General features: G+C 51.3%; 98 protein-coding genes and 1 tRNA gene (1 of these 99 only partly in view). 57 read left to right on the forward strand and 42 right to left on the reverse strand.

The window, feature by feature from the left end:
- The 4 genes from JI741_RS28025 to JI741_RS28040 form a co-directional block, all read right to left on the reverse strand.
- Positions 1–853, reverse strand: partial view of a translocation/assembly module TamB domain-containing protein gene (locus JI741_RS28025; RefSeq protein ID WP_202015350.1) — the 5' portion only. 4,088 nt of this gene lie to the left of the window's left edge; only the first 853 of its 4,941 coding nucleotides appear in the window; the start codon lies at positions 851–853; its stop codon lies off the left edge, out of view.
- Positions 854–997: 144 nt separating this feature from the next.
- Positions 998–1,201 carry a hypothetical protein gene (locus JI741_RS28030; protein ID WP_202015352.1) on the reverse strand — a complete coding sequence of 68 codons (204 nt, stop codon included), beginning with the start codon at positions 1,199–1,201 and terminating at the stop codon, positions 998–1,000.
- A 75-nt stretch (positions 1,202–1,276) separates the two neighbouring features.
- A complete protein-coding gene (locus JI741_RS28035) occupies positions 1,277–1,444 on the reverse strand; it encodes a DUF1328 domain-containing protein (RefSeq protein WP_073142241.1) in 168 nt (55 codons plus the stop codon).
- A gap of 48 nt (positions 1,445–1,492) precedes the next feature.
- On the reverse strand, positions 1,493–1,945 hold the full coding sequence (locus tag JI741_RS28040; protein WP_202015353.1) for a DUF2267 domain-containing protein: 453 nt from the start codon (positions 1,943–1,945) through the stop codon (positions 1,493–1,495).
- Positions 1,946–2,525: 580 nt separating this feature from the next.
- Here JI741_RS28040 and JI741_RS28045 point away from each other — a divergent pair.
- The 14 genes from JI741_RS28045 (at position 2,526) to JI741_RS28110 (ending at position 11,933) form a co-directional block, all read left to right on the forward strand.
- Positions 2,526–2,789, forward strand: a complete 264-nt coding sequence (locus JI741_RS28045) for a YtxH domain-containing protein (RefSeq protein ID WP_202015355.1) — start codon at positions 2,526–2,528, stop codon at positions 2,787–2,789.
- A gap of 41 nt (positions 2,790–2,830) precedes the next feature.
- Positions 2,831–3,016, forward strand: a complete 186-nt coding sequence (locus tag JI741_RS28050; RefSeq protein WP_202015358.1) for a CsbD family protein — start codon at positions 2,831–2,833, stop codon at positions 3,014–3,016.
- 87 nt (positions 3,017–3,103) lie between these two features.
- Positions 3,104–3,523: a sll1863 family stress response protein gene (locus tag JI741_RS28055; protein ID WP_202015360.1), complete on the forward strand. Its 420-nt coding sequence runs from the start codon at positions 3,104–3,106 to the stop codon at positions 3,521–3,523.
- 47 nt (positions 3,524–3,570) lie between these two features.
- Entirely contained in the window at positions 3,571–4,221 is a 651-nt protein-coding gene (locus tag JI741_RS28060; protein WP_500789625.1) for a YiaD family glycine zipper/OmpA-like lipoprotein, read from the forward strand.
- Between the two features lie 101 nt (positions 4,222–4,322).
- Positions 4,323–5,528, forward strand: a complete 1,206-nt coding sequence (locus tag JI741_RS28065) for an NAD(P)/FAD-dependent oxidoreductase (RefSeq protein ID WP_202015364.1) — start codon at positions 4,323–4,325, stop codon at positions 5,526–5,528.
- A gap of 25 nt (positions 5,529–5,553) precedes the next feature.
- A complete protein-coding gene (locus tag JI741_RS28070) occupies positions 5,554–6,039 on the forward strand; it encodes a pyridoxamine 5'-phosphate oxidase family protein (protein WP_202015366.1) in 486 nt (161 codons plus the stop codon).
- Between the two features lie 172 nt (positions 6,040–6,211).
- Complete coding sequence (locus JI741_RS28075) at positions 6,212–6,796, forward strand: YciE/YciF ferroxidase family protein (protein ID WP_202015368.1); 585 nt, start codon at positions 6,212–6,214, stop codon at positions 6,794–6,796.
- 219 nt (positions 6,797–7,015) lie between these two features.
- Positions 7,016–7,348, forward strand: coding sequence for a hypothetical protein (locus tag JI741_RS28080; RefSeq protein ID WP_202015370.1), 333 nt, complete (start codon positions 7,016–7,018; stop codon positions 7,346–7,348).
- Between the two features lie 14 nt (positions 7,349–7,362).
- Positions 7,363–7,566, forward strand: a complete 204-nt coding sequence (locus JI741_RS28085) for a hypothetical protein (RefSeq protein ID WP_202015371.1) — start codon at positions 7,363–7,365, stop codon at positions 7,564–7,566.
- Between the two features lie 19 nt (positions 7,567–7,585).
- Entirely contained in the window at positions 7,586–8,659 is a 1,074-nt protein-coding gene (locus tag JI741_RS28090; protein ID WP_202015373.1) for a DNA topoisomerase IB, read from the forward strand.
- Positions 8,660–8,732: 73 nt separating this feature from the next.
- The gene (locus tag JI741_RS28095) at positions 8,733–9,269 is read left to right on the forward strand and encodes a low affinity iron permease family protein (protein ID WP_202015375.1); all 537 of its coding nucleotides are present in this window, start codon (positions 8,733–8,735) and stop codon (positions 9,267–9,269) included.
- A 114-nt stretch (positions 9,270–9,383) separates the two neighbouring features.
- Positions 9,384–10,142, forward strand: a complete 759-nt coding sequence (locus JI741_RS28100) for an MlaE family ABC transporter permease (RefSeq protein WP_202015377.1) — start codon at positions 9,384–9,386, stop codon at positions 10,140–10,142.
- Positions 10,143–10,162: 20 nt separating this feature from the next.
- Positions 10,163–10,918 carry an ABC transporter ATP-binding protein gene (locus JI741_RS28105; RefSeq protein ID WP_202015526.1) on the forward strand — a complete coding sequence of 252 codons (756 nt, stop codon included), beginning with the start codon at positions 10,163–10,165 and terminating at the stop codon, positions 10,916–10,918.
- Between the two features lie 10 nt (positions 10,919–10,928).
- The gene (locus JI741_RS28110; protein ID WP_202015379.1) at positions 10,929–11,933 is read left to right on the forward strand and encodes an MlaD family protein; all 1,005 of its coding nucleotides are present in this window, start codon (positions 10,929–10,931) and stop codon (positions 11,931–11,933) included.
- Between the two features lie 21 nt (positions 11,934–11,954).
- On the opposite strand, the gene JI741_RS28115 is transcribed toward JI741_RS28110, so the two are convergent.
- From JI741_RS28115 to JI741_RS28130, 4 genes are all read right to left on the reverse strand, one after another.
- Positions 11,955–14,471, reverse strand: a complete 2,517-nt coding sequence (locus tag JI741_RS28115) for a penicillin-binding protein 1A (RefSeq protein ID WP_202015383.1) — start codon at positions 14,469–14,471, stop codon at positions 11,955–11,957.
- A gap of 146 nt (positions 14,472–14,617) precedes the next feature.
- The gene (locus JI741_RS28120; RefSeq protein WP_202015385.1) at positions 14,618–15,544 is read right to left on the reverse strand and encodes an aspartyl protease family protein; all 927 of its coding nucleotides are present in this window, start codon (positions 15,542–15,544) and stop codon (positions 14,618–14,620) included.
- Positions 15,545–15,980: 436 nt separating this feature from the next.
- Complete coding sequence (locus tag JI741_RS28125; protein ID WP_236676310.1) at positions 15,981–17,669, reverse strand: S8 family peptidase; 1,689 nt, start codon at positions 17,667–17,669, stop codon at positions 15,981–15,983.
- A gap of 322 nt (positions 17,670–17,991) precedes the next feature.
- Positions 17,992–18,630 carry a GyrI-like domain-containing protein gene (locus JI741_RS28130; protein WP_202015387.1) on the reverse strand — a complete coding sequence of 213 codons (639 nt, stop codon included), beginning with the start codon at positions 18,628–18,630 and terminating at the stop codon, positions 17,992–17,994.
- A 140-nt stretch (positions 18,631–18,770) separates the two neighbouring features.
- Here JI741_RS28130 and JI741_RS28135 point away from each other — a divergent pair, with 140 nt between their 5' ends.
- Positions 18,771–19,229, forward strand: coding sequence for a YybH family protein (locus tag JI741_RS28135; RefSeq protein WP_202015389.1), 459 nt, complete (start codon positions 18,771–18,773; stop codon positions 19,227–19,229).
- 292 nt (positions 19,230–19,521) lie between these two features.
- Positions 19,522–19,902: an Hsp20/alpha crystallin family protein gene (locus JI741_RS28140; RefSeq protein WP_202015391.1), complete on the forward strand. Its 381-nt coding sequence runs from the start codon at positions 19,522–19,524 to the stop codon at positions 19,900–19,902.
- A 126-nt stretch (positions 19,903–20,028) separates the two neighbouring features.
- On the opposite strand, the gene JI741_RS28145 is transcribed toward JI741_RS28140, so the two are convergent.
- From JI741_RS28145 to JI741_RS28155, 3 genes are all read right to left on the reverse strand, one after another.
- Positions 20,029–20,601: an NUMOD4 domain-containing protein gene (locus JI741_RS28145; RefSeq protein ID WP_202015393.1), complete on the reverse strand. Its 573-nt coding sequence runs from the start codon at positions 20,599–20,601 to the stop codon at positions 20,029–20,031.
- 4 nt (positions 20,602–20,605) lie between these two features.
- Positions 20,606–21,511 (reverse strand): aminotransferase class IV, encoded by a 906-nt coding sequence (locus JI741_RS28150; RefSeq protein ID WP_202015395.1) that lies wholly within the window; start codon positions 21,509–21,511, stop codon positions 20,606–20,608.
- Positions 21,512–21,664: 153 nt separating this feature from the next.
- Positions 21,665–22,378 carry a sulfotransferase-like domain-containing protein gene (locus tag JI741_RS28155; protein ID WP_202015397.1) on the reverse strand — a complete coding sequence of 238 codons (714 nt, stop codon included), beginning with the start codon at positions 22,376–22,378 and terminating at the stop codon, positions 21,665–21,667.
- A gap of 50 nt (positions 22,379–22,428) precedes the next feature.
- On the opposite strand from JI741_RS28155, the gene JI741_RS33250 reads away from it, so the two are divergent.
- Positions 22,429–22,884 (forward strand): hypothetical protein, encoded by a 456-nt coding sequence (locus JI741_RS33250; protein WP_439647557.1) that lies wholly within the window; start codon positions 22,429–22,431, stop codon positions 22,882–22,884.
- A gap of 113 nt (positions 22,885–22,997) precedes the next feature.
- Positions 22,998–23,333 carry a single-stranded DNA-binding protein gene (locus JI741_RS28165; protein ID WP_202015401.1) on the forward strand — a complete coding sequence of 112 codons (336 nt, stop codon included), beginning with the start codon at positions 22,998–23,000 and terminating at the stop codon, positions 23,331–23,333.
- A 207-nt stretch (positions 23,334–23,540) separates the two neighbouring features.
- On the opposite strand, the gene JI741_RS28170 is transcribed toward JI741_RS28165, so the two are convergent.
- The 3 genes from JI741_RS28170 to JI741_RS28180 form a co-directional block, all read right to left on the reverse strand.
- Complete coding sequence (locus JI741_RS28170) at positions 23,541–24,629, reverse strand: hypothetical protein (protein ID WP_202015403.1); 1,089 nt, start codon at positions 24,627–24,629, stop codon at positions 23,541–23,543.
- A 137-nt stretch (positions 24,630–24,766) separates the two neighbouring features.
- A complete protein-coding gene (locus tag JI741_RS28175; RefSeq protein WP_202015405.1) occupies positions 24,767–25,438 on the reverse strand; it encodes a hypothetical protein in 672 nt (223 codons plus the stop codon).
- Positions 25,428–25,724 (reverse strand): RNA polymerase sigma factor, encoded by a 297-nt coding sequence (locus JI741_RS28180; protein WP_202015407.1) that lies wholly within the window; start codon positions 25,722–25,724, stop codon positions 25,428–25,430. Before JI741_RS28180 ends, JI741_RS28175 begins: the two co-directional genes overlap by 11 nt.
- Between JI741_RS28180 and JI741_RS28185 the strand changes: the two genes are divergently transcribed.
- The 6 genes from JI741_RS28185 (at position 25,723) to JI741_RS28210 (ending at position 31,663) form a co-directional block, all read left to right on the forward strand.
- Positions 25,723–25,989 carry a hypothetical protein gene (locus JI741_RS28185; protein WP_202015409.1) on the forward strand — a complete coding sequence of 89 codons (267 nt, stop codon included), beginning with the start codon at positions 25,723–25,725 and terminating at the stop codon, positions 25,987–25,989. The two genes, JI741_RS28180 and JI741_RS28185, sit on opposite strands and share 2 nt — an antisense overlap.
- A gap of 164 nt (positions 25,990–26,153) precedes the next feature.
- Entirely contained in the window at positions 26,154–28,151 is a 1,998-nt protein-coding gene (locus JI741_RS28190; RefSeq protein WP_202015411.1) for a vWA domain-containing protein, read from the forward strand.
- 166 nt (positions 28,152–28,317) lie between these two features.
- A complete protein-coding gene (locus JI741_RS28195; RefSeq protein ID WP_202015413.1) occupies positions 28,318–29,577 on the forward strand; it encodes a dihydroorotase in 1,260 nt (419 codons plus the stop codon).
- A 16-nt stretch (positions 29,578–29,593) separates the two neighbouring features.
- Positions 29,594–30,118 (forward strand): DUF4199 domain-containing protein, encoded by a 525-nt coding sequence (locus tag JI741_RS28200; protein ID WP_202015415.1) that lies wholly within the window; start codon positions 29,594–29,596, stop codon positions 30,116–30,118.
- A gap of 6 nt (positions 30,119–30,124) precedes the next feature.
- Entirely contained in the window at positions 30,125–30,658 is a 534-nt protein-coding gene (locus JI741_RS28205) for a DUF4199 domain-containing protein (protein WP_202015417.1), read from the forward strand.
- Between the two features lie 9 nt (positions 30,659–30,667).
- Positions 30,668–31,663 carry a glycosyltransferase family 2 protein gene (locus JI741_RS28210; protein WP_202015419.1) on the forward strand — a complete coding sequence of 332 codons (996 nt, stop codon included), beginning with the start codon at positions 30,668–30,670 and terminating at the stop codon, positions 31,661–31,663.
- Between the two features lie 44 nt (positions 31,664–31,707).
- Here the strand turns inward: JI741_RS28210 and JI741_RS28215 are convergent, their stop codons facing one another.
- On the reverse strand, positions 31,708–33,222 hold the full coding sequence (locus JI741_RS28215; RefSeq protein WP_202015421.1) for a M20/M25/M40 family metallo-hydrolase: 1,515 nt from the start codon (positions 33,220–33,222) through the stop codon (positions 31,708–31,710).
- A 141-nt stretch (positions 33,223–33,363) separates the two neighbouring features.
- Here JI741_RS28215 and JI741_RS28220 point away from each other — a divergent pair, with 141 nt between their 5' ends.
- The 4 genes from JI741_RS28220 to JI741_RS28235 all read left to right on the forward strand — a co-directional run bounded on the left by JI741_RS28220 (position 33,364) and on the right by JI741_RS28235 (position 37,613).
- Entirely contained in the window at positions 33,364–34,329 is a 966-nt protein-coding gene (locus JI741_RS28220) for a glycosyltransferase family 2 protein (RefSeq protein WP_202015423.1), read from the forward strand.
- Between the two features lie 91 nt (positions 34,330–34,420).
- Positions 34,421–35,656 (forward strand): OmpA family protein, encoded by a 1,236-nt coding sequence (locus JI741_RS28225; protein WP_202015425.1) that lies wholly within the window; start codon positions 34,421–34,423, stop codon positions 35,654–35,656.
- A gap of 127 nt (positions 35,657–35,783) precedes the next feature.
- A complete protein-coding gene (locus tag JI741_RS28230) occupies positions 35,784–36,560 on the forward strand; it encodes a hypothetical protein (RefSeq protein ID WP_236676311.1) in 777 nt (258 codons plus the stop codon).
- A 21-nt stretch (positions 36,561–36,581) separates the two neighbouring features.
- Positions 36,582–37,613, forward strand: coding sequence for a tetratricopeptide repeat protein (locus JI741_RS28235; protein ID WP_202015427.1), 1,032 nt, complete (start codon positions 36,582–36,584; stop codon positions 37,611–37,613).
- Position 37,614: 1 nt separating this feature from the next.
- Here the strand turns inward: JI741_RS28235 and JI741_RS28240 are convergent, their stop codons facing one another.
- The 14 genes from JI741_RS28240 to rpsT all read right to left on the reverse strand — a co-directional run bounded on the left by JI741_RS28240 (position 37,615) and on the right by rpsT (position 54,597).
- On the reverse strand, positions 37,615–37,899 hold the full coding sequence (locus JI741_RS28240) for a GNAT family N-acetyltransferase (RefSeq protein WP_202015429.1): 285 nt from the start codon (positions 37,897–37,899) through the stop codon (positions 37,615–37,617).
- The gene (locus JI741_RS28245; protein WP_202015431.1) at positions 37,896–39,032 is read right to left on the reverse strand and encodes an MFS transporter; all 1,137 of its coding nucleotides are present in this window, start codon (positions 39,030–39,032) and stop codon (positions 37,896–37,898) included. Before JI741_RS28245 ends, JI741_RS28240 begins: the two co-directional genes overlap by 4 nt.
- A gap of 118 nt (positions 39,033–39,150) precedes the next feature.
- Positions 39,151–41,565: a hypothetical protein gene (locus JI741_RS28250; RefSeq protein ID WP_202015433.1), complete on the reverse strand. Its 2,415-nt coding sequence runs from the start codon at positions 41,563–41,565 to the stop codon at positions 39,151–39,153.
- A 16-nt stretch (positions 41,566–41,581) separates the two neighbouring features.
- Positions 41,582–42,733, reverse strand: coding sequence for a DUF4249 domain-containing protein (locus tag JI741_RS28255; protein WP_202015435.1), 1,152 nt, complete (start codon positions 42,731–42,733; stop codon positions 41,582–41,584).
- A gap of 2 nt (positions 42,734–42,735) precedes the next feature.
- The gene (locus tag JI741_RS28260) at positions 42,736–45,507 is read right to left on the reverse strand and encodes a TonB-dependent receptor (protein WP_202015437.1); all 2,772 of its coding nucleotides are present in this window, start codon (positions 45,505–45,507) and stop codon (positions 42,736–42,738) included.
- 2 nt (positions 45,508–45,509) lie between these two features.
- A complete protein-coding gene (locus JI741_RS28265) occupies positions 45,510–46,235 on the reverse strand; it encodes a hypothetical protein (RefSeq protein WP_236676312.1) in 726 nt (241 codons plus the stop codon).
- 294 nt (positions 46,236–46,529) lie between these two features.
- Positions 46,530–48,101 (reverse strand): ribonuclease Y, encoded by a 1,572-nt coding sequence (gene rny / locus JI741_RS28270; protein WP_202015441.1) that lies wholly within the window; start codon positions 48,099–48,101, stop codon positions 46,530–46,532.
- 79 nt (positions 48,102–48,180) lie between these two features.
- Entirely contained in the window at positions 48,181–48,468 is a 288-nt protein-coding gene (locus JI741_RS28275) for a cell division protein ZapA (RefSeq protein ID WP_202015443.1), read from the reverse strand.
- Between the two features lie 23 nt (positions 48,469–48,491).
- Complete coding sequence (locus JI741_RS28280) at positions 48,492–48,788, reverse strand: hypothetical protein (RefSeq protein WP_202015445.1); 297 nt, start codon at positions 48,786–48,788, stop codon at positions 48,492–48,494.
- A gap of 237 nt (positions 48,789–49,025) precedes the next feature.
- Complete coding sequence (pheT, locus tag JI741_RS28285) at positions 49,026–51,443, reverse strand: phenylalanine--tRNA ligase subunit beta (protein ID WP_202015447.1); 2,418 nt, start codon at positions 51,441–51,443, stop codon at positions 49,026–49,028.
- A gap of 164 nt (positions 51,444–51,607) precedes the next feature.
- Positions 51,608–52,225: a DUF1684 domain-containing protein gene (locus JI741_RS28290; protein ID WP_202015449.1), complete on the reverse strand. Its 618-nt coding sequence runs from the start codon at positions 52,223–52,225 to the stop codon at positions 51,608–51,610.
- On the reverse strand, positions 52,222–53,475 hold the full coding sequence (locus JI741_RS28295) for a serine hydrolase domain-containing protein (protein WP_202015451.1): 1,254 nt from the start codon (positions 53,473–53,475) through the stop codon (positions 52,222–52,224). The genes JI741_RS28290 and JI741_RS28295 overlap by 4 nt, the downstream gene beginning before the upstream one ends.
- 40 nt (positions 53,476–53,515) lie before the next feature.
- Positions 53,516–54,235: a RadC family protein gene (gene radC / locus JI741_RS28300; protein WP_202015453.1), complete on the reverse strand. Its 720-nt coding sequence runs from the start codon at positions 54,233–54,235 to the stop codon at positions 53,516–53,518.
- Between the two features lie 107 nt (positions 54,236–54,342).
- Complete coding sequence (rpsT, locus tag JI741_RS28305) at positions 54,343–54,597, reverse strand: 30S ribosomal protein S20 (RefSeq protein ID WP_202015455.1); 255 nt, start codon at positions 54,595–54,597, stop codon at positions 54,343–54,345.
- A 332-nt stretch (positions 54,598–54,929) separates the two neighbouring features.
- Here rpsT and JI741_RS28310 point away from each other — a divergent pair, with 332 nt between their 5' ends.
- Positions 54,930–55,898 carry a zinc dependent phospholipase C family protein gene (locus JI741_RS28310; RefSeq protein ID WP_202015456.1) on the forward strand — a complete coding sequence of 323 codons (969 nt, stop codon included), beginning with the start codon at positions 54,930–54,932 and terminating at the stop codon, positions 55,896–55,898.
- Here JI741_RS28310 and JI741_RS28315 read toward each other — a convergent pair.
- From JI741_RS28315 to JI741_RS28325, 3 genes are read right to left on the reverse strand one after another with little or no spacing between them, the layout of a single operon-like run.
- A complete protein-coding gene (locus JI741_RS28315; protein ID WP_202015457.1) occupies positions 55,895–56,185 on the reverse strand; it encodes a hypothetical protein in 291 nt (96 codons plus the stop codon). The two genes, JI741_RS28310 and JI741_RS28315, sit on opposite strands and share 4 nt — an antisense overlap.
- Before the next feature lie 20 nt (positions 56,186–56,205).
- Entirely contained in the window at positions 56,206–56,748 is a 543-nt protein-coding gene (locus tag JI741_RS28320; protein ID WP_202015458.1) for an SRPBCC family protein, read from the reverse strand.
- Positions 56,749–56,758: 10 nt separating this feature from the next.
- Positions 56,759–57,331, reverse strand: coding sequence for an SRPBCC family protein (locus JI741_RS28325; protein WP_202015459.1), 573 nt, complete (start codon positions 57,329–57,331; stop codon positions 56,759–56,761).
- Between the two features lie 116 nt (positions 57,332–57,447).
- Between JI741_RS28325 and JI741_RS28330 the strand changes: the two genes are divergently transcribed.
- The gene (locus JI741_RS28330) at positions 57,448–57,918 is read left to right on the forward strand and encodes a DUF4199 family protein (RefSeq protein WP_202015460.1); all 471 of its coding nucleotides are present in this window, start codon (positions 57,448–57,450) and stop codon (positions 57,916–57,918) included.
- A 78-nt stretch (positions 57,919–57,996) separates the two neighbouring features.
- Here the strand turns inward: JI741_RS28330 and JI741_RS28335 are convergent, their stop codons facing one another.
- Positions 57,997–59,346 (reverse strand): alpha-L-fucosidase, encoded by a 1,350-nt coding sequence (locus JI741_RS28335; protein ID WP_202015461.1) that lies wholly within the window; start codon positions 59,344–59,346, stop codon positions 57,997–57,999.
- A 43-nt stretch (positions 59,347–59,389) separates the two neighbouring features.
- Between JI741_RS28335 and JI741_RS28340 the strand changes: the two genes are divergently transcribed.
- The 5 genes from JI741_RS28340 to JI741_RS28360 all read left to right on the forward strand — a co-directional run bounded on the left by JI741_RS28340 (position 59,390) and on the right by JI741_RS28360 (position 63,237).
- On the forward strand, positions 59,390–60,688 hold the full coding sequence (locus tag JI741_RS28340) for an aminopeptidase P family protein (protein ID WP_202015462.1): 1,299 nt from the start codon (positions 59,390–59,392) through the stop codon (positions 60,686–60,688).
- A complete protein-coding gene (locus JI741_RS28345) occupies positions 60,685–61,500 on the forward strand; it encodes a DUF4198 domain-containing protein (protein WP_202015464.1) in 816 nt (271 codons plus the stop codon). The genes JI741_RS28340 and JI741_RS28345 overlap by 4 nt, the downstream gene beginning before the upstream one ends.
- 9 nt (positions 61,501–61,509) lie before the next feature.
- Entirely contained in the window at positions 61,510–61,923 is a 414-nt protein-coding gene (locus tag JI741_RS28350; RefSeq protein ID WP_202015466.1) for a RidA family protein, read from the forward strand.
- Between the two features lie 61 nt (positions 61,924–61,984).
- Positions 61,985–62,560, forward strand: coding sequence for a Uma2 family endonuclease (locus tag JI741_RS28355; RefSeq protein ID WP_202015468.1), 576 nt, complete (start codon positions 61,985–61,987; stop codon positions 62,558–62,560).
- An 80-nt stretch (positions 62,561–62,640) separates the two neighbouring features.
- Positions 62,641–63,237 (forward strand): Uma2 family endonuclease, encoded by a 597-nt coding sequence (locus JI741_RS28360; RefSeq protein ID WP_202015470.1) that lies wholly within the window; start codon positions 62,641–62,643, stop codon positions 63,235–63,237.
- Between the two features lie 102 nt (positions 63,238–63,339).
- On the opposite strand, the gene JI741_RS28365 is transcribed toward JI741_RS28360, so the two are convergent.
- Together JI741_RS28365 and JI741_RS28370 are read right to left on the reverse strand one after the other, a co-directional pair.
- The gene (locus JI741_RS28365) at positions 63,340–63,666 is read right to left on the reverse strand and encodes a HesB/IscA family protein (RefSeq protein ID WP_202015472.1); all 327 of its coding nucleotides are present in this window, start codon (positions 63,664–63,666) and stop codon (positions 63,340–63,342) included.
- An 18-nt stretch (positions 63,667–63,684) separates the two neighbouring features.
- The gene (locus JI741_RS28370) at positions 63,685–64,095 is read right to left on the reverse strand and encodes a hypothetical protein (protein ID WP_236676314.1); all 411 of its coding nucleotides are present in this window, start codon (positions 64,093–64,095) and stop codon (positions 63,685–63,687) included.
- A 73-nt stretch (positions 64,096–64,168) separates the two neighbouring features.
- On the opposite strand from JI741_RS28370, the gene mce reads away from it, so the two are divergent.
- Positions 64,169–64,579, forward strand: coding sequence for a methylmalonyl-CoA epimerase (gene mce, locus JI741_RS28375; RefSeq protein ID WP_202015474.1), 411 nt, complete (start codon positions 64,169–64,171; stop codon positions 64,577–64,579).
- Here mce and JI741_RS28380 read toward each other — a convergent pair.
- On the reverse strand, positions 64,576–64,737 hold the full coding sequence (locus JI741_RS28380) for a hypothetical protein (RefSeq protein ID WP_202015476.1): 162 nt from the start codon (positions 64,735–64,737) through the stop codon (positions 64,576–64,578). The genes mce and JI741_RS28380 overlap by 4 nt on opposite strands.
- Positions 64,738–64,874: 137 nt before the next feature.
- Between JI741_RS28380 and thiL the strand changes: the two genes are divergently transcribed.
- Entirely contained in the window at positions 64,875–65,909 is a 1,035-nt protein-coding gene (thiL, locus tag JI741_RS28385) for a thiamine-phosphate kinase (RefSeq protein ID WP_202015478.1), read from the forward strand.
- Here the strand turns inward: thiL and JI741_RS28390 are convergent.
- Both JI741_RS28390 and JI741_RS28395 read right to left on the reverse strand, forming a co-directional pair.
- Positions 65,906–66,271: a hypothetical protein gene (locus tag JI741_RS28390; RefSeq protein WP_202015480.1), complete on the reverse strand. Its 366-nt coding sequence runs from the start codon at positions 66,269–66,271 to the stop codon at positions 65,906–65,908. The two genes, thiL and JI741_RS28390, sit on opposite strands and share 4 nt — an antisense overlap.
- Positions 66,272–66,369: 98 nt before the next feature.
- Positions 66,370–66,984: an acyl carrier protein phosphodiesterase gene (locus JI741_RS28395; protein WP_202015481.1), complete on the reverse strand. Its 615-nt coding sequence runs from the start codon at positions 66,982–66,984 to the stop codon at positions 66,370–66,372.
- A gap of 118 nt (positions 66,985–67,102) precedes the next feature.
- Between JI741_RS28395 and JI741_RS28400 the strand changes: the two genes are divergently transcribed.
- From JI741_RS28400 to lpxB, 16 genes are all read left to right on the forward strand, one after another.
- Positions 67,103–67,504, forward strand: a complete 402-nt coding sequence (locus JI741_RS28400) for a hypothetical protein (RefSeq protein WP_202015483.1) — start codon at positions 67,103–67,105, stop codon at positions 67,502–67,504.
- Positions 67,505–67,550: 46 nt separating this feature from the next.
- Positions 67,551–68,828 carry a metal-dependent hydrolase family protein gene (locus JI741_RS28405; protein ID WP_202015486.1) on the forward strand — a complete coding sequence of 426 codons (1,278 nt, stop codon included), beginning with the start codon at positions 67,551–67,553 and terminating at the stop codon, positions 68,826–68,828.
- 282 nt (positions 68,829–69,110) lie between these two features.
- The gene (lepA, locus tag JI741_RS28410) at positions 69,111–70,898 is read left to right on the forward strand and encodes a translation elongation factor 4 (protein ID WP_202015488.1); all 1,788 of its coding nucleotides are present in this window, start codon (positions 69,111–69,113) and stop codon (positions 70,896–70,898) included.
- A 45-nt stretch (positions 70,899–70,943) separates the two neighbouring features.
- The gene (locus tag JI741_RS28415) at positions 70,944–71,840 is read left to right on the forward strand and encodes a bifunctional 5,10-methylenetetrahydrofolate dehydrogenase/5,10-methenyltetrahydrofolate cyclohydrolase (protein WP_202015490.1); all 897 of its coding nucleotides are present in this window, start codon (positions 70,944–70,946) and stop codon (positions 71,838–71,840) included.
- 56 nt (positions 71,841–71,896) lie between these two features.
- Complete coding sequence (locus JI741_RS28420; RefSeq protein WP_236676319.1) at positions 71,897–72,502, forward strand: 7-carboxy-7-deazaguanine synthase QueE; 606 nt, start codon at positions 71,897–71,899, stop codon at positions 72,500–72,502.
- A 15-nt stretch (positions 72,503–72,517) separates the two neighbouring features.
- Entirely contained in the window at positions 72,518–73,486 is a 969-nt protein-coding gene (locus tag JI741_RS28425; RefSeq protein ID WP_202015492.1) for an aminodeoxychorismate synthase component I, read from the forward strand.
- Positions 73,470–74,066, forward strand: a complete 597-nt coding sequence (locus JI741_RS28430; RefSeq protein WP_202015494.1) for an aminotransferase class IV — start codon at positions 73,470–73,472, stop codon at positions 74,064–74,066. The genes JI741_RS28425 and JI741_RS28430 overlap by 17 nt, the downstream gene beginning before the upstream one ends.
- 8 nt (positions 74,067–74,074) lie before the next feature.
- Complete coding sequence (locus JI741_RS28435; protein ID WP_202015496.1) at positions 74,075–75,997, forward strand: OmpA family protein; 1,923 nt, start codon at positions 74,075–74,077, stop codon at positions 75,995–75,997.
- Between the two features lie 297 nt (positions 75,998–76,294).
- Positions 76,295–79,531 carry a SusC/RagA family TonB-linked outer membrane protein gene (locus JI741_RS28440; RefSeq protein WP_202015498.1) on the forward strand — a complete coding sequence of 1,079 codons (3,237 nt, stop codon included), beginning with the start codon at positions 76,295–76,297 and terminating at the stop codon, positions 79,529–79,531.
- Positions 79,532–79,550: 19 nt separating this feature from the next.
- Positions 79,551–81,209, forward strand: coding sequence for a SusD/RagB family nutrient-binding outer membrane lipoprotein (locus JI741_RS28445; RefSeq protein WP_202015500.1), 1,659 nt, complete (start codon positions 79,551–79,553; stop codon positions 81,207–81,209).
- Positions 81,210–81,228: 19 nt separating this feature from the next.
- On the forward strand, positions 81,229–82,134 hold the full coding sequence (locus tag JI741_RS28450; protein WP_202015502.1) for a hypothetical protein: 906 nt from the start codon (positions 81,229–81,231) through the stop codon (positions 82,132–82,134).
- A gap of 31 nt (positions 82,135–82,165) precedes the next feature.
- Positions 82,166–83,098 (forward strand): hypothetical protein, encoded by a 933-nt coding sequence (locus JI741_RS28455; RefSeq protein WP_202015503.1) that lies wholly within the window; start codon positions 82,166–82,168, stop codon positions 83,096–83,098.
- Positions 83,099–83,398: 300 nt separating this feature from the next.
- Positions 83,399–86,761 (forward strand): SusC/RagA family TonB-linked outer membrane protein, encoded by a 3,363-nt coding sequence (locus JI741_RS28460; RefSeq protein ID WP_202015507.1) that lies wholly within the window; start codon positions 83,399–83,401, stop codon positions 86,759–86,761.
- 11 nt (positions 86,762–86,772) lie between these two features.
- Entirely contained in the window at positions 86,773–88,275 is a 1,503-nt protein-coding gene (locus tag JI741_RS28465; protein ID WP_202015509.1) for a SusD/RagB family nutrient-binding outer membrane lipoprotein, read from the forward strand.
- 132 nt (positions 88,276–88,407) lie between these two features.
- Positions 88,408–88,827 carry a 6-pyruvoyl trahydropterin synthase family protein gene (locus JI741_RS28470; protein WP_202015511.1) on the forward strand — a complete coding sequence of 140 codons (420 nt, stop codon included), beginning with the start codon at positions 88,408–88,410 and terminating at the stop codon, positions 88,825–88,827.
- 48 nt (positions 88,828–88,875) lie between these two features.
- Complete coding sequence (gene lpxB, locus JI741_RS28475; RefSeq protein ID WP_202015513.1) at positions 88,876–89,991, forward strand: lipid-A-disaccharide synthase; 1,116 nt, start codon at positions 88,876–88,878, stop codon at positions 89,989–89,991.
- Between the two features lie 110 nt (positions 89,992–90,101).
- Here lpxB and clpX read toward each other — a convergent pair whose 3' ends face one another.
- The 4 genes from clpX to JI741_RS28495 all read right to left on the reverse strand — a co-directional run bounded on the left by clpX (position 90,102) and on the right by JI741_RS28495 (position 93,828).
- Positions 90,102–91,334 carry an ATP-dependent Clp protease ATP-binding subunit ClpX gene (gene clpX / locus JI741_RS28480; protein ID WP_202015515.1) on the reverse strand — a complete coding sequence of 411 codons (1,233 nt, stop codon included), beginning with the start codon at positions 91,332–91,334 and terminating at the stop codon, positions 90,102–90,104.
- Between the two features lie 94 nt (positions 91,335–91,428).
- On the reverse strand, positions 91,429–92,103 hold the full coding sequence (locus tag JI741_RS28485) for a ClpP family protease (RefSeq protein WP_202015516.1): 675 nt from the start codon (positions 92,101–92,103) through the stop codon (positions 91,429–91,431).
- 211 nt (positions 92,104–92,314) lie between these two features.
- Entirely contained in the window at positions 92,315–93,661 is a 1,347-nt protein-coding gene (locus tag JI741_RS28490) for a trigger factor (protein WP_202015517.1), read from the reverse strand.
- An 82-nt stretch (positions 93,662–93,743) separates the two neighbouring features.
- Positions 93,744–93,828: transfer RNA gene (locus JI741_RS28495), tRNA-Leu, on the reverse strand.
- A gap of 128 nt (positions 93,829–93,956) precedes the next feature.
- Between JI741_RS28495 and JI741_RS28500 the strand changes: the two genes are divergently transcribed.
- Genes JI741_RS28500 through JI741_RS28515 form a run of 4 tightly spaced genes read left to right on the forward strand, consistent with a single transcriptional unit; the run spans position 93,957 to position 98,352 of the window.
- Positions 93,957–96,176, forward strand: coding sequence for a RelA/SpoT family protein (locus tag JI741_RS28500; RefSeq protein ID WP_202015533.1), 2,220 nt, complete (start codon positions 93,957–93,959; stop codon positions 96,174–96,176).
- 43 nt (positions 96,177–96,219) lie between these two features.
- Positions 96,220–96,708 carry a Fur family transcriptional regulator gene (locus JI741_RS28505; RefSeq protein WP_202015518.1) on the forward strand — a complete coding sequence of 163 codons (489 nt, stop codon included), beginning with the start codon at positions 96,220–96,222 and terminating at the stop codon, positions 96,706–96,708.
- Positions 96,705–97,034, forward strand: coding sequence for an STAS domain-containing protein (locus tag JI741_RS28510; protein ID WP_202015519.1), 330 nt, complete (start codon positions 96,705–96,707; stop codon positions 97,032–97,034). Before JI741_RS28505 ends, JI741_RS28510 begins: the two co-directional genes overlap by 4 nt.
- Positions 97,035–97,062: 28 nt before the next feature.
- A complete protein-coding gene (locus tag JI741_RS28515; protein WP_202015520.1) occupies positions 97,063–98,352 on the forward strand; it encodes an adenylosuccinate synthase in 1,290 nt (429 codons plus the stop codon).
- Positions 98,353–98,620: the final 268 nt, after the last annotated feature.

Below are 98,620 nucleotides of genomic sequence, written 5' to 3' on the forward strand. Positions count from 1 at the left end.
CGGAAAGGGAGAACTCATCCACCGCGATGTGCTGGGTGTTCAGGTCCATGGCGTCGATGGCCACCTGCAATTCGCCCAGGTTCAGGTGCAGGCGTTGGCCAAGCACGGTGTGGTTGTAGTCGGCGGCAATGTCTTTCAACGTCACTTCTTCAATGGTGATCACAAAAGGATGCTCGGGTGGAGCGACCGCTGCCACGGTGGGGGTGGACGGTGGGGCAGACTTGGTTTGCTCCATGCGGGCCTGAACATGCTGCAGGTCTATGGAGTTGATTTTTACAGTAGGACCGTTCAGGTCAAATTCATCCAGGTCCACGTCGAGCATGCCGAGATCCAGGTCCACGTCGTTGCCGGTCAGCTTGTCGTGATACGAGAACTGAATTTGCTTCAGCGCAAGCTGTCCGACCGTAAAAGTCCAGGGCGTGCTTTGGGTTGTGTCGGGCACGGCCGTGCTGTCGCCGGCGAAGGCATCGACAATGAAGGTGAAGTTAAAAGCGCTGTCCTGGGCTGCACGCTTAATGTGGCCGGTGGCGTTTTCGAGCGACACGCCGCTGAGGTTGATTTCGTTTTGGGTGAGGGCCCACAGGTCGGTGTTCACGGAAAGCTCACCGGCATAGAGCAATGTGTCTTTTGCCTGGTCTTCCACATACAGACCTTCCAGAACAATTCTTTTAGGGAACGACAGGCTGATGTGTGCCAGTCGCACTTCGGTGCCGATTTTGTTTTTGAGGAAACTTACGGCCTTGTCGGTGAGTTTATGTTGAACGTAGGGAATCTGAATGGCGAGGGCCAGCACCAGGAGCAGGGCCACAATCGATAGAACGATCCAGCCGATGATCTTTAAAGCCCTGATCATATATTTGCGGAGCGGCCACTGCGTGAGCATTCAAGGTAGAGTTAAACTTCGAGCTTCATTTTCCGGGAGCGGATCATCCCAAACGTTCTCCAGCCTTTCACAACAGGTCCGCTCACCGACGCGCTATTCATCCTAAACTAACGATCAGGACGAAGGATTATTCTTGCGTTTTTTTGTGCGCTTGCGCAATATACCACCTCTACGCTCACTTTCCAGTGCTTCGTGCACAATATCCTCTTCGCGTGGATCATTGGTGCTGTAGTTCAACCGAGTTGCCGAAGCGTAGGGAGCAAAGCCGCGCTTGTCTTCCTGGTTGGGATGGTGCTGTATGCGTGCTGCGTTTTTCATAATTTTTGTAGAGAGATAAAACCAAAATCCCGGCGCACATTTTTTATGCACCGGGACTTTCGGGATTGTTCTTTGTCATCGCTTGAAGATGCTGGCGCCAAACACCAGCGACAGTACGAACAGTACCAGGAAGATGAAGAACAAAACTTTTGCAATGGCGGCAGCACCTGCTGCAATTCCACCAAATCCGAAGACGGCGGCAACCAGGGCAATGATGAGGAATGTGACGGTCCAGCGTAACATAGTGATTAAAGTTTAGTGGTTTATGATTTTATGTGAGGATGATTTTTTTTAGGCCGCATCCTCAATAGCAGCCTGTTTCAATTCTTGTGTGAGGGGATAGTGCAGGACGTTGAGCCCGATGATGCCGAAAAACTTGTCAAGCTTCCGGAGCACAACAATCACAGCGTTGAGGGCGTCTACTTCTGATGAGAAAAGCGTGCCCGACGATTTTTTGTCTTGTTGATAAATTTCGTCCACCAATTCATCCAGGTGTTTGATGGAGTTCTGCTCTTCTTCGTAGCGCCAGTTGGTTACGAAGAGCAGTTGGAACAGGCTTGGCATTTTTTTGATGAACGCCGATGCCTGATCGTGCGAGAAGGATTTGCGCAACTGCGACAGCACCGCGCGAACCAGTTTAACAATTTTTTGAGTGGAGTGTGCGCCGAGATCGTTCTTGATTTCACGAAAGAACTTCACAGCTTGTTCTTCACGGTTTACGGTATTCTCTGTGATGGTTGTCATGTGTACTAGGTTTGGGTTTGGATGATGAACCTTTTCACGGAGGGAGTAATACATCTTCGTACCAAAACCAAAACCTCGATTTTTTTGAAATTTCAGGCCTTTACAGGGTAGAGTTGTGGAATTAAATGCCCGTGCAGGGGCAACCGTGGTCTATGGATGAAACAGTTTTTCCACAACGTGATCTATGGCCACAACGACAAAAAAGTAGCATGATCGTGGAGGGACGAGAGGTTGACGAAGCGGACGCTTCTCTGGCTTATCACGTCGTCTGTTTTGTAAACGTATCGAGCCTTCGGGCGTTTGGTTAGTGTTGGTTATACAATGGTAAGTAGCATCAGAGCATTAGGGATATGCGTTGAGTAAGACACTGTTTTTTGTGCTCGCTTCCGTTTTGTTCTGGCGACTTCACGGCCCATTGTGTGGAGATCGCTACACGCTTGACCGGCCGTTGATGGAAGCTATAGTGGTTTTGCAGACTGTTTGGAGGATTGGCATAATGTTTTCATCGGGTGAGTCAAATGTTTTGTCGCACGATGAGACGGAAAAAAATAAAATTACCACACTAAAAACATTTCATGCCATGAAAGATCCAAAGAGTTTGATAGGCGGCTTCGTTGCAGGCGCAGCCTTGGGCATCGCCGCCGGAATTTTGCTGGCGCCCGATTCGGGTAAAAGCACCCGCAAAAAAATTGTTGACGGATCACTGAAGATGAAAGATGATCTGATGAACACGGTAGACGTATCGCTGGATAATATCCGGAAACAATTCAACTCCCGGATCGATCAACTGGCCAGAAGTGGCAAGTCGACTATCGACGAAACTTCTGAGAAGGTGAAAGTCTAGAACACGAAAAACAATTGTTACACTTTTAAACAACAACTCTTATGAACAAGCTGTCAATAAAAGGAACCTGGAACGAGGCGAAGGGTAAACTTAAACAAAAGTATGGCGAACTTACCGACGACGATCTGACCTTCGCCGAAGGCAAGGAAGACGAGCTGATTGGCCGTCTGCAAAAACGACTGGGCAAAACCAAAGACGAAGTCCGCAAGGAACTTGAATCGATCTAGCCCACACGCAAACTGAAAATTCCGGAAGTGGGTGAGGCCCGCCTCATCCACTTCTTTGAACACCCCCAAAACTAATCTCTGAAAAAAATGAAACGATTCGTATGTATGCTCGCGATCGCCGGAAGTGCGGCCGCGTTTTATCAGTGCAGCCCTTCTTCTGAAAAGAAAGTGAACGACGCACAGGAAGAAGTAAAGAAAGACATCAGCAAGGAAAAAGAGGAAGTGACGAAAAATCTTCAGTCACTTCGTGACGATATAAACGGCCGGCTCGACAAGATCACCGCCAAACTGGAAAGTACCAAGACCGAAGGCAAAGTGCAGCTGGAGGAAGCAAAACAAAACCTGATTCAGCAACGCGACCGCGTGCAAAGTGCGCTCGACGACATCGACAAGTCGTCTGAAACTTCGTGGGACGATATCCAGCAACGCGCCCGCAACACGGCCGATGATGTGAAGATCGAATGTCAGCGTCTCGGCGATCAGATTGAAGCTGCATTAAAAGACTAATATCTAGCATGGAAAACAAGATAAAAACATTCGTTGCAGCACTCATGATGTTTGTGGTGGTGCTGGCTACACAATTTTTTGTAGGATGCCAGGCTTCCAACACCACAAAGGGCGGTGCCATTGGTGCCGGCGTGGGTGGAGCCATTGGCGGCGTGATCGGTCATCAGTCCGATAACACGGTGGTGGGCGCCATCATCGGCGCTGCCGTGGGTGGCACAGCCGGCGCGCTTATTGGTCGCCACATGGACAAGCAGGCCGAAGAACTGAAGAATGATTTGAAGGGCGCACGCGTGCAACGTGTGGGCGAAGGTATCCTCATCACGTTCGACTCAGGTTTGCTGTTCGATGTGAACTCTGCGGGATTGCAGCCTGCCACAAAAGCCAACCTCACGGAGCTGGCCAAGACCCTCAACAAGTATGATGACACCAACATTCTCATTGAAGGGCACACCGACAGCAGTGGCGAAGATGCCTATAACCAAACCCTCTCCGAAAAGCGCGCAAATTCTGTGGAAGCATTTCTCGGCGAGCAGGGTGTAAGCACAGGCCGTGTCACCACCAAAGGCTATGGCGAAAAACAACCGCTGCAAGGCAACGACACCGACGCGGGCCGTCAGGCAAACCGTCGTGTGGAAGTGGCCATCTATGCCAACAAGGAAATGAAGAAGCTGGCCAAGAACGGTCAGCTCGGTGAATAAAAACCGTTAGGCTATTCTCTCGCGAAGGGTTATGCATGCATAGCCTTTCGCTTGGTGTTACCTTTTACGTATTGCCCACCCCGACTGAACTTGTTTTACCGATGACACTTCGATCGAAAGAAACCTACTGGCTGCTGAAGAACGGCTTATTGCAATCCTATCCCTCACTGCGCACCGACATATCGTGCGACGTGCTGGTGGTGGGGGGTGGCATCACCGGCGCACTGCTGGCCTGTCAGCTCTCCGGCGAAGGTTATAAAACTGTGCTCATCGACAAACGTGACGTTTCGCTGGGAAGCACAAGTGCCACCACGGCGCTCCTGCAATATGAAATTGATGAACCCCTCTATTCGCTGAAGAAAAAAGTGGGCGACGCGGTGGCTATTGAAAGCTATCGCGAAGGCATTGAAGCCATTAAGCGATTGGGCACGCTGGTGAGTACGCTGGGAATTGACTGCGGTTTCAAAACACAACGCAGTCTCTACATTGCCCATAAGCCGAAGGATGCGAAATGGCTGGTCGATGAATGCCGGCATCGCGCCGATGCCGGCATACACGTGCAATGGCTGCCAAAAGAAACGTTGGAAAACGACTTTGGTGTTCAGGGTCACGGGGCCATTCTTTCTGAAAATGCTGCGAGTGTTGACGGCTACAGCCTGGCGCATGGTCTTCTGGCTTATGCCGTGAAGCACTGCGGTCTTGAAATTTATGATCACACCGAGCTGTCGTGGGTGAAGTTCGACAAGCGCAAGAACATAGCGGGCACGGCGCACAACAACGTGATCACCTCGCAATACATTGTGTATGCCACTGGCTATGAGTCGCTGCCCATCGTGAAGGACAAGGTTGCCACGTTGCACAGCACCTATGCGATTGTGAGCGAGCCGCTCGATAGCCTTCCGGGCATTTTGACCGACACGCTCTTGTGGGATACGCAGGACCCTTACCTATATGTTCGCAGCACACCCGACAATCGGATTTTGATTGGCGGAGGCGACGAAAAGTTCAAGAACGCTACGCTGCGCGACAGCCTGATGGATCGAAAGGAAAAGGAACTGCTGAAAAGCTTTGAACGACTGATGCCCGGTGTGTCCATCATTCCGGACTTTAGCTGGGCAGGAACATTCGGCATCACCGCCGACGCGCTGCCCTTCATTGGCGAGCATCCGGATTTTCCGCAGAGCTATTTCGTGCTGGGCTTTGGCGGCAACGGCATCACGTTTAGCGTGATGGGCATGCAGATGATATCGGATGCCATGGCCGGACGACCAAACCGGTTTCTGGAATATTTCAGGTTTAGAAGATGAACGGTATAAAATTGTAAAACGCACCATGGAAAATTACATCGAGAAGTTGAGAGCGCTCATCGGCAAATGCCGGGTTGGCATGCTGGGCACCGTCGAAAAAAATGATCACCTCCAGTTTCGCCCCATGTCGCATGTTGATATGGATGAGGCAGGCAACCTTTGGTTTTTCACGGCCGTCAATTCCGAAAAATCAGAGTCTGTCAAAAAACATTCTTCCGTGCAGTTAACGTATGCGTGCGAAACAGAAAGCACTTATGTCAGCATTCACGGCTCAGCCCACCTCAGCACGAACAAAGGCAAAATGCGCGAGCTGTTCAACGCCTACATCCGCGCGTGGTTTCCAAAAGGACTTGACGATCCGAACATCGCCTTGCTGGTGGTTCGCCCGCTGGAAGTGGAATATTGGGTGAGCGACGAAAACAAAATCCTCACCTATGCTCAGCTTACAGAACATGTGGCAGACAACGGTTCGACCCCCGTGGGAACAAGTCATGGAAAGATGCATGCCTGACAATGCGTTGGTGCATACCACACGTGGGCATGCAGATGCTCACGTGTGGAATATAGTGCGCAGCCCTCCATTCATTTAGCCGCGCAATCGGCCTCTGTTGCATGGTATCAATTTTGTCGACCTCCTTACCATCAACTATCCAATGTCAAAAACTTCCAAAAACACTCGCGCTATGAAAACAATAACCAAGAAAACCGGAAAGGCTACCGCCGCCTCGCAAGCCGTGGCCAAAAAGAAAACCATCAAGTCGTCGAAAGAAAACCTGGAAGATATTTTCGAGGATCTTTTGAAAGACATCTACTGGGCCGAGAAACATCTCACCAAGGCTCTTCCGAAAATGGCGAAGGCCGCCTTCAACGACGAGTTGAAGACCGCATTCACCGACCACCTGGAAGAAACCAAGATGCATATCGATCGACTCGAAAAATGTTTTGAGCTGCTTGAGAAAAAAGCTGTTGCCAAAAAATGCGAAGCCATGGAAGGCCTCGTGAAAGAAGGTGAAGAGGCCATCGAAGATCACGACGAAGGTCATGCCCGCGATGCCGCCCTTATTGCTGCCGCGCAAAAAGTGGAGCACTATGAAATTTCCGCCTATGGAACCTTGCGCACCATGGCCACCGTGCTCGGAAAGGTTCAGTGCGTGCAATTGCTGGAAGAAACCAAGGACGAAGAGGCAAGTGCCGACGAGAAGCTTACGCACCTGGCCGAAAAAATAAATCAACTGGCCGCCCAGTTGCAGGAAGAAGAGGTAGAGTAGGCATTAGCACAGGGGGATACTCCTGGTGAAAGAGGTTCCGGTATGGAACCTCTTTTTTTTGTCCGATCGCGAAGAGACGATAGTGTGTATGCCCGGATTCTTTTGCCCGCCGGGTGTGGAATGGTTGCCCCGCTTTTTTGTGAAACACCCTCCTAAACCTGCGTTTTTGCGTTGGCAGGGTTTTTTATATAGACCTCCTAAAACAACAACATTATGGATATGAGAAGTAATTCCACCGAAAAAATGTCGACCCTGATGGAGCGGACAAACCAGGCGACAAAGGAAGGCTACACGGAGAACTTTAAAGTCATCAGCGGACGCCTCACAAACACCGACGAAGAACAATTCTATACACCCGAAGAAGTGCACATCGTGAACTTTCACCGCTTTGAGGGATACTCTGATCCCAACGACAATTCCATTCTCTACCTCATCGAAACTACCGACGGCAGCAAAGGCCAACTCATCGATGCTTATGGCGCCTATGCAGACGCCAAACTGTCTGCGTTTATACACGATGTGGAGAACATCCAAAAACAAACCAAACACTAGCAAACACGCTTGCCATGACACGCTTCAATTCACGGATGGGAGATATGCAACTGCGGCGCCGCGCCGAACACCCCATGATTTCAGTGCACCGCGGCGCCTATGCTTTTCTGCACAACGACTACCTCACCGTGTTGAACGCGTCGTGGACGCTAAGCCTTTCTGTTTTTTTCCGCCTCACCGGAACGCATACCCCAGACACCATCGACCACAACGACTGACATACCTATGGTCCATCCCATGCCTATTCCCCTCACACGAACCGAATCGTTAAAGATTCATCGTAACTATAAACGCGCCGCTGCCGTGGCCAGCCTGCAGCATGTGAACGACGGCATGCCCGGCATTGCCCGCGTGAAAAAAGGCACGGGCTTTTCCTATGTGTTTGGCAGTGCCTCCGTGAAAAACAAGGACCTGCTGGCCCGCATAAAAAAACTCGCCATCCCGCCCGCCTGGACAAAGGTGTGGATTTGTCCACAGGACAATGGCCACATTCAGGCAACCGGCTATGATGTGCGCGGGCGAAAACAATATCGCTATCATGCACAATGGGACACGGTGCGCAATCAAACCAAGTTTCATCACCTCTACGAATTTGGCAAAGCCCTGCCCGCGTTGCGCCGGCAAATTGAACACGACATCTGCACGCCACGCCTCACCAAAGAAAAAGTGATGGCCACCGTGGTGAGCCTGATGGAACGCACCTTCATTCGCATCGGCAGCGCCGAATATGAAAAGCTCTATGGCTCCTATGGCCTCACCACGTTGAAAGACGGGCATGTGAACATCAACGGTGCCACCTTGAAATTCTCCTTCAAAGGAAAGAAGGGTGTCTTTCACACCATCACTCTAAAGAACAAACGGCTGGCCCGCATCGTGAAAGCCTGTCGCGACATTCCCGGCAAGGAACTGTTTCAGTATATTAATGATGAGGGTGTGCGCTGCTCTATCGATTCGGGCATGATCAACGCCTATATCAAAGACGCTTCGGGCAAAGACTTCTCGGCAAAAGACTTCCGCACCTGGGCCGGCACGCTGTCTATTCTCAATTCGTTCAACGCTATCGGCGAAGCCGCCACCCAAACTCAGGCCAAGAAGAATGTGTTGCAGGCTTTGGATGAAGTGAGCGTTAAACTGGGCAATACCCGCACGGTGTGTCGCAAGTATTATGTGCATCCCCAAATTATTTTGATGTACGAAGAAAACCGCCTTCAAAAATATCTTTCACAACTCGACGACGCAGAGACGTGCAATAGCCAGGTGGACCACACCCAGGAAGAGAAGCTGCTCATGCGTATTCTTCGCAACGTGTGACTTTGGCAAACGCATAGGGAATATCCGGCACCGTGACTAATTTAGGCGAAGCCAAACGCTTAAATATCACGCCATGAAAACGCCCGATGCAACACCTGCCGAACAAGAATCGGTAAACGAATTTCCCATCGCCTCTATCAAAAAATCCTCGAAGCTGTTCGATCGGGTTTCGAAAGTGGTGACCCGTGCGGCCGGAAGACCTGCCACGTCCGTCATCGCGTTCAGCATCATTTTTATCTGGGCCACTACCGGCCCGCTCTTTCACTACTCCGACACGTGGCAACTGGTCATTAACACCGGCACCACCATCATTACCTTTCTCATGGTGTTTGTGATTCAGCAATCGCAGAACCGCGACATGCTGGCATTGCAAATGAAGCTGAACGAGCTCATCGCCTGTCAGGAAAATGCCAGCAACCGTCTGGTGGATGTGGAAGACCTGACCGAAGAGGAACTCGAAGTCCTGAAGAAATTTTACATCAAACTGTCGACGCTGGCCTATAAGGAGAAAGATTTGTTCAGCTCGCACTCTATAGACGACGCACTTCGGGTACACACCGACAAGCGCAAGCGCAAATCGCCGGCCACAAAGAAGGAACGTGGGGAATAAACTCCACAGTGCTTCGCGGTTTTCAATACCAACCGCGCGTGAAATGCATTTCTGAAGGGATGTTTATCTGGCACATTATTTCTCTGTGTCTGCTGCACGAAACCCCTTCAGTGAATGAAAGTAAAGAAGTTTTTAATCGGGCTGGCCGATGTGTTCCGGTTTATCAAGCGGTTCTTCAAAGAGGTGTTCTATCCTCCATTTGAAATAAAGGAGACGCTGCGCCAGTGTTTTTTGCTGGGCAACCGTTCGCTCTTTCTGATATTGTTCACATCTTTTCTGGCGGGCATCGTGTTCACCAAGCAATCGCGACCTTCGCTCGCATCGTTTGGTGCGGAGTCGTGGCTGCCATCGCTGGTGTCGCAGGCGGTGGTGCGGTCGCTGGGGCCGCTCATCACGGGGCTGATATGCGCTGGCAAGCTGGGGTCGAACATCGGCGCCGAGCTGGCCAGCATGCAGGTGTCGGAACAGATCGACGCCATGGAGGTGTCGGGCACACGTCCCTATGCCTATCTGGTGGTGAGTCGCGTATTGGCTACAACCTTGATGCTGCCGCTGTTGGTGGTGTTTGCCGACATCGTGGCGCTGTTGGGATCTTATCTTATGGTGAACGGCATCAACGGCACCAGCTTTACCTTATACTTTAACGAAGTGTCGGCTGTAGTGACCTACCTCGACATATTTTCATCGCTTATCAAATCGGCATTCTTTGGCTTTGCCATTGGCATTGTGGGAAGCTATGCAGGCTATCATTCAGAAAAAGGAACAACGGGTGTGGGCAAGGCGGCCAACACGGCTGTGGTGGTGTCGATGATTTTTATTTTCGTGATCGACCTGGCCTCGTTGCAAATCATTAATCTCTTCCGCGTCCAATGAGAACAGAAACCGACATCATAATGCCCGCTCCATCCCAACCCCGCGGCAATGCCGTGGTGGAGGTGCGCCATGTGTCAAAAAGCTTTGGCGACCGCGAAGTGCTGGTGGATTTCAACCTCGATCTTTTCGAGCGCGAAAACCTGGTGATCCTGGGCAAGTCGGGCACCGGCAAATCGGTGGCCATTAAAATTATGGTAGGCTTGCTGAAGCCCGACAGTGGCACCGTGAACGTGCTGGGCTATGATGTGCCCACCCTTTCCACAAAAGAGCTGAACGCGCTGCGATTGCAGGTGGGTTTCTCTTTTCAGGGCAGCGCGCTCTATGACTCGATGACGGTGCGCGAAAACCTGGAGTTTCCCTTGAAGCGAAACCTCGGCATTTACAACCGCAGCGAACTGGACGAGAAGGTGATGTCGGCGTTGAAAGATGTGGGCCTGGAATCGGCAAGCAACCTGAGCCCCGCCGAACTCTCGGGTGGCATGAAAAAACGCATTGGCATCGCACGAACACTCATCCTGAACCCGAAGATCATGCTCTACGACGAACCTACCGCAGGGCTCGATCCCGTGACCAGCAGCGAAATTAACGAACTGATTTTGAGCGTGCGCGATAAGTACAACACCTCTTCCATCATCATCACGCACGACATCAGCTGTGCCCGCGAAACCTCCGACCGCATTGTCGGCTTGTTCGACGGTCGCAACAAAGTGGAAGGAACATTCGATGAACTGAAAAAACAAAATAACGAGGAACTCAAACCCTTCTTTAATTATTAAAACCATTTGTATGGAAAACAACGAGACAAGACAAAATATAAAACTGGGTGCGTTTGTGCTGGGTGGCATTCTGCTCTTCATCATCACCCTGTTCTACATCGGCAAGGAAAACACCGTGTTCAACAAAACCTTTACGATCTCTGCCGTCTTCAAAAACATTGAGGGCCTGAAAGAAGGCGACAAAGTATGGCTGTCGGGTGTGAAGATCGGAACGGTGAAGCACGTGCAGATCATCTCCGAAGGAAAAGTGGTGGTCGCACTTTCGTTGCGCGACAAACAAAATGAATTCATCAAGAAAAACGCCACTGCCTTTATCGGTTCCGATGGTCTGGTGGGAAACAAGATCGTGGTGATCCGGCCCGGCAATGTTGCCCAAATTATTCAGGACAACGACACCATCAATTCGTTTTCACCTACCGACACGCAGGAACTCATCAACATCGCCAAAGACGTAGGCGCCAACACCCGCGACCTTACTGACGATCTGAAAACCATTACGGCCAAACTGAAAAAAGGCGAAGGCCTGGTGGGCGAGTTGCTGCAGGATGGACCTATCTCGCAAGACTTGCGGCAGGCCGTGGTGTCTCTGAAAAATGCGGGCGAGAATACAAACCGCGCCACGGAAGATCTTAAGCACATGCTGAAAGAAATCAACTCCGGCGATGGCCTGGTTACCAAACTCATCACCGACACCACTTATGCCGCCACGTTCGAAAAGGCGTTGGCCAATGTGGCCGAGGTTGGAAAGAACTCAAAACAAATGTCGGAAGATCTGAAAGCTGTCATCTCTAAAATCAACAGCAACGACAACGCTATCGGTGTGTTGCTTGCCGACACGGCTTTTGCCAACAAACTGAAAGTGACCCTGGGCAACGCCGAGTCGGCTTCGCTGAAGCTAGACCAAAACATGGAAGCGCTGAAACACAACTTCCTGCTGCGGGGCTATTTCAGAAAACAAAAGAAGGCAGAAGAGAAAGCAAAAGAAGAGCAAGCCAAGCAGAATCAACCCAATTGATCTGACGCTGCGCCGCATCGTTTAGCCACCCAGCACTTTGATGGCACTCACATTGGCGGTGTCGGGCTGACTGGCGCGCATCATTTTGAGCTTGCGTTTGTAGAGCGTTTCCAGAAACGTTTCGTTCGGTGGCGCCTTCGAGGTGTCGGCCAGCATAATGGAATCGCGCTTCATCACTTTCACTTTGATCTGGGCAATGAGCGTGTCGCTTAGCTCGTAGAGATCGCAGTTCAATTCCTGTTGCAGGGTGTTGGGCAGGTTTTTGAATTTTGCTTCCGAGAGTGGTTTAAATTTTTCATCCTGGTTCACATGCTTCAGGAAGTAGCCCACCATTGGCAACGCGGTGTTCGAGCCTTGGCCCAGTTCGGTCAGGCGGAAGCGGATGCGCGGATCGTCGGCACCCACCCATGTGCCCATCACCAGGTTGGGTGTCATGGCCATGAACCAACCGTCGGCGTTGGCCTGGGTTGTTCCGGTTTTGCCGGCCACGTCGTTATAGATGCCATAGCGCCACCGCAGGCGTGAGGCTGTGCCTTCGTGCACCACGGTTTGCATCATGCGCGTTACCAGTTGCGCCGTTTCTTTCGAGAGCGCGCGCTTGCCGGTGCCTTCGGGTTTAAAATCCGTATATACTTTTCCTTCGAGGTCGCGAATGTTCTCCACATAATACGGGAAGTTGGCCACGCCTTCGTTGGCGATGCAGGCATAAGCGCCCGTCATCTCCATCAACGAAATGGACGAAGAGCCCAAAGCAATAGAGGGCACATCGGGCATCTCGCTGCTGATGCCCATCTTGCGCGCCAGGGCGATTGTATTGTCCACACCGGCCAGTTGAATGAGCTTCACGGCCACCGTGTTCACCGAATAGGCCAGCGCACCACGCATGGTATATTCTACCTGATAATCGTTCTGCGAATTTCGCGGCGTCCATTTTTCACCTTCCTTGTCGATGTAGGTTTGCTGACCAGCCGAAATCAATTCGCAAGGGGGCACACCTTTCTCGATGGCCATGGCATACACGATGGGTTTGAATGTGGAACCTACCTGTCGCTTTGTCGAGGTCTTCACGTGGTCGTATTGAAAGAAGTCGTGCTCGATGCCGCCCACCCAGGCCTTCACTTTTCCGGTTCCGGGTTCCATGGCCAGGAAGCCGGCGTTGAGGTATTGCAAGTGGTGGATGATTGAATCGATGGGACTCACTTCGGCATCTTCTTCGCCCTTCCACGTGAACATGCGCATGGGTATGGGCTTTTTCAGAATGGCCATGATTTCTTTCTCCGACAAGTCGCGTTGCTTCAGCTGCCGGTAGCGCGACGAGCGGTGAATGGCTTCCGTCAACACTTCTTCGCGACCTTTCCAGGGTTTGTCTTTTCCCCAATGGTCGAAGAACTGTTTCTGCACATCTGTCATTTGTTGCGTCACGGCTTTTTCGGCATAGTCTTGCAGGCGCGAGTCGATGGTGGTGTAGATCTTTAAACCGTCGGTATAGAGGTTGTAGGTGGACCCATCTTCGTGTGTGTTGTTCTTGCACCAGTTCAGCAACTCTGCCTTCAGGAATTCGCGGAAGTAGGGGGCCAGTCCCTGGTGATGTGAAATCTTGTTATACTTCAATTCAATGGGCACCACCTGCAGCGAATCGGCTTTGGACTCGGTCACAAAATTATACTTCACCATCTGGCGAAGCACCACGTTGCGCCGGTTGAAGGCGCGGTCGGGATAGGTTCGTGGATTGTAGTAGGTCGTGGCTTTCAACATACCGACAAGCACAGCCGCCTGGTCGAGTGTGAGATCTTTTGCCGTGGAGGAATAGAACCGTTGGGCTGCGGCCTGTATGCCAAACGTGTTGTCGGCAAACGGAATGGTGTTGAGGTAAAGGGTGATGAGTTCTTTCTTGGAATAGATGCTCTCCAGCCTGCGCGCCGTGATGGCCTCGCGCATTTTGTTGATGAGCATAGACAGTACCCAGTAGCGCCTTCGCGGATAAAGATTTTTTGACAGCTGTTGTGTGATGGTGCTGCCGCCCCCCGACGATTCGTCCTGTTGCAAAATGGATTTCACCAGCACGCGTCCGAGGCTGATGTAGTCCACGCCTTCGTGTTCATAGAAGCGCACGTCTTCGGTGGCAATGAGGGCATCCATCACCATGGGCGAGATGTCTTCGTATTTCACTTCGGTGCGATCCTGAATATAGTAGCGGCCCAGCAGCACACTGTCGGCGCTGTATACTTCGGAGGCCACCTGGTTTTGAATGTTCCGGAGTTCGCGTTTGCTGGGCACTTCAATCCACACCACCAGCATGAGCAACAGGAACAACCCCACGGGCGGCCCGAGAATGAGGGTCCATCGCCTGGCTTTGGGATGGGTTCTGTAATATTCCCGGATTCGGTCGTACTGTGTGCGCAGGAAATGCCGTAGCGGGCGAATTTTCCGCAGAAACTGAATGTAGAAATATTGAATACTACGCGTTAGCCGCTTGAATTGCTCTTCCATAAAACCCGACACGTCGTCTAACCGGGGGCGGAAGATAGTGAGTGCCAAACTAGGGCGCAAATGAATTCAACGTCGGGCGACAGGGTCGGCGGCAGTGCGAAAAGGGAGCCGTTAAACCCCTGAAAAACGTGGTCTATAGGCATTGGTGTAAAATCTTTTCTTGAAGCGCCGTGGAGCAACCGTTGTAACACCGTTCAGATGCGGTTGACCCTTCCTTTTTTGATGCCCACATAGGCCTGGCAATAGTTCAACACAATGGAATAGTTCCGCATCACCTGCATACCCACCGAAGCATAGTTGTGCCACTGCGAATAGACAATGCCCGCAGGTGGTTCGGCGATTTCAAAGGCCTCCATCAGCAGCCGATCCGGATAGGCCTCCGACCCTTCGATGTTGCCGTTGATGCCGCGGCCCAGCACACCTTTCGGAAAGCTCTCGGGATACCGTTTCAGGTCGGTGGTCTTCAGCAACAACCCCAGCGACGAGCCCGTGTCGATCATCAGCTCGCATGCCTGTCCTTCCTGGCCATTAAAAAAAACTCGTGAGCGGATCATGGGCCGCGAGTCTACGATGCGAATGGGAATGCGCTCGTATTGCTCCGGCATCACCGCCCGCCACGCCCGACGAAACGTGATGATTTGATCGGCGAAGTTCAACTCCACTTCAAATTTTATAAAGATGTCGTAGCCAATGATGCCGTGCACTTTGTGATAGCCGCTAAAAACATTCTGGTTCGGCACCACCACCACCGGAATGCGCTCGCCGATCACCTCCGCGATCGACACCTTGTTGCTGAGCGACAAACTGCCCACCACGGGTTTGCCTTGTCCAAGGCCGGAGAACTTCACTTTCCGGTTCACCTGAAAGTCGAACAGTTTTTCGAAACGTTTGCCAAACAACACCAGGTTCCGGCAGCCCGTGTCGAGGATGAGGTTCACGTGCACCGTGTCGTTCAGCACCACCGGCAGCAAGATGAGACCGCGAACGCTATGGTAGTGAAACGACACCTCGCGTACCGAGTCGGGTATGGAAAAGCCTACGTTGGCCAAGGTGTTTTTGTTGCAGAGCAATGCTGTCAACAGCAGGGCATTGAAGAGAGAAAGTTTGATGAAGGTTTTCATGGGGAGTGGATTTCTGATAGAAAAGCTACTCCCCTCATCAACCCTGTGAAACACGTGAGAAGGCTGATTTTTTTCACCCTCTAAAAACACGCCTGCAGAGAGCGCCCGCAAGGTTACAGGCGAAAACGGTAGGCACCTCGGTAATTACAAATCGAAACCTTCACGCGAAAGAGGGGATTTTCGCAGGGGAAACGATCAATAAAAAAATGTGATCACCATCATCACATCATTTCTGTTTCGATACCGAACGATTTGTGTTCGCTTATTTCGGCAAGCATTCATCAAACCCGGGAAAAGTCATCACAAATCACCGCATCAAATTTTTTTTAGGGTGATGATCGATCCTAAAAAGAAAAAGGCGTGATGTGGATCACGCCTTTTTCAGGTGTTGGTGCGCGGCATGGTGTGGCCGGCGGGAAAAATTTTCGTCGATACTTTATTTTGGAGTCGATGCTTTCCACGACTCGGCCAGCTTCAACGCTTCGTAGGCGTTGATCAATCCGCCGGTGATGCTCAGTTGGCTCACCGTCACTTCGTCGGTGGTGCCGGGCTTGGTCACTTTCAAATGATCGAACTTGCGCGTCGATTGTGAGAGAATGGTTTTCACCTGGTCGGCCGTGAGGTCGGGATAATACGAGAACAACAACGCGGCAACGCCCACCACCGTGGGACACGCCATGCTGGTGCCTTGCAGGTCTTCATAGCCGTTGCCTGGAATGGTGGAATAGATCTCCACGCCGGGCGCAAACACATCGACCGACTTCTTGCCATAGTTGGAGAAGGATGCCACAAAGTTTTCGTTGTCGCCCCACGACGAAGCACCGATCTCAAGCCACGACTTCACCTCGCCACCTTTCAACAAGGTTCGCGTCGGAAAATTAGCTTCAACATCCAGGTCGTCGCCGTCGTTGCCGGCAGCATGCACCAGCAGCACGCCTTTTGACGCGGCATATTTCACGGCGGCGTCTACAATCTCTTTGTTGGGCGAGAATTTTTTGCCAAAGCTCATGTTCACCACCTGCGCGCCGTTGTCAACCGCATAGCGGATGGCGTTGGCCACATCCTTGTCGCGTTCGTCGCCATTGGGCAAAGCGCGCACCGACATGATGCGCACATTGTCGGCGATGCCTTTAATGCCCAGGTTGTTTTTGCGGTTGGCGCCAATCACGCCGGCAATGTGGGTGCCGTGTCGCGCATAAGGACCTTCCACATCGTTGTTGCCATAATTTTTTTCGTTCACATCGTTGGGGTTGTCGCCCACAATGTCGCGCGAGTTGAAGGTCTGGTTGTAGCCGTAGTCAACCGCCACGCTATAGTGGTCCACACCTTCTTTCAATTGCTTCAGGTATTCTTCCAGTTCGTCGAGAAACTCCGTAACGTTTGCATTGTCGTCGGCTTCCTTCAGCACACGGAGCAACGTTTCTTTTGCAAACCGCACGGTGTCGTTCGAACCGTCGAGGGCTGTGAGCGATGCTTTTGTGAGTGGCTTGCCGTCGCCACGCGCCCGCAACGTGCTGTCGCAAAAATTCAGCGTGCCATAGGCATTCATATAGAGTTGATATTGCTGGCTGTATTGATCGTATTGATCCTTGTTGGCTTTGAGGTCGCGGTCGTATTTGGCTTTTACACGCTTCCACAGTTCGTATTCGGCTTTGTTTTTCTTGCCGATCTTTTTTTCGTCAATGTTTTCATACTTAGGTTTCAGGCGTACGTATTCGCGTGTCACTTCATACGTATCGTTTTCGACATTGCCGTTTTTTCCGCCAATGAAGTTCCAGCCATGGATGTCGTCTACGTAGCCGTTCTTGTCGTCGTCGATGCCGTTGCCCGGAATTTCATCTTCGTTGGTCCAGATCACATCTTTCAGATCTTCATGCTCAATATCGATGCCGGTGTCGATCACGGCCACCACCACTGTTTTCGAGGGTTTGCCCTGAAGCAGGGTGGCGTATGCTTTTTCTACACTAAGTCCCTGCACATGGTCGCTGCCGGGATCGCGTAAGAACCAGTCTTTCGGCACCGTTGTCGTATCAGGTTCCGTGCGTGTGTGCTGTGTTGCCCATACATCTTGCGCGGTCAGGCCGGCGAAAACCATAAACAGAAACCCTGCTGCTCTTTTCTTCATAATGACTTGATTTTCAATCAAAATAGGCCGCAATATAGGCGGCGCGGGTTTAAATACCGCGCCCAATTATACCGACGGCTGACAGAATAAAAAGGACAAATTCCCTGCCGATCTTACCTTGGTGCGCCCACGATCGATAGCGACAAGTAAACGGTGTCGCTATGCACCATCTTTGTAAACACAACCACTATGCAGCTTATGATTGGAGTCTTTACAACATTTGTCCTGTTTTTTGCATTGCTGTTCGGATATGCTGACCGCTATAACAACAAACGCCGGGAATCATCGGGAGAGGAAGAGGGTGAACGATTTATGATCCGCGCTAGATTGGGTCGGTCGTTTCCACGGGTTCTCGCAGGATGGTTCTGAGTTTCGCCGACGCAGTTGTTTTATAGTTCGATAAGTATACCTCGCGATGGAGGCCGGCTTTCTTTAGCTGGTGTTCCTCTATGAAGGCGAGCATCTTTTTTAAAGTCGCAGGTTCTTCCGAAAAAGGACCGGTGTGCAACATCTGCACAACCTTCTGCTTTTTTTCTTCATGCCACACTACGTCGCGCATGGCGTCGGTTTTCTTTTTCTGAAACGCGGCATCAATGGCGTCGTCCAACGCCTTGGGTGTAACAAAGTCAGGCAGACGTATCAGCATACGCCATTGCCATTCGCTTCGTGGCACCTTCACCGGCGCTTCTTCCATAGAGGGTCGGCCAAAGCGGTCTTCGTCAAACCACCACATCCCTTCCAGCTTTGCCACGGTGAAATCTTTTTGCTTTGCCTTATACATAAACTTCAACGTATAGGCCACACCATAGAGCGCTCCCACGCGCGTGGCATAGGTTTGCCCCGACGGATCGCCCTGGCCCGCGATAGACAAATAAGCAGCCGGTCCGATGTCGACCAGTTCGGGAGTGGCTTTGGCTGTGTAGTAGGCTTTGTGTGTTTTGGCGAGATCAAGTTTCTCCATACGATTTTCGTTTTGAAACAAAGAACTTCTCCGTCACTGACAACGGTATGTCACCAGTCACGTGGCTTGGGGGGAAAGTGCGCGGAAATTTTTTTGAAACGTTCCTATCGTTTACCTTGAATGGCAAATTGGACGTGCCTATGAAAACAACCTTCTTCCTTGCGGCTGCACTTGGCGTGTTGTCGCAATGTGCCACAAAAGAATTTTCTGGCGAAGACCTGAAGCGCATTGCCAAGAAGAACAACGACGCCCTCGGCCGGTTCTTCATGACGGGCAACGCCGACAGCCTCGCGCTCATGTATGGCGAGCAGGCCACGTTGTGCCCCAACGGCGACGACTTTGTGAAGGGCCGCGACAACATCCGGAAGTTTTGGGCCGACGACATGAAGACCACCAAAACACTGGCCATGGAAACCGAAACCATCACCGTGTCGGGCACCCGGGAAGTGATCTATGAAACAGGCCGCACCCACCTCAACATCCAATACGGCGACACCACTTTCCAAACCACCGTGAAGTACTGCAACGTGTGGCGCGAACAACCCGACGGCACCTATCGCCTGGAGGTAGACATCTGGAATCGCGACAAGAGTAAGTGATTCAAATAAATGTGTATTTCTTTGCCCACGGTGTATAATCGATCGGAACACGGGCTCGATTCGGGAACTATGCCCGCCCGAACTTCCGTTGTAGGGAGTAATGGCCTCAAGCCACAGGGATACTTCATTTATTGACCATCCCAGTCTGGCTCTGATTTAGCGGTTCTGGCAGAATACCGAAACAGACAATGGCCAAAATGACAACACAGCAACCGATTGGAATGACGTTTTGACTGGCCCAATCATTCTGGTATGGAGGTTGTTCGATAAAGACTAGGAAGGAGAAAAAAATATGAAAAGAGAACATTATTTGGAGTTGCTTACTTCTGTGGACGTAATGAACGCTTTGAACGGAGGAAGAACTGAACCCGTAATCAACGTGAAGAAACACGACAACTTCAAGGAGATGCGCGTGAAGGTTCCTGGCATAGATCCTGAAACGATTCAAATAGAAGTTAACAACAATACGGTGTCTGTATACTATGTGCGGAGCTTCACATCGTTTGAGAAAGATCTTCAACTGCCCCACACGGTTTACAACGAACCTCAGCCTTACTTCGTAGACGTGACTAACATTCATGCCCACGTGGAGGGAAGAGAACTTGTGGTAGAGTTTCCGTTCAACCACCTGGCCAGCGGCTATCACAAGAACATTCCCACAACAGAAGAGTAACCGGCGTTTCTGCTGAACATATCACAAAGGCCTGCGCGAACGTGCAGGCCTTTTTTTTATGTCAAAAAAATCCCCCTCTCTGGCGAAAGGGGGAATGGGTTGTTTATGATCAATCAATAGTTATTACTAAACTTTCACGTGTCCCCAGTTTTCACCGGTCTTGATGCGGTGAATCTGCATGTCGGAAACCCTGTATTTTTTGGCGAGGGCTTTCAACGTCGGTTGCTTTTTCGATTTGAAGAGTGCCACCTTGATAGACTTCACTTTGTCGGCCGTGAGTTTGGGGCCTTCATCAGGATTCATGCGCACCATCACGTTGGGATCTTTGAGGGCGTGCTTGATCTGATCGTCGTGCTTCACCCACTTGAGGTTTGCCGATTTGTTGTTTTCTTTTTTGTGATCGACATGGATCACGAAGTTGTAGGTGGGACTGGCTTGTTTGCAAAAGTATTCCGCAACCAGGCGATGGATGTAGTAGTTCTGGCGGGTTTCTTCCCGGCCGATGGTGATGCTCGGATAACCTTGCGTGAGGCGTGGCTTGAGGGCGTAGCCGTCTTCCAGTTTTTCCTTGAAGCTCACAATGCGACCTTTGTCGGAAACGGCATAGCGTTTCGTCGTGGTACCTTTTTTCAGTTTCAACTCCTTCCAGGTTTCACCTGACAAGGCTTTGAATTTGGGTTGTTTGGTTGTTTTCGCCATAGGTTTAAAATAATAAGGGTTCAGATAGTTTGGGTATAAGCAAGTGCAGTTGCGCTTGTATCTTCTCCAGCACGTTCATGCCGGAACGGTTTGTGATCTTGCGTCCATCCATTTCTACCACAGGCGTGAGCTCGCCCATGGTGCCGCTGGCAAATACTTCGTCGGCTGTGTAGAATTCAGTAAGGGAAAGGTTGCGTTCGTGCAAGGCCAGGTTCAGCGAACCACAGATGTCCATCACAAGCTTACGGGTTATGCCGTGAAGACATGCATCGGGATAGGGGGTAAATACTACTCCATCTTTTATCATAAAAAGATTGGTATCGTTAAGTTCTGCTACAAAGCCTTGAGGGTCCAGCATAACGGCAGCATCTACACCCGCTACGTTTGCCTGAAGCTTAGCGAGTATATTGTTTAACAAGTTATTATGATGAACCTTAGAATCCAAGAACTGCGGGTTGTTTCTGCGTTGCGAAGAAGTAATAACGCGAATACCCATAGTGTTGTCATAGACCAGTGGCTTCCACTCTGCCAACACAATGAGGCATGATCCTTTTGTGTTCAGCCGAGGGTCCATGCCCGATGTTACCTTCTCGCCCCGGGTCAGGGTGAGGCGTATGTGTGTGTCGTCACGCATGCCATTGGCCCGCAGTGTTTCAACAATGGCCTGCTTGATCAATGCCCGTGGTGGGATGTCGCGAAAGGCCAGCGCATGTGCCGATGCTTCGAGTCGTTCCAGGTGAAGATCAAGACAGAAGATGCCACCGTCATATACGCGAAGCCCTTCCCACACGGCGTCTCCACCTTGCACCACACTGTCGAACACCGACACCTTGGCGTCGGCGCGATGCACAAGCTTTCCTCCAACATGCACCATGATGTCGGCGTTTCTGGCGTCATACTTTTGTAGCATACGTAGTCTGTGTAATTAACCGCTACGCTACGTGTCTTCTCCATAGCGTAACAGCCTTGCATTTGTTTTGTTTACGGTTCGCCCTTTGTTAAAGCTTAGTGCTGCGGCGGGTAACGGGTCAGATATAAAGATAGAAACTTATCCGACTTTCGATCAAGGTCGTAGCGAAAATGGTAACATCACTTCATAGTGTCGTTGGGCAAGGCTGTTCAATGAATCCAGGTAGGGTGGCAACGGACGATCGCTGGTGGTCTGTCGGCTGAAGCCGGTTGACTGATGGACGTTGGCATACCAATGCGAAGCCCACACACCATCGTATGGCTTGGGACCTGCTGGCCATTGCAACATGGCGGTCATGAAAGGTATGCCGATGCGGTTGCACAACATTCGCAACACCACCTCGGGTTGCTCCACCACCGTGCCCGCGTCGATCACCAGCGGCGTGTGTCCTTGTTCTCTTAAGCGTTTAAACAACGAAGCCTGGTATTCAATGCCGATGTCGCGCAACGTTGGGGCTTCAATCACCTGTGCATAGCTGGCAAGGATCTGTCGCGGGTTGCGGATCAGGAACACATTGGTGAGGTCCGCCAGTTGGGCTTCATTCATTAGCTCCAGGTGATGTGCCATGTTTTTGATGAAGAGCACCGGCGTGCTCCAGGTGCCATACACGTTGCGATACACTTCCTGATCGTCGGGCGGCTGCGCACGCATCACATCTTCCTTGCCGGGATGTTGCGCGCCGCTCTGCCGGAGATAGAACGCATAGAAAGGTTCGTCGAGCACCGTGGTGTCACGCCGTTGTGCGAAAGAATACATGAGGGCTGTGGAGATATTGCGTGGCCCGGAGATGAGGTTGATGCGGATCATGGTGGTGGTGGCGTAAAGCTAAAATACAAATTCGCCGTGTAACCTGAACCATGATGGACGTGATGTGTGTGACCTGCTTTCGGTTACAGTCCGGTGTTTTTGTTTTTGGTCACCAGCCGGCAGTATCCCTTTTCGACGGGAAGATAGCCTTGATCAAAACAAAAGAAATAGCAACGACCGTTGCGTGTTTTAGAGATGTTGGTGAAGTAGGAAAAGTCAAACCCTTTGAGCTTCATTTTTTCGGAACTCACTTTGGCTTTGCCCATCGGGTTAAGGGATTTGAGAATGCGCCGGTTTCGGCGAAGCACCAGGATGATGGTGCGCATGTAGATGGCTTCTTTCCGGTTGAGACGATTGTTGTATTGCGTGCGGCATTGATCGTCACAAAATTTTTTATCCAGCCTGCCCCTCACTTCGGTGCCGCACTCAAGGCAGTATCTGGTATTTTGATCTGGCATATAACGCTGGCGTTGCAAACAACGGTGAACGAATATAACCGAAATTAAACGTTTAACATACGGCTAGCCTTAAATTCTACTTTGATTTTTAGTATCATAAATTTCAGCCCGTAGCCACCCTGTTGGATGCTGTGCTGTTTAAACTTTTAAATGTTAACGATATGAAAAATCTGAGAAACCGAGTCACACTCATTGGTCGCCTGGGCCGCGATCCCGAAGTCCGCGTCTTCGACAGTGGAACAAAAAAAGTGTCGTTCAGTCTGGCCACCGACGATGCCTACAAAAACGACAAAGGCGAAAAAGTGAAAGAGACGCAATGGCACAACCTGGTGGTGTGGGGCAAGCTGGCCGATGTTGCCGAAAAGTATTTGAAGAAAGGACAGGAAATTGCCGTGGAGGGAAAGCTCGTGCACCGCGAGTATGAAAATGCTTCGGGCGAAAAACGCTACATCACCGAAATCACCGTCGGCGAAATGTTAATGTTAGGCGCCAAGTAATAACAACCTGTTGAAGGCCATAGCAAAAAGCCCGGCTCTTGAAAAAGAGACCGGGCTTGTTGGTTGAGGAAACAACAGACGATTATTTTCTACCGCCACCAAAGAACCCGCCGAAGCGAATGCTCGCAAAGAAAAAGCGCCCCACTGCAACTGGATTGCAGTGGGGCGCACAACGCATAATTTTTTTCTGTAGCGTTCTGGTGAATCTCAGAACGTGTAGTTCAGCTTCAATCCAAAGGCAAATGTTTTCAGATCGTTCGTCAGGTAGAACTCCGGCACAAGGTTGAGTTTGGTGCTGCCGATGTCGGACACAAAAAATAGCTTCGCGGTTTTGCCTTTAAAGTAGTCGCCTTGCCGACCCACCTGGTAGCCCAGCCCCAAACCGCCCCACCGCTCGCGGCCACCCGTGCGGTTCCAGTTGTGACTGTAGGCCAGCGACAGAAACGAGTTGACGTGGGTGGAATAGTTTCCCTCGCCCGCCCGCTCAGTGAAAACCATGGCGTTGTAGATAAGCTCCACCCGGTGGTTGAGCCGTTGATAGTGGTCTGCGAAATACAGCGCGAGACTTGTTGACGCTTCCGGATAAAATTTCTCGCGCACAAAGCCCGCGCCTACGCTGGCCGTTAGGCCGATCATGTCGGCGGGATAGTTATAGTCAACCTTCTGTTGTTTGATCTGGTGTTGCTGCACCACCAGGCGGGCCTTGATGCTTTTCTTGCCCAGCGAAACCGAGGCGAGCGAGGCGTCGATGGTGGTGATGAGCTGGCTGTAGTCTTCCTGCGCGAGGGCCTCGAGTCCTGCGAACGATTCGGCATAAAGCCACACGTTCACATCGCGCGTGATCATGGTAATTTCCCACCCGGGAGGAAGCAACCTGAGGATGTTATTTTTTTGCGTGGTGACGGTGGTCACGGTGCTGCCGGGTTGCAACGTGATTTCCTGTTGCTCGTCGGGTTTGTAGATGACGGTTATTTTTTGCGGCACGTTTGTGTCGGCTATGCTCTTGCGCACCACGTCGAGCACTTCGTGGAGGGCTGTGGGAAAATCTTTCAGGAATGCATTGTGTCGTTTGTATCGACGCAAGGCAAACGACACAACGGCGCGATGCTCTGGAAATTCAACGCGCACCGTGTCGGGATGAAAGTTTGCGTTGTGGTCACCGGTGTTGCGTGGATGGTAGTTCACACTGCCGTTGCCGCTTTGCGCCGCGCCATCATGCCACACGGCGAGCAGGAGGGAAGCGAAGGCCATAAACACCAGAATGTTTTTTGTGCTGAAAGGGGTTAAGCTGTTCATGTTTTTTTATGGTTTTGATTTCTTGGTTGTATTTTGTTTTTGCTGGCCAAGCCGATTCCAGGTTCGACCCATGTTGGCGGAACGAAGTGGTTATGAGTCTTTGAAAGTCGATGATGCGGAACGTTTTTCGCGACCCGTTAATTAATTCGGGCCGTCATGCTTTTCTCCTGATCGTCTAGCGTGTTTTTTAAATCGCGCTCGTGGCGTTTGAAAAGTTTGAGCCGCGACACTTTTTGTTTGTGTTCCACCAAGGTGTCTTTCGATGACGTTTCCAGGATGCCGACGATGGCGTGAATGACTTTTTTGTGTTGCACGGGATGTGTAATCGTGTCGGTTGATTCATTTCGGATGTCCTGTTGCATCCATTTTTCCAGTGTGATAGGTCCGGCGATAGACGACAGCGTGTCGCTTGGTGTGGTGGTGTTATTCATTCTTTCGGGATCGCGATGAGAAGGCGTGCCACGCAGATCACCACGCGATGTCAGTGTGAGAAACGGTTCCGGATGTTCAGCCTTCTGCAAAGCCTCTGACATGCAATCGTCTTTTTGAATAGACGACTGCGGCATACCCTCAGGCATTGCATATACGACCACGTGTGGAGTATGCGTTTGTAGCAGCAGGTCATCCGAAAAAAACGAAAGCGCCATCAACACCGACGCGGCAGCGGCAACATACCGAAAGCTATTTCTTGACCGTGGCTGCTCGGCTTTGCGAACGGATTGCCACGCGGCCTGCTTCGACCACGCAACGGGTATTGCTTCGGCTTGCCACACTTTTTCGCGAATGCGTTTTTCAATTTCATGTTCCATAGTGAAATCCCTCCTGCGACATCATTTTTTTTAACAAGGCTTTTGCTTTGAACAACTGCGACCGCGACGTGCCCACCGCAATGTGCAGCATGCGGCCAATCTCGTCGTGATCGTAGCCCTCCACCACAAACAGGTTGAACACCGTGCGATAGCCCGTGGGCAACCGCGCAATGAACGCATAGACGTCGGCCGCGTCCAGCTCGGCAAAGGCGTTGAGGTCCGCTTCGGGCAACGACGCATCCAGGCTTTCCATGAGGTTGAAGTTGTGACGCTGGCGCAGCCACATGAGCGCCTCGTTCACCACCACCTTGCGCATCCAACCTTCCAGACTGCCCGTCGCCCAGATAGCGAAAGGTGGTGAGGCCGCGCAGAATTTTGGTGAACGCCCGGATGAGCACATCCTCGGCGTCGGGCTGGCTTTTCACGTAGCGGCAGGCGAGCCGGTAAAGCCGATCGGAATACAGGCCATAGAGATGCTCCTGTGCTTTCGGGTTTGCCTGTTGGCATTGCTTCACCAGCTCGGGTTCGTTCAAGGTCTTGCTTGCGATTAGGGTTATGCTTTGGAAATGCGGCCACCGCGCCGGGCGTTGCCTGGGCTGTGATTTTTTTTGAGGATGAGGCGGGTGGGCGATAAAGTTTCAACAATCTCCCTCGGGGCGGGGCGTTTATAGGAACGGGATGTCGGAAGCACCCTTTTTTAATTAGTTTTGTTCGCATGAGTTTTCTATACCCTTCTTTTCTGTGGGCATTGGCCGTTCTCTCTGTTCCCGTTATTATCCATTTATTCAATTTCCGCCGCACCACCCGGGTATATTTTTCAAACACACGGTTTCTGAAGCAAGTAAAGGAAGCGTCAACCGCCAAGCGCAAGCTGAAGCACTACCTCATTCTGGCGGCCCGGCTGCTGTTCCTGTTCTTCCTGGTCGTCACCTTCTGCCAGCCGGTCATTCCCGCGCGCGAGCAAATGGGCGCCAACCAGAACATCGTGCTCTACCTCGACAACTCCCAAAGCATGTCGGCCCAAACCGACGACAAAACCCGTGGCCTGGACGCCGCCGTGAGCTTCGCCCGCAGCATTGTGGACGTGTTTCCGCCCGACACCCGCTACCGGCTCATCACCAACGACTTTTCTCCTTTTTCTAACACCTATAAAACCAAAGCCGAAGTACTGGACCTGCTCACCCAGGTGCGTCTGTCGCCGGTGAGCCGCACGTATGCCGAAATACAGGAACGCATCCGCCAGGAAGGCACGCGGCGCAACCCGGAAATCTTCTGGGTGTCGGACCTGCAGAAGTCAACGCTGGGTCCCATCACCACCGCGCCCGACAGCAGCACACGGCTGCACGTGGTGCCCATTGCCTTTGGACAACTCTCGAATGTTTTTGTGGACTCGGCCTATCTCGAAAATCCCTTCTCGGCAGGCGGCGGCAAAAACGTGTTGCACGTGAAGGTGCGCAACGATGGCCGCAAGGATGTGGAACAGCTCAACCTGAAACTCACCATCAACGGCGTGCAGGCCGGCACGTCGCTGCTCAACGTGCCCCAGGCGGGCATCGCCGAAACCACGTTCGACCTCACCACCGGGCTATCGGGCCTGAACAAAGCGCGAATCACGTTCAACGACTTTCCCGTGAGCTTTGACAACGAGTTTTTTGTGGCCCTGAATTTCACCGACAAAATCACCGTGCTCGAAATCAAGAACACGCCGGGTGCCACCGTGGTAGAAAAAGTATTTGGCAACAAAGACGTGTTCCGCTTTGCATCCTACCCCGTCAACAATTTTAACTACAGCCTGTTGCCGCAAGCCGACCTGGTGGTGGTGAATGGGCTCAACAGCATCGACGCATCACTAGGGGGAGCGTTGCGCCGCTATGTGTCAGACCAGGGCACGTTGCTGGTGGTGCCGGGATCGACACCCGACGCGGCGAGCCTCCGGGGCTTCCTGCAATTGCCGACCCTGAAGCTCACCGAAAACAAAACACCGGCCGAACTGGACCGGCCCGATTTCTCCAACCCGTTTTTCGAAAACATCTTCGAAGAGAAGTCGGTGGCCCTTGCCATGCCCAAAGCGACACGACGGCTGGATTGGGGTGCCGACAACACGGCGTTGCTGAAGTTCAAGGATGGCACGCCGTTTCTGTCGATGTTTGCCCAGCAAGGCAAGCTCTATGTGATGGCCTGCGCGCTGGAGGCCGACCAGACCGACTTCTTTAACCACGCCGTGTTTGTGCCGGTGATGTACCGGATGGCCGCCAGCGGAAAACGGAACGAACTGAAACCCTACTATACCCTGTCGGAAGATTTTATTACCCTGCACGTCGACAGCCTGAAAGGGGAGGAGCCGTTGCGGTGGGTGGGCGCCGAAGAGGTGGTGCCAGCACAGCGCAACGTGAACGACGATGTGATTTTTGATATCCCCAAGTTTTCGATCGTGAAGGGATTCTATAACGTGGTGATGCGCCGCGACACCATTAACCTGCTGGCTTTCAACCTCGACAAGGCCGAATCGCTCATGGCCCAGTTTTCGGGCGAAGAGGTGAAGGCCGCGCTGGGCGGCGGCGACAACATCACAATTTTTAAGGTTGGCTCGGCCGATGCTTTCAGCAAAGAAATAAAGGAGCGATATTTGGGCACACCTTTGTGGAAATACGCGCTGTTGCTGGCGCTGACCTTCCTCCTGGCGGAAATTCTGCTGATCAGGTTCTTAAAGTAAACACGCGAAATGAAAATGGCATATGTGCACCGGTTCCTCCAGCTTCAGCCCGACGGAATTGAGCAGTGTTGTGCCAACATTGTGCTGGTGCAGAAGATGATTGACGTTTCCGTATCCTGAAAAAATCACAGCAACACCGGAATCAAACCCGTGAACACTAGTAAGCATGAAGATACTCATACAACACGCTGAAATTCTTGATCCTGCTTCGTCCTTCCATCAAAAAGAAAAAAATGTTTTAATCAACAACGGCCGCATCATCGAAATCGGTGACAAGAACTACACGGCCGACAAGGTGATCAAAGCCGACGGCATGAAGCTGTCTACGGGCTGGTTCGACATCGGCACTTTTGCCGGCGACCCGGGCCTGGAACACAAGGAAGATCTGGAGTCGGTGTCGCGCGCGGCTGCAGCGGGTGGGTTCACGGGCATTGCCCTGCTTCCCAACACCGTGCCCTGCGTGCAAACCAAAAACGAAATCAGCTACCTGGTGAAGGGCAACGACACCCAGCTGGTGCAAATACATCCGCTGGCGGCCGTCACCAAAAACAACAAAGGCGAAGAGCTGACCGAAATGATCGACCTGCACGAAGCGGGCGCAGCGGCTTTCACGGACGGTCTCAAGTCCATCTGGCACACCGACATCTTCCTGAAGTCGTTGCAGTATGTGCAAAAATTCAACGGCCTCATCATCGATCATCCCGAAGACATCTGGCTGAACCTGTTTGGCCAGATGCACGAGGGCATCAACAGCACCATGCTGGGGCTGAAGGGCATGCCGCGCATTGCCGAAGACGTGGCCGTGGGCCGCAACCTGGAACTGCTGGGCTATGCGGGCGGCCGGCTGCACTTCGCGAAAATATCGACCGGCAAATCGGTAGACATGATCCGTGCCGCCAAAAAGAAACTGAACGTTACGTGCGACATCGCCATCTACCAGCCCCTGCTGGACGACAGCCTGCTGGCCACGTTCGACACCAACTATAAAGTGAATCCGCCCCTGCGCGAAAAGGCCGACAACGATGCGCTCATCAAGGCGCTGAAAGACGGCACCATCGACGTGCTTTGCTCGGGCCACACACCACACGAAGACGAAAGCAAAAGCCTGGAGTTCGACCTGGCCGACTTCGGCATGATCAACCTCCAAACCTTTGGCATGCACCTGGCTGCGCTGGCCGAAACCGTGGCGTGGGACACGCTGATCGAAAAAGTGACGGTAAACCCCCGCAAGCTGTTGGGTCTGGAACTTCCGAAAATTGAAGTGGAGGAAAAAGCAAACCTCACCCTGTTCGACCCCAACCGAAGCTGGCTGTTCGACGAGCGGGCCAACTATTCAAGGGCCAAAAACTCGCCGTGGCTGAACCGGCAAATCAAAGGAAAAGTGATCGCGGTCTTCAACAACGGCCGCAACAAAATAGACGACTAACGCAGCGACTCTTCGCATGACTTCAAAACTCTTTCGCATCTCTGCGCGCTATGGGGCCGTGGGCGGCATACTGGCGTTCATCATGCTCATCGTGATGTATTACATGGGACGCCACCCCTTTCTGGTTGCTCCCTACCTGGACTTCCGGATACTGTTGTTCGGCGTATTTATTTATTTTACCCTGCGCGAATTCAGAGACTATGACCAGGAGGGCGTGCTTTATTTCTGGCAGGCCATGCTGGGTGGCCTGGCGGTGGTGATGCTCATGACCACCATTACCTCAGTGCTGCTGCTGATTTTTGGAACGTGGGACAACGGTTTTGTGACTACCTACATCACTGAAATGACGGCCTATGTGAAGGCTTTTCCAAAAGAAGATATCGAACGAATCGGGAAGGAAGTGTATGCGCGTAATTTAGAGGCCCTGCCCACGACTAACATGTGGAAATTGGCCGTGACCTACTTTATGCAAGGTTTGATGATCGGCTTTTTCGTGAATATTATTATTTCCGTAATTCTTAGACGACAACCTAAAACCTAACCAATTATGACTGAATCTGCAGCATCAGAAATCACCACCCGCTCAACCGGCATTCGTTACGGCGTTATTATGGGCGTGATCGGCATCGTTTACTTCGTGGGCCTCAACCTGGCCGACGTAGACATGTCAAAAGGCATTGCCAAATGGGGAATGTCCCTGGTCAGCATCGTGATCATTTTCCTGGCCCAAAAGTACTACAGAGACAACGGCGACAGCTTTATGTCCTACGGCCAGGGCATCGGCATTGCATTCTGGACCGGAGTGGTCTCGTCTGTGTTGTCGAGTATTTTCACCTACATCTACATCAAGTTTGTAGACACCGGCTACATCACCAAAATCCGCGAGGCCGCCCAGGCCGAAATGGAAGCCAAAGGCCAATCGGACGAGCAGATTGAAATGGCCATGAAATTTGTGGATATGTTCACCAATGCCGAAGCCATTCTTATCTTTGGGATTGTTTTCGGGATCATTGGCTCTGTGGTGATCGGCCTTTTGGTGTCGATTGTCATGCAGAAGCCGCGCCCCGAAACAGCGCTTTAAATCAACCGCATGAACCTTGATATTTCAGTGGTCGTCCCTGCAAAAGACGAAGAGGAATCTATTCCCGAACTGTGCCAGTGGATAAGCCGTGTGATGCAAACACACGGCTTTTCCTATGAGGTACTTTTTATCGACGACGGCAGCACCGACAACACGTGGCAGCAGATCATGACCATGCACGAGACCAACCCCAACATCAAGGGCATTCGCTTCAACCGGAACTTTGGCAAGTCGGCCGCCCTGCAAACCGGCTTCCGCGCCGCCCAGGGCAAAGTGGTCATCACCATGGACTCTGACCTGCAAGACAGCCCCGACGAAATTCCGGAACTCTACAAGATGGTGACCACCGACGGCTATCACCTGGTGTCGGGCTGGAAAAAGAAACGCCACGATCCACTGTCGAAAACCGTTCCCTCCAAATTCTTTAACTACGTGACCGCGAAACTCTCGGGCATCAAACTCCACGATTTTAATTGTGGACTGAAGGCCTATCAATCGCGCGTGGTGAAAAACATTACGGTGTATGGCGAGATGCACCGCTACATTCCGGTGATTGCCAAATGGGCGGGCTTCACCAAAATCACCGAGAAAGTGGTGGAACATCGCGAACGCAAATTCGGTGTCACCAAGTTTGGGCTGGAGCGTTTCATCAACGGCTTTCTCGACCTCATCTCCATCACGTTTGTGAGCCGCTTCCGCCAAAAGCCCATGCACTTCTTTGGCACGTGGGGAACACTGTCATTTCTGATCGGCTTCCTGTTCACCTGCAAACTCTTCTGGGATAAAATCAACGCGCTCTTCATCTCCAAGGTCCCCATCAAACGCGACATCACTGATCAACCGATATTCTACCTGGCCCTGGTGGCACTGATCATCGGCGTGCAACTTTTTGTGACCGGATTTTTGGCAGAAATGTTCGCGATGCAATCGCTCTCCAAACGCGACTATCTGGTGATTGAAAGAGTGGGGCTAGCCGAAGCCGAACAGGCAAAAGTTCTGGATTGATCTTTCACACGATTTTAAGAATACAGGAAAAGCTTTGACCACCGTCAAAGCTTTTCTGTTAATATGGCGAGAAAGGTTTTCACCGCATCCACATAGTTCCCCACGCGGATGTTTTCATTTTCCGCATGCTGGTTGTTGTCGGGATTCACCGTGGGCACGGCCACCGCGGGAATGTTTAGTGTGACCACAAACGGCGAGATGGGAATGGAGCCGCCCGCCATCCGGATCTTGATGGGCTCTTTGCCATAGGCCTTCACCATAGCTTTGCTAAGCCACACACCGCACTCCGAATCGAACGGTGTTTGAAACGCTTCATACGACACGGCTGCATTGAACGAAGCGATCTTCGGATATTGCTGACGCTCTTCGTCGGTCGGTTCTGTTTTCACAAAATAATAGCCCTGGGCTTTCACGTGGTTGCGCACGAGGTTGATCAACCTAACGGGGTCGCTACCCGGCACGAGGCGCAGGTCAAGTTCGGCTACCGCTTTCGCGGGAATGAGGGTGCGGGCTTCTTCGCCCACAAAGAGTGCATCGAGTCCGCGAATGTTGAGCGATGGATATTGAATGGATTCCTGATAGCTGTTTCCCACTTTGTCGGTGGTGGCGATGCCGAGTTTCTGTTTGATTTCGTCTTCATTGTCGGGCACGCGTGCGAGAATTTTTTTCTCGTCGTCGCTCAGCACCACGCCGTCATAGAAACCAGGAATGGTCACACGGCCGTCGTCGTCTTTCATGGAGGCCAGCAGTTGCGAGAGGCGCAGGGCGGGGTTGGGTGCATAGTTGCCATAGTGGCCGCTATGCTGGGGCACACGCGGACCAAACGTGGTAAGCGTAATGTCGCAGATGCCACGTGCGCCAAAGGAGAGCGTGGGTTCGTTCCGGATGTGTTGCGGGCCATCGAAGATGATGAGCATGTCGGCGGCGAGATCCGATTTATATTCTGTGACGGCGTTGGGCAAATGGGGTGAGCCCAGCTCTTCTTCAAAGTCCATGATCACTTTCAGGTTGAAGTTGCTTTCGGTCTTCAACGCTTTCAGCGCATCGAGAGCGGCGAGGAACGCGGCGGCAGGTCCTTTGGCGTCGGCGGTGGAGCGTGCAAAGATGCGCCAGTCGCGTTCATAGCTGCCGTTCAGTTTTTCGTAGGGAATTTCTTTCCAGTTGCCTTGCGCGTCTTTTGTTTTCAGCGTCGGCTTCCATGGACTTTCCTGTTCCCACTGCGATGCCTTCACGGGCTGACCATCAATTTGCAGATAGACCAGCACGGTCTTCTTCGCCTGGCGGCTCTTGCGTTCGGCCAGCAACAACGGCACGGTGGAGGTGTTGAGGCGTTTGGTGGTGAAGCCTCGCTTGGCAAACGCGCTTTCGCACCAGCGCACATTTTTTTCGATGTCGCCGGGCATGTGTGCGTCGTTGGGAAGGCTTAACAGTTCATACAATTCGGCGAACGAATTTCGCGCGTGTACGTCGGCCAGGGCATCGAGTTTTTCGATGGTGAGTTTTTGCGCACTCGTAGTGCACCATCCTATGCTGCATAGGACGAACAGTAATTTTTTCATAGGTGTAACGAACTAACAATAAAAGTGTAAACGGTTAAAAGTCTTCAGCGTCATGCCCGGGCTCATGAGCATGTCGCTTGCGGCAACGCCCTGAAAATACAATTTTAATCCTTAATGTCTAACTTCTGCTTATTTTGCCGCATGAGAAGTCCGCGCTATTCCATTGTTGTTCCCGTCTACAACCGCCCGCAGGAAGTGGACGAATTGCTGGCGAGTCTGGCAACGCAAACCTTCCGCGATTTTGAAGTGATCGTTGTGGAAGACGGCTCGACACTTCGCTGCGACACGGTGGTGGATGCCTATCGCGACAAACTTGTTCTTCATTATTTTTTTAAACCCAACTCAGGCCCCGGACCCAGTCGCAATTTTGGATACGCGAAAGCAGCCGGAGAATATTTTATTGTGTTTGATTCCGACTGCATCATTCCACCCGACTATCTGGTTTCGGTTGAAAAGGCATTGCAGGAAAATGGATGGGATGCCTGGGGCGGCCCCGATCGTGCGCACGCCAACTTCACACCCGTGCAACGCGCGATGGGCTACACCATGGCGTCGGTGCTCACTACCGGAGGCATTCGTGGCGGCAAAAAACATGTGGGCGCCTTTCAGCCCCGCAGCTTCAACATGGGCATCTCGCGCAAGGTGTTCGAGGCCACACAAGGTTTCAAACTCGACCGCTTTGCCGAAGACATCGAGTTCAGCATTCGCATGCGCAACATGGGATTTCGCGTGGCCCTGATTCCCGAAGCTTTTGTCTATCATAAACGACGCACATCGTTTGGTCAGTTCTATCATCAGGTGTCGAACTTTGGCAAGGGGCGCATTCAGATCGGTCGTGTGCATCGCGGCGGAGTGAAACTTGCACATTGGTTTCCGGCTGTTTTTCTGTTGGGCACAGGTGTCCTCCTATTCCTTCCGTTGGTGAGTTGGCCGCTGTTCGTGCTGGCCTTCGCGGGGTTTGTGGTCTACCTGCTGGCGATCTTTGTCGATTCGCTGCGCGTCAACAAAGATGTTACGGTGGCGCTGCTGTCGGTGCCTGCGGCCTTGCTGCAATTGTGGGGCTATGGACTCGGATTTCTGAAAGAAAAGTTTAAAACCATACACTAAAAAGTATTCAATTAATCGATTGAGAAGCTTGATTAGATTAAAAAATTGGATATTTTTAAAAATTAATCGCACAAAAGAACACAGTCCTTACATGAAGAACCTAACGAGACTCGCCCTCCTTTTCGGGCTGTTGTGCATCTCCGGTCAAGTTTTTTCGCAAGAGTCCAACGAGCTGTCACCCGGCTATTATGTGGTGGCCAACGCTTATGCAAAGACCCGCGAGAACGTAGCGCAGAACTATGTAGATGTTTTGAAGCTGAAAGGCATTGAAGCCAGTTATGGCTATAACGCCTCGCGCGGCCTCTTCTTTGTCTACCTCAAGTATTTCGACAACCTGAAAGAGTCGTTGAAGTACATGAAATCGGTGCGCAGCCAGGAAGAATTTAAAAATGCCTGGGTGCGCGTCGTGCCCGGCGATATTGTTCCGGCAACTGCCTCGTCGGCCGTTCCCGAAACACGCACAACACCCGTGAGGCCAACAAACCGGCAGCCCACACCCCAACCTGTGCCTGCCACAAAAGCACCGGAAGGCGAAGCACCCAAGCCCGACACCACGCAGACTACGGCAGACATTATCGACAATCCTGAAATTCTGCAACACGAAGTGATGACGCTCGGCAACACCGAAGTGTTCCTCAGTCTCTATAATGCCCGCAACAACCGCATCGTGGCCGGCGATGTGCAGGTGATCGACACCGATCGCTCGCGCCTCATCACACGCGTGAAGGGAAATGAATACCTCATCCTGCCCGATCCCAAAAGCAAGTCGGGTCAGCTCACCCTGGTGTGCGACGCATTTGGCTATCGCAAAATTCAGCAGGAGATAAACTACCCGCTGCCGCTGGCCGACACAGTGAAAGAATACATCGACCTGATGGGCACCACGCTGGTCATCAACTTTGATCTTGTGCGTTATCACCGGGGCGATATCTCCACACTTTATAACGTCTACTTCTTCAACGACGCAGCCCTTATGCTGCCCGAGTCGACCTACGAGCTGAACAGCCTGCTGGCGATGATGGAAGAAAATCCGAAGTACCGCATCCGCCTGCACGGCCACACCAACGGCAACTACCACGGCAAGATCATCAGCGTAGGACCGGAGAAGAAATTTTTCACGCTCGACGGCTCTGTGCAAGGTGTTGGGTCGGCCAAAGACCTTTCGTTTAAACGCGCAGAAGTGATCAAACAATATCTGGAAAGCAAAGGCATCGAAGCCAGCCGCATGGAAATCAAAGCATGGGGTGGCAAACGTCCGGTATATGACAAGAGCAGCGTGAACGCCAAGAAGAACGTGCGCGTGGAAGTAGAAATCCTGGACGAATAATATTTCAATTCCCGATTGGAGCCCCGCTAGAAGCCCTGTTAGGGCTTTTGGCATTTTTAGCAGGTTTTCATTTCTTTGATAATACCAACGGGGGTTGCCCGGGTGGTTTTAAAACGTCTAACACATCATGATGAAAGTACTGAAGAGCTTTTTTTTGATCATCAACTACAAAACGCTGATCATCACATCGCTCTCCGTCATATCGACCTATGTTTGTTATCACCTCGGCCTCATCGCCAAATTTCCCGACATGCTGGTGGGGGTGGCCATTGTGTTTCCCGTGGTGTTTTCGATCGGGTCGGCCTATAATCGCAGGGAAGTAGCCCTGCAACGTTTCTCCGATTTCAAGGGCCACGCCATTGCGTTGTATTATGCTTCGCGCGATTGGACCAGCGACAAAGACAACGACCTGCCGGTGCAGGTGCGCTCGTTGGTAGCGTCTATGCTCACCCTGATGCGCGCCATGTTCACGTCGCAGCACCGGAAAGATTGGGAGGAGAACGAACGAAAAATATTTCAGTATTTTTCACAGCTGTCGGAAGTCACCGTAACGTTTCGTCGCCACGGCATTCCCAGCGGCGAGTTTTCGCGCCTGAGCCAGTATGTCAGCAAAATGATTATCGCCTTCGACAACCTGCGGATCATTCATGCCTATCGCACACCCATCACGCTGCGGGCCTACAGCAAAGTGTTCATTTATATTTTCCCCATTATCTACGGCCCTTACTTTGCCAGCACGTTCAAAGATTTTTCGTCGTCGCTCGAATATGTGATGCCCGTGTTGTACAGCTTCATCCTGGTGAGCCTCGACAACATTCAGGACCACCTAGAACATCCCTTCGACGAAATGGGTGAAGACGACATTCGCATCGACGAGAATGAAGTGATCCGTCATATGGACTAAAAAATCTTATCTTCGAAGAACATGACCAACGATTCCTCTTCCGGTTCTTCAAAAAACAAAACACGGCTCTATTTCGCGTTGAGCGTTTTCTTTTTGTTTGCCATGGCGTTGTTCTCGTCGGTCGACGGTTCGTTTGTGTCTATTTTTCTGGGCATCGCCGTGCTGTTCTTTTCGCTGGGCCTCTACACGCGCACGCCCCACACGCCCGCACAGCGCACCACGCAAAACTACGCGCAAAAGGATGCGCCCTTCACCGCTGCCACATTTCTGAAAGTGCTGGGGCAACGTTTTGCAAAGGGGCAGGGAAATCGGGGATACTCCGATCGGGCTCACGGCAACGCGAACGCACAGCAACAACGAAGTAAACTTGTGGTGGTCGTGTTCGTGGTGTTTATGTTTTCCATTTTCATCACCATTCTCCTGAGCGTGTTGTCGGGTGGTGATGGTCCCGATGCGGACTATTATTTTCAAATGGCCGAACAGGAATTTGTAGAACAGCAATACGACTCGGCCCGCGTTCACTATCGCAAAGCCTGGCAACGCAACGACGACTACAAGGAAGCATTTCTCGGTCACGCAAAAGCGATGTCGATGCTCAACCAAAATGATTCGGCAATTCTGCTCTGCGACCGCGCGCTGGCCATCGATGCCGACATGACGGCGGCTTCCTATACAAAGGCGGCGGCCTGCTTCAATCTCCAACGCTACGACGACGCAATAGCCATACTCACCCCACTCGTCGAAGATAATCCCGACGACAATGAATCGCGGCTGTTGCTGGCCGATACATACTATACCCGAAAGGAATACGACACGGCCCTGCCGCTCTATGAAAAGGTGTATGCCGATGAAGCGTCGCGCACCCGCATGCTCTGTCACGTGATGGCCTACCTCTACGACACAAAAGGTGAAGAAGCCAAAGCCATCCCGCTCTATCAGGAAGCCCTGCAATACGACAGCTCGGTGGTTGAAATTTACCAGCGCCTGGGCGAGCTCATGCCCGGCGACGACGGCAATGTGTATCGCGTGAAGGCCACGCAATTAAATCCCTAACTCATTTATCCAGCACATCCTGATATTCCGCAGTTTTGTCGAACACCGATTTGGCAAACGGGCAGAGTGGAAATATTTTCAGGGCATGTGTGCGTGCATAGTCAACAGCTGCAGCCACCAGCTGCTTACCGGCGCTTTGGCCGCGAAGCGCATCCGACACTTCGGTGTGATTGATGATGATGCGCGTGGCACCGGCCTTCGTGAAAATCATCTCGGCCTGACGCACGCCATTGTCTTCAACAAAAAATGACCCACGGGTTTCCGACTCTTCAAATTTTATGTTCATGATGCTTTTGATTTATAGCGAATGCCCAGGATGGTCATGAGCACAAACAATGCCGCCACAAGGGCCAGGGCCACACGCAGGGTTTGCGCGTTGGCAATGAACCCGATCAACGGCGGCCCCACCAGAAAGCCCGCATAGCCCACCGTGGTCACCATGGCCAATCCCACACCCGAAGGCAGTTCGCGCGTGCTACCCGCAATGCTGTAGGCAATGGGCACGATCGAAGAAAGCCCCAGGCCCACCAGAAAAAATCCGGCGATCGACACATACGGTTGGGGCAACGCGATGGCCAACGACAATCCCGTCACGGCCAGCAGACCTCCGATCACGATCATCTTCCGGTCGCCAAGCACCATGCGCGATTGATCACCAAACAAACGACCCAGCGTCATGGCGGAGGCAAAAGCCGAGAGGCCAATGGGGGCAAGCGACTTGGAAGAAAGAGCAATGTTCTCCATGTAGTTCACAGTCCATTCGGCCATGGCACCTTCGCCCATCATACAGCAAAACGCAATGATGCCAATGTTGATGAGCGATGGCGTGGGAAGGCGGAACAAGGGGCCATCGTGCTTCACCGCAGGATCGGGTTTGTCGTGAACAAGATTTCCACTGGACCAGGCCACGGCCAACAGCGATGCCCCAACAACCCACGCAAGGTGATGAGCAAGATCGATATCCAAGTCGTTGAACCACGCGGCCGACCACGCGCCAAGCATCATGCCGATGCTGAACAACGCATGAAAGGAAGTCATGATGGGTCTTCGATAATTTTGCTCTACCATCACCGCCTGCGAGTTCATCGCCACGTCGAACATGCCTGTTGCAAGCCCCATCAGAAAATACAACACTACGAGCGCCTGCAGGTTTGGCATCCACGGAATGAGTGGCACCACTGCGCAATAGAAAATGGCGGTGAGCAACGTGATGCGACGGCTTCCGTTCTTGATGATCACCCAACCGGCAAAAGGCATGGCCAACACAGCACCAAACGATGTGGCCAGCAGCACAAGACCAATCTCGCCGTTGTCGGCATCATAAAGCTCCTGGATGCGCGGCAATCGCGACACCCAGTTGGCCAGAATGAATCCGTTGATGAAGAAAGCAATTTTAACAGCAATGCGGTTGCGCAGCACGAGATGTGTTTTTAAATGTCCGGTGTTGTTACGAAAGATATGGTTTCCTCACCAAACCGGAAAGACAGAAGGGCAGCAAACCAACCGAACCTGCACAGGAATTTCTACACAGAAAAAATCAATGATCAAACTGCTTCACCGAAAACGATTGGGCGGTGGAGCCCGACTGGCCATCGGCCGTGAGGCCACGAATCACGATCGTATAGTCGCCCGTGACGTCGGACGTATAGAACTCCACATGTTGCTTGCCGTCTTTGGTGATCACCTGTGGCGCCCAGAACAACACGCTGCGACGGTCGGGCCATCGGCTGTCGTGCTGCTTTTGGTTTTCGTAGGTTGGCGAATAGAATTCGCGTTGCAGTTGAAGACCTTCATAGTCCATCACCATCGCCCTGGGGTCCAGCACAAAGCCCGCCATGTCGCCCGTGTAGGTGGTGTAGCTCACAAGCCCTGTCATCGACACGGTGCCCACATAATAGCGCCGCGTAAATACCTCCAGTTTTTTCACCTTCAGGGGATCGAACTCCATGATCTTGTCGATGTCGAACACGGGCACGCCGTCGAGCAGCACGATGGGGTCTTCGCTGAACACACCCTTGTGCACATCGTTGATGTTCATGAAATGAAAACCGTCTTTGCGTTTGCGCACCATCACACCGGGCACGTATTCGCGCATCACTTCTTCCATCACGGTGAAGCGGGTGTAGTCGTCAAGGAAATACTGTGCGTCGGGCTTGCCATAGAATGCGGAGCTGTCTTTCACCGCGTTTGAAATAATGTTCAGCTTGTCCTGATAAAAAATGTCCTGCACCTGCATGCCCATGTTGCGGGTAAGCAGCGATTTTTGAAGGGAAGACGAAACCGTGAACGGCGAAAATTTGTAGGCCGCAAACTTTTCCGAAAACGGATTGTCGATAGTGATGCGTCCTGCGCGCGCGCTGTCTTTGGCCATGTTGGCTTGCGCGATAATCTTTTTGGGACCAATAAAATCTTCGACTTCATAGTGCACTTCGCCAACGGCCGAGCTCACCGACGTGTAGAGCTGAATTTTTTTTGAAGGCGATGAAAGGTAAGTTGTGATGCCCCGTGCACCACCGCCATCGGGTGCTGCAATGTGACCCGTGATGATGTGCCCGCGGTATTCCGGAATAAACGTGATAGCCTTTGCGGGCGGAGTTAACACCTCGTTCCAGGAGAACCGTCGCCATCCGTGCGTGAGCATCAGGTTGTCGGCTGCCGCCAACGCTTCGGCGTCGTGGTGTTCCACATAATATTCAGGCGACTCCACGGCGCCCTTCAGGTCAGACGAAAGCCAAAGATAGCTATAGGCACCTTCTTGTGGAGGTCCCTGCAGTGAATCCAGTTTATAAACCGCCATCGAAAGATTGGCGACTGCGGGATGTTGTTGTCCGTTGCGCGCCGTGATGTCGATCGAAACTTTTCGACGAACACCGAACTGTGCCTGGCTGACTTCGGCCGCGAGAGTCAATTTTTTATCGGGCTGCACAAAATACAATCGCTCGCACCGGGGCTGAAGGTCGGCGTCGAAAACGGTGATGTGTGAGATGCCGGGCTGAAGGTCTTTTTTGGAAACAACTACCGTCGTGCTTCCCTGTTGCAGAAAATTTACCGTGGCCGACGACACACTGTTGCGCGCATGGATAAATACATATACAAATGGAGAGGCCACACCCTTCTGCTGAACCTTGATGGACAGCAGATCGTTTGCGCTGTCTTTCACAAGCAGTGTGTAGCCCGCATCCAGGGCAGCGGGAAGTTTTGTTGTATGCTTGCGTCCCTGCTCATCGGAAATCACCGCGCGATAGTCCTGATCGGGTTGGGGAGTAAATACAAAATTTCCAATGCCAAACTTCAACGGTTCAAAATGTGCCACGGTGTCGTTGAGTTGGTTCACTACGGCACCTTTGAAGCGTATTCCTTTTCCGGCTTTGTCGCTCACGCGAAAGGCAACCTTTGCGGGAATTCCCTTCACCAGGTTTCCACCTTCCGGGAAAAACTGGATCTCGGGAGCCGATGCTGTGGGCTTGTCAACGTCAAGCTTGCGAAAGGTATTGATGATGGTGATGGGGGCGTGGAAATAAAATTCGGGAGCAAAGTTTTTCATCCACCGTGTGTAGACGCGCACCACATAGTTTCCAGACGTGAGCGAAGCTGGCAGAAAGACTGACCCATTTCCCGTGCCGTTGTGCAAGGCAACCTTGGTCTGCACAAAAGTTTGTTTGTCTTTGTCCACCACTTCCAGGTAGGCCACCTTGCTCAGGTCGGACGTTGTGTGGGTTGTGCCGTTCACGACATAGAGCTTGAACCACAGGGTTTCGCCCGTGAGGTAAAGTGATTGATCGAGGTGGGCGTATATTTTTTCCGGATAACGATTGGTGCGATACCGATCGAACTTGCGTTGCAGCGAATCGAGCGGCGCCTGTTGTGCACGCGCAAACACGCAGGCAAACACAGCAAGTCCTGTTAGCAGAATTCTGGAATACAAACCGGGGAATATTTTTTTTGAGTTCATTGAACGTTGCCGTGGGTTATTTCCAAAAGTCAGGTTTTTTTGTGACGCCGCCCTTCACCCGGCAATCCATGCAAAAGCTCGACGATATTGTGTAGCCGATCGTGGAGGGCACGCCATAGGGACTGATGAAGTACGTGCCCTCGCCATACTGTTGCAGCCGGTTCAGCGGAATGGAATCGATCTGGCACGTGACACGCGGGTATATCTGAAGATAGTCGGGCAGTTCATAGAAGGAGATAAAAAGCCTTTCGCTCTTTTGCTGCCCGGCGCTGAAGTAGCCCAGCACAGGTTCGCTCAGATCGTTGCTGTGCACATTGCCCACCACCTGCGACGGCAGCGGATCGAACAGGCCGCCCAGGCTCTCCGTTGTTTTTTGCAACTCCGTCCAAAACGTGTAGGCATCTTTCGACAACGTGCGTTGCTCCACCAGAATACTATAGCGAACAGAAAGTTTGTCGCCACCTGCCGCGATGACCGTGAGGGGGAAGTCGCGAATCACATCCGACGAAAGCCGCTCCGACGATCCTACCAATATCGACGTGGAGTTCTTTGTAGTCCAGCAAGTCCCCACACGGTCAACTTCGGCAATATAGTCGGGTTTTCCGCCCGTCATCCGATAGCCGGGCTCATAGGGAGAACGGTATTGAAAAGTCTCTGTGTAGCGCCACAGGTAGTAGCGCGACTTTCCCGAATCGTCGTGTGTGTTGGTATAGAGGGTGATGCTCGATGCACTCGGCCGCCAGGTCACACTGTCGATGTCGGGCGTGGGATTCACATCCACATAGTCCGAGTAATATTCTTTGCCAAGCATCGTCCTGATGTGGAGGCGGTATTGATGTTCCGGGTTGATAGACAATCCAGCGGCGGTGTAGTTGCCCGTGCCGTCGCCATAGAGAAGAATCGTGTTGCCATCTTTCTCTTCCAGTTGCACCACGGCTTGCGCTTCCACCGGTGGTTTCCCACCATCGTCGAGCGCCACGGCATGCGAGAGGCGCACCGAAATGGACGCGTCGGTCTGATTGAGAAAACCATCCACCACAAAAAGATCAACCGTGTTTTCGATGGCCGGCGGAGCATAGGGCTCCAGGCATCCTGTGGCAAACAGGCCCACCAGGCTGCAGACAAACAGGCTGCGAAGTCTAAAGCAATATCGGGTCAGCATGGTCATGATCAGAATTTGAAGTTGTAGGTAACCGTCGGAATAGGTTGGGCAAAGATCGATAGCTTGTAGCCCTGCACTTTGCCTTGCTCCGAACGGAAAAACACCGAGTAGGCATTGGCCCGTCCCGTCAGGTTATAGATGGCAAACGTCCACGAGCTGTGGGCCAATTTCCGGATCTTGTGATTGCCCTCGATGTTGATGGAAATGTCGGTCCGGAAATAGTCGGGTATCCGAAACTGGTTCCGGTCTGAATAATACAACCGGTAGCTTCCGCCCAGTTCATACTTGGCCAACGGCAGGGTGATTGGTCGGCCCGTGCTGTAGGTCATGTTGAGCGAGAAGTTGAAGCGACGGCTGAATTTGTAGTTGCCCACAAAATTCACCGCATGGGGTTTGTCGTAGTTGCTGGGATAGTAGTCGCCCTTGTTCACGGCCTCGGCCGCATAGGGACTTACCGTTTGCAGGAACGACCGCGAGTAGGTATAGCTGAACCAGCCATTGAGTTTTCCGGTAGAGCGCTTCAACATAAACTCCACACCATAGGCTTTGCCGCGCGAATCCACCACGTCGGTTTCAATGTGTTTGTTCAGCAACAACACGGCACCACCTTTAAAGTCGAGCGCATTCTTGGTGGTCTTATAATAGGCCTCCAGCGAAATTTCCAGCGAATGTTTGCGGGTGTTTTTGTAAAAGCCCAGCGAAATCTGGTCGCCCACCTGCGGACGGATATACGGATCGCTCAGTTTCCAGATGTCGGTGGGAGTGATGGCCGTTGTGTTCGACAGCATCTGGATGTATTGGCGCATCCGGTTGTAGCTCACCTTCACCGAAGCATTTTGCGACAGACTATAACGAATGGAGAAGCGTGGCTCGGCACCGCTAAACGAGGCGATCGATTTGCCACCGCCATAGCGCACGCTGTCGGTGATGTTGGCCTCCGAGCGCGGAACACCGTTGGCATATTGATACACATCGCGCGGTCCCAGGTATTGATAGAACGAATATCGCACGCCGCCATAGATCGACAGCTTGGGCGACACTTCAAAGTTGTCGCCGATGTAGACAGCATTTTCCTGTCCTTGTTCGTGCTGGAGGCGAATGGTTTTCTGCACCGACGAGTCACCCTTGGGTTGAATGTTGCCCGGCGCCAGGTTGTAGCGCACGACGCTGAGGCCCGCGTTGATGGTGTGTTTGGCGTTAAGGAAATAGCTGAAGTCCATCTTGGCGTTAAGCTGCTGCACATAGAAGTCCATGTCGAAAGCCTGCACCGGATTGAGGTCGCTGGTCATGGTGTAGCCATAGCGGCTAAAGCCTCCCGTGAGCACGCCATAAAGTTTGTTGTTGAAAATATGCTTCCATTTAATGGACGCATTTTTGTCGCTGTAGGCATACGACGTGTCGGTGTTCAACTTGAACTTGTCATGGCTGATGTAGCCCGACAAATACAGGTTGTTCTTGTCGTTGATCTTGTGGCTGATGTTCAGGTTCACATCATAAAAAGAGGCTGTGCTATTTTTTAATCGCTCGGTGTTGAGCTGGCGCAAAATCCAGTCGGAATAGGTTGAGCGGGCACCCAGCAGAAACGAGGTCTTCTCTTTGATGAGCGGCCCTTCCAGCGTCAGCCTTCCCGTGATGGGGCTGATGCCGCCGGAGCCACTGAATTTTTTCAGGTTGCCCTCGCGCGACGTCACATCCAGTACCGACGAAAGGCGCCCGCCATAGTCGGCCGTGATCCCGCTTTTGTAGAGCTCCACATTTTTTAACACGTCGGGGTTAAACGTCGAGAAGAACCCAAACAAGTGCGAAGGGTTATAGACCACCGCGTCGTTGAAGAGTATCAGGTTTTGGTTGGTCGCGCCACCGCGCACGTTCAGGCCCACGGTGCCTTCGCCCACGGTTTGCACACCGGGCAGGCTCAGCACCACTTTCATGATGTCGGTTTCACCCAGCGCCAGCGGCATGTTCTTCATGGTCTTGATGTCGAGCTTTTCCATCCCCATTTGCATGCCCATCACGCGCACATCTTTGTCAGACTCCACCACCACCTCTTTCAGTGGCGTCACATCCTGGTCCAGTTCAATTTCAAGTTTGCCGTCGGCATACAGCATGATCTGGCGCACGGTGCTTTTCATGCCAATGCTTTTGATTTTCAACTCATGCCGTCCTTTGGGAAGCGATATGGAGTAGTAGCCAAACTGATCGGTGATCACACCCACCAGCGGTTTGTCGATATACACCGTAGCGCCCACCAGCGGCTCGCCGTTTGTGATGTCGCGCACGTGGCCCGCCATGGTCGCGTTGCCTTGCAGGTTGCTGCTCTTGGGGCCTATGGCGTAGAGCTTGCTTTCGGCGAGTTTCTTTTGCTTCTCCCGTTTTTCGTAGGCCGTGTAGTCGAAGCCGCTCACCAGCGTGTTGTTGGAAGGTGCCACACCCGTGTCGAAAAAGTCGACAGGAAGATCCGACATGATGTCGCGGCCTTCCGTCACGAAAATATTGCCCTGTTCGTCCACGGCAAAGTGAAGTTGTGTTCCCGCCAGTGCCTGTCCCAGCACCACGTTGATGTTTTGATTTTGCGCCGAGTAAGTAACCTTCAAGCTGTCCGTTGTCTTGGGATTGTAGTAGAAATGATAGTCGGTCTGCGCCTCCACAGCGTCCACAAAATCCTTGAAAGACGTGGCCTTAAATTCGCCGTTGATCAGGGCGCGTCGCTGCGCCTGCGCGGCAATGCCCAGGCTCATCAGAAAAAAGCAGCAAAGCAGTAGCCTGTAAAGTTTGTTCATGTCTAGTTTTTAGGGGAGTCATAAAACGTGGCTGCCAGCACAATGGCTTTCTCACGGTCTTTCCGGAAGCGGATCTTACTTTTGTTTAAGGCCGATTTAACATCCGATTTGCGATCGCTGAACACCTTTAACACCGAGCTTTTCTTTTTCACCGGCACAAACACACCGTTCCGGAGAATGTAGAGGTGATTCTTTTCCTCAAAGCGCGACACAATCACCTGCGACTCAATGCTCTCTTGCAGCATCTTCTCCCGCTTGGCATACACCTTCGAAGGTCCGTCGTAGAGCAGGTCATAGAACCCCGACTTCACCCCATTGGTCTTGTCGCCGTCTATCCGCACAAACGTGTGGCCCGACATGCTGAACCACGACACCTTCTCGGCGATCAATTGAATCTCTGCCCCGTTCAACATGTGCTCCACAACCACCTTGTCGGTGCTGATGTCATAGACCAGCGACACGTTGTCGTAATGCTCGCCGTCATACAGCACGGCGCCATTCGTCCAGTCGTCTCTTAAATACAACGGGAACTCATCATTGCGCGACTGATAGAGCCGGTATTCGGTGCCGTTGAAAAGACGGGCTTGTCCTTGAAAAGCGTTGGTGTATAGTTGTTGAGCACGACCAGCCGAAGCGGAAATGAATGCGGTGTCGGCTTTCTGGGCAACGGAAGGTATACTGCAAAGCAGCGCGAAAAGCATGCAAACAGAACGTCCAGGGTGGGTCATGTAGGAGAGCGTCTAGATCAGGGTTTGATAAAAATAGTTTTTACGACTATAAGTACCTATACCGTTAGCGTAAAAATTGAAATCGGTTGCAGTCTGTTAGACCATCAGGCACTTTCAGACGACAAAAAGAGTCCTGCAATAGACAACATGGGATGGTCAGTAATTGCATGCAATCCGCACGGGCGACCGGCAAAAAAAAATGTTCGGCTCCTGAAGAAGCCGAACATTTTGTGAATGCTCGTTGAACCGGTTTCCCTGCAGTGCCTGCTTTTAAGCGGCCAGGGGGAGCCGGCATCACTTGGCGTAGGCCACGCTGCGCATCTCCCGGATCACGGTCACTTTCACCTGACCAGGATACTGCATGTCGCGCTCAATCTTTTGTGAGATGTCGAAGCTCAGCTGACCTGCGCGTTCGTCGGTGGCCTTCTCGGCGTCCACAATCACGCGCAGCTCGCGGCCGGCCTGAATGGCGTAGCACTTGTCCACCCCGTCGAAGCTGAGGCCCAGTTGCTCCAGCTCTTTCAAACGCTTAATGTATTGTTCCATCACTTCGCGGCGTGCACCGGGGCGCGCACCGCTAATGGCGTCGCACGATTGCACGATGGGAGAGATGATGTTGGTCATTTCAATTTCATCGTGGTGAGCTCCAATGGCGTTGCAAATGGCGGGATGCTCTTTGTATTTCATCGCCAGCTCCATGCCCACAATGGCGTGGGGCTTCTCCAGTTCTTCGGGCCACACCTTGCCAATGTCGTGCAACAGCCCGGCACGCTTTGCCTGCTTCACGTTCAGTCCCAGTTCTCCCGCCATGATGGCGCAGAGGTTGGCCACTTCGCGTGAGTGCTGCAACAGGTTCTGGCCATACGACGAACGGAAACGCATCCGTCCCACCATGCGCACCAGTTCGGGGTGCAGGCCGTGGATGCCGAGGTCAATCACCGTGCGCTCGCCAATCTCCACAATCTCGTCTTCAATGTTCTTGGTGGTCTTGGCCACAATCTCTTCAATGCGCGCGGGGTGTATGCGTCCATCCTGAACCAGACGGTGCAGCGACAGTCGCGCAATTTCACGACGCACAGGGTCGAAGCCCGAAATGATGATGGCTTCGGGGGTGTCGTCTACAATGATTTCCACACCGGTGGCGGCTTCCAGGGCGCGGATGTTGCGTCCTTCGCGGCCAATCACTTTGCCTTTAATGTCGTCGCTTTCAATGTTAAAGATCGACACACAGTTTTCGATGGCGTGTTCAGTGGCCGTGCGCTGAATGGTTTCGATAACAATTTTCTTGGCTTCCTTGGTGGCCGACAGTTTGGCCTGCTCCATGATGTCTTTCACATAGCTGGAGGCACGGGTGTGCGCTTCGTCTTTCAGGGAGGCCACCAGCTGTTCTCGGGCCTCGTCGGCCGTCAGCTTGCTGATGTTTTCCAGTACCTGGATCTTCTGTTGATTAAATTTATCGAGCTCTTCCTTGCGCTTCTTGGTGTGCTCAAGTTGGGCGGCCAGGTCCAGACGGATGTCGTCCAGCTCGCCTTCTTTGCGCTTCAGGTTTTCAATTTCCTTGCTGAGGGTGGCCTCGCGTTGTTTAATCTTCTGCTCGTTGCTGATGATGAGGCTTTTCTTTTTGTTGGCCTCTTCTTCAAACTCGCTTTTCATTTTCAGAAGCTTTTCTTTGGCTTCCAGGATGCGGTCTTTCTTCAGGTTCTCTGCGGCGATCTCGGCTTCTTTGATGATGAGCTTTGCTTTGGCATCGGCATTCTCCTCGTTCTTCTGAATCTTGCGTTTGTAGAGGAGCGAACCGATCAACAAACTCAGCACAATCGTTGCGATAACGCTGACCACGATTACTACTATGACGGTCGTTGACATAAAAATAGATATGGTTATACACTAACCCGGAGATGCCGCCTTGGCTCAGGAAGGAATGAAGGAGAGAAGAAAAAAAGGATCAGAGAATGGATTGCGACACGAGGTGGTTGATCTGGCTAACTTTCTCAAACACCGTTTGATCGATCACCTGAAAGGATTCCTCCGCCGCCATTTTGTCCACAAGGCAGTCAAAGGCCACCATGGCCAGTAGATCTTGTTTATCGTCGATACCAAATTGCTCCCGGTAAGTTTTTAGTTTTTCATTGATGATCTTGCTGGCCATTCTAACCCGCTCTTCATCCGCTAGCTTCACCTTCATTGGGTATTCGCGGTCGGCTATCTTGATTTTTATAGAGAGGTCCTCCATGAAATATGCTTACAGGGTTGCTTTTATCTGCTTAAATGGGCGATACACTTGTCGATTTCGCGAATGTATTCGTCCACCTTTTTCTTCAACTCCGAAACACTTCCGTCTTCCGGATTTAAACTATCCACAATTTTAGTGATTTTCAGTTGATTATGAAAGCCGTTGATCTGCTCGTCGCGGGCCTTGATGGCTCCCTTCAAATCCTGGTTTTCTTTTTTCAGGCTTTTAAGCTCTTCCTTTAGGTTCTTATGCTCGTTAACGAGCACCAAGATTTTGCGCTCCAACCCGCTAAGGTTGGTTTTTAAGAGTTCCTGATCCATGCGAAATTTTTTTGCCTCCGCCCGAAAACGTCAGCCGTTAAAACCAATTTATCTTCTCGTGGCAGCCCCCGACTCGTAGGGTCGGGTCCGCCAGCTGGCGGACCCGCCGTCCCCTCAACCCCACCGCACGGCGGGCTTTCCATTACAATCCCTGCTGCATCACGCTATAGTCACTACATTTTTTAACAAGCCAAAGGTTCACGATCACAACACCAAACCTGTGGCTATCTTTTTTTGCTACTTCCGGATCACTGCGCCAAGCCGCGACTCAAAAGCACCCATCAACAATGTCATCGTCTTCTCAATCTCCTCGTCCGTCAACGTCTTTTGTTCATCCAGCAAGGTGAACCCCAACGCATACGCTTTCTTTCCTGCAGGGAGGTTGTCTCCCTCGTAAACATCAAACGCAATTATGTTTTTGATCAACCGCTTCTCGGTGCTCATCACCAGGTTTCGTATCTCATCGAAGCTAACATGCTTGTCAATCACCAACGACAAGTCTCTTCGCACTTCGGGGAATTTCGTTACTTCCTGAATTACTAACTTAGGGTTTGCCGATTGGAAAAGCAAGGACGTGCTTAGCTCGGCAAAAAATAATTCCTGCTTGATGCCAAAATCTTTCAGCAACGCGGGTTTTACTTTTCCAAGCACTCCAATTTCCTTGTTGCCACGCAGCAACCGGACGCCATATTCAAGCAGCGGATCTTTAATCGTTTCTTGCTTCGCGTTGCCAAGCCCCGACTTCAGCAACACATGATGCACGTGCTGCGCCAGGTCATAATATGTTGTGGCGCGTGTCTTGTGCTGCCAGTTTTCAGTCTCCGCGTTACCCGTCACATACAACGCCAGCCGTTCTTCTTCACCATATTTCCCGGCTTCCTTATAATAGATCTTTCCAAACTCATACAGCTTCAGGTCCTTCTGCCGACGGTTGATGTTGTAGGCGCAAACTTCAAGGCCTGTGAACAACATGGTTTGTCGCAAAATGCCCTGTTCCTCGCTCAGCTTGTTCAGGATCTCCACCGGCTCGCCCTTAAACTGCAGGTTGTGTTTCTGTTGATAGGCTTGGTTGGTCAGTGAATTGGTCCATATCTCCTGGAAGCCGTTGCCGGTCAGTAACTCGCCGATGCCACGCTTGTATTTGTCTATGTCTTTGGCCGGAAATTCGGCCAGATAATCGGTGCGGGCAATGTGCGACAATTCGATGTTGTTGAAACCATAGATGCGCAGAATCTCTTCCACCACATCCGCCTCCTGCGTCACGTCAACGCGATAGGGGGGAACCGAAACCGTATAGCGGTCGTCCTTCACATCCATGATGTGAATATCCAACTTCGTGAGGATCGCATGAACCTCATTCCGTGGAATGACTTTACCAATCAACCGGTTAACATTTTTGTCTTTTACTTCAATGCTCCGGTTTTGGATAGACACTGGATACAGGTCAGCCACCGGCGACGAAATTTTTCCACCGGCAAGTTCTTTGATCAGCAACGCCGCCCGTTGCAATGCATACACCGTGATGTTTGGATCAGTGCCCCGCTCAAACCGGAACGATGCATCGGTCTTCAACTGATGGTGCTGCGACGTTTTGCGCACAAACGCAGGTGAGAAGCAGGCGCTCTCCAAAAAGATCGCGGTAGACTGTTCGGTGATGCCCGACTTGGCACCGCCAAACACACCGGCAATGCACATGCCTTCGCCTTCACCGTTGCAGATCATGAGATCATTCTCCAGCAACGTCCGCTCCTTGTTGTCGAGCGTCACAAACTTGGTGCCCGCGGGCAACGTCTTCACCACCACCTTGCCACCGGCAATCTGGTCGGCATCAAACGCATGCAACGGCTGGCCCAACTCGTGACAAACAAAGTTGGTGATGTCCACTATGTTGTTGATGGGCGTGAGCCCGATGGAGAGCAGCCGGTTCTTCAACCAGTCGGGCGAATCCTTCACCGTCACACCCGTAATCGTCACGGCCGAATAGCGTGGACAAGCCTCCGCATTTTCCACCACCACCGGAACGATCCGGCTCTCATTTTCAACAGCAAAGCCGTCGGTCGATGGCCACTTCAGTTCGCGTCCCTTTGCCGCCCGGATGTCGCGCGCCACACCCACGTGCGACGCCGCGTCGGCGCGGTTGGGCGTGAGCCCGATCTCCAGAATGAAGTCCGTTTGAATGTTATAGAAATCAGCAGCCGGCGTGCCGTTGGGCACATCGGTGTTCAATACAATGATGCCCGCATGACTTTCACCCAGACCAATTTCGTCTTCGGCACAAATCATGCCTTCCGACTGCTCGCCACGAATTTTGGCCAGCTTGATGGTGAAGGGTTCCCCTTTGGTGGGATGCACGGTGGTTCCCGGAAGGGCTACCACCACGCGTTGACCCGCCGCCACATTGGGCGCGCCACACACAATGGGCAAGATCCGGTCGCCACCCACGGCCACGGTGGTCACCGAAAGTTTGTCGGCGTTGGGATGTTTGCTGCACGTCAGCACCTGGCCAATCACCAGGCCCTGCAATCCACCTTTCACCGTTTCGTGTGCTTCCACACTCTCAACTTCCAGCCCCGTGTCCGTCAGCACCTGGCCAATCGCTTCGGCGGTCTCAGGAATGTCGATGTATTCTTTCAGCCAATTATAAGAAATGGTCATGCTCTCAAAATATAAAAGATGTAAAAATAACCCGTTTGAAAGGAGATAAAAATAGTTTCATAAAAAGAACTCAACCGCCAGAGCCTAAGCACACTATGTAACCTGCAGCGCCACGATTTTGGCCACGCGGTCCCTATGTCAATCCAGGGTTGCAGGGAGCTTGTCTAGTGATAATTTTTCTCGCCTGCCCGGAGCGAAACTTTCAGCAGATTTTCGGGAGGAGGAAAAGGGCAGGAATACTTTTCGATGTAGGCGCAATAGGGATTATAGGCCTTGTTGAAATCAAGCGTAATGGTGTTGCTGCCAGGCGTTTTGCTCACATCCAGATAGCGCCCTGCACCATAGGTGTCGCCCGCGCTTGTGTCGTCGCCAAACGCCAGGAAGAGTTTGCCTTTGAACGGCCCCATGTCAATCACTTCCAGAATCAACAGGCGATTGTGAAGTCCGTCCAGATCAAAGTCCGCATAGGCATACTCGATGTAGCGTTGCTCGTTGCCATCGTTGGTCACCAGCACCACCATCTTCTTGTTTTGAATGGGCGTGATGTCGGCCGTCACCTTATACCGTGCGTCGGGCGGAAAATAATTCAGCCCCTTAAAGTCTTCCGTGTGCCCCGCAAAAGGTGACTCGGCCGACGTGCGCATAAAACGGTCTTTGTCTTCGCGTTCTTTCGTGATCTCGTCGGCATAGGCCGATTGATCCTGACTGCCCATAAACGAATAGAGCACGCTGATGAGTACCACCACGATGATCAGCAAAAGAAGAATGTTTTTGGTTTTCATGGAACGAGCACTTGCCTGAGTTTGCGTTGTTGTTCTTCCCACGCGTTAATCGAATCGCGCTTGGGCTGCAGCAAGTTAAAAAATAACGGAATACCATTGTCGGCCAGATCGCCCGGAGCGTTGGCCAGAATGCACACGGCAAAACGTTCTTTCGGATTCACGGCCACCTCGCTGCGATAGCCATTCACAAAGCCACCGTGGTAGATCAGCGTGTCGTCAGGGTAATAAATTACACGCCATCCTAAACCATAGAACGAGTCGCTGAGGCGGTGCATCCGCCCATAGTTCCGGTTCTTCGAGCGGGCTTTCACTTCGGGCGTGAACAGTTGCTGTAGCGTGGCTGGCGAAATCACGTTGGGGCGGTTTCCCAGCAGGGCAATCATCCATTGTGCCATATCCGAAATGCTGGCGTTCACACCGCCGGCCGGCGCCACGTTGTAGTAGGTGGAGGTAATGGAGGCGGGCACCCACTTGCCGCCGCGCATCTTGTGGGGCTGTGCCACATTGGGGTTTTGCCGGATGCTCGCATAGTCGATCGACGCCGTGCGCATCTGAAGCGGTCCAAAAACGCGTTCGCGCATCTCGTCCTCATAGGTTTTTCCGGTGGCCGATTCGATCACCTTACCGATCAGGCTATACGCCACATTCTGATAACTATACGACATGCCCACCGGGGTGGCCAGTGGGATCTTCTTCAGCCACGCCAGCATCGAATCCAGCGATGCACCTTCTTCCACCATGTTGGTGTAGGTGTGATAGGGCAGCCCCGTGGCGTGCGACAACACATGACGAAGTGTGAGTTTTTGAGTTTCCTCCGCCGACTGCAAAGCGAAGCGCGGCAAACGATCGACCACGCGCTCATCCCAATGCAGCACACTGTCCTGCACAAGAATGCCGGTGAGAAACGAAGCAAAACATTTTGACACTGAGGCAATCCTGAAAACCGTGTGCACATCCACGACGGCAGGGCCATCGGCGCTGCGTTTGCCAATACCTTTCAGATACACAATGGTGGAATCCTGAACCACGGCTATGGCTGCGCCAGGGGTGTGCGAGGCTTCGGCCAACAGGGCAAGTTCTTTTTCGTAGGTCTTCAGCAGCCGTGCCACAATGGGGTTGAACGGCCGCGGTTTCACCATGGCTTTGGGGAATGGAGCAGGCGCATCGGGCTTCTCGCGCACCACCTGGGCTACCAGGAATGGTATGGCGATGAGCAACACTCCGATAAAGATGTAGCGTTTCAGTTTCATCAGGCCGTTAGGGTTCTCTTAACCAGCCCGATTGCTCCATTCACATCAGGCCTTCATCTGCAAAGCTATAATATTTCTGGCCTGCGAAGATAAGATGATCGAGAACTTGTATGTCCAGCAGTTGACCGCCGGCTTTTAGCTTTTGAGTTAGGTCGAGGTCTGCCTTACTGGGCGTCAGGTTCCCCGACGGATGGTTGTGTGCCACGATGATGCTGCAGGCCCGCCCATCCACAGCAGCCTTGAAGATAACTTTTGGATCGGCCACGGTACCTGTTATCCCACCCTGACCGATCTGGCATTTTTTGAGGGCACGGTTCGCGCGATTCAACAGGATCACCCAGAATTCTTCGTGTGGCAGATCGGCCAGATTGGGGCGTAGCAACGCATAGGCCTGCTGCGATCCTTCAATTTTCAACCTCGTGTCGGTATCGTAGTCTATCCGGCGTCGCCCCAGCTCGAAGGCGGCCACCAGCGACATGGCTTTGGCTTTGCCGATGCCTTTAATCCGCATAAAGTCTTCGGCCGACAAATTGGCAAGCGCATGAATGTTGTTGTCGACAAGCTGCAGAATTTCTTTCGCCAGCTCCACGGCGTTCACCGTAGACGAACCCGATCGCAGAAGAATGGCAATCAATTCGGCGCTGGATAAGGAGATTTTACCTTTGAGCAGTAGTTTTTCACGAGGCTGATCTTCGTGTGCCCATTCTTTGATAGGAATAGTAATGTTTGGTTTTTTTCTTTCGACAACGTTCAGCTCCATAACCCCCAAAGTTACGAACCAAGATACGTCTCCCCCCGTGGATAAAAAAGTAAACCCTACCAAAAATGGTAGGGTCGGCAATATCGTAACAAGTAAAGAAGCTCTGCTTACGCGAGCTTATTCACCAATCGGCTCAATTTTGACTTTTGATTGGCGGCTTTCTTCCAATGGATGATGTTCTTCTTGGCCAATTTGTCGATCATCGAAGAAACTTCCTTCAACAGCGCCAAAGCGTCAGTCTTCACCGTCGTAGTTCTTAATTTCTTAATGAACGTGCGGGTGGTCTTGTGCTGGTAGCGGTTTCTTACGCGCTTCACTTCGTTGGCGCGGATTCTTTTTTCTGCTGACTTATGGTTTGCCATATGCTTCTCTAAAAATAAGGACTGCAAAGGTAAGGGACTTTGGGAAAATTGCAAAAGCCCATAGAATCAAATCTTTAATAACCCCCTGAAAACGTCGAATAGAGCCTTATTTCGAAGATTTTTAGCCGCTCAAATTGCCAGTTTTTTTTCATCAGGATGCTCCTCTTCCTTCAAGTTGCAGGTTCAGACACGCCGGCGTGTTGTTGCCGCCCCAAAAAAGGGCCATTCAACCTCATTAATGGATCGGCAAAAAGGGTGTGGAAGTTTTGCGACAGATTGTTAAATTGAATCAAAGAGTCCCTCATATATCGTTAGCAAACCTGTTTCTTGCCATGAAGCGGATCTTTTTGCCTTTGCTGCTTGCAGCCATCATTGTCACCTTTTCGAACTGGGGATTTTACGGACACCAGCGCATCAACCGGCTGGCGGTTTTCACCCTACCCCCCGAAATGATCGGCTTTTATAAAGTCAATCTCCACGATATCGTGGAAGCCTCCGTAAACCCCGATCGCCGGCGCTATTCGGTTAAAGCCGAAGCTCCGAGGCACTACATCGACCTCGACCACTATGGCGACAGCGTGTTTCAGCAAATGCCACACACCTGGCGTGCCGCCGTCGAAAAATATTCGGAAGACACGCTCCAGGCCTATGGCATCGTGCCGTGGCACATCAACCGTATGTACTACGATTTGAAGCAAGCCTTTTTGCTCCGCGATCCGTCACGCATTTTGAAAGTGTCGTCAGAAATGGGTCACTACATCGCCGATGCCCACGTGCCCCTTCATACCACCGAAAACTATAACGGCCAGCTCACTGGTCAGGACGGCATACATGGTTTCTGGGAGTCGCGCCTGCCGGAACTGTATTCCGAGTCCTACGACTTTTTTGTTGGCCCGGCCGAATATGTAGCCAACCCGCAGGAGGCCGCCTGGCAAGCCGTGCGCGATTCGCACAGCTTTGTGAAGCAGGTGCTGGAGGAGGAGAAAAAACTCTCCGAAAAAATGGGCGACAAAAAGTTTGCGTTCGAAACCAAGGGCAGGCAAACCGTGAGAACATACGCTCCCGCCTACGCTGCGGCCTACCATCGTGTGCTGAACGGCATGGTGGAGCAACGCATGAGGCAAGCCATAAAGCTGGTGGGCGATCTGTGGTTCACGGCCTGGGTAGACGCCGGCCAACCGAATCTGAAGAGTTTGATCGGCTACAAGCCTACTGAAGAGGAGTTGGCGCTTCGCCGCGCAGAGCTGGAACAATGGAAGAAACCTTCTGTTCCCGCGCGGGCGCATGACACGGATCACTAATGCTGCAGCAGGTCCGTCACAATGTCTTTCCACTCGTCGGACAGTCCTTTCTGGCATGCGGGCTTGTGGGCCAGGCGATACCAATAACCCGCGTTGCCCAGATCGCCTTCCCTGCGGTGCAGATAGGCGTGCACCCACGAGCCCTCATCGGTGTGAATGTCTTGCGCAATGTCGTGCGCTTTGTCCCACTGACCTTTGGCATCAAACCAAAGTGCCTGCAGCAGCGGTGCGGTGCCAGCAGGGGGTTGCTGTTGTTTTAACGTGGCATTAAATTCCTCGAATGTCATTCCTTCCTTTTATAATAGTCTTATGATGACGGCCCGGTTGGTTGTTTGGCTTCGGCTATTTTTTTGAGCGTGCTCAACTCGTATTCAAAGGCTTTGCTCACCTCGGGCTTTATCATAAGCGCGCTCATCAGACGCACCAAAGGGTTCATGCCGTTCTCATACGAAAAGTCCATCGTCAACACCGTTCCGTCGGCAGTGGCCTCCAGCGTATACGTGCCATGGGCCGTGCCGAAGTCCGTAAAGTTAATGGCCGTTTTCACATATTGAAAAGGCACACTCTCTTCGATAGTGAGTTTTCCGTCGCCATCGTCGCTGATCCAGGTATAGAATGCGTTGGCACCTTCGGCGGGTGTGCCAAACGTTAGGGTCATCGACGGATCGTTTTTCATCCACCACGACCATGCCGGCCATTGCCGCAGGTTGTTGATTTCGGCAAAAACCGCTTCGGGCGGGGCGTGTATGATTTCTTTTCGTGTGCTGGTGGTGGTGCCCGGCTGCAGGAAGCCAACCACGATGATGAGAACCACCACCACGCCCACACCCACCAGAATCTTTTTCAGCATAGCGCGAGGGTTATTGGGTTTGAACAGTTGAGTCGGCTGGAATGGGTTCCACAGCAGGTTTGGCCTCCACAAGTTTCTTCAGGTCCATTAGCCCTTCTTCATATTGCCCCTTCATCATGCTGCCCATCACCAGCCACATGGCTTTCGCACCAAACCCGTCGTTGGCGCCGTCGTAGGTCCACGTCACCTTAGTGCCGTTGCCTTCGGGTGCGAGAATGAACTCGCTATAGAATTTCCCGTCATAGCCGCCAAAGGTTAGCGAACACTTCACAGATTTGTTTTCGTCGATCGCTTCAATCACCTGAGATCCTTGGCCCGTCTTCGGTCCATCCCAGTTCATCTTCGAACCCACCGTGCCGGGTTCGCCTTCGAAGGTTTGCTTCACCTCAGGATCCATTTTTGACCAAGGCGACCATGCGGTGAAATTTTTGAACTGGCTCACCTCCGGAAAAATTGCTTCCGCCGGTGCGTCGATCACAATAGATTTTTCGATGTGTGCCTGCGAAGGCTGCAGCACCACGGCAATGCCAAGAATGACCACCAGGGTCAGCAGCACAATGCCGATAATTTTTAAGGCTTTCATAGTCTTGTTTTAGTTTAGGGTTGTGTTCCTAAGATAACAAAATTATAACCATCGCAAACGTTGTAAATCTCTGGAAAAATGCAAATATTCGACTATACCAAAATGCACAAACGCTTATGAGCCTGTTCACTGATCCAAACCGTATTCCAGAAAATTATGGATTGCGCATAGCAGTCGGATTGATTGCTTATTTCCTCGTTATGAAGCTTTTTAATCTGAGTCACCATGTAGAGCTACGGTTGTTGAATCTTGTCATTCTTTCGCTAGGGGTTTACCTGGCGCTGAAGAAATTCAGGAATGAGCATTCGGATCGCCTCAACTATTTTCGTGGACTCATCATGGGTGTTGCCACGGCAGGCATAGGCTCGTTGGGGTTTGGTTTGTTTCTCTTTATCTACATGCAGCTCGACAGTGCCATGATGGCCTCGATCGTAGAAAACGAACCGATGGGGCGCTACCTCAATCCCTACATGTCGGCATTCATTGTGGTGCTCGAAGGTTTTTTCTCAGGCCTGCTCGTAACATTTGTGCTCCTCAACTGGGTGAACACCGATGAGGTGAACGACCCCATCGACCAGAAAAAATAAGCCCAATTATCAACGGCGAATAAAAAAGGATGTGCCCCAACGGAGCACATCCTTTTTTTATGATGACTGCTTTCGGTATTATTTCAACTCCACCTCAATAATGGTGTCCACGTCATCTAGTTTTGCTTTGGGAATCCTGAAGGTGATGCCATACTCGTTCTCCAGAAACTTCACCGGTGTCTTGTCCGAAAAGAGTTTAGCGGATTTAATTTTCTTTCCCCACGCCGGAATCGTGATCGACTCGTCGAACCAGTCGAGAATGTGGATGTAAACTTTGTTGCCCTTTTGGGTGGTCACGCCCCAATCGCGCGCGGTGAGTGGACCACCACGGGTTCCATAAACGGTTTCGCCGTTCACACTCAGCCACTGGCCTACACCCTGCAACGACGCAATGTGCTCAGGCTGAATTTTGCCGTTAGGCATAGGCCCCACGTTGAGCAGGAAGTTTGCCCCATAGCCGGCCGCCTTCACCAGGTATTGCACCAGTTCCTTTTTGCTCTTGTGCTGATCGTCTTTCAGGTTGAAGCCCCACGCGTTGTTGATGGTCTCGCAGGTTTCTTTTGGCAAAGCGCCCACGGTTTGTTCTGCCGAGAAGCCCGTGGTGTTGTGGCCTGGCAGATCTTTCTCAAACATCTGGAAATCTTCACCGTCATAAGGGGTGCGATGATGGTTGCTGCCCACCAGTGCGCCGGGCTGAAGTTTGTGGATGAGGCCGTATGTTTTTTGCAGGCGCCAGTCGGCGTCTTTTTTATCCCACATCCCATCGAACCAGATGCCGGCAATTTCGCCATAGCCCGTGAGCAATTCCGAAAGTTGAGCGTCCATGTAGTCGAGATACTTATTCATGTCGCCATTTTCGGGGCGACCGGTCCAGCTTCCGCCGGTGTTGCCTCGGGGAAAATAGTCGGGGTGATGCCAGTCGAGCTGCGAGTGGTAGAAGAAAAGTTTGATGCCCTCTTTGTGACATTCGTCGGCAAGCATCTTCAACACGTCTTTGCCATAGGGCGTGCGCTTCACAATGTTGTAGTCCGACACCTTGCTGTCCCACATGGCAAAGCCGTCGTGGTGTTTGCTGGTGATGGTGATGTATTTCATGCCGGCGGCCTTTGCCATCTGCACCCAGGCCTTCGCATCAAATTCTGTGGGGTTGAAGAAAGCTGGGATTTTTTCATACGCTTTCAATGGGATTTGCTGCTGGTTCATGACCCATTCGCCATCACCCAGCACACTGTAGACGCCCCAGTGAATGAAGAGGCCGAACTTGGCATCCTGGAACCATTCGCGGTTCTTCTGGTTTTCGGGTGTAGGTTGATAGCTTTGCGCGGGGAGGTGTATAGCCGTCGATAAAAATCCGAGCAGCAGGCATGCACACAGCTTTCTGCCGAGTGTTGTAGTGGGTAGGATGAATGGAATTCTCCTTGTCTTCATAGAGTTTTAATTAAATTGCGTCATTGAAAATTAAGGATTCGATATGAGATACAAAAACATAAGCAAAGATCTGTTTGTCACCAATCGCAAGAAGCTTGTCAAGGCACTCAAGTCAAACGCTGTGGTGGTGGTCAACGCCAACGACATCATGCCCACCAACTCCGACGGCTCGATGCGCTTTCGCCAAAACAGCGACTTGTTCTATCTCACGGGAGTGGATCAGGAGGAAACCATCTTGTTGCTTTGTCCGGACTTTCCCGATAAGAAATACCGGGAAATTCTTTTCCTGCGTGAAACGAGCGACCTCATCGCAACCTGGGAGGGGCATAAGCTCACCAAAGAAGAAGCGCGCAAAGCCACGGGCATCGAAACCGTGCAATGGGTCTCCGAGTTTCCGCGCCTGTTTCACACCATCATGGTGATGGGCGACGTGTCGCATGTATACCTCAACACCAACGACCACTATCGTGCCGACATCCCGGTGGAAACACGTGAGATGCGTTTCGTGAAATCCTGTCAGCAAAAATACCCGCTCTATAAATATGAACGGCTGGCTCCCATCATGCACAGTTTGCGCAGCGTGAAATCCACGCACGAAATAGAACTGCTACAGCGCGCGTGCGACATCACGGAACAGGCGTTTCGGCGCGTGTTAAAATTTGTGAAGCCCGGTGTTAAGGAATATGAGATCGAGGCCGAATGGGCGCACGAATTTTTACGGAATGGCTCGCGTGGATTTGCCTACGAACCCATCATTGCGTCAGGCCCCAACGCCTGCGTGCTGCACTATATCGAAAACAACAAAGCCTGCCAGGATGGCGATGTGTTGTTGCTCGATGTGGGCGCGGAGTATGCCAACTACAATGCCGACCTCACACGCAGCATTCCTGTGAATGGCAAGTTCTCTAAACGGCAGAAGGACGTCTACAATGCAGTGCTTCGTGTGCAGCGTGAGGCGATGAAAATGTTGAAGCCGGGCGTGAAATATTTCGAGTATCACAAGGAGATTCAGAAAATTATGGAAGCCGAACTCATCGGCCTGAAGCTGCTGGATAAAAAAGAAGTAAAAAATCAAAGTGCCGATAAGCCACTCTATGCAAAATATTTCATGCACGGCACGGGTCATCAATTGGGTCTCGACGTGCACGACGTGGGCAACATGTATCATCCCATGCAGGTAGGGCAAGTGTGGACGGTGGAGCCGGGCATCTACATCCGCGAAGAAGGCCTCGGCATTCGCATCGAAAACAACGTCGTCATCCAAAAGAACGGTGTGCACGACCTCATGAAAAACATTCCCGTAGAAGTTGAAGAGATTGAAGACCTGATGAACGGAAAATGAAGCAAAACTTTCGATACAGAAAATCAGTGGCTGTGTTTGCGTTGATGGTTGTGATGGGCCTGGCGCAGGCGCACGAATTCTGGATGCAGCCCATCAAGTTTTTTCTGAAACCCGGTGAGCATCTGGTGGTGAGTTTTAAAGTGGGAGAAAACTTTATGGGTGAACCGTGGGACATGACGACCCACAAAATAGAACGGCTCGATTTGCTTCACGGATCCGAATCGCGCAGCGTGCGCGACAGCGTGATGCCCGGAAAGAAAAACAACCTTTCGGTGTTGTTAAAACAGGAAGGCACACACCTGCTGGTGATGCAAAGCGACAACGCGTTCATTGGCATGGAGGGCGACAAATTCAATGAATACCTGAAAGAGGATGGCCTCGACGAGGTGTTCGAGCAGCGCAAGAAGACCAACACACTCACAAAACCTTCGCGTGAATATTTCACACGCTTTTCCAAGTTGCTGGTGCAAGTGGGAAAAACAACCGACGACACCTTTGGCCAAGTGGCCGGATTTCCCGTGGAGGTTGTTCCGGAATCTAATCCCTATGCAGCAAAAATCGGCGACGTGATTCGCTACAAAATACTGCACGACGGCAAACCCGTTTTTGGTGCGAAGGTGCGTGTGTGGAACCGGTGGGACAATCGCACCACCATACAAAACATATACACCGAAAAGAATGGTACCATCGAGGCCATCGTGAGCAACCCGGGCATGTGGATGGTGAGCGTAGTGAGAATGGTACCGGCCACAAAAGAAGGAGCGGAGTGGCAAAGCTATTGGGCCAGCCTCACGTTTGGCATTCGTCAATAAAGAAAAACTATGAGCAAGATACATTCATCGCAAGCCCCTGAACCGGTGGGCTCCTATCCGCACGCACGGCGTGTAGGCAATCTGTTGTTCCTCTCGGGCGTGGGGCCACGGCAAAGGGGGTCGTCTGAAATTCCCGGTGTGACATTGGACGCAGAACGGAATATTATTGACTACGACATCGAAAAACAGTGTCATGCTGTGTTTCAGAACGTTCGCTACATCCTGGAAGACGCTGGTGCCCAGTGGGAAAACCTGGTGGACGTGACGGTGTTTCTCACGAACATGAAACAGGACTTTGCTGTTTTCAATAAAGTGTATGCAGTCTATTTTAAAGACAACCAACCCTGTCGAACCACGGTTGAAGTGAACGCGTTGCCCACGCCAATTGCCATTGAGTTGAAGTGCATTGCCGCGTTGGAGTGATGTTTTGAAATTTGTATCTTAGTTTGAAAGGTATTCGGTATCTTAATTAAATGGGACGGAAATGAATTCAGTCATTGGTGTTTCGAAGAAGATGACAGATGCAGAGTTTGAAAAATTCTGCGGAGAGAATCGTGACCTCCGTGTTGAGCGCAACAGTAATCTTGATGTTATCATTATGTCGCCCGTTAACTCGCTATCCGGCAATTTTGGTGCTGAAATTCTTTGGCAGTTGCAAAGTTGGAACGTGGCTCACGGAAGAAAGGGCCTGGTGTTTGACTCTTCAGCGGGATTTATGCTGCCTGATAAATCTATTCTCTCACCGGATGCTTCGTGGTTGACCCTTGCGAAATGGACGCCCCTTTCTGCAGAACAAAAAAATCGCTTTGCTCCGGTTTGCCCTGATTTTGTAATCGAACTCCGTTCAAAAAGCGACGATCTAAATGAGTTGATGGAGAAGATGAAAGCGTGGATCAACAATGGCGCCAAGCAGGCTTGGTTAATAGATCCCTATACCGAAACGTCCTATCTGTTTCACGACGGAATTGCCGATATCGTCACAGGATTTGATAAAAAACTTAAAGCCCATGCACCACTTGACGGCTTCGAACTTGATTTGTCAATGTTAAGAGAAATCTAAGACCTGTAAAGTCCTTATAAGAATGGAGTCGTTGGTTGCGACATTTTGAAATTTTGTATCTTTAAACAAAGAGAATTGTTATGATGGACACATTCGTGCTAAAGGGAAAGCTGATGGAGCGGATGACGGATGATGAATTCCTGCGATTCGCGTTTGACAACCAGGAATTGAAAATTGAACGCAACAGTAAACTCGAAATATTGATCATGTCACCCGTTAGCACGTTATCCGCCTATTATAGTTCTAAAATATACACACAACTAACCTTGTGGAACGAGAAGCACCAAAACGGTATCACCTTCGACTCTTCAGTAGGATTTACGCTTCCCGATCGTTCTATATTGTCTCCCGATGCTAGTTGGGTCTCGAACGAGAAATGGAGCAAGTTGTCGAAAGCCGATCTTAATAGATTTGCCTATCTGTGTCCCGAGTTTGTCATCGAAGTTGGGTCAAAGACTGATGATGCCGACGCGCTCAAACGGAAAATGCAAACCTGGATCTCCAATGGCGCCCTGTTGGCGTGGTTCATCGATCCGATAAACAAAATGAGCTATATCTATCGTCCGGCTAAGCCTGAAGAAATAGTGAAGGGATTTGATTTGAAGTTGAAAGGTGAGGGACCGGTGAGTGGCTTCGACCTGGATCTATCCATTTTGGATAAACACATTCCTAAATAGAATCGTATTCATAACGGAACGTTATGCGGCTATTCCGGTTTCCCGTGAATAACTCCTGCCGTTCAGCGATTCAACGCCAAGTCTATTACCGTTAAGAGAAATCTAAACCGCGAAACTCTCACCACAACCACACGTACGTGTTGCGTTGGGGTTGATAAACTGAAAGCCTTTGCCATTCAGCCCGTCCGAAAAATCAAGCGTGGTGCCCAGCAGGTAGAGCAGGCTCTTTTTGTCAACAAGAATCTTGATGCCCTTGTCTTCAAAGATCTGGTCGGCAGGTTTTATCTCGTCGTCGAAATTGAGGTCATACATCAGGCCGGAGCATCCGCCGCCTTTCACAAGAACACGAACGTTGTTCTGATCGGCCTTGCCTTCTTCCTTGCGGAGGGCGATGATTCTTTCTTTTGCTTTATCGGTTACGCTGATCATAGTCTTGAAAAGTAATGTTTACGAAATAGGATTAAGCACCACACTAAACACGGTGAGGGTGTTCATGTCCCGGCCGTAGTATAGCTTCTGCAGGGCATCCAGAATGTTGCTCGCCTTGAAGTAGGACGTGTGCAGTTCTGTATCGCCCTTGGCCACCCATTGAATGGTATACGAATTTTCTTTTTCCTTGTATTGCTGTACATAGGCCAACATCTTCTTCAGGGCATCTACTTTGTCGGCACCCGTCTCGTTGTGAAAGAGGAAGGCCTGGTTGTGGCGTGGGTTGATGGTGATGAGGTCCAGTTTCACCTTGCCGTCAACCGTGCTGTATTCAAACACCAGGTCTGATGTGCGCAAGCCCAGGTAATCTTTGATCTCTTGCTGTACACGGGCCGCTTCCACATGCATTTCACTGAGGGTTTCAATCATAGATGCTAAAGTTTCACTGCCTAAACTTTCGATTTAGACAAAAAGTTTCGTCTTTGATGCAAAGTTAACAATTATGGAAAAACTTGAGCACATCGGAATTGCCGTTAAAAACATGGAAAAAGCCCATTCCATATTTGAAGCCCTTTTGGGGCGCGAACACTACAAAATCGAAGAGGTGGCGTCGGAGGGCGTCCGGACTTCGTTTTTTGAGATCGGAGGGGTGAAAATCGAGTTTCTGGAGGCCACCCGCGACGACTCGCCCATCGCCAAATTCATTGAAAAGCGGGGCGAAGGTGTTCATCACCTGGCCTTTGCCGTCAACGACATCAAAAGCAGCATTGAAGAGTATAAACAGAAGGGTTTTGAGCTCATCAGCGAGATTCCCAAAAAAGGCGCCGATAATAAAATGATCTGCTTCATGCACCCCAAATCTACAGGGGGCGTGCTCGTGGAACTCTGCCAGGAGATTAAAGCAGGCGGCTAAGGCTTCTTCATCTGGCTGGCGCTCTTGCCGCCAAACTGAAGATCGTTATAATACTTTTGTTTCTTTTTGCCCTTGGCCGTTTTGTAGTAAGGCTTTGGCGAATGACAGGCGCTGGCAAAAAAGGTCAGTAGAAGGAAAACGCCAATAATTCTTTTCATGAGCTTAGGGGATTATACCACTGCATAGGTACACCGAATATAGGTGGCAAATCTCGCATATTCGTCTATAATCTTACTTTTGCAGGATGAAGGGTTTCTTCGAACGCCGAAGACACCAACATCACACAGCAACAACAATGGAAAACAGATCGGAAATAAGTCAACTAGGTGAGTTTGGGTTGATCGAACGCCTGCGGGGAAATGTCACCCTCACCAACCCCACATCGCTGGTAGGCATCGGCGACGACGCGGCCGTTATTCAGGCAACAGACGATGAATGCATTTTGCTCTCCACCGACATGCTGGTGGAGGGTGTTCATTTTGATTTGTCGTATGTGCCCATCCATCACCTCGGCTACAAATCGGTGGCCGTGAACGTGTCGGACATTGCGGCCATGAATGCCAAGGCAGAGCAGATCACCGTGAGCATCGCCCTCAGCAATCGCTTCTCGGTAGAAGCCGTAGACGCCCTCTATGCGGGCATCCGCGCAGCCTGCGAAAGTTATGGTGTGGACCTCGTGGGAGGAGACACAACCTCGTCTACATCAGGATTGATCATTTCCATTTCGGTGATGGGTCGCGCAAAACGCGATCAGATCGCCTACCGTTCGGGCGCAAAGGTGAACGACATCCTGTGTGTGACCGGCGACCTCGGCGGAGCATTTATGGGATTGCAGGTGCTGGAACGCGAGAAGCAGGTGTTTCTGGCCGACCCCAACATGCAACCCGACATGGAGAAATATGAATACATGGTAGGCCGGCAGTTGAAACCCGAAGCCCGCATGGACATCGTCTACGATTTGCTGGAAGCCGGCGTGAAGCCCACATCCATGATTGACGTGTCGGACGGGCTGGCCTCCGAACTTTTCCACATTGTGAAAAGCTCGGGCGTGGGCGTGAGAATCTACGAAGACAAAATTCCTATCGATCACACCACCTACGAAACGGCCGTGGAGTTTAACCTCGACCCCGTGACCTGCGCATTGAATGGCGGCGAAGACTACGAATTGCTGTTCACCATTAGCAAAGACGATCAGGAGAAAATCAAAAATCACCCCGACATCCATTTCATTGGCTATGTGCACGATCGGAAAGACCAGAACGTGCTCATCACCAAACAAGGCACAGTGGTGCCGTTGCGTGCCCAGGGGTGGGATCACTTCAAGGGCTAATCTTCCGGAAACGGAATGAACACAAAATTGGTGAACGCCTTGTCGATCACAAACAGGCAGCAGAATTCGTCGGGATCTTTGTAGGCCGCTTTAAAATCGTCGGCCTTGTCGGTGTCGATGAGGCCGCGTTGCAGAAATTCGTCTACAAACGAAGCATAGTAGAACCAGGATGTTCCGTTAATGGCGGGACCCATCAGCACCTGCCCAATGGGCTGCTCTTCTTTGCAGATGGGGAAAATGGGAAAGTCAAACCCCGCCGTGCGGATTTGATAGGAAGCCTCTTTCAGGGTGTCGGCCACCTTCACAAAATCTTGCGAGATGGTGCCCAAATATTTACCGCTCAGTTCCGGATCGTTATGCATACAGTTTCAGAAGGTCAAAAATACAATTCCTTGTTGGATTCATGTGCACACCATTTCTGTGGGGCACAATCTTTACGAAGTGTGCATGATTTCAGGAGTTAGTTTTTCAGCGGAAACACGGGGCCTTCCAGGGGAAGTAAAAACGTGTTGGCCATGTTGATCAATTCCGGAAAAAACGCTTCAAACTCCTGCCGGAAGTCGTCGTAGAAAGCTTCCAGTTCCACCACCGATTCGTCCATCAGCGATACGTGCCGTGTGCGTCGGCTCAGGCCGGTGAGTGCGCGTTCGATGCCCCACAGTTCGCCATAGTTAACAAGCCAATTGCCGCGCACCATGTGGGGCAGGAGTTGGCGCACGCCCTCGGGCAACAGGGCCTGATGTTCGTCGAGGATGCCATAGGCCATTCGGGCAAAATCGGGCAGGGGCGTGGCGTGATAGTGAAGCCAGTTTTTTGAAAGGAAGTGGTCGTAGAACACATCAACGATCACGGGCGCATAGTGCCTGTATTTAGGCCTCAGTCTGGTCTTGCTTTGCAGCACCACGGCGTGATGGTCGGTGAAGCTGTCGATTTCGCGATGCAGTTCGATGCCCTTGGCAATGGCCCCGCCAAATTGATCTACCAGGTTGCGGCCTTTTACAAAGTCGCCGATAAAATTTCCCAGCATAACCGACGGGTTGTTTCCCGATAAATAAATGTGCGCCAGAAAATTCATGAACTATAAAGGTAGTTGGTAATTTGTTATTAAGTTCTTAGGTTGGCCGTTCATCGCAATCATGTCTATATTTACTATATTCTCTCCGTTGAATCTCTTTTAACCTATCCGACCGACCATGTCTTCTGCACTTGCTCAAATGAAATTGCTGATCAGCCTTGCCCAAATAGACGGGACAGTGGCCGATCGGGAAAGAAACTATATCATTAACATCGGCCGGGCCAACAACGTTTACCCCGACGAAGTAAAACCTCTTTTCGACAAGCGCCACGAACTCATCGTGCCGTCAGATTTGCCCGACGATCGCAAGTTCGACTATCTTTTCTCGCTGGTGCAATTAATGAAGATAGACGAAAGGATGTATAAAGAAGAAATTCTTTTCTGTTCAAAAATTGCCGCCAGCCTTGGCTACGATCAACAGGTGATGTTCGAACTGTTGCTGCACGTGAAAGCGGTGGCCATGGCCGACGACGAAATGACGGCACTGAAAAACCTCGTGCAAAAATACCTGCACCACTAGCGCCTGCGCTCCTGAACTTTTAGAAAATACCCATTAACCTAAACGTATGAAGAAAATTTATCTGATCCTCTTGTGGGTGGCAGCGTGTGCCACCACCTACGCACAAAAAACGTATGTGCACTGCGGAAACCTCATCGACGGCAAGGCCTCCGACGTTCAACCCCAAATGACCATCGTGGTGGAAGGCAACAAGATCACCGCCATCGAAAAAGGTTTCTCGAAGCCTGGCAAAGACGACAAGCTCATCGACCTCAGCAAAAAAACCGTGATGCCAGGCCTCATCGACATGCACGTGCATTTGGAAGGTGAAACCAGCAAAGACCAGGCGCTGCAACGCTTCACTCTGAACGACGCCGACGTGGCCTTCAAGGCTGCGTTCTATGCCAAGAAGACATTGATGGCCGGATTCACCACCGTGCGCGACCTCGGCGGATCGGGCGTGAACACTGCGCTGCGCAACGCTATCAATCAGGGCGTGGCCGTTGGTCCAAGAATTTTTTCTGCCGGCAAATCGATCGCCACCACGGGTGGCCACGCCGATCCCACCAATGGTTATCGCAAAGACCTGATGGGCGATCCCGGGCCGAAAGAAGGTGTGGTCAACTCACCCGACGAAGCGCGTCAGGCCGTGCGTCAGCGTTACAAAGAAGGATCTGATGTGATCAAAATCACGGCCACCGGCGGCGTGCTCAGCATCGCGAAAGACGGTTCGGGGCCGCAGTTCACCGAAGACGAAATGAAAGCGATTATTGAAACGGCCAAAGAATATGGCATGACCACGGCAGCTCACGCGCACGGCGCGGAAGGTATGAAGCGTGCCGTGTTGGCCGGCATCACCACCATTGAACACGGCACAAAAATGACCGAAGAGATCATGGACCTCATGAAAGAGAAAGGCACCTACTTTGTGCCCACCATCTCCGCCGGAAAGTTTGTGGCAGAGCAGGCCAAGGTGCCCGGCTATTACCACCCGTTGGTGGTGCCGAAAGCGTTGGAAATCGGTCCTCAGATTCAAAACACATTTGCCAAAGCCTATAAGCGTGGGGTGAAAATTGCCTTTGGAACCGACGCCGGTGTTTTCCCGCATGGCGACAATGGAAAAGAATTTACCTATATGGTGGAAGCCGGCATGCCGGCGATGGAAGCCATTAAGTCGGCCACCGTGGTGAGTGCCGGCATTTTGGGAATGTCCGAAAAACTGGGTTCGCTCGAAGCCGGCAAATTTGCTGACATCGTGGCTACCGACGAAAATCCGCTTCAAAACATCAAAACCATGGAAAAAGTGAGTTTTGTGATGAAAGACGGCGTGGTGGTGAAGCCCTAACAGATTCTTTTTGATTTTACAGATAACCGATCCTGTCGGGGCCCATACGGGCCTTTGGCAGGATCGGATTTGTTATGGCCTTTTCGTTTTTGCCTCCGATTTAAAAACCCGTCGCGTTTGGCCCGTTGCCGCAGCCGCTACTTTTCTTTCCCATTGTTCGCGGTTCGTTGCTCAATGATCATTGTTATTCCTACTTTTGCAATCTTAAAATGGCCGGGCAGGCGAGTCATGTCCGGATTGAACCGTAACAAACCGACTCATACCCCGATTTAAGAGGAGAGCATGGAAAATATCCGCAATTTTTGCATCATCGCCCACATTGACCACGGCAAAAGCACACTGGCCGACCGCCTTCTGGAATTTACCGGAACACTGAACGAACGCCAGATGGAAGCCCAGGTGTTGGACAACATGGACCTGGAAAAGGAAAAAGGCATCACCATCAAGTCGCACGCCATCCAGATGAACTACACCCTGGACGGACAAACCTACGTGCTCAACCTCATCGACACACCCGGTCACGTCGACTTTTCGTATGAAGTGTCGCGCTCCATTGCGGCCTGCGAAGGCGCCCTCCTCATTGTAGACGCCAGCCAGGGCATCGAAGCCCAAACCATATCGAATTTATACCTGGCCCTCGAGCACGACCTGGAAATTATTCCGGTCATGAACAAAATAGACCTTCCCCACGCCATGCCCGAAGAGGTGACGGACGAGATTGTGGAGCTGGTGGGTTGCAAGCGCGAAGACGTGATCCGTGCCAGCGCCAAAGAAGGCAAAGGCATCGAAGAAATATTGAAAGCGGTGGTGAGTCGCATCAAGCCTCCCAAGGGCGATCCGAAAGCACCGCTGCAAGCCATGATTTTTGACTCGGTGTTCAACTCATTCCGCGGCATCGAAATCTATTTCCGCGTGTTTAACGGCACCATCAAGAAAGGCGACAAGATCAAATTTGTGAGCACCGACAAAGAATATGGTGCCGACGAAATTGGTGTACTGAAACTCACCCAACATCCCAAAAATGAAATCAGCGCCGGCAACGTGGGCTATCTCATTTCGGGCATAAAAGTAGCCAGCGAAGTGCACGTGGGCGACACGATCACCAACGCGATAAACCCCGGAGCATCGCTCAGAGGATTCGAGAAGGTGAAGCCCATGGTGTTTGCCGGTATCTATCCCGTTGACACCACGGAATTTGAAGAGCTTCGTGCATCCATGGAAAAACTTCAGCTCAACGACGCGTCGTTGGTTTGGGAACTGGAAACATCGGCCGCCCTTGGCTTTGGTTTCCGTTGCGGCTTCCTCGGCATGCTCCACATGGAAATTATCCAGGAGCGCCTGGAGCGCGAGTTCAACATGACGGTGATCACCACGGTGCCGTCGGTGCAATTCCAGGCCTACCTCACAGACGGTTCGCAGATCTTCATCAACGCACCTTCCGAAATGCCCGATCCCACCCGCATGGATCGCATCGAGGAACCCTACATCAAAGCTCAGATCATTTCCAAAGCCGAATACATCGGGCCGATCATTAGCTTGTGTATGGACAAACGCGGCACCATTAAAAATCAAACCTACCTCACCACCGACCGCGTGGAGATGTCGTTTGAAATGCCGCTCTCTGAAATTGTATTCGACTTCTTCGATAAACTCAAGTCAATCTCGCGCGGCTATGCATCGCTCGACTACCACCTCATCGGCTTCCGCGAATCCGACATGGTGAAGCTCGACATCATGCTGAACGGCGAAAAAGTGGACGCGCTGAGCGCCATTGTTCACCGTGGCAAGTCACAGGACTGGGGACGCCGGCTTTGCGAAAAACTGAGGGAGCTCATCCCCCGCCAGATGTTCGAGATCGCCATCCAGGCGGCCATTGGGCAGAAGGTTGTGGCCCGCGAAAACATCAGCGCCATTCGCAAAAACGTGTTGGCAAAATGTTATGGCGGCGACATCTCGCGGAAACGCAAGCTGTTGGAAAAACAGAAAAAAGGGAAGAAGCGCATGCGTCAGGTAGGCAATGTGGAAATTCCACAGGAAGCCTTCATGGCCGTATTGAAACTGGATTCATAGTCGAACAGAAAATACAAACATTCACCAAAGCAGGCACACACTGACATGACCGAGGAATTGCAAACCACCACCTACACACTCATCGACGGCAGAAAGATATCGACGGATATCAAAAACGAAATTGCCGAGAAGGTCGCCGAGCGTAAGCAGCTGGGCAAAAAAATTCCGCACCTCGCCATCATCCTGGTGGGCGACGACGGCGCCAGTCAAACGTATGTCGACAACAAGGTGAAAGCGTGCAAAAGCGTGGGCTTTCACTATACGATGATGCGCTTTGCCGACACCATCAACGAAGAACGTCTCATGAAACACATCGACCACGTGAACAACGACGACGACGTGGACGGTTTCATCGTGCAGCTGCCCTTACCTGCGCACATCTCCGTAGAAAACATTACCGAAAAAATTCGCTCCGACAAAGATGTGGACGGCTTCACCAACCACAACTTCGGCAGCATCATATCAAAAAATCCCTTGCTCATGCCCGCCACACCGTTTGGTGTGATGGAGTTGCTGCGTCGCTACAACATTCCCACCGAAGGAAAACACGCGGTGGTGATTGGCGCAAGCCGCATTGCCGGCGCGCCGTTGAGCATGATGCTGACCGAACAAGGACACTCCACCGTGACCATCTGCCACAAATACACAAAAGACCTCGCCACCTTTACCCGCGCAGCCGACATCTTGCTGGTGGCCGTGGGCAAACCCGGGTTGGTCACTGCCGACATGGTGAAGCCCGGTGCTGTGGTGATCGACATCGGAACCACCCGCGTGGAAGGGCCCGAATATCCGAAAGGCTGGGCCATCAAAGGCGATGTGGACTTTAACAACGTGGCGCCCAAAGCGTCTTACATCACCCCCGTTCCGGGCGGTGTAGGCCCCATGACCATTGCGTCGCTCTTGCTGAATACATTACGCGCCACCGAACTGCGCAATCCCTAGAGACGGAGCCACCCCGGTGTGGCATCAAGCATCAAACTGTGGAGATCAAAGAAACCATGACGCTTCAATCGCTTCCGCTGATGGAAGACTTCTACACCATTCAGGGAGAAGGCTTCTACCAGGGGCACGCCGCCTATTTTATTCGCCTCGGCGGATGCGATGTGGGCTGTGTGTGGTGCGACGTGAAAGAGTCGTGGGATGCCTCGGCCCATCCGTTGATTGCCATCGACGAAATGGCGCGACGCGTGAAAGATGCCGGCGCGAAAATCGTGGTGGTCACGGGCGGCGAGCCGGCCATGCACGACCTCTCCAGCCTAACCCAACGCCTGAAGGCCGAAGGGTTGCGCACCCACATTGAAACCTCGGGCGTCTATCCGCTCACGGGCCACTGGGATTGGGTTTGTTTTTCGCCCAAAAAATTCAAAACACCCCACCCGTCGGTCTATGAAGAAGCCGACGAACTAAAGATCATCGTCTACAATAAAAGCGATTTTGCCTGGGCCGAAGAATTTGCCGCGGTGGTGAAACCGGAATGCCAGCTTTTTCTTCAACCCGAATGGTCGAAAGAAAAAGAGATGATCCCCCTCATCATCGACTATGTGAAAGCCAACCCCCGGTGGCAGGTGTCGTTACAGGTACATAAGTACATGAACATACCCTAGTGCCCGCAAGCCTTCATGAACATTGCAACCTTCACGGAAACCATGAACCAATGGGGGCGCAACAAAGTCCCCTTTTTGTTTGTGGTGGATTTTGAGATGCAGCGCCCGTTGCTCATGCGCCTGGCGGATGTGAATCCTTCCGAAATACTGTATCGCGTTCACGACACAACCAATGCGCCGCCGGCCCACGGGAGCGAAGGCATTGTGCTGAAGAAAATGCCGTTGCCCGAACCGGACTACCGAAAAAAATTCGAGCAGGTATACGGTCACCTTGCGTATGGCGATTCGTTCCTGACCAACCTCACCGTGAAAACCGAGGTTAGGATGGATCATTCCTTGCGGGATGTTTTTCACCTGAGTCATGCCCGCTACAAGTTGTTGGTAGAAGATCAGTTTCTGGTGTTCTCTCCCGAAATTTTTGTCCGCATAAAGGACCAGAAAATCTACAGTTTTCCCATGAAGGGAACCCTGGACGCTTCCGTTCCAAACGCGAAGGAAACACTGCTGGCCGATCCAAAAGAAATAGCCGAACACGTCACCATCGTCGATCTCATTCGCAACGACCTGAGCCAGGTGGCCTCCAGCGTGAACGTGACCCGGTTTCGATACGTGGAGGAGATCCGGACACCATCTAAAACGCTGTTGCAGGTGAGTTCGGAAGTGGTGGGCGATCTGGCGCCAGACTACCGCCACCACTTGGGCGACATTTTGGTAAGGTTATTGCCGGCCGGATCAGTGAGCGGCGCTCCCAAACCAAAGACCCTGGAGATCATCCGGGAGGTGGAGCAGGAGCGACGTGGATTTTATACCGGCGTGTTTGGTATCTTCGACGGCACCAACCTCGACAGCGGTGTAATGATCCGCTTCATCGAAAAACAAGGCGATCGCTATTTCTATCGCAGCGGTGGAGGCATCACGGCGCAAAGCAGCGCCGCGTCGGAATACCAGGAAGTGATTGATAAAGTATATGTCCCTCTTACTTGAATCCATAAAACTGCAGGACGGCGAATATCAGAACCTGTTCTATCACGAACAGCGCATGAACCGCTCCCTCAAAACACTTTGCGGCGAAATAGACCATTTCGACCTCGAGGAATTTTTGAAGCACATGGAGAAGCCGGAGAAGGGGCTATACAAATGCCGCATCGTGTACGACGAAAAGTCGAAAGACATTGAGTTCAGCGCCTACACCCCCAAGCCCGTGGCCAACCTGAGGGTGATTGAGCACGATCGGGTGTCGTATGAATTTAAATATGCCGATCGGAAAACACTGAACAAGCTCTACGAACTTCGCCAGGCCTGCGACGACATCCTCATCGTGAAACGCGGGCTCGTGACCGACTCTTCGTTCGCAAACATCGTGTTCAGAAGAGGCAAGCATTGGTACACGCCATGGTCGGCTTTGCTGAAAGGAACACAGCGTACCAAACTGCTGGAACGGAACGTTATTGAGGAAGAAGAAATACGGGTGGAGGATATCGCGTCGTTCGAAACTTTCAAGCTCATCAACGCCATGCTCGAATTTGACTCGCCGGAAATTGACGTATCCAACATTGTTTTCTAGTTTTAGGCATGAATCGTATCCTTGCCGCGCTACTGCTCCTCTTTTGTCATCATGTTGTTCTGTGTCAGGCACCCCTTAGCACCAAATCGAAAAAAGCAATCGAGCTCTACAACCAGGCCGACAACTTCCGGGTGCGCGGTCAATACGATCAGGCCATCAGCCTTTTGAGCCAGGCCCTGGAGAAAGACGACAAGTTTGTGGAGGCATACTATCGCCTGGGCACCACCTACTTTTCGATGAAACAACACGCCAAAGCGGTTGCCTTATACGAGAAGGGCCTGAGCCTTACAACAGACTTACGCACACAAAAAGTTTTTTGGTACGACCTCGGTGAACTCTACCTTCTTTCGGGCGACTACGAGAAGGCCATGAAAGTGCTGAGCTCGTTTGTGAACAACGAAACCCTCAACAAAGCAAAAGTCGATCGCGCCACCATGCTGTTCAGAAGTGCAGAGTTTGCGCTGAAGAACAAAGCAAACACCTCGGCCTATAAACAGCAGCCCATGAGCGACACGGTGAACCGTTTCGTGATGCAATATTTCCCCGCCCTCACAGCCGACCAACAGCAACTCATCTTCACCCGCCGGGTAGGCGATGGGCCCAACGACGACGAAGATCTGGTGGTGAGTGCAAAAGATGCGCAGGGGCATTGGCAATTTCCGGTTTCCATTTCCAAGAACATCAACACCCGCCTCAACGAAGGCACGTGCACCATCTCTGCCGACGGTCGCAAGCTCATCTTCACATCGTGCACGGGGCGCGATGGCATTGGCAGCTGCGACCTTTATGAAAGCCGCAAGATTGGCAACGACTGGACCATGCCCAAAAACCTGGGGCGGAATGTGAACAGCGCCGAATGGGAATCGCAACCCTCGCTCTCGGCCGATGGGCGCACACTTTATTTTGTGTCAGACCGCCGCACAGGCATTGGTCGGCGCGACATCTGGATCTCAACGCAAGGAGACGATGGTCAATGGACCAAGGCCGTGAACGCCGGCAAGCAGGTGAACTCGCAGTATGACGAAATCTCTCCATTCATACACGCCAACAACCGGACACTCTTCTTTGCCTCGAATGGACTGCCCGGCTTTGGCGGCTACGACATTTTCTTTTCAGAAAAAGACTCCACCCAGTGGACCGCCCCCAAAAACATTGGCGCACCGATAAACGATCACGAAGATCAATTTTCGCTTTTCATAACGGCCGACGGCAAGAAGGGCTACTACTCGCACGAAGAGACGCTGCCCAACGGTTTCTCGCGAAGCAAAATCTACGAGATGAATATCCCGGCCGACAAGCAGATGCAATACCGAAGCAACTATGTGAAAGGCGTGATACGCGACAAGGTGGGTCACACCCCGCTGTCGGCAAAAATAGAACTCATCAACATCGGCAAAAACGCCATCGAGTCGCTGGTGGAGTCAGACTCGATAACCGGAGAGTACCTGATGGTGCTCACGCAGGGAGCCGACTATGCGCTCTACGTCAACAAACCCGGTTATCTTTTCAAAAGCTTGAACTTCAATTATTCTGAGGTACGCGACTTCAAACCCATCATCATCGACATCGACATGGAGAAGGTGAAGGAGGGTTCGGTGGCCATTCTAAACAACATCTTTTTTGATGTCGACAAGTTCGCCCTGCAACCCAGATCTACGCCCGAGCTGCAAAAGATTCTGCGATTTTTGAACACGAACCCCACGGTGAGAGTGGAAATCAGTGGCCACACGGATAACTCGGGCGCTCCTGACCACAACCGGCAACTTTCCGAAAAACGCGCCCTTTCGGTCTACAACTACCTTGTCGCCAACGGCATCGACAAAAAGCGCCTGACCACAAAAGGATATGGGCCCGATCGCCCTGTCACCCCCAACGAAACCGATGAAGGACGCCAGCGAAACCGAAGAATCGAATTCAGAATTGTCCGTTAGAAAAATTTTTTAACTTTTTTTTGGGGTCTGAATTCACCCTCCCAGCCGGGTTAGTTCCGGTGCCGTTCGTCTCCCCGTTTTCAGGTCGAAAATCGATTATCTGAACGTTATTGCGTGGAATCACCGCAATTCGGTTTTTTGGAATTTTGGACAGAATATCGAAAAAACTACCACATTATAGGGTATTGGTGGCTTACGATCGATAGTAAATTTTGGGGTACCTGTCTTTTGCCTATTACTATTTTGTCTTAAGTTTGGGACCAAAGTTCAAACTTTCATTAACCTAACCTAAACAGTATGAAGAGAATTCTACTATTCTGCTGTCTTACACTAATTACGTCACTTATCAGTGGCGCAGTGTGGGCGCAAGATCGTACCGTCACGGGCAAGGTCACATCTACCGAAGATGGAACCTCGTTACCTGGCGTAAACGTTGTCCTGAGTGGCACCGCGGTGGGAACCGTATCGGATGCCGAAGGAAATTTTAAATTGAGCGTACCCGCAACCGGCGGAACCCTCGTTTTTTCATTCATTGGTCTCACCACGCAAGAAGTCGCCGTTGGCGACCGCACGGTCATCGACATCCAGATGGCACCCGACGCTAAACAGCTCGCAGAGGTTGTTGTGACAGGCGCCGGAATTGAAAAAGACAAACGTACCCTCGGGTATAGGTTGGAGAGTGTATCCGGGACCAAGCTTCAGCAGGTGTCGGAAGGCGATCCCCTCCGTGCCCTCCAAGGCAAAGTAGCCGGTGTAAACATCATCAGCTCCAGCGGTGCTCCCGGTAGCTCTACCCGCATCACTATGCGCGGTAACCGTTCGATGCTCGGAAACAACCAGCCTCTTATTGTGGTGGATGGTATTCCTTACGACAACCAACAGGTAAATACTTCCAACCAGCTTTCGGGTGGTGGTTCGTATGCCAGCGGTTTGGCAGGCGTTGACCCCAACAATATCGAAACCATGAACATCCTGCCTCCCGGTGGTGCCGGTGCGGCGTTGTATGGTGTGCGTGCGGCAAACGGTGTGATTGTGATCACCACCAAAACAGGCACATCACGCGCTTCAAAAAAAGGTTTGGAGATGAGCGTGACTTCGGGCTACTCGGTTGAAGAAATTTCGGGCTTGCCTGATTTTCAAAACAAATATGGTTCGGGATCAAAGTTCAATTATAGCCCTGCAAACGGTTCATGGGGAGCTCCTTTCCCCGGTGCTGTTGACTACCCTACAATTTCGACCATTCCTCGTTGGCAACCTTTTGTGGATGCTTATCCCAATGAACCTAAAACGGTTCCTTATCAAGCTCACCCCAACAACGTAAAGGACTTTTTCAACACCGGTTCGCTTTGGGAAAATTCACTCACCATGAACGGTGGAAATGAAAAGGCAAACTTCAGTGCCACACTGTCCAGACTGGATCAAAAAGGTATCGTGCCGAACTCCAAGTTTCAAAGAAACGTGTTGAGCATTGGCGCAAACACGATCCTGGCAAACAACATCCACATCGGTGGAACAATGTCATACAGCAGCACGGTTCAGGCAGGCCCTCCCGGCGGTGCAGGCAACGCGATTGGTAACGGTACGGCCTTCGGACGTACGATGTATCTCGGAAGAGATTGGGATCTTCAAGGACAGCCTTACGAAGACCCCATCACCAAGGAAAGCCTTTTCTTCGTGGCAAAATCGCAGTCAACCAACCCTTACTGGTCGGCAAAATATGACGGTATCCAAACACAAATGAACCGTATCGTTACAAACTTCAACGTAGCATACGATATTAACGATTGGTTGAGTGTTCAATACAGGGGTGGTGTTACCCACTATGATCAAAGCAACAAAGAATGGTTCCGTCCGGGCGGTCGCGCTGCGGGTGGTATCGGTCAGATCACAACAGACTACACAACCTGGACGGAGATTGAATCCTTCCTGCGTGTGAATGCTACTAAAAAACTGACAGACGACCTTACACTGGGCGCTTACGTTGCACACAACCTTAACCAACGTACACAGGAACAGCAGTCCTACATTGGTACGGGTATGATCGACTTCAACATTCTGGATATCGACAACACAACCAGCGTATTGAACAATGGTGGTATCTACTCCAGAAGAAGACTTATCGGTGTTTTGGGTGAAGTGTCTTTGCAATACAGAGACTACCTGACCTTGACGGCTACTGGCCGTAACGACTGGTCTTCGACACTGCCCGTTTCGAAAAGAAGCTTCTTCTATCCTTCGATCTCGTCGGCGTTCATTTTCACCGATGCGTTCAACATGGATAAGAGCATCTTGTCGTTTGGTAAACTGCGTGCTACCTGGTCTAAAACCGGTAACGACGCCAGCCCTTATGATTTGAGCAACACCTACATGGTGAATCCTCAATTTGTATCGCAAAGCGTGCAATTCCCTTTCAACAAAATTCCCGGCACAACGCTTGGCGGTCTTCCCGGCTCGAGCGACGTAGTGGCTGACCCGAACCTCACACCAGAATTCACACGGTCGGTAGAAGTAGGTACAGACTTGCAATTCTTTGACAACAGAGCGTCAATCGGATTCACCTACTACAATACCTTAACAACAAACGGTATTGCGGCACAGTCATACCCTTCGGTTTCGGGCTACACCAGCTACCTCACCAACTTTGGTGACGTAAGCAACAAGGGTATCGAAATCATGGTAGGCATAACGCCTGTGTCGTTGGCCAATGGTTTCCGTTGGGATATCAACGCTAACTTCACGCATAACCGCAACGTAGTGGAGCGTCTCGCTCCCGGTGTTGACGAAATTGTGGTGCGCAACCTGTTCGCCGGCGGTATCACGCCCGTGCTTCGTCCCGGTCAGGAATACGGTATCATGAGAGGTTCGGTAGATGTTCGCGATCACGATGGCAACCTCTTGATCGATCCGAGCAACGGCCAGTTGATCCGCTCATTGTCCCCTGCAATCATAGGTAACCCTAACCCTGACTTCAAGGCGGGTATGACCAACACGTTCAGCTACAAAGGCGTTAGCTTGTCTGTTCTGTTCGACTGGACACAAGGCGGAGATCTGTATTCAACCACCGTATCGAACCAACTTGGGCGCGGTGTAACAAAGGATACCGAAGACAGAGAAGTGAACAAAATCATACCCGGCTTCCTGGGTGACATCAACTCCGGACAACCGCTGTTGGATGCAGAAGGCAAGAAAATACCAAACAACATTCAGATCGAAACAAACGATTTGTATTTCGGTGAAACCTTCGGTATCAACGCAGCAGACGAATGGAACGTTTACGATGCAACTGTGTTCCGTCTGAGAGAAGCCAGCCTTGGCTATTCACTGCCCAAGTCGCTTCTGGCCAAAACACCTTTTGGTTCTGTGAGCGTAACCCTCACCGGCAGAAATCTCTGGTACAAGGCACCTAACATGCCGAAGCACTCGCACATGGATCCCGAAACCAGCTCATTTGGTACTTCCAATGCGCAAGGATTCGAGTTCGACAACTTCCCTTCTGTGAGAAGATACGGCGTGAACCTGAGATTGACTTTCTAATCTTTAATTAGCAATCGATATGAAAATAAACATTAAGCGTATACAGAAATCAGTTCTCGCGCTATCCGTGGTCAGCCTTCTGAGCGTAACCGGATGCAGTGACTACCTGGATGTCAATACAGATCCGAACAACCCGCTCGATTCTAAACTGCAACAAATATTGCCGACTGTTGAGGCGGTAATTTTCGAATCGTTAGGAAACGGGAGCGGTGGGCTTTCTGACCTCACCTCGCAATTTGTTCACCACACCGTTCAACGTGGAACGTCAAACTTCTACTTTGTGGCGGGAAATGAATTCAGCATATCCAACGCCTGGCCTAACATGTATGCCGGTGCTTTGATGGATATCAACCAAATGATCAGAAAAGGAACCGAAACACAATCCTATCACTACCTGGGTGTGGCGCAGATCCTGAAAGCGTACACCTACAGCATGCTGGTGGATGTGTTCGGAAAAGCAGCATACACCGAGTTTGGTCAGGCAGCTGCCAACCCTTTCCCCAAGTATGATGAAGGTGCCGATGTGTATCCGGAACTGTTCAAACTTCTGGACGAAGCAAAGACCAACCTTTCCAAAACGGTTGCAACAGCTCAGAAACTGGGAACCGATGACCTCGTGTATGGTACCAGCTCCAATGCGGCTGACAAATGGATTCGTTTTGCCAATTCGTTGAAGCTTAAATTATACAACAACGTGCGTTTAACGTCGATGTATGATGCCACTGCGGTGGAAGCTATTCTGGCCGAAGACAAGATGATCAATAGCGTGGCAGGCGGATTCAAACTGCTCTACACATCTTCGAACAACCCTGAGAACCGGAACCCTTTGTTTAAGCAAGACTATGTTGATGCTAACGCAAACCAAATCGATCCGTACTTCTACTTGATCATGTCGAACCAGAGCTCGTCACTCACGGGAGCGCCGTTGAACCCTGTGCTGGACGGAATCGTTGATCCCCGCGTTCCTTATTATTTCTACAACCAATTGGCAGGCGATCCCCCGCAAAATGCGAAGTACGTAGCGTCGGCTAAATATGGCGACTTCCTGTCACTTTGGTTTGCATCGTTCAACATCGATCCGAACGAAGGTTTTGACCAGGCTCAATCATACACCCGCGTAGGACTCTATCCTTGTGGTGGTGCATATGATGATGGATCAGGCACGACGGCCGGCGTTGCTGCAGGACAAAACGCAGGATTGGGTGGAGCAGGCTATACGCGTTTGTATTCTTACTTCCATCAGCTCTACACACGTGCAGAACTTTCGTTGACCAAGAGTGCTTCGGGCGATGCCAGAGATCTTTTTGAAGAGGCGATGTATGCGTCTTTCGATGAGGTGAATGAGTTGGCTCCTATCGACATTGCCGCCGGCACGATCAAGACTTATGTGGATGCCGTGTTGGCAAAGTATGATGCTGCTGACGACAATGGAAAACTGGAGCTCATCCTTACTGAAAAATGGATCGCTACGTTTGGTTTCTCTGTAGATGCTTACACAGACTATCGCAGAACCGGCTACCCGATCATGTTCGATCCTGCCACGGACAACAACCCGTTGACAATCTTGAACAGAGCCTATCCGCTGTCGTTCCCTTATTTCACGGACGATCTTCAAATCAACCCGAACGCTCCGGCCCAACGGAATCCGGCTACCGACAAAGTGTTCTGGGATAACTAACATCTAAATCTGAAGAGATATGAAAATCTTTTTGAAATATTCATTGCTTGTTGCCACGACCTTGATCTTCACGGTGTCATGTCGTGACGAAGACAAGATTCGTATGCCCGAAATCCAGGACGGTGTTAATGCCAGAGTGGTTGTTCATTCCGATAAATCGGTATTGAACTTCCTCGACATCACCAATGCGTCTATGGTGTTTGATATCTATTCACAGAATAGCGATATCAAGGAAATTACCTATTCGGCCACGTTCACCGATGCAACGTTCCCGACCCAAAAGTTTCCGACAGTAGTGATTAAGAAGGTGGCAGGTTCAGCGTTTGCCAATGGCAAAGCCAGCGATTTGCAAGTGACGGCTACGGAATTGGCCGCAGCTTTCGATCTGCCAGGCGGCGCCACATATTTGAGCGGCGGTGACAACTTCACCTTTTTCTCCTCTGTGGAGTTAAACGACGGAAGAATCATCAATGCGGCTAACTCTGCTCCAAACATCACAACCGGAACAAACGCAAGCTTCACATCAACCTTTAAATTGTTTGTGTCTTGTCCTTTTGTGGTAGATGAAGCCGTTGGCACATACACCGTCGTTACAGATGCCGGCGAATGGGCAACCGCGCCGGGTCATGAGGCGGAGATCGTTGCAGGCCCCGGTGCAAACCAAATCACGGTTAAAAATGCATTGGGCTACCCTCAAGAGTTCGACATGATTGTCGACATTAACCCTGGCACGGGTGCAGCTACAGTAGCGAAGCAAGTTACCTGGGATGCCGACTTCTGGTTTCCCGCAGATGGCTATGGACTTGGATCCACAGCGGGCAGCGGCTTCTTCTTCTCTTGCAGCGGCTTCCTCACACTGGACCTTGGCTTCACCGTGGCGGCAGGTTCTTTTGGAACATTTAAAGTTGAATGGCAGAAAAATTAATCTGACCTAAACCCAAATAAAACGAATGCATATGAGATATATATATTCTGTCATAGCACTGTTTGCTGCATCGTTGGTCATCTCGAGTTGTGTGGATGACTATACTGTAGCAAACCCTCCCGCTCTTCAGGACGCTCCGTTTCTGAGATTAAGCGCCACTGGAAACAGCAGTGTGAAAATAGTGGCTCAGCCGCTAAACAAATACACTGCGTTTGTAAACTACGGTGACCCCGTTGAAATAAAAGTTTCTGTGGTAAATGCCCCAGGCATAATTGAATCGGCCTCAGTATCATCTTCTATTGTTGAGTATGGTACGGTAACCTTGAACGAGTCAAGCTTTGCCGCCATAAAAGGAAAGACCAGCGGAGACTTCACGTTCACGTTCACACCCAGCACAATTTTGGTTGGAACTGCAGATCGCGCGTTGAACCTGACGGTTACTGTTTCCGATTCTCAAGTAGACGAAAAGGGAGAGTCTGCAGCGTTGACGTCAACCCTCACGGTTCCCCTCACGCTGGTAAATGGTCCTTGCTTGTCTGATGGCCTTGCTGAAGGTACTTACATTGTATCCGAAGCCAGTGGCAACACAGACGGCGGCGATCCGTTCAGCCTCGACGATTTGAAAGCGAATTCGGGTAGCGCCTTCTCTGCAGAGAAAGTGGTAGTGGTGGTTACAAAAAACAGACCCGGTGTCTACACGTTCACAGAAGTGACCGGTGGCGTTTGGCCTGTGTTCTACAGCACCCGAGCGAAACCTACCTTGCGTGTAAATCTTTGTGACAACACAATCACTGGAAGAACAGGTTTTGTAACGGCCGGATCGGGCGCTACAGCTCGGACCTTTACGCTGGATGGCACGCTCAACGCGAACGGGACCATTTCGATGAACTGGTCGTATGTGAGAAACGACGGCAATACACCAGCCGACCCCGCCACAGGATCATATACCTTGACGAAGATCTAAGGTTAAAGGAAATAGAAATTGGAAAAGAGGCGCCCCTGCGGTGCCTCTTTTTTTTGTTGCCCGATCTCGATTTGCCCAACCGGACGAATAAATTTCTTGAAAGGCCTCGAATTTCCGTAGCCGGCAATTATCAATTGCCATTAGGCATTTATCCCCCTACTGATGGTATAAAACAGCGATTCCAGCGCTCCAAACGGGGTGTATTCGTTTTTTTCAATTTCCCATTTATCATAAGTTTGAACATGAAAGTTTAAACACGTGTGTTTAAACACTAATTTTCATTAACCTAAACTTATCAAAATGCGGAAGTTTTTACTTGTATGCTTAACAGCGGTGTTCGCCCTCGCCAGTAGCGAGGTCTGGGCACAGGAGCGGACGATTTCCGGCCGGATCACCTCCCCAGAGGATGGTTCTCCGATGCCGGGTGTGAATGTGGTGCTGAAGGGCTCGACCAACGGCACAGTGACGGATGTTGACGGACGCTACAGTCTTTCAGTCCCTCAGTCGGGAGGCACCCTCGTGTTCTCCTTCATTGGCTTGAAATCGCAGGAAGTTGTGATCGGAGAACGCACCACGGTGGATCTCCAGATGGACCAGGACGTGACCCAGCTTTCGGAAGTGGTGGTGTCGGCGCTGGGTATCGAACAAAACCGCGACGAGCTCGGCACGGCGTCTTCTAACATTGGTGGAAGCGCGGTTTCCAAATCGGGCGAAGCTACCCTCATCAACGGGTTGGCGGCAAAAGCATCGGGTGTGAACATCATCAAGAGCAGTGGCGACCCGGGCGCTGGCGCATACATCCAGATTCGTGGACAAAGCACCATCACCGGCAACCTGCAACCCCTCATCATTCTCGATGGCATGCCTATCTATAATTCACAGTCCGGCATTTCTGAAACAGACGGCAACGTAGATGGTGTGGCGCAACAATCGCGTCTCAACGACCTGAACCCCGACGACATTCAATCTATTGAAGTGTTGAAAGGTGCAAGCGCCGGCGCGCTGTGGGGAACACGGGCCGCCAACGGCGTTATCGTGATCACGACAAAGAAAGGCTCCAGTGACAAAGGCAAGATCAATGTGTCGCTGAAGTACACACGCTCCATGGACAAGCTTTACATCGCGCACGACCTTACTAAAAACTGGGGCTCGGGCACGTTGATGCAATACCAGAACGCGCCTTCAAGCGGAGGCAGCTGGGGTGACTATATTCCCGATCGCAAGGGCGGCGCTGATGCGTTCATCACCGATCCCACGGCACCCGGATACAATGGCTTTTTTCAAGCGGCCGACGGCACAAGATTTTATGCCATCCCCAACGGAACTGCGGCTGATCCTCACGGTGGGAAAAATTCGCGCGACGTCTTCGACTACAGAGACAACCTCTTCAAAACCGGAAGCTACAACGACTTTGGCGTGACCCTGAACGGCGGCGACAAAGACGGCAACTTCTACATCAGCATCGACAACCTGAAGCAGGATGGTATCATTCAACGCAACAGCAACTACGATCGCACGTCGATCCGTGTCAACACCAACAAACGTTTCAATGAGTTTGTGAAAATGAGCTCGAACTTTGGCTACACAAAAACCAAATCTAACCGCACCCAAATGGGCTCGAACGTGTCGGGCCTCTACCTCGGTGGTTTGCGTACGTCGCCCGATTTTAACAACGAATATGCGGTGGGCACCTACACCGATGCAAACGGCGTGGTGGCTTTCGATCGTCAACGTGCCTACCGGAACCCGCTGGGTGCAAGCGAGAAGTCGACCTATGACAACCCGCTCTGGATGATGGATCACAACATCAGCACGTCGGACGTAGATCGTTTCATGGGATCATTTGAGTTGGGTGTGTCGCCCTGGAAATGGTTCGACATCACAGCCAGAGCCGGTGTAGATACCTACATCGATCGTCGTTATGATCTCCTTGATCCGTTGGCATCTGCACAACCCGGTGGAAAACTCATCCTTCAAAACCTGAAAGAAACACAATTTAATGGAGACCTTTTTGGTCGTGGAAAATTCAACCTCAACGAAGATCTTACGTTGATCGCGTTGGTTGGGTTGAACTTGAACCAGCGTCAGTATGAACGCATCGGTGGCACGGCACAATCGTTTATCATCGACAAGTCCATCCCTACGGACATTACAAACGCTACGCTGTCCAATCAATTCCCCTTCAACGCGTTCACACAGCAACGCACCGCGGCGGTGTATTCAACATTGGATTTTGCCTATAAGAACATGCTCTTCCTCGGGTTGACCGGAAGAGGAGAAAGCGCTTCCACATTTGGTCGCGCCACAAAAAGCACATTCTATTATCCCGCCGCAAACCTCGCGTGGCAATTCAGCCAGCTGCTAGAATCGGATGTGTTGTCTTTTGGAAAGTTGAGAACAAGCTATGGCCAGGTGGGTGTGCAACCATCGCCCTACAACACGGCTACCTACTATACACCCGGTGGTGTGCTGGACGGCTGGGGAACTCAAATCCTCTCGGCAGCCTACAACGGTGGGTATACCGAAAGCACAACGCTGGGCAACGCTTTCCTGAAACCTGAGCGCAAAACAGAAATTGAATTCGGAACCGATCTCCGTTTCTTCCAGGATCGCGTGAGCCTGAGTGCTACGTATTTCACAAACAAAACCACCGATGCTATTCTGAAAGTAGCCACGGCTGCATCAACAGGCTTTGCCGACAAAGTGGCCAACGCTGCAGAGATCACAAACCACGGATGGGAATTTGATTTGGGTGCCGACATTCTTAAAGTAGGCGACTTCTCGTGGAAGCTGAGCGGCAACTGGTCGATGTACCGGAACAAGGTGACCAGCCTCGCCGGAACATCGTCGCTCTTCCTGAACGGCTTTGCCGGAACCTCGTCGCGTGCTGTAGAAGGACAACCGCTTGGTGTGCTCTGGGGCATCGATTGGGAGAAAGATGCACAAGGCAACCTCATGCTCGACGAAAGAGGATTCCCGAAAGCAGCAACAAACGAATCGGTGATCGGCAACCCGAACCCCGATTGGAAAGCCGCCTTTGGAAACACATTCTCGTTTAAAGGATTTTCGCTTTATGTCTTGGTAGAAAGAACACAAGGTGGTCAGATCTGGGCCGGAACACACGGCATCATGAACAACTTTGGTCGTTCTACCGACACCGATGTGCTCTCGACCATTTCGGCAGCAGAGGCAGCCGCTATGCCCGTGTGGGGAAGCATTCCCAACAATGCCGGCGGAACCGATCGCAGCAAGTTTGTGGCTGAACGCTACACACCCAATGCCGATGGAACCTACACATTCAGAGGTAGCGTGCAGGATTTTGGAGGCGGAAAAGTGGCCCTTGATCAAGGATGGTATACCGACCTTGGTGGTGGCTTTGGCCCCGTAGCCAGCCAGTTTGTGAAAGACGCCACCAACACACGCATCCGCGAAGTGACGTTGGCCTACTCGCTGAACAGCTCGGCGTTCAGAGCGGCAACCAAACTCACGTCTATTGATTTCTCCATCACCGGAAGAAACTTGTTCATCACCGGTCCGGACATCAAATACATCGGAACAGATCCGGAAACAAACCTCACCGGAAGCACGAATGGTCGCGGTCTGGAATATTTCAACAACCCGGCCACCCGTTCATACTTGTTCACTATCAAGATTAACTATTAAGCGATTTCAGTATGAAAAAATATATTAAGTCATTTCCAAAGATCGCCCTTCTCCTGGCATTGGGAGCGTTCATAAGTTCGTGCGAAAAATTCGCGAACGGTGTAAGCGAATTCGATCCTACGAAACCCACCGACGCTTCCCTCAAACTGGTGGTGAACGCGGCGCAGATTTCGTATGTGGCCTACATGGAAGGCGAGTTGGCCCGCATTGGTGGCATGTGGAGTGGTCAGTTCACAGGAACAGACCGTCAGTATGTGGCGTTGAACAACTATACGTCTACTGCACCCGACTACGACAACGCGTGGTCAACAATTTACTCAAGCCTTTTTAAATCGCTGAAGATTGCGGAAGCGAAAGCAACGTTGGTGAACAACAAACGCGCGCTGGCCATGATGCAGATTCTGGAGGCTCACACCATGGGCACAACCGCGGCCCTGTTTGGCGACATTCCGTATTCACAAGCCAGCAACCTGTCCGAGTATCCCAACCCTGTGTTCGACGATCAACGCGATATCTATAATGCACTGATCACACTGGTAGATCAGGCCCTCAAGAACATCGACGAAGCTCCCGACGGAACAAACTACGATGGCGACCTCTTCTTCCCCGGTCAGAAGAAAGTGGAGGATGCCGACGCGCTGTGGACGGCCGTTGCCTACACGGTGAAAGCAAAACTGTATCTCAACCTGAGCGACTATCCCAATGCATTGCAAGCCGCCGCGAAAGGAATCAGCAACCCCAGCGGCGACGTGATGATCGATCACCACGATTCACCCGGACAGGATTTTAATTTATACTATTCGTTTCTCGTCTATGATCGCCCCGGCTACATGGGTGCCGCCGATGCGTTTGCGCCAAAGATGCTCGATGCCACAAGCCCGGAGACTTTCAATCGCAACAACGACAAGAACGTGGAGGACGATCGCTTCGCCTACATCTACTATGGCAACTATGAAGACGGCTACGATTTGAATGTGTCGGGCTTTGACTACGACGGCGAAGCAGACGGCATGTTTTCCAATCGCGCGCCTTTCCGCATGCTCACCTACCGCGACAACCAACTTATTCTGGCAGAAGCCACGTTGCGCCAAAGCGGATTCACGGCCGCTCTGGATGAGCTGAACGAATACCGCGCCTACCTTGATGCGGGCGGCTATCTGAATCCCGACTACTATTCCGGTCCCGGAAATTACCAGCCCTATGCCAGCGCCGATTTTGATGAAGGAGGAAGCCAAAACCCCGACGGCATCACCGCTGCCGACGCACTGTATCGCGAGATCACAGAAGAGCGCTACGTATCCCTGCTGAGCACACTCGATGTGTTCATCGATATGCATCGCAAGGGATTTGGTTCTTTCGCCGGACAGCAAAACTGGCAGGTGATTGGCCTCACGCCTGTGACCGGCACCCTCATTCCGCAGCGCTTCCTGATACCACAGTCAGAAGTGAACTCGAACACGTCGGCGCCCAAACCTTCGCCAGGCCTGTTTGATCCGACAGAACTTTTTAATTAGAATTTGGATTAGGGTAGAATGTGAAAGGCTCCGACTTGTCGGGGCCTTTCCTATTTGCCCCTCCTGTGGTGGATCGCGGGGGAGCCGATTCGGAGATTTTTTGATCCACCAGACTTAATGTAGTTTTGCACCATGGTATACGTCAGCCGCAAAGAACATTTCAATGCCGCCCACAAGCTCTACAATCCGCAGTGGACCAAAGAGAAGAACGTGGAAGTGTTTGGACCCTGTGCAAACGATAACTGGCATGGCCACAACTTCGAACTGATCGTGACGGTGAAGGGCATGCCTGACCCCGACACCGGTTTTGTGGTCGACCTGAAGCAACTGAGCAACCTGATCCGGAAAGAAGTGGTCGACAAACTGGATCACAAAAACCTGAACATGGATGTTGACTTCATGACCGGCAAACTGGCGAGCTGCGAAAACCTTATCATCGAGATCTGGCGCATTCTGCACACCCATCTGCCCACCATCACGGAGCACGGCATGTTGCACAGTTTGCGCCTCTACGAAACGCCGCGTAATTACGTGGACTACTTTGGAGAATAAACCCGAAAGGCCGTACTTCGACCTTTCCTACTACCTCGTAAACTCAATATGCGCTATTATATAATTGCGGGTGAACGATCGGGAGATTTACACGCAGGCAACCTCGTCAAGTCCATTCGCAAACGCGACACGCAAGCCAAGCTTCGCGGTTTTGGAGGCGAATATATGCGCGCGGCAGGAGTGGAGCTGACCCTGCATTATGCCAACATGGCCTTCATGGGTTTCACGCAAGTAGTGTTAAACCTCGGCCGTATCTCGGCCTACATCAAAGAATGCACAGCCGATATTTTGCAATTCAAACCCGACGTCGTTATTCTTATCGACTACGGGGGATTCAACCTGCGCATCGCCAAATTTTGCAAGAAGCATAACATCAAAGTCTTCTACTACATCACTCCCAAAGTGTGGGCGTGGGGTCAGTATCGCGCAAAAGCGCTGAAGGAGAATGTGGATCGCATGTTTGTGATTCTTCCGTTTGAAAAAGATTTCTTCAAGAAGTTCGAGTGGGATGTGGACTATGTGGGAAACCCGGTGCTCGACGCCGTGAAAGCACACCACACCAACCCTGACTTTTTATCGCGCTGGAAACTGAATCGCGATCGTGAAGTCATCGCGTTGTTGCCCGGCAGTCGCAAGCAGGAATTGCAGCGCATCGTGCCGATCATGGCCCAGGTGGCCAAAAAATTTCCGGAGTTCCAGTTTGCCGTGGCCGCGGTGTCTACCCTCGACAAATCGCTCTACGAGCCCTTTCTCGGAATGGAAAACATCAGCTATGTGGAAGAGCAAACCTACGATTTGCTCGCACACGCCAGGGCCGCCATTGTCACTTCCGGAACAGCAACATTAGAAACGGCGTTGTTTCGCGTGCCGCAGATTGTGGTGTACCAAACAAGCTGGCTCAACTACTCGATCAGCAAATGGGTTATCCTGGTTAAATTCATTTCCCTCGTCAACCTCATCGCCGGCAGGGAAGTGGTGAAAGAAATGATTCAGGACGACGCCAATGCCGACCAGATATCGGCCGAGCTTCGGTTGATGATGGCCGACACCGAACGACGCAAAGCCATACTGGACGGATACGACGAAATCATCACCATACTTGACACCGGTTCCGCCTCTGAAAACGCGGCTGAATTAATGATCGGATATCTCACAAAATCATAGCAGGAAAAGCATCGACGTTCGTATCATGTGAAGCTTCAACGAAAATAGCTACAAAGAAAAAGGGACTTATGCAGTCCCTTTTTTATGCTTCACGATTTCAGTTGAAATTTCTAAGCCACCTTCAGCTTGCTGTATTGCGACTTGCTGAATTTCTCTTCGGCGTAGGCGCGTGTAATCACCAGGCGGTCCATGTTCTTTTCCGAGGGCAATTCGAACATGGCGTCGTTGATGATGGCTTCGCAGATGCTGCGCAAGCCGCGCGCACCTAACTTGAATTCCATGGCTTTCTCGACAATAAAATCAATCGCGCCGTCTTTGAATTCCAGCTCGATGCTTTCCATGTCGAATAGCTTCTTGTATTGTTTCATCAGCGCGTTCTTGGGCTCCGTAAGAATCTTACGCAAGGCCTCTGTGTCCAAAGGATTCAGGAACGAAACCACGGGCAAACGTCCGATCAACTCGGGAATAAGTCCAAAGCTTTTCAAGTCTTGTGCCGTGATGAATTGTAACAGGTTGTCTTTATCCAGACCGGGGTGAGCTCCATCGGCGCCGGCCACAAATCCGAGGGGACGTGTGTTGAGGCGGTTGGCGATGAAACGCGAGATGCCTTCAAAAGCACCACCGCAGATGAACAGGATGTTTTCAGTATTCACCGTGATCATTTTTTGATCGGGATGTTTGCGTCCGCCTTGTGGGGGAACATTCACCGCGGTGCCTTCCAGCAATTTCAACAACGCTTGCTGCACACCTTCGCCACTCACGTCGCGGGTGATGGAAGGGTTGTCTGACTTGCGTGCAATCTTGTCGATTTCGTCGATGTATACAATGCCGCGTTCAGCAGCTTCCACGTTGTAGTCTGCTGCCTGAAGAAGGCGAGTCAAAATGCTTTCCACATCTTCGCCCACATAGCCGGCTTCGGTCAGCACGGTGGCATCGGCAATACAAAAAGGAACTTGCAATAACTTGGCCAGTGTGCGCGCCAGGTAGGTTTTTCCCGTGCCCGTTTCGCCCGCCATAATGATGTTCGATTTCTCGATCATCACATCGTTGTCGAGCTTGCGTTGCATGAGGCGCTTGTAGTGGTTATAGACCGCCACAGACATGATTTTCTTTGCTTCATCCTGACCAATCACATACTCGTCCAGGAATTTTTTGATTTCCATGGGTTTGATGAGCTTGAAATTGGGGGAAAAGCCAGCCTCAGTCTTGCTCTTTTTCTCTTCACCTAAAATTTGATTGGCCTGTGTCACGCATTTGTCACAAATGTGCGCGTGAATGCCCGAGATCATCAGGTCAACGTCTTTTTTGCTTCTTCCGCAAAAGGAACAGGTAACTTCAGCCATGACTATTTGAGATTAAATAAAAACCGATGTGCCAAACGCCACAAAGGTAGCGAATATTTGGCACATCGGTAGAAACGGTTTGTGGGCAAAAGGGTTAGACCTTCTTGCGCTCCAATACCTCGTCGATCAGGCCGTAGGTCTTGGCTTCGCTGGAACGCATCCAGTAGTCGCGATCCGAGTCCCTTTCGATCTTTTCGTAGGTTTGGCCGCTGTGTTTGGCGAGGATGTTATAAAGATCCTTTTTCACCTCCAACGTTTGTTTGAGGCTGATTTCCATATCCGAAGCCTGACCCTGCATGCCGCTCATGGGCTGGTGAATCATGATGCGGGAATGGGGCAGACCCGATCTTTTCTTGGCTGCGCCGGCGGTGAGCAACACCGCGCCCATAGAAGCTGCCAAACCTGTACAGATCGTGGCCACGTCAGGGTTCACATATTGCATGGTGTCGTAGATGCCCAATCCTGCATATACTGAGCCTCCCGGGCTATTGATGTACATAATGATGTCTTTCTTGGGGTCTGACGACTCCAGGAACAAAAGCTGGGCAGTGATGAGGTTGGCAATCTGGTCGTCGATGCCCATGCCCAGGAAAATGATGCGGTCGGAAATGAGCCGGGTGAACACATCGATGGCACGGAAATTTCCAGGACGCTCTTCAATCACGTACTGGGTCATGTCTTTAATTTGATTTGCGTAACTGTCGATCGTATTGCCGCTCATGCCCAGATGATGCACGGCATACTTTCTGAATTCATTGTTATTGTTCATAGTTAAAAGTTTACGATATGATTTTGAAAACTGGCAGGTAAGCCGGATTTGTCGCTTTTCGGGAGAACAATCATAGCCATCCTAACGCTAAAATACAACCCTATAACCCCCATAAAACGAAAATGGTTTTAAGTTGCCTTAAAACCATAGTCGCTTGTTGTAGATATTTATTGCAACCTCCCGGCCCATGTTCCGGCCGTGAGTGTCAACATCAATGTTTGTGTTCTTCCACAATTTTCTTGAATTCATCCACGGTCACCTTCTTCTCTGTTACGGTGATCTGCTCGCGGATAAACTTCAGAAGTTTCTCGCTGCGCAGCTGGTTGTAGAGTTTCATGAAGTTGTTGCCGTTCTCGTTTTGCAGATAGTTGTCGGCAATGGCGTCCAGTTTATCGCCCAGTTGTTCGGCGATGGCGGGGCCACCAAATTGTGAAATGATCATGTCTTTGGCTTTGGCGCGCACTTCGTCGGCTTCAACGGTGATCTTGTTGTCGTCGGCGATGCGGTTTTTCACCAGATCCCATTTCAGGCCACGCTTGTAGGCGTCGAACTCCTGCGCCAACACATCATCCGTAACCTGTCCCTGGCTGCTGGTTTTCAACCAGGCCTTCAGGAAGTCGTCGGGAAGATTCATGGACGTGTTGTTCACGAAATAGTCTTCGATGTTGTGTTCCAGGAAGTGATCAGACTCGCGCTTGTAGTTCTCGCCGATTGTTTCCTTGATTTTCTCAATGAATTCTGCTTCGGTTTTCACCACATCTTTGCCAAACACGCGGTCGAACAATTCAACGTTCACTTCTGCAGGCTCGGTGCGGCTGATGGTCTCAACTTTCAGGATATACGCGCCTTTTGCATTCTTGGCTTCGTCCACCGACAGGCCCAGCAATTGGGCTTTCTCGTTGATGTCGCCGAATGTTTTGTCGATGTCGAATTCAACTTCTTCACCTTTTTTCACGCCGGTGAATTTCTTCTGCTCTTTCTTCTCCACTTTTTCGACGGCAACAAAAGCTTGCTCGCGGGCAAAGTCGCCTTCCTTGATACGAAGCGGACCAAACAGGTTGTCGCCCGCTTCGCTCACTTCGGGATATTCCACCTTACCAAAACGTTTCTTCAAATCAGCAACCGTCTCGTCGATGGTCTTGACGTCTACTTCGATGGGATACGACAGAACTTTCACTTTCGAAGAAAGATCGTACGAGAATTCATCCACCAAACCAATGAGGTATTCGAATTCAAAATTCTTCTGAACCTCCCAATCGATGGTCGATGCCTTGTCCTGGTTGGGCAGCGGTTCGCCAAGAATTTTGAGGTTGTTTTCTTTAATATAGTCAGAAAGCTTGTGCGAAAGCAGGTGGTTGATTTCTTCGACAAGGATAGACTTGCCAAACATTTTCTTGATCACACCAGTAGGAACTTTTCCCTGACGGAAGCCTTTGATGTTCGCTTTGCGGGCGTAATCTTTTACTTTTTCTTCAACGCTGGGTTGATAATCACCTTCGGTTAATTTAATTTTAATTAAACCTTCAGTGCTGTTCTTCTTGTCTAGTGTTATTTCCAAAGCTCAAAGTATTTTATTGTTTTCACCAGATAAACCAAGAACCCTCAACGCCCGTGATAGTCTACGAACATCGAGGGTTCAGTGGTGCGGATGGAGGGACTCGAACCCCCACGCCTTTCGGCACCAGATCCTAAGTCTGGCACGGCTACCAATTACGCCACATCCGCAAAAGGAGGGCGCAAATTTATAGAATATTCACAAATAAGAAATAGTTTGTATTTGTAAACAGAAAAAAGTCATTTTTACTCACCTTAGCAACGATCAAAAACACCCAAATTCAACTAATCTGCCGTAAATAATGGTAATAGACGCCGAACTGGAGAAGAAAGAAATCATTAACCGTTACAGGAGATTGCTGCGCAAAGCCAAGCCGATTCTGAAGGATGGCGATGCCAAATTGATCAAAAAGGCCTTCACCATCTCTCTGGAAGCCCACAAAGACATGCGCCGGAAGTCGGGCGAACCTTTCATTTTTCATCCCCTGGCCGTAGCCGAAATTTGCGTGGAAGAGATCGGCCTGGGCACCACCTCCATCATCGCAGCCCTCATGCACGACGTGGTGGAAGACACCGACATCGAGCTGGCCGACATCGAAAAGATGTTCGGCAAGAAAATAACCCGCATCATCGACGGCCTCACCAAAATTCGCGGCGTCTTTGAATATGGCACCTCACAACAGGCCGAGAATTTCCGGAAGATGCTCTTCACCCTGTCTGACGATGTGCGTGTGATCCTCATCAAACTGGCTGACCGCCTGCACAATATGCGCACGCTCGACAGCATGCCGCGCAACAAACAGCTGAAGGTGGCCAACGAAACCATCTACCTCTATGCGCCACTGGCCCACCGCCTGGGGCTGAATGCAATTAAGACTGAGCTGGAAGACTTATACCTCCGGTTCACCGACCGGCCCGTCTACAATGGCATTGCCCAAAACATAGACGCCACCCGCGCCGTGCGCACCAAGTTCATCAAACAGTTCATGGTGCCCATCAAAGACGAACTGGACAAGCTTAAAATTGAATACGAAATCAAGGGACGGCCAAAGTCCATTTATTCGATCTGGAACAAGATGCGCAAGCAGAATATTCCCTTCGAGGAAGTGTTCGACCTGTTTGCCATCCGCATCATTCTCGACACTACGGTGGACTATGAGAAGGCGTTGTGCTGGCAAGTGTATTCTATTGTAACAGACTACTATACGCCCAACCCAGACCGACTCCGCGACTGGATCAGCACGCCCAAATCCAACGGCTACGAATCGCTTCACACCACCGTGATGGCCAAGAACGGCCAGTGGGTGGAAGTGCAGATCCGCAGCAAGCGCATGGACGAAATTGCCGAAAAGGGTTATGCCGCCCACTGGAAATACAAAGACCGCGAGGCCACCGCCGAATCGAACCTCGAAAAATGGCTGGCCCGCGTGCGCGACCTGCTGGAACAAAACAACCACTCCGCCCTCGACTTTGTGGATGACTTCCGGGGCAACCTGTTTAGCGAAGAAGTGTTTGTGTTTACTCCCAAAGGCGAACTCAAAACCTTGCCCTACGGAGCCACGGCTCTCGATTTTGCATTTGAAATCCACACGCAGGTGGGCTCTAAATGCATCGGCGCCAAGGTGAACAACAAGCTGGTGCCCATCAACTATGTGTTGAAAAACGGCGACCAGATCGAAATCCTGACGTCTCAAAAACAAAAGCCCCACGAAGACTGGCTGCGTTTTGTGGTGAGCTCCAAGGCAAAAGCCCGCATCAAAGACGAACTGAAGGAAGACAAACGGAAATCGGCCGACGAAGGCAAGGAAATACTTATCCGCAAGCTGCGCCAGCTAAAAGAGGAGCCAACCCAGCAGCTGCTGGAACAGATGCGTGAATACTTCAAGGTGCCGGCCAATTTTGAACTATACTATAGGATAGGCCGCGGCTTCATTACCTCGGCCGACATCAAGAAATTTGCGGAAAACAAGCCCGCGTCTGCCATTAAAGCCCGACCTAATGCTCAGGTCGCCGACGCCAAGTCGATTGAGGCGGAAATCAAACAGGCAAAAGGCCGCTACGAAGATATTTTGCTGATTGGCGAAGACATGGATGTTGTTGATTATAAGCTGGCTAAATGCTGCACGCCCATTCCCGGCGACGACGTTTTTGGCTTTGTCACCGTCAACGAAGGCATCAAGATCCACCGGACAAACTGCACCAACGCCCCCGAACTGCTTTCCCATCACGGCAACCGCGTAGTGAAAGCAAAGTGGACTTCACAGCACGAGGTGGCGTTCCTCACAGGCCTTAAGATTCTGGGCACAGACCGCGTGGGGCTCATCAACGACGTCACAAAAATTATATCCGAGGAGCTAAAAGTGAACATGAGCTCTATGTCAATCCACACCGATTCGGGCATTTTTGAAGGCGAAATCATGCTTTACCTCAACGACACACGACACATGGAGCAGCTCATCGAGAAACTGCGGAGTGTGGAAGGGGTGGTGAAAGTGAGTCGATTTGATTCAAAAGAATAGGCCGTAAATTATTTTATTCGGCTATCTTTGCCCGTTATTTCAAATGGCACTGAACAGCAAGATATACGAAGAGGTAAAAAAGATCTTCACGGCCTACCTGGAAAATAAGGAGCTGCGCAAGACTCCGGAACGCTATGCGATCCTGGAGGAGATCTATTCCCGCGACGGCCATTTCGACGTGGAGTCCCTGTATATCAGCATGAAAAACAAAAACTACCGGGTGAGCCGGGCCACGGTCTACAACACCCTGGACCTGCTGGTGGAGTGTGATCTGGTGAGCAAACACCAGTTCGGAAAAAATCTGGCGCAGTATGAGAAGTCGTATGGCTATAAACAGCACGATCACCTCATTTGCACGGAATGTCATAAGGTAGTGGAGTTTTGTGATCCCAGGATTCAGAACATTCAAAACACGGTGGAGGAAATTCTACACTTCAACGTGATGCATCATTCACTCATATTATATGCCTCGTGCACACGGGTGAATTGTGAGAATAAAAAAGAAGCCACCCACAACCTTAATGGAGTATGAATTTCACAAAAGAAATAAAGAATAACCACCTCATTCTGAGGCTGTCGGGCGATTTGATCGGCGAAGACAACGGCGCCGCCATCATTGAAGCGGTGACCGACGCCATTCAACAAAAGGTTCTTAATTGCATCGTCGACATATCAGGGTTGCGATATATAAACAGTAGCGGTATCGGCGTGTTAATCACCATCCTCACCAAGTTCAGAAACAAAGGTGGCGAAGTGTCTTTGATGCGGCCGTCCGAAAGTGTCCAGAAATTATTGGTGATCACGAAGCTGAACGCCATTTTTCACATCGTTCAGAACGAGGAAGAAATCATTAAATAATTCTCAAAGAAAAAATCTAAAAATCAGGATGTCTAAGGTAGATGTATTGTTGGGCCTTCAGTGGGGAGACGAAGGCAAAGGAAAGATCGTGGACGTGTTAGCGCCCAAGTATGATGTAGTAGCCCGTTTTCAGGGTGGACCCAATGCGGGCCACACGCTGGAGTTCGACGGCATCAAACACGTGCTGCATCAAATTCCTTCCGGCATCTTTCGCGAGAAAACTAAAAACATCATCGGCAACGGCGTGGTGCTCGATCCGATCATCTTCAAAGGCGAGATCGAGAAACTTGCAAAATTTAACCTGAAGGTGAAAGAGAATCTCTTCATCTCCAAGAAAGCCACCCTCATTCTGCCAACGCACCGCCTACTGGACCAGGCCTACGAAAAAGCAAAAGGCGACAACAAAATCGGCTCGACGCTGAAAGGCATCGGTCCGACATACCAGGACAAGATCGGGCGCCAGGGATTGCGCGTGGGCGATATTCTTTCGGATAAATTTTCGGAAAGGCTCACGAAGCTAACAGACGTTCACTTCAAGATCCTGAAAGATCACGACATCGCCTTTAACTGGGACGAACTAAAAGCGCAGTTTTTGGATGCAGTGGAGTTCTTGAAAACATTCCAACTTATCGAAAGCGAATATTTTCTGAATAAAGAATTGAAGGCGGGTTCCACCATCCTCGCAGAAGGCGCACAGGGCGCGTTGCTTGACATTGATTTTGGAAGCTATCCTTTTGTGACGAGCTCCAATACAGTGACGGCAGGGGCCTGCACAGGCCTTGGCGTGGCACCGAGTCATATAGGAGAAGTGTATGGCATCTTTAAGGCGTATAGCACCCGCGTGGGAAGCGGACCGTTCCCCACAGAGTTGATAGACGACGAAGGTGAACGTATGCGTGCGGAAGGAAGAGAGTTCGGTTCCACCACCGGAAGACCGCGTCGTTGTGGCTGGATTGATCTGCCGTCGTTAAAATATTCGATCATGATCAACGGCGTCACCCAATTACTGATGATGAAAGCCGACGTGCTCAGCATTTTTTCGACAATAAAAGTTTGCACGAAGTATCAGTTGAGCGACGGAACCATCACCGACATGGTGCCTTACGAAATAGTGAATGAAAAAATTACACCGATTTATACAGAATTAAAGGGCTGGAGCATCGATCTGAACACAGACGGAATTTCGAAACAAAATTTGCCAGCCGAATTGGATGCGTATATAAAATTCCTTGAGGCAGAACTTCAGGTTCCCATTACGCTGGTTTCTACAGGACCCGATCGTACCCAAACGGTATACCGGAAAGAAAAATTTATATAATTTTTTTGTGCTCCCTCTTGCGCAGGTCTGGGGGAACACATACATTTGCATCCCGTTTCAGAAGGAAGGCGGCGAAAACAAGATGAAGTAGGGTTCTCAACAAGAGATTAGAGATGAATCCTCAGATGTTCGCTTCGGCGAGCAGCACGTTCTTTGAATGGATGATAATTGATAGCGGACCCATGGAACATTATAGCCGCGAGGTTGGGATGTTTCGTGATTGATTTCTTGAATAAGAAAAAGGATAAACGAGAGTCCAGGTTTCAAA

This window comes from Chryseolinea lacunae, assembly GCF_016735595.1.
Classification (GTDB): Bacteria; Bacteroidota; Bacteroidia; order Cytophagales; family Cyclobacteriaceae; genus Chryseolinea; species Chryseolinea lacunae.

Excerpts from the sequence above, each read along its gene's own strand:
- JI741_RS28200 (WP_202015415.1), top strand. The coding sequence starts at position 29,594 with ATGACTTCAAAACTCTTTCGCATCTCTGCGCGCTATGGGGCCGTGGGC.
- JI741_RS28435 (WP_202015496.1), top strand. The coding sequence starts at position 74,075 with ATGAATCGTATCCTTGCCGCGCTACTGCTCCTCTTTTGTCATCATGTT.
- JI741_RS28095 (WP_202015375.1), top strand. The coding sequence starts at position 8,733 with ATGAAAACGCCCGATGCAACACCTGCCGAACAAGAATCGGTAAACGAA.
- JI741_RS28325 (WP_202015459.1), bottom strand. The coding sequence starts at position 57,331 with ATGAAAGCCTTAAAAATTATCGGCATTGTGCTGCTGACCCTGGTGGTC.
- JI741_RS28225 (WP_202015425.1), top strand. The coding sequence starts at position 34,421 with ATGAAGAACCTAACGAGACTCGCCCTCCTTTTCGGGCTGTTGTGCATC.
- JI741_RS28175 (WP_202015405.1), bottom strand. The coding sequence starts at position 25,438 with ATGGAACATGAAATTGAAAAACGCATTCGCGAAAAAGTGTGGCAAGCC.
- JI741_RS28505 (WP_202015518.1), top strand. The coding sequence starts at position 96,220 with ATGGCACTGAACAGCAAGATATACGAAGAGGTAAAAAAGATCTTCACG.
- JI741_RS28275 (WP_202015443.1), bottom strand. The coding sequence starts at position 48,468 with ATGGAGGACCTCTCTATAAAAATCAAGATAGCCGACCGCGAATACCCA.
- JI741_RS28240 (WP_202015429.1), bottom strand. The coding sequence starts at position 37,899 with ATGAACATAAAATTTGAAGAGTCGGAAACCCGTGGGTCATTTTTTGTT.
- JI741_RS28130 (WP_202015387.1), bottom strand. The coding sequence starts at position 18,630 with ATGGAGAAACTTGATCTCGCCAAAACACACAAAGCCTACTACACAGCC.
- JI741_RS28405 (WP_202015486.1), top strand. The coding sequence starts at position 67,551 with ATGAAGAAAATTTATCTGATCCTCTTGTGGGTGGCAGCGTGTGCCACC.
- rny (WP_202015441.1), bottom strand. The coding sequence starts at position 48,101 with ATGTCAACGACCGTCATAGTAGTAATCGTGGTCAGCGTTATCGCAACG.
- JI741_RS28140 (WP_202015391.1), top strand. The coding sequence starts at position 19,522 with ATGAAAAGAGAACATTATTTGGAGTTGCTTACTTCTGTGGACGTAATG.
- JI741_RS28470 (WP_202015511.1), top strand. The coding sequence starts at position 88,408 with ATGGTATACGTCAGCCGCAAAGAACATTTCAATGCCGCCCACAAGCTC.
- JI741_RS28055 (WP_202015360.1), top strand. The coding sequence starts at position 3,104 with ATGAAACGATTCGTATGTATGCTCGCGATCGCCGGAAGTGCGGCCGCG.
- JI741_RS28465 (WP_202015509.1), top strand. The coding sequence starts at position 86,773 with ATGAAAAAATATATTAAGTCATTTCCAAAGATCGCCCTTCTCCTGGCA.
- JI741_RS28320 (WP_202015458.1), bottom strand. The coding sequence starts at position 56,748 with ATGCTGAAAAAGATTCTGGTGGGTGTGGGCGTGGTGGTGGTTCTCATC.
- JI741_RS28170 (WP_202015403.1), bottom strand. The coding sequence starts at position 24,629 with ATGAACAGCTTAACCCCTTTCAGCACAAAAAACATTCTGGTGTTTATG.
- JI741_RS28340 (WP_202015462.1), top strand. The coding sequence starts at position 59,390 with ATGAGATACAAAAACATAAGCAAAGATCTGTTTGTCACCAATCGCAAG.
- JI741_RS28355 (WP_202015468.1), top strand. The coding sequence starts at position 61,985 with ATGAATTCAGTCATTGGTGTTTCGAAGAAGATGACAGATGCAGAGTTT.
- JI741_RS28250 (WP_202015433.1), bottom strand. The coding sequence starts at position 41,565 with ATGAACTCAAAAAAAATATTCCCCGGTTTGTATTCCAGAATTCTGCTA.
- JI741_RS33250 (WP_439647557.1), top strand. The coding sequence starts at position 22,429 with ATGATGGACGTGATGTGTGTGACCTGCTTTCGGTTACAGTCCGGTGTT.
- clpX (WP_202015515.1), bottom strand. The coding sequence starts at position 91,334 with ATGGCTGAAGTTACCTGTTCCTTTTGCGGAAGAAGCAAAAAAGACGTT.
- JI741_RS28350 (WP_202015466.1), top strand. The coding sequence starts at position 61,510 with ATGAGCAAGATACATTCATCGCAAGCCCCTGAACCGGTGGGCTCCTAT.
- JI741_RS28395 (WP_202015481.1), bottom strand. The coding sequence starts at position 66,984 with ATGAATTTTCTGGCGCACATTTATTTATCGGGAAACAACCCGTCGGTT.
- JI741_RS28090 (WP_202015373.1), top strand. The coding sequence starts at position 7,586 with ATGCCTATTCCCCTCACACGAACCGAATCGTTAAAGATTCATCGTAAC.
- JI741_RS28330 (WP_202015460.1), top strand. The coding sequence starts at position 57,448 with ATGAGCCTGTTCACTGATCCAAACCGTATTCCAGAAAATTATGGATTG.
- JI741_RS28155 (WP_202015397.1), bottom strand. The coding sequence starts at position 22,378 with ATGATCCGCATCAACCTCATCTCCGGGCCACGCAATATCTCCACAGCC.
- JI741_RS28335 (WP_202015461.1), bottom strand. The coding sequence starts at position 59,346 with ATGAAGACAAGGAGAATTCCATTCATCCTACCCACTACAACACTCGGC.
- JI741_RS28455 (WP_202015503.1), top strand. The coding sequence starts at position 82,166 with ATGAGATATATATATTCTGTCATAGCACTGTTTGCTGCATCGTTGGTC.
- JI741_RS28345 (WP_202015464.1), top strand. The coding sequence starts at position 60,685 with ATGAAGCAAAACTTTCGATACAGAAAATCAGTGGCTGTGTTTGCGTTG.
- mce (WP_202015474.1), top strand. The coding sequence starts at position 64,169 with ATGGAAAAACTTGAGCACATCGGAATTGCCGTTAAAAACATGGAAAAA.
- JI741_RS28185 (WP_202015409.1), top strand. The coding sequence starts at position 25,723 with ATGAGCGCCTCGTTCACCACCACCTTGCGCATCCAACCTTCCAGACTG.
- JI741_RS28380 (WP_202015476.1), bottom strand. The coding sequence starts at position 64,737 with ATGAAAAGAATTATTGGCGTTTTCCTTCTACTGACCTTTTTTGCCAGC.
- JI741_RS28460 (WP_202015507.1), top strand. The coding sequence starts at position 83,399 with ATGCGGAAGTTTTTACTTGTATGCTTAACAGCGGTGTTCGCCCTCGCC.
- JI741_RS28135 (WP_202015389.1), top strand. The coding sequence starts at position 18,771 with ATGAAAACAACCTTCTTCCTTGCGGCTGCACTTGGCGTGTTGTCGCAA.
- JI741_RS28310 (WP_202015456.1), top strand. The coding sequence starts at position 54,930 with ATGAAGCGGATCTTTTTGCCTTTGCTGCTTGCAGCCATCATTGTCACC.
- JI741_RS28390 (WP_202015480.1), bottom strand. The coding sequence starts at position 66,271 with ATGCATAACGATCCGGAACTGAGCGGTAAATATTTGGGCACCATCTCG.
- JI741_RS28205 (WP_202015417.1), top strand. The coding sequence starts at position 30,125 with ATGACTGAATCTGCAGCATCAGAAATCACCACCCGCTCAACCGGCATT.
- JI741_RS28230 (WP_236676311.1), top strand. The coding sequence starts at position 35,784 with ATGATGAAAGTACTGAAGAGCTTTTTTTTGATCATCAACTACAAAACG.
- JI741_RS28125 (WP_236676310.1), bottom strand. The coding sequence starts at position 17,669 with ATGAAGAAAAGAGCAGCAGGGTTTCTGTTTATGGTTTTCGCCGGCCTG.
- JI741_RS28265 (WP_236676312.1), bottom strand. The coding sequence starts at position 46,235 with ATGACCCACCCTGGACGTTCTGTTTGCATGCTTTTCGCGCTGCTTTGC.
- JI741_RS28450 (WP_202015502.1), top strand. The coding sequence starts at position 81,229 with ATGAAAATCTTTTTGAAATATTCATTGCTTGTTGCCACGACCTTGATC.
- rpsT (WP_202015455.1), bottom strand. The coding sequence starts at position 54,597 with ATGGCAAACCATAAGTCAGCAGAAAAAAGAATCCGCGCCAACGAAGTG.
- JI741_RS28420 (WP_236676319.1), top strand. The coding sequence starts at position 71,897 with ATGACGCTTCAATCGCTTCCGCTGATGGAAGACTTCTACACCATTCAG.
- JI741_RS28085 (WP_202015371.1), top strand. The coding sequence starts at position 7,363 with ATGACACGCTTCAATTCACGGATGGGAGATATGCAACTGCGGCGCCGC.
- JI741_RS28060 (WP_500789625.1), top strand. The coding sequence starts at position 3,571 with ATGTTTGTGGTGGTGCTGGCTACACAATTTTTTGTAGGATGCCAGGCT.
- JI741_RS28290 (WP_202015449.1), bottom strand. The coding sequence starts at position 52,225 with ATGAAAACCAAAAACATTCTTCTTTTGCTGATCATCGTGGTGGTACTC.
- JI741_RS28485 (WP_202015516.1), bottom strand. The coding sequence starts at position 92,103 with ATGAACAATAACAATGAATTCAGAAAGTATGCCGTGCATCATCTGGGC.
- JI741_RS28370 (WP_236676314.1), bottom strand. The coding sequence starts at position 64,095 with ATGATTGAAACCCTCAGTGAAATGCATGTGGAAGCGGCCCGTGTACAG.
- JI741_RS28425 (WP_202015492.1), top strand. The coding sequence starts at position 72,518 with ATGAACATTGCAACCTTCACGGAAACCATGAACCAATGGGGGCGCAAC.
- JI741_RS28235 (WP_202015427.1), top strand. The coding sequence starts at position 36,582 with ATGACCAACGATTCCTCTTCCGGTTCTTCAAAAAACAAAACACGGCTC.
- JI741_RS28415 (WP_202015490.1), top strand. The coding sequence starts at position 70,944 with ATGACCGAGGAATTGCAAACCACCACCTACACACTCATCGACGGCAGA.
- JI741_RS28050 (WP_202015358.1), top strand. The coding sequence starts at position 2,831 with ATGAACAAGCTGTCAATAAAAGGAACCTGGAACGAGGCGAAGGGTAAA.
- JI741_RS28030 (WP_202015352.1), bottom strand. The coding sequence starts at position 1,201 with ATGAAAAACGCAGCACGCATACAGCACCATCCCAACCAGGAAGACAAG.
- JI741_RS28365 (WP_202015472.1), bottom strand. The coding sequence starts at position 63,666 with ATGATCAGCGTAACCGATAAAGCAAAAGAAAGAATCATCGCCCTCCGC.
- JI741_RS28190 (WP_202015411.1), top strand. The coding sequence starts at position 26,154 with ATGAGTTTTCTATACCCTTCTTTTCTGTGGGCATTGGCCGTTCTCTCT.
- lpxB (WP_202015513.1), top strand. The coding sequence starts at position 88,876 with ATGCGCTATTATATAATTGCGGGTGAACGATCGGGAGATTTACACGCA.
- JI741_RS28180 (WP_202015407.1), bottom strand. The coding sequence starts at position 25,724 with ATGTGGCTGCGCCAGCGTCACAACTTCAACCTCATGGAAAGCCTGGAT.
- pheT (WP_202015447.1), bottom strand. The coding sequence starts at position 51,443 with ATGACCATTTCTTATAATTGGCTGAAAGAATACATCGACATTCCTGAG.
- JI741_RS28510 (WP_202015519.1), top strand. The coding sequence starts at position 96,705 with ATGAATTTCACAAAAGAAATAAAGAATAACCACCTCATTCTGAGGCTG.
- JI741_RS28360 (WP_202015470.1), top strand. The coding sequence starts at position 62,641 with ATGATGGACACATTCGTGCTAAAGGGAAAGCTGATGGAGCGGATGACG.
- JI741_RS28280 (WP_202015445.1), bottom strand. The coding sequence starts at position 48,788 with ATGGATCAGGAACTCTTAAAAACCAACCTTAGCGGGTTGGAGCGCAAA.
- JI741_RS28035 (WP_073142241.1), bottom strand. The coding sequence starts at position 1,444 with ATGTTACGCTGGACCGTCACATTCCTCATCATTGCCCTGGTTGCCGCC.
- JI741_RS28065 (WP_202015364.1), top strand. The coding sequence starts at position 4,323 with ATGACACTTCGATCGAAAGAAACCTACTGGCTGCTGAAGAACGGCTTA.
- JI741_RS28145 (WP_202015393.1), bottom strand. The coding sequence starts at position 20,601 with ATGGCGAAAACAACCAAACAACCCAAATTCAAAGCCTTGTCAGGTGAA.
- JI741_RS28430 (WP_202015494.1), top strand. The coding sequence starts at position 73,470 with ATGTCCCTCTTACTTGAATCCATAAAACTGCAGGACGGCGAATATCAG.
- thiL (WP_202015478.1), top strand. The coding sequence starts at position 64,875 with ATGGAAAACAGATCGGAAATAAGTCAACTAGGTGAGTTTGGGTTGATC.
- JI741_RS28195 (WP_202015413.1), top strand. The coding sequence starts at position 28,318 with ATGAAGATACTCATACAACACGCTGAAATTCTTGATCCTGCTTCGTCC.
- JI741_RS28315 (WP_202015457.1), bottom strand. The coding sequence starts at position 56,185 with ATGACATTCGAGGAATTTAATGCCACGTTAAAACAACAGCAACCCCCT.
- lepA (WP_202015488.1), top strand. The coding sequence starts at position 69,111 with ATGGAAAATATCCGCAATTTTTGCATCATCGCCCACATTGACCACGGC.
- JI741_RS28150 (WP_202015395.1), bottom strand. The coding sequence starts at position 21,511 with ATGCTACAAAAGTATGACGCCAGAAACGCCGACATCATGGTGCATGTT.
- JI741_RS28080 (WP_202015370.1), top strand. The coding sequence starts at position 7,016 with ATGAGAAGTAATTCCACCGAAAAAATGTCGACCCTGATGGAGCGGACA.
- JI741_RS28445 (WP_202015500.1), top strand. The coding sequence starts at position 79,551 with ATGAAAATAAACATTAAGCGTATACAGAAATCAGTTCTCGCGCTATCC.
- JI741_RS28440 (WP_202015498.1), top strand. The coding sequence starts at position 76,295 with ATGAAGAGAATTCTACTATTCTGCTGTCTTACACTAATTACGTCACTT.
- JI741_RS28110 (WP_202015379.1), top strand. The coding sequence starts at position 10,929 with ATGGAAAACAACGAGACAAGACAAAATATAAAACTGGGTGCGTTTGTG.
- JI741_RS28120 (WP_202015385.1), bottom strand. The coding sequence starts at position 15,544 with ATGAAAACCTTCATCAAACTTTCTCTCTTCAATGCCCTGCTGTTGACA.
- JI741_RS28400 (WP_202015483.1), top strand. The coding sequence starts at position 67,103 with ATGTCTTCTGCACTTGCTCAAATGAAATTGCTGATCAGCCTTGCCCAA.
- JI741_RS28295 (WP_202015451.1), bottom strand. The coding sequence starts at position 53,475 with ATGAAACTGAAACGCTACATCTTTATCGGAGTGTTGCTCATCGCCATA.
- JI741_RS28210 (WP_202015419.1), top strand. The coding sequence starts at position 30,668 with ATGAACCTTGATATTTCAGTGGTCGTCCCTGCAAAAGACGAAGAGGAA.
- JI741_RS28070 (WP_202015366.1), top strand. The coding sequence starts at position 5,554 with ATGGAAAATTACATCGAGAAGTTGAGAGCGCTCATCGGCAAATGCCGG.
- JI741_RS28220 (WP_202015423.1), top strand. The coding sequence starts at position 33,364 with ATGAGAAGTCCGCGCTATTCCATTGTTGTTCCCGTCTACAACCGCCCG.
- JI741_RS28255 (WP_202015435.1), bottom strand. The coding sequence starts at position 42,733 with ATGACCATGCTGACCCGATATTGCTTTAGACTTCGCAGCCTGTTTGTC.
- JI741_RS28040 (WP_202015353.1), bottom strand. The coding sequence starts at position 1,945 with ATGACAACCATCACAGAGAATACCGTAAACCGTGAAGAACAAGCTGTG.
- JI741_RS28105 (WP_202015526.1), top strand. The coding sequence starts at position 10,163 with ATGCCCGCTCCATCCCAACCCCGCGGCAATGCCGTGGTGGAGGTGCGC.
- JI741_RS28260 (WP_202015437.1), bottom strand. The coding sequence starts at position 45,507 with ATGAACAAACTTTACAGGCTACTGCTTTGCTGCTTTTTTCTGATGAGC.
- JI741_RS28045 (WP_202015355.1), top strand. The coding sequence starts at position 2,526 with ATGAAAGATCCAAAGAGTTTGATAGGCGGCTTCGTTGCAGGCGCAGCC.
- JI741_RS28515 (WP_202015520.1), top strand. The coding sequence starts at position 97,063 with ATGTCTAAGGTAGATGTATTGTTGGGCCTTCAGTGGGGAGACGAAGGC.
- JI741_RS28215 (WP_202015421.1), bottom strand. The coding sequence starts at position 33,222 with ATGAAAAAATTACTGTTCGTCCTATGCAGCATAGGATGGTGCACTACG.
- JI741_RS28075 (WP_202015368.1), top strand. The coding sequence starts at position 6,212 with ATGAAAACAATAACCAAGAAAACCGGAAAGGCTACCGCCGCCTCGCAA.
- radC (WP_202015453.1), bottom strand. The coding sequence starts at position 54,235 with ATGGAGCTGAACGTTGTCGAAAGAAAAAAACCAAACATTACTATTCCT.
- JI741_RS28165 (WP_202015401.1), top strand. The coding sequence starts at position 22,998 with ATGAAAAATCTGAGAAACCGAGTCACACTCATTGGTCGCCTGGGCCGC.
- JI741_RS28100 (WP_202015377.1), top strand. The coding sequence starts at position 9,384 with ATGAAAGTAAAGAAGTTTTTAATCGGGCTGGCCGATGTGTTCCGGTTT.